Origin of the sequence: Pedobacter cryoconitis (genome assembly GCF_014200595.1) — a bacterium.
GTDB lineage: Bacteria > Bacteroidota > Bacteroidia > Sphingobacteriales > Sphingobacteriaceae > Pedobacter > Pedobacter cryoconitis_C.
Genome location: NZ_JACHCG010000004.1, coordinates 1 through 115343, shown reverse-complemented (window position 1 = coordinate 115343; position 115343 = coordinate 1). Strand labels below are relative to the sequence as shown.

General features: G+C 38.9%; 103 protein-coding genes (1 of these 103 running past the window's edge). 48 read left to right on the top strand and 55 right to left on the bottom strand.

Going from position 1 to position 115343, the window contains the following annotated elements; all coding sequences use genetic code 11:
- The 6 genes from miaA to HDE70_RS20190 all read right to left on the bottom strand — a co-directional run.
- Positions 1–579: the 5' portion of a tRNA (adenosine(37)-N6)-dimethylallyltransferase MiaA gene (gene miaA, locus HDE70_RS20215; RefSeq protein WP_183891694.1), read on the bottom strand. The gene continues 333 nt to the left of window position 1, outside the view; the window shows 579 of its 912 coding nt (coding positions 1–579); the start codon lies at positions 577–579; the stop codon falls past the left edge of the window.
- 9 nt (positions 580–588) lie between these two features.
- Positions 589–1239: an IS1096 element passenger TnpR family protein gene (locus HDE70_RS20210; RefSeq protein ID WP_183865809.1), complete on the bottom strand. Its 651-nt coding sequence runs from the start codon at positions 1237–1239 to the stop codon at positions 589–591.
- Between the two features lie 63 nt (positions 1240–1302).
- Positions 1303–2718, bottom strand: a complete 1416-nt coding sequence (locus HDE70_RS20205) for a CCA tRNA nucleotidyltransferase (RefSeq protein ID WP_183865808.1) — start codon at positions 2716–2718, stop codon at positions 1303–1305.
- A 68-nt stretch (positions 2719–2786) separates the two neighbouring features.
- Complete coding sequence (locus HDE70_RS20200; RefSeq protein WP_183891693.1) at positions 2787–3353, bottom strand: L-threonylcarbamoyladenylate synthase; 567 nt, start codon at positions 3351–3353, stop codon at positions 2787–2789.
- Positions 3354–3394: 41 nt separating this feature from the next.
- A complete protein-coding gene (locus HDE70_RS20195) occupies positions 3395–4513 on the bottom strand; it encodes a glycosyltransferase family 4 protein (RefSeq protein ID WP_183891692.1) in 1119 nt (372 codons plus the stop codon).
- The gene (locus HDE70_RS20190; RefSeq protein WP_183865805.1) at positions 4513–5331 is read right to left on the bottom strand and encodes a 2,3,4,5-tetrahydropyridine-2,6-dicarboxylate N-succinyltransferase; all 819 of its coding nucleotides are present in this window, start codon (positions 5329–5331) and stop codon (positions 4513–4515) included. Before HDE70_RS20190 ends, HDE70_RS20195 begins: the two co-directional genes overlap by 1 nt.
- A 77-nt stretch (positions 5332–5408) precedes the next feature.
- Here HDE70_RS20190 and HDE70_RS20185 point away from each other — a divergent pair, with 77 nt between their 5' ends.
- Positions 5409–5822 (top strand): RNA-binding S4 domain-containing protein, encoded by a 414-nt coding sequence (locus HDE70_RS20185; RefSeq protein WP_183865804.1) that lies wholly within the window; start codon positions 5409–5411, stop codon positions 5820–5822.
- Positions 5823–5839: 17 nt separating this feature from the next.
- On the opposite strand, the gene HDE70_RS20180 is transcribed toward HDE70_RS20185, so the two are convergent.
- Positions 5840–6334: a nucleoside deaminase gene (locus HDE70_RS20180; RefSeq protein ID WP_221302112.1), complete on the bottom strand. Its 495-nt coding sequence runs from the start codon at positions 6332–6334 to the stop codon at positions 5840–5842.
- A 64-nt stretch (positions 6335–6398) separates the two neighbouring features.
- Positions 6399–7010 (bottom strand): OmpH family outer membrane protein, encoded by a 612-nt coding sequence (locus tag HDE70_RS20175; RefSeq protein ID WP_183891691.1) that lies wholly within the window; start codon positions 7008–7010, stop codon positions 6399–6401.
- Positions 7011–7238: 228 nt separating this feature from the next.
- Between HDE70_RS20175 and gyrB the strand changes: the two genes are divergently transcribed.
- Entirely contained in the window at positions 7239–9197 is a 1959-nt protein-coding gene (gyrB, locus tag HDE70_RS20170) for a DNA topoisomerase (ATP-hydrolyzing) subunit B (protein ID WP_183865802.1), read from the top strand.
- A 94-nt stretch (positions 9198–9291) separates the two neighbouring features.
- On the opposite strand, the gene HDE70_RS20165 is transcribed toward gyrB, so the two are convergent.
- The 6 genes from HDE70_RS20165 to mdh all read right to left on the bottom strand — a co-directional run bounded on the left by HDE70_RS20165 (position 9292) and on the right by mdh (position 14325).
- Positions 9292–10224 carry a bestrophin family protein gene (locus HDE70_RS20165; protein ID WP_183865801.1) on the bottom strand — a complete coding sequence of 311 codons (933 nt, stop codon included), beginning with the start codon at positions 10222–10224 and terminating at the stop codon, positions 9292–9294.
- 24 nt (positions 10225–10248) lie between these two features.
- Positions 10249–10740, bottom strand: a complete 492-nt coding sequence (locus HDE70_RS20160) for a hypothetical protein (RefSeq protein WP_183891690.1) — start codon at positions 10738–10740, stop codon at positions 10249–10251.
- A gap of 112 nt (positions 10741–10852) precedes the next feature.
- Positions 10853–12217 (bottom strand): sensor histidine kinase, encoded by a 1365-nt coding sequence (locus HDE70_RS20155; protein ID WP_183891689.1) that lies wholly within the window; start codon positions 12215–12217, stop codon positions 10853–10855.
- Positions 12214–12903: a response regulator transcription factor gene (locus HDE70_RS20150; RefSeq protein WP_183865798.1), complete on the bottom strand. Its 690-nt coding sequence runs from the start codon at positions 12901–12903 to the stop codon at positions 12214–12216. The genes HDE70_RS20155 and HDE70_RS20150 overlap by 4 nt, the downstream gene beginning before the upstream one ends.
- Before the next feature lie 46 nt (positions 12904–12949).
- Positions 12950–13387, bottom strand: a complete 438-nt coding sequence (locus tag HDE70_RS20145; RefSeq protein WP_183891688.1) for a retropepsin-like aspartic protease — start codon at positions 13385–13387, stop codon at positions 12950–12952.
- Complete coding sequence (gene mdh / locus HDE70_RS20140) at positions 13387–14325, bottom strand: malate dehydrogenase (RefSeq protein WP_183865796.1); 939 nt, start codon at positions 14323–14325, stop codon at positions 13387–13389. The genes HDE70_RS20145 and mdh overlap by 1 nt, the downstream gene beginning before the upstream one ends.
- A 231-nt stretch (positions 14326–14556) precedes the next feature.
- On the opposite strand from mdh, the gene HDE70_RS20135 reads away from it, so the two are divergent.
- The 3 genes from HDE70_RS20135 (at position 14557) to trxA (ending at position 19985) form a co-directional block, all read left to right on the top strand.
- Complete coding sequence (locus HDE70_RS20135) at positions 14557–15045, top strand: lipocalin family protein (RefSeq protein ID WP_183865795.1); 489 nt, start codon at positions 14557–14559, stop codon at positions 15043–15045.
- A gap of 116 nt (positions 15046–15161) precedes the next feature.
- Positions 15162–19595 carry a DNA polymerase III subunit alpha gene (gene dnaE, locus HDE70_RS20130; protein ID WP_183891687.1) on the top strand — a complete coding sequence of 1478 codons (4434 nt, stop codon included), beginning with the start codon at positions 15162–15164 and terminating at the stop codon, positions 19593–19595.
- A gap of 72 nt (positions 19596–19667) precedes the next feature.
- Positions 19668–19985, top strand: a complete 318-nt coding sequence (trxA, locus tag HDE70_RS20125) for a thioredoxin (RefSeq protein ID WP_068403141.1) — start codon at positions 19668–19670, stop codon at positions 19983–19985.
- Between the two features lie 86 nt (positions 19986–20071).
- Here trxA and HDE70_RS20120 read toward each other — a convergent pair whose 3' ends face one another.
- Positions 20072–20560, bottom strand: a complete 489-nt coding sequence (locus tag HDE70_RS20120) for a hypothetical protein (protein ID WP_183891686.1) — start codon at positions 20558–20560, stop codon at positions 20072–20074.
- A gap of 47 nt (positions 20561–20607) precedes the next feature.
- On the opposite strand from HDE70_RS20120, the gene HDE70_RS20115 reads away from it, so the two are divergent.
- A complete protein-coding gene (locus tag HDE70_RS20115; RefSeq protein ID WP_260161492.1) occupies positions 20608–21528 on the top strand; it encodes a DUF58 domain-containing protein in 921 nt (306 codons plus the stop codon).
- Here HDE70_RS20115 and HDE70_RS20110 read toward each other — a convergent pair whose 3' ends face one another.
- The 9 genes from HDE70_RS20110 to HDE70_RS20070 all read right to left on the bottom strand — a co-directional run bounded on the left by HDE70_RS20110 (position 21529) and on the right by HDE70_RS20070 (position 28821).
- Positions 21529–21972 (bottom strand): hypothetical protein, encoded by a 444-nt coding sequence (locus HDE70_RS20110; protein WP_183865792.1) that lies wholly within the window; start codon positions 21970–21972, stop codon positions 21529–21531.
- 10 nt (positions 21973–21982) lie between these two features.
- A complete protein-coding gene (locus HDE70_RS20105) occupies positions 21983–22708 on the bottom strand; it encodes a hypothetical protein (protein WP_183891685.1) in 726 nt (241 codons plus the stop codon).
- Between the two features lie 85 nt (positions 22709–22793).
- Positions 22794–23354: an RNA polymerase sigma factor gene (locus HDE70_RS20100; RefSeq protein ID WP_183891684.1), complete on the bottom strand. Its 561-nt coding sequence runs from the start codon at positions 23352–23354 to the stop codon at positions 22794–22796.
- Between the two features lie 3 nt (positions 23355–23357).
- Positions 23358–24314 (bottom strand): transketolase family protein, encoded by a 957-nt coding sequence (locus tag HDE70_RS20095; RefSeq protein ID WP_183865789.1) that lies wholly within the window; start codon positions 24312–24314, stop codon positions 23358–23360.
- A gap of 67 nt (positions 24315–24381) precedes the next feature.
- Complete coding sequence (locus HDE70_RS20090; RefSeq protein ID WP_183891683.1) at positions 24382–25227, bottom strand: transketolase; 846 nt, start codon at positions 25225–25227, stop codon at positions 24382–24384.
- Positions 25228–25369: 142 nt separating this feature from the next.
- Positions 25370–25834: a thioredoxin-dependent thiol peroxidase gene (gene bcp / locus HDE70_RS20085; protein WP_183865787.1), complete on the bottom strand. Its 465-nt coding sequence runs from the start codon at positions 25832–25834 to the stop codon at positions 25370–25372.
- Positions 25835–25836: 2 nt separating this feature from the next.
- Complete coding sequence (locus HDE70_RS20080) at positions 25837–27558, bottom strand: M23 family metallopeptidase (RefSeq protein WP_183891682.1); 1722 nt, start codon at positions 27556–27558, stop codon at positions 25837–25839.
- 5 nt (positions 27559–27563) lie between these two features.
- Positions 27564–28175, bottom strand: a complete 612-nt coding sequence (locus HDE70_RS20075) for a fumarylacetoacetate hydrolase family protein (RefSeq protein WP_183865785.1) — start codon at positions 28173–28175, stop codon at positions 27564–27566.
- A gap of 127 nt (positions 28176–28302) precedes the next feature.
- On the bottom strand, positions 28303–28821 hold the full coding sequence (locus HDE70_RS20070; RefSeq protein WP_221270552.1) for a T9SS type A sorting domain-containing protein: 519 nt from the start codon (positions 28819–28821) through the stop codon (positions 28303–28305).
- A 454-nt stretch (positions 28822–29275) separates the two neighbouring features.
- Here HDE70_RS20070 and HDE70_RS20065 point away from each other — a divergent pair, with 454 nt between their 5' ends.
- Both HDE70_RS20065 and HDE70_RS20060 read left to right on the top strand, forming a co-directional pair.
- On the top strand, positions 29276–30001 hold the full coding sequence (locus tag HDE70_RS20065; protein WP_183891681.1) for a porin family protein: 726 nt from the start codon (positions 29276–29278) through the stop codon (positions 29999–30001).
- Positions 30002–30034: 33 nt separating this feature from the next.
- Entirely contained in the window at positions 30035–31249 is a 1215-nt protein-coding gene (locus tag HDE70_RS20060; RefSeq protein ID WP_183891680.1) for a S41 family peptidase, read from the top strand.
- A 333-nt stretch (positions 31250–31582) separates the two neighbouring features.
- On the opposite strand, the gene HDE70_RS20055 is transcribed toward HDE70_RS20060, so the two are convergent.
- Positions 31583–33187, bottom strand: a complete 1605-nt coding sequence (locus HDE70_RS20055) for a S41 family peptidase (protein ID WP_183891679.1) — start codon at positions 33185–33187, stop codon at positions 31583–31585.
- 404 nt (positions 33188–33591) lie between these two features.
- On the opposite strand from HDE70_RS20055, the gene HDE70_RS20050 reads away from it, so the two are divergent.
- The 3 genes from HDE70_RS20050 to HDE70_RS20040 all read left to right on the top strand — a co-directional run bounded on the left by HDE70_RS20050 (position 33592) and on the right by HDE70_RS20040 (position 37745).
- The gene (locus HDE70_RS20050) at positions 33592–34827 is read left to right on the top strand and encodes a thiol-activated cytolysin family protein (RefSeq protein WP_183891678.1); all 1236 of its coding nucleotides are present in this window, start codon (positions 33592–33594) and stop codon (positions 34825–34827) included.
- 21 nt (positions 34828–34848) lie between these two features.
- Positions 34849–36006, top strand: coding sequence for a thiol-activated cytolysin family protein (locus HDE70_RS20045; RefSeq protein ID WP_183891677.1), 1158 nt, complete (start codon positions 34849–34851; stop codon positions 36004–36006).
- Positions 36007–36071: 65 nt separating this feature from the next.
- A complete protein-coding gene (locus HDE70_RS20040) occupies positions 36072–37745 on the top strand; it encodes a thiol-activated cytolysin family protein (RefSeq protein WP_183891676.1) in 1674 nt (557 codons plus the stop codon).
- 115 nt (positions 37746–37860) lie between these two features.
- Here HDE70_RS20040 and HDE70_RS20035 read toward each other — a convergent pair whose 3' ends face one another.
- From HDE70_RS20035 to yihA, 4 genes are all read right to left on the bottom strand, one after another.
- Positions 37861–39825 carry an amino acid permease gene (locus HDE70_RS20035; RefSeq protein ID WP_183891675.1) on the bottom strand — a complete coding sequence of 655 codons (1965 nt, stop codon included), beginning with the start codon at positions 39823–39825 and terminating at the stop codon, positions 37861–37863.
- A gap of 92 nt (positions 39826–39917) precedes the next feature.
- Entirely contained in the window at positions 39918–41633 is a 1716-nt protein-coding gene (locus HDE70_RS20030; RefSeq protein WP_183865777.1) for a M3 family oligoendopeptidase, read from the bottom strand.
- Positions 41634–41637: 4 nt separating this feature from the next.
- Positions 41638–42504 carry a UbiA-like polyprenyltransferase gene (locus HDE70_RS20025; protein ID WP_111634700.1) on the bottom strand — a complete coding sequence of 289 codons (867 nt, stop codon included), beginning with the start codon at positions 42502–42504 and terminating at the stop codon, positions 41638–41640.
- A 15-nt stretch (positions 42505–42519) separates the two neighbouring features.
- Entirely contained in the window at positions 42520–43146 is a 627-nt protein-coding gene (gene yihA, locus HDE70_RS20020; protein ID WP_068403099.1) for a ribosome biogenesis GTP-binding protein YihA/YsxC, read from the bottom strand.
- 52 nt (positions 43147–43198) lie between these two features.
- Here yihA and ubiE point away from each other — a divergent pair, with 52 nt between their 5' ends.
- From ubiE to murI, 13 genes are all read left to right on the top strand, one after another.
- Positions 43199–43933 (top strand): bifunctional demethylmenaquinone methyltransferase/2-methoxy-6-polyprenyl-1,4-benzoquinol methylase UbiE, encoded by a 735-nt coding sequence (ubiE, locus tag HDE70_RS20015; protein ID WP_183865776.1) that lies wholly within the window; start codon positions 43199–43201, stop codon positions 43931–43933.
- A gap of 9 nt (positions 43934–43942) precedes the next feature.
- Positions 43943–44719 carry an outer membrane beta-barrel protein gene (locus HDE70_RS20010; RefSeq protein WP_183891674.1) on the top strand — a complete coding sequence of 259 codons (777 nt, stop codon included), beginning with the start codon at positions 43943–43945 and terminating at the stop codon, positions 44717–44719.
- 58 nt (positions 44720–44777) lie between these two features.
- Complete coding sequence (locus tag HDE70_RS20005) at positions 44778–45533, top strand: SDR family oxidoreductase (RefSeq protein WP_183865774.1); 756 nt, start codon at positions 44778–44780, stop codon at positions 45531–45533.
- A gap of 18 nt (positions 45534–45551) precedes the next feature.
- Positions 45552–45998: a GatB/YqeY domain-containing protein gene (locus tag HDE70_RS20000; protein ID WP_183865773.1), complete on the top strand. Its 447-nt coding sequence runs from the start codon at positions 45552–45554 to the stop codon at positions 45996–45998.
- Between the two features lie 170 nt (positions 45999–46168).
- Positions 46169–46933, top strand: a complete 765-nt coding sequence (locus HDE70_RS19995) for an alpha/beta fold hydrolase (protein WP_183865772.1) — start codon at positions 46169–46171, stop codon at positions 46931–46933.
- Between the two features lie 2 nt (positions 46934–46935).
- Entirely contained in the window at positions 46936–47598 is a 663-nt protein-coding gene (locus tag HDE70_RS19990; protein WP_111634707.1) for a CBS domain-containing protein, read from the top strand.
- A 39-nt stretch (positions 47599–47637) separates the two neighbouring features.
- The gene (locus HDE70_RS19985; RefSeq protein ID WP_183865771.1) at positions 47638–48519 is read left to right on the top strand and encodes an NAD kinase; all 882 of its coding nucleotides are present in this window, start codon (positions 47638–47640) and stop codon (positions 48517–48519) included.
- 1 nt (position 48520) lies between these two features.
- The gene (locus HDE70_RS19980; RefSeq protein WP_183891673.1) at positions 48521–49342 is read left to right on the top strand and encodes a DUF6089 family protein; all 822 of its coding nucleotides are present in this window, start codon (positions 48521–48523) and stop codon (positions 49340–49342) included.
- Between the two features lie 146 nt (positions 49343–49488).
- Positions 49489–50229, top strand: a complete 741-nt coding sequence (locus HDE70_RS19975; protein WP_068403083.1) for an isoprenyl transferase — start codon at positions 49489–49491, stop codon at positions 50227–50229.
- A 63-nt stretch (positions 50230–50292) separates the two neighbouring features.
- Positions 50293–52851: an outer membrane protein assembly factor BamA gene (bamA, locus tag HDE70_RS19970; protein WP_260161485.1), complete on the top strand. Its 2559-nt coding sequence runs from the start codon at positions 50293–50295 to the stop codon at positions 52849–52851.
- A gap of 7 nt (positions 52852–52858) precedes the next feature.
- Positions 52859–53386 (top strand): OmpH family outer membrane protein, encoded by a 528-nt coding sequence (locus HDE70_RS19965; RefSeq protein WP_068407637.1) that lies wholly within the window; start codon positions 52859–52861, stop codon positions 53384–53386.
- A gap of 47 nt (positions 53387–53433) precedes the next feature.
- The gene (locus HDE70_RS19960; RefSeq protein WP_111634712.1) at positions 53434–54006 is read left to right on the top strand and encodes an OmpH family outer membrane protein; all 573 of its coding nucleotides are present in this window, start codon (positions 53434–53436) and stop codon (positions 54004–54006) included.
- Positions 54007–54065: 59 nt separating this feature from the next.
- A complete protein-coding gene (murI, locus tag HDE70_RS19955; protein WP_183891672.1) occupies positions 54066–54884 on the top strand; it encodes a glutamate racemase in 819 nt (272 codons plus the stop codon).
- Positions 54885–55123: 239 nt separating this feature from the next.
- Here the strand turns inward: murI and HDE70_RS19950 are convergent, their stop codons facing one another.
- A complete protein-coding gene (locus tag HDE70_RS19950; RefSeq protein ID WP_183891671.1) occupies positions 55124–56239 on the bottom strand; it encodes a hypothetical protein in 1116 nt (371 codons plus the stop codon).
- A 197-nt stretch (positions 56240–56436) separates the two neighbouring features.
- Between HDE70_RS19950 and HDE70_RS19945 the strand changes: the two genes are divergently transcribed.
- On the top strand, positions 56437–56763 hold the full coding sequence (locus HDE70_RS19945) for a hypothetical protein (RefSeq protein ID WP_221302111.1): 327 nt from the start codon (positions 56437–56439) through the stop codon (positions 56761–56763).
- Between the two features lie 106 nt (positions 56764–56869).
- On the opposite strand, the gene HDE70_RS19940 is transcribed toward HDE70_RS19945, so the two are convergent.
- Entirely contained in the window at positions 56870–57145 is a 276-nt protein-coding gene (locus tag HDE70_RS19940) for a hypothetical protein (protein WP_183865767.1), read from the bottom strand.
- 39 nt (positions 57146–57184) lie between these two features.
- The gene (locus tag HDE70_RS19935) at positions 57185–58009 is read right to left on the bottom strand and encodes a hypothetical protein (RefSeq protein WP_183891670.1); all 825 of its coding nucleotides are present in this window, start codon (positions 58007–58009) and stop codon (positions 57185–57187) included.
- Positions 58010–58260: 251 nt separating this feature from the next.
- Between HDE70_RS19935 and HDE70_RS19930 the strand changes: the two genes are divergently transcribed.
- Together HDE70_RS19930 and HDE70_RS19925 are read left to right on the top strand one after the other, a co-directional pair.
- Positions 58261–58938: a glycosyltransferase domain-containing protein gene (locus tag HDE70_RS19930; RefSeq protein ID WP_183891669.1), complete on the top strand. Its 678-nt coding sequence runs from the start codon at positions 58261–58263 to the stop codon at positions 58936–58938.
- A 620-nt stretch (positions 58939–59558) separates the two neighbouring features.
- Entirely contained in the window at positions 59559–61460 is a 1902-nt protein-coding gene (locus tag HDE70_RS19925; RefSeq protein ID WP_183865761.1) for a class II glutamine amidotransferase, read from the top strand.
- Positions 61461–61620: 160 nt separating this feature from the next.
- On the opposite strand, the gene HDE70_RS19920 is transcribed toward HDE70_RS19925, so the two are convergent.
- Positions 61621–62247, bottom strand: a complete 627-nt coding sequence (locus HDE70_RS19920) for a LysE family translocator (RefSeq protein WP_183865760.1) — start codon at positions 62245–62247, stop codon at positions 61621–61623.
- Between the two features lie 217 nt (positions 62248–62464).
- Here HDE70_RS19920 and HDE70_RS19915 point away from each other — a divergent pair, with 217 nt between their 5' ends.
- Genes HDE70_RS19915 through HDE70_RS19895 form a run of 5 tightly spaced genes read left to right on the top strand, consistent with a single transcriptional unit; the run spans position 62465 to position 68459 of the window.
- Entirely contained in the window at positions 62465–64072 is a 1608-nt protein-coding gene (locus HDE70_RS19915; RefSeq protein ID WP_183865759.1) for an MFS transporter, read from the top strand.
- Positions 64073–64076: 4 nt separating this feature from the next.
- Positions 64077–64529 carry a deoxycytidylate deaminase gene (locus HDE70_RS19910; protein ID WP_260161479.1) on the top strand — a complete coding sequence of 151 codons (453 nt, stop codon included), beginning with the start codon at positions 64077–64079 and terminating at the stop codon, positions 64527–64529.
- Between the two features lie 8 nt (positions 64530–64537).
- On the top strand, positions 64538–66067 hold the full coding sequence (guaA, locus tag HDE70_RS19905; protein WP_183891668.1) for a glutamine-hydrolyzing GMP synthase: 1530 nt from the start codon (positions 64538–64540) through the stop codon (positions 66065–66067).
- On the top strand, positions 66024–67259 hold the full coding sequence (locus tag HDE70_RS19900) for an ABC transporter substrate-binding protein (protein WP_183891667.1): 1236 nt from the start codon (positions 66024–66026) through the stop codon (positions 67257–67259). The genes guaA and HDE70_RS19900 overlap by 44 nt, the downstream gene beginning before the upstream one ends.
- Positions 67260–67292: 33 nt before the next feature.
- Complete coding sequence (locus HDE70_RS19895) at positions 67293–68459, top strand: RsmB/NOP family class I SAM-dependent RNA methyltransferase (RefSeq protein WP_183891666.1); 1167 nt, start codon at positions 67293–67295, stop codon at positions 68457–68459.
- A gap of 76 nt (positions 68460–68535) precedes the next feature.
- On the opposite strand, the gene HDE70_RS19890 is transcribed toward HDE70_RS19895, so the two are convergent.
- The 4 genes from HDE70_RS19890 to HDE70_RS19875 form a co-directional block, all read right to left on the bottom strand.
- Positions 68536–69102 carry a MarC family protein gene (locus HDE70_RS19890; protein ID WP_111636035.1) on the bottom strand — a complete coding sequence of 189 codons (567 nt, stop codon included), beginning with the start codon at positions 69100–69102 and terminating at the stop codon, positions 68536–68538.
- A gap of 85 nt (positions 69103–69187) precedes the next feature.
- Positions 69188–70672: an amino acid permease gene (locus HDE70_RS19885; protein WP_183865755.1), complete on the bottom strand. Its 1485-nt coding sequence runs from the start codon at positions 70670–70672 to the stop codon at positions 69188–69190.
- Positions 70673–70846: 174 nt separating this feature from the next.
- The gene (locus tag HDE70_RS19880; protein ID WP_183865754.1) at positions 70847–72319 is read right to left on the bottom strand and encodes an amino acid permease; all 1473 of its coding nucleotides are present in this window, start codon (positions 72317–72319) and stop codon (positions 70847–70849) included.
- A gap of 122 nt (positions 72320–72441) precedes the next feature.
- Entirely contained in the window at positions 72442–74694 is a 2253-nt protein-coding gene (locus tag HDE70_RS19875; protein ID WP_183865753.1) for a sodium-translocating pyrophosphatase, read from the bottom strand.
- 204 nt (positions 74695–74898) lie between these two features.
- Here HDE70_RS19875 and HDE70_RS19870 point away from each other — a divergent pair, with 204 nt between their 5' ends.
- The 3 genes from HDE70_RS19870 to HDE70_RS19860 all read left to right on the top strand — a co-directional run bounded on the left by HDE70_RS19870 (position 74899) and on the right by HDE70_RS19860 (position 78819).
- The gene (locus tag HDE70_RS19870) at positions 74899–76314 is read left to right on the top strand and encodes an APC family permease (RefSeq protein ID WP_183891665.1); all 1416 of its coding nucleotides are present in this window, start codon (positions 74899–74901) and stop codon (positions 76312–76314) included.
- A gap of 640 nt (positions 76315–76954) precedes the next feature.
- Entirely contained in the window at positions 76955–77743 is a 789-nt protein-coding gene (locus HDE70_RS19865; protein WP_183891664.1) for a hypothetical protein, read from the top strand.
- Positions 77744–77856: 113 nt separating this feature from the next.
- Positions 77857–78819, top strand: a complete 963-nt coding sequence (locus HDE70_RS19860) for a TIGR01212 family radical SAM protein (protein ID WP_183865750.1) — start codon at positions 77857–77859, stop codon at positions 78817–78819.
- Here HDE70_RS19860 and HDE70_RS19855 read toward each other — a convergent pair.
- Positions 78792–79280, bottom strand: a complete 489-nt coding sequence (locus HDE70_RS19855; RefSeq protein ID WP_183865749.1) for an SRPBCC family protein — start codon at positions 79278–79280, stop codon at positions 78792–78794. The two genes, HDE70_RS19860 and HDE70_RS19855, sit on opposite strands and share 28 nt — an antisense overlap.
- A 332-nt stretch (positions 79281–79612) precedes the next feature.
- Here HDE70_RS19855 and HDE70_RS19850 point away from each other — a divergent pair, with 332 nt between their 5' ends.
- Genes HDE70_RS19850 through HDE70_RS19840 form a run of 3 tightly spaced genes read left to right on the top strand, consistent with a single transcriptional unit; the run spans position 79613 to position 82701 of the window.
- Complete coding sequence (locus tag HDE70_RS19850) at positions 79613–80995, top strand: ammonium transporter (RefSeq protein WP_183865748.1); 1383 nt, start codon at positions 79613–79615, stop codon at positions 80993–80995.
- A gap of 43 nt (positions 80996–81038) precedes the next feature.
- Positions 81039–82079, top strand: a complete 1041-nt coding sequence (locus HDE70_RS19845; protein ID WP_183865747.1) for a porin — start codon at positions 81039–81041, stop codon at positions 82077–82079.
- Positions 82069–82701 (top strand): hypothetical protein, encoded by a 633-nt coding sequence (locus tag HDE70_RS19840; RefSeq protein ID WP_183891663.1) that lies wholly within the window; start codon positions 82069–82071, stop codon positions 82699–82701. Before HDE70_RS19845 ends, HDE70_RS19840 begins: the two co-directional genes overlap by 11 nt.
- A gap of 10 nt (positions 82702–82711) precedes the next feature.
- Here the strand turns inward: HDE70_RS19840 and HDE70_RS19835 are convergent, their stop codons facing one another.
- On the bottom strand, positions 82712–83185 hold the full coding sequence (locus HDE70_RS19835) for a ribonuclease H-like YkuK family protein (protein WP_068403032.1): 474 nt from the start codon (positions 83183–83185) through the stop codon (positions 82712–82714).
- A gap of 206 nt (positions 83186–83391) precedes the next feature.
- Here HDE70_RS19835 and HDE70_RS19830 point away from each other — a divergent pair, with 206 nt between their 5' ends.
- Positions 83392–85569, top strand: a complete 2178-nt coding sequence (locus HDE70_RS19830; protein WP_183891662.1) for a bifunctional alpha,alpha-trehalose-phosphate synthase (UDP-forming)/trehalose-phosphatase — start codon at positions 83392–83394, stop codon at positions 85567–85569.
- 37 nt (positions 85570–85606) lie between these two features.
- Here HDE70_RS19830 and HDE70_RS19825 read toward each other — a convergent pair whose 3' ends face one another.
- Entirely contained in the window at positions 85607–87388 is a 1782-nt protein-coding gene (locus HDE70_RS19825) for a glycoside hydrolase family 15 protein (RefSeq protein WP_183891661.1), read from the bottom strand.
- A gap of 235 nt (positions 87389–87623) precedes the next feature.
- Between HDE70_RS19825 and HDE70_RS19820 the strand changes: the two genes are divergently transcribed.
- The 4 genes from HDE70_RS19820 to HDE70_RS19805 all read left to right on the top strand — a co-directional run bounded on the left by HDE70_RS19820 (position 87624) and on the right by HDE70_RS19805 (position 92316).
- Positions 87624–87842 (top strand): hypothetical protein, encoded by a 219-nt coding sequence (locus HDE70_RS19820; protein ID WP_111636021.1) that lies wholly within the window; start codon positions 87624–87626, stop codon positions 87840–87842.
- Positions 87843–87913: 71 nt separating this feature from the next.
- A complete protein-coding gene (locus HDE70_RS19815; RefSeq protein ID WP_183865743.1) occupies positions 87914–89221 on the top strand; it encodes a DEAD/DEAH box helicase in 1308 nt (435 codons plus the stop codon).
- A gap of 2 nt (positions 89222–89223) precedes the next feature.
- The gene (locus tag HDE70_RS19810) at positions 89224–89472 is read left to right on the top strand and encodes a DUF1456 family protein (RefSeq protein ID WP_068403022.1); all 249 of its coding nucleotides are present in this window, start codon (positions 89224–89226) and stop codon (positions 89470–89472) included.
- Positions 89473–89658: 186 nt separating this feature from the next.
- Entirely contained in the window at positions 89659–92316 is a 2658-nt protein-coding gene (locus HDE70_RS19805; RefSeq protein WP_221302110.1) for an outer membrane beta-barrel protein, read from the top strand.
- A 9-nt stretch (positions 92317–92325) separates the two neighbouring features.
- Here HDE70_RS19805 and ettA read toward each other — a convergent pair whose 3' ends face one another.
- Entirely contained in the window at positions 92326–94005 is a 1680-nt protein-coding gene (gene ettA, locus HDE70_RS19800) for an energy-dependent translational throttle protein EttA (protein WP_111636018.1), read from the bottom strand.
- A 280-nt stretch (positions 94006–94285) separates the two neighbouring features.
- Between ettA and HDE70_RS19795 the strand changes: the two genes are divergently transcribed.
- Complete coding sequence (locus HDE70_RS19795; protein ID WP_183891659.1) at positions 94286–94927, top strand: hypothetical protein; 642 nt, start codon at positions 94286–94288, stop codon at positions 94925–94927.
- 245 nt (positions 94928–95172) lie between these two features.
- Here the strand turns inward: HDE70_RS19795 and HDE70_RS19790 are convergent, their stop codons facing one another.
- The 4 genes from HDE70_RS19790 to HDE70_RS19775 all read right to left on the bottom strand — a co-directional run bounded on the left by HDE70_RS19790 (position 95173) and on the right by HDE70_RS19775 (position 97819).
- Positions 95173–95796, bottom strand: coding sequence for an SMI1/KNR4 family protein (locus tag HDE70_RS19790; protein WP_183891658.1), 624 nt, complete (start codon positions 95794–95796; stop codon positions 95173–95175).
- 101 nt (positions 95797–95897) lie between these two features.
- Positions 95898–96506, bottom strand: coding sequence for an SMI1/KNR4 family protein (locus HDE70_RS19785; RefSeq protein WP_183891657.1), 609 nt, complete (start codon positions 96504–96506; stop codon positions 95898–95900).
- A gap of 286 nt (positions 96507–96792) precedes the next feature.
- The gene (locus HDE70_RS19780) at positions 96793–97152 is read right to left on the bottom strand and encodes a DUF4406 domain-containing protein (protein ID WP_183865738.1); all 360 of its coding nucleotides are present in this window, start codon (positions 97150–97152) and stop codon (positions 96793–96795) included.
- Positions 97153–97237: 85 nt separating this feature from the next.
- Positions 97238–97819 carry a Crp/Fnr family transcriptional regulator gene (locus HDE70_RS19775; protein WP_183865737.1) on the bottom strand — a complete coding sequence of 194 codons (582 nt, stop codon included), beginning with the start codon at positions 97817–97819 and terminating at the stop codon, positions 97238–97240.
- A 108-nt stretch (positions 97820–97927) separates the two neighbouring features.
- Here HDE70_RS19775 and HDE70_RS19770 point away from each other — a divergent pair, with 108 nt between their 5' ends.
- From HDE70_RS19770 to HDE70_RS19760, 3 genes are all read left to right on the top strand, one after another.
- Entirely contained in the window at positions 97928–98149 is a 222-nt protein-coding gene (locus HDE70_RS19770) for a hypothetical protein (RefSeq protein ID WP_183891656.1), read from the top strand.
- Between the two features lie 340 nt (positions 98150–98489).
- Complete coding sequence (locus HDE70_RS19765) at positions 98490–101030, top strand: ATP-dependent Clp protease ATP-binding subunit (RefSeq protein WP_183865735.1); 2541 nt, start codon at positions 98490–98492, stop codon at positions 101028–101030.
- Between the two features lie 307 nt (positions 101031–101337).
- Positions 101338–102303 carry a hypothetical protein gene (locus tag HDE70_RS19760; protein ID WP_183891655.1) on the top strand — a complete coding sequence of 322 codons (966 nt, stop codon included), beginning with the start codon at positions 101338–101340 and terminating at the stop codon, positions 102301–102303.
- A gap of 18 nt (positions 102304–102321) precedes the next feature.
- On the opposite strand, the gene HDE70_RS19755 is transcribed toward HDE70_RS19760, so the two are convergent.
- From HDE70_RS19755 to HDE70_RS19710, 10 genes are all read right to left on the bottom strand, one after another.
- On the bottom strand, positions 102322–103395 hold the full coding sequence (locus HDE70_RS19755; RefSeq protein WP_183891654.1) for a PA0069 family radical SAM protein: 1074 nt from the start codon (positions 103393–103395) through the stop codon (positions 102322–102324).
- Positions 103396–103436: 41 nt separating this feature from the next.
- Positions 103437–104666 carry a carboxypeptidase-like regulatory domain-containing protein gene (locus HDE70_RS19750; protein ID WP_183865732.1) on the bottom strand — a complete coding sequence of 410 codons (1230 nt, stop codon included), beginning with the start codon at positions 104664–104666 and terminating at the stop codon, positions 103437–103439.
- Positions 104667–104796: 130 nt separating this feature from the next.
- Positions 104797–105618, bottom strand: a complete 822-nt coding sequence (locus HDE70_RS19745; protein WP_183865731.1) for an enoyl-ACP reductase — start codon at positions 105616–105618, stop codon at positions 104797–104799.
- 75 nt (positions 105619–105693) lie between these two features.
- A complete protein-coding gene (recN, locus tag HDE70_RS19740; protein WP_183891653.1) occupies positions 105694–107355 on the bottom strand; it encodes a DNA repair protein RecN in 1662 nt (553 codons plus the stop codon).
- Positions 107356–107503: 148 nt separating this feature from the next.
- A complete protein-coding gene (locus HDE70_RS19735) occupies positions 107504–109306 on the bottom strand; it encodes a M56 family metallopeptidase (RefSeq protein WP_183891652.1) in 1803 nt (600 codons plus the stop codon).
- A gap of 4 nt (positions 109307–109310) precedes the next feature.
- Positions 109311–109694, bottom strand: a complete 384-nt coding sequence (locus HDE70_RS19730) for a BlaI/MecI/CopY family transcriptional regulator (protein ID WP_183891651.1) — start codon at positions 109692–109694, stop codon at positions 109311–109313.
- Between the two features lie 109 nt (positions 109695–109803).
- On the bottom strand, positions 109804–110706 hold the full coding sequence (locus HDE70_RS19725; RefSeq protein ID WP_183891650.1) for a DUF4835 family protein: 903 nt from the start codon (positions 110704–110706) through the stop codon (positions 109804–109806).
- Positions 110703–111902 (bottom strand): bifunctional phosphopantothenoylcysteine decarboxylase/phosphopantothenate--cysteine ligase CoaBC, encoded by a 1200-nt coding sequence (coaBC, locus tag HDE70_RS19720; RefSeq protein ID WP_183865726.1) that lies wholly within the window; start codon positions 111900–111902, stop codon positions 110703–110705. Before coaBC ends, HDE70_RS19725 begins: the two co-directional genes overlap by 4 nt.
- Positions 111903–111948: 46 nt before the next feature.
- On the bottom strand, positions 111949–112275 hold the full coding sequence (locus tag HDE70_RS19715) for a DNA-directed RNA polymerase subunit omega (protein WP_068402985.1): 327 nt from the start codon (positions 112273–112275) through the stop codon (positions 111949–111951).
- On the bottom strand, positions 112275–113198 hold the full coding sequence (locus tag HDE70_RS19710; protein ID WP_183865725.1) for an outer membrane protein assembly factor BamD: 924 nt from the start codon (positions 113196–113198) through the stop codon (positions 112275–112277). The genes HDE70_RS19715 and HDE70_RS19710 overlap by 1 nt, the downstream gene beginning before the upstream one ends.
- Positions 113199–113568: 370 nt before the next feature.
- On the opposite strand from HDE70_RS19710, the gene HDE70_RS19705 reads away from it, so the two are divergent.
- Positions 113569–114087 carry a DUF4337 domain-containing protein gene (locus HDE70_RS19705; protein ID WP_183891649.1) on the top strand — a complete coding sequence of 173 codons (519 nt, stop codon included), beginning with the start codon at positions 113569–113571 and terminating at the stop codon, positions 114085–114087.
- Positions 114088–115343: the final 1256 nt, after the last annotated feature.

Below are 115343 nucleotides of genomic sequence, written 5' to 3'. Positions count from 1 at the left end.
TATAATATTAAAAGATCTCTCTTTTTTGCTGTTCGTTAAAAATGAGGAGACCTTTTTCCCTGTAGACAGAAAAAACTCCAGTCCGCGGATGAGACGTTGCGTATTCGCCTGGTCTACTTTTGCATAATACTCCGGATCAGCCGCTTCAAGTTGTGCTTTGATGGGTTCCAGCCCCTCTGTTTCAAATAGCTGATTCAGCTGAGATCTGATTTCCATGTCCGTATCAGGCAATTCATCAAGTCCTTTAGTGACAGCATCCAGGTATAAACCAGATCCTCCAACCATAATTGCCAGATCATGCCTGGTAAAGATTTCATCCAATAGCCCTAAAGCTTGTTTCTCGAAATCTCCCGTACTGAAGAAAGTATTGATAGAATGAGAATCAATAAAATGATGTTTAGCGGCAGCAAGCTCATCTGCATGAGGCTTTGCGGTTCCTATTGACATCTCCTTGAAAAACTGCCTGGAATCAGCAGAGATGATTTCTGTTGTAAAATGTTGGGCCAGCGTAATAGCTAAAGCTGTTTTACCTATTGCCGTTGGCCCTGCAATTACAATTAATGTTTTATTTTTTGCCATTGATATGGCTTAGTAATCTTCTTTGCTATCGTACTCATCTTCATGGTAATCTTCATCTTCAGAGAAATCATCTGAATCTGAATCGTCGTCATCAGCATCTTCACTTTTTTCTGATGTAGTGATACCACGGCCATCCATCGCTTCAATTTCTTCTGTGTCTTCAGGTACAAAGTCCATCTCGTTCAGAAAATCGAAATCATTAGAAATAGGGTTATTCGTTACGACTTCAGTTGGGATATTGTTGGCATCAAAGATCTTAGGTGCTTCACCGATACTTTTGAAAAGAACAGGATATTCAATATTAGGATCTGTCTGCAAAATAATTTTGATCAGTTCTACATGAAACTCATAAGGACGGTCAAAATTGTAGATATAATAAAATTTCTGATGTGGATCTTCAATAAAAGCACTCAGCCTGGATTTTTCCATTAAGCTTACACCGCGATCGGTTTTCTTTTGTGTTGGAAGATAGGCGATTTCATCCCCTTTGATCCAATGATCAGAACTTACATAAAATGAAGAAGATTTTTCTGCATTATAACCTGTTGTGCGGTGTAGTGCTTTATGTAAATCTTCAAAAGTTTGCGTTGATTTGATATCGATCTCTCTGATTACTTCATCGTAATCGTCAAAACTAAGTCTGAATCTATAAATTGCCATTTGTGCTGTATTTCTATATTATAAAATTATAAAATAAAATATGTTTTTCATTAGAACATATTGTTATTTAGGTTGTTCTGTAATGGGAGTTAATCCAAATTCTTTTCCCTTGCGTAACATAAATGCTAACGCTTCGTCAGGTGAATTTGTTATTTCTCCCTCCAGAATTGCTTCGCGGATTGCATTTTTAATCATGCCCACTTCTTTACCGGCAGCAAGGCCGAATACTTCCATGATGTCATTTCCCGAAACAGGAGGTTGCCAGTTTCTTATTTTATCCCGCTCTTCTACATCTTTCAGCTTTTGCTTAACCAGCTCAAAGTTATTCCGGTATTTTTTTACTTTATATTCATTTTTAGTCGTTACATCTGCATTGCAAAGTAACATCAGGCTTTCAATATCTTCACCCGCATCAAATAATACACGTCTTACCGCAGAATCCGTTACTACTTCCTGTGCCAGAACAATAGGACGCAAATGTAGCTGAACCATCTTTTGAACAAACTTCATTTTTTCGTTCAGAGGTAATTTCAGCTGTGAAAAGATCTGGGGGACCATTCTTGCTCCTTTATCTTCATGACCATGAAAAGTCCAGCCATGATTCTCCTCAAAGCGTTTAGTTGGTGGTTTCGCGATATCATGAAGAATCGCTGCCCAGCGTAACCAAAGATCCTCTGTAACTTCACAGATATTATCCAGTACCTGCAAGGTATGGTAAAAATTGTCTTTATGTCCTTTTCCTTTGATGATTTCTACTCCATATAAATTTGCCATTTGCGGAAATATGATATGAAGCAAGCCCGTATCGAACAAGTATTTGAAACCTATTGAGGGAACAGGAGAGAGGATAATTTTATTCAGTTCGTCTGTAATTCTTTCTTTGGAAACAATACTGATCCTTTCCTTTTGTTTGGCAATTGCAGCTAATGCCTGTTCATCAATACTAAAATTCAATTGAGTCGCAAAGCGGATCGCACGCATCATGCGTAAAGGATCGTCTGAAAAAGTGATTTCAGCATCCAGAGGGGTACGGATTAATTTATTATTCAAATCCTCTACACCATTAAAAGGATCGACCAATTGTCCGAAATTTTCTTTATTTAACGAGATTGCCAGCGCATTGATTGTAAAATCCCTTCTCAGCTGATCATCCTTAATTGTACCGTTTTCAACGATAGGCTTACGGGAATCAGCGCGATAAGATTCTTTTCTTGCACCAACAAATTCAAGTTCGAGCTCCCGGTACTTTAACATGGCTGTACCGAAGTTTTTAAAAACGGCAACCTTACTCTTTAACTGTTTTCCAGTAAGTTCAGCGAATTCGATCCCATTTCCCAGTACGACTACATCAATATCCTTTGATGGTCTTTGCAGAAAAATATCCCGTACGTATCCACCAATCACATAGGCTTCGATATGATTTTCATCGGCAATATCAGCCATTACCTTAAAAACAGGATGTTCTAGATTTTTTTTCACTAATTATATATTGTTTTGAGCTTATAAACTCATGAGGCTTTTAATAGCGTCTGCAAAAGTACTAAAACTTACTTTCTTATGAAGGAAAATTGACCAGATGGACTTAATTTCATGATTGTAGATGCCTTTTTATTGACTTTAAGTTCCTGTTCCCAGTCCACAACATAATCTACAGCAGCTTTAATTTCTTCGTCTATCTCATCAAAAAACTGTGGGGTAGGCTGTCCTGAAAGGTTAGCTGAGGTAGAAACGATCGGTTTTCTGAAACGTTGCACTAACTGCTGTGCAAAATCGTGTTTAACCACTCTTATACCTACACTGCCATCTGCATTGATCACATTTTTAGCTAAATTCTTTGCCCCGGAAAAAATAATGGTTAATGGATGTTCCGCAAATTCGATCAGATCGTACGCAACCTCTGGCACTTCCTCTATATAACTTTGTATTTTCGAATCATTATCCACCAGGACAATAAAACTCTTATCAGCAGAGCGGCCTTTAATCGCATTAATTTTTTCGACTGCTGCTTCATTCGTCGCATCACAACCTATACCCCATACTGTATCTGTAGGATAGAGGATAACGCCCCCATTTTTCAAGACTGTTAAAGCCTTGTCAATTTCCGTTTTTAGCATGCCGTAAATTTATTAAATAATCTTCGGTATTCAGAAGGTTCTTAATCTTTAGCGATCATGTTGCTGTAAGAATTCATCAGCTGACGGGCTAAATTAGCAGTATTGAATTGCTGTGCGTAGCGCAGGCCCTCCGCTTTCATCTGGTCAGCCAGCTTTTGATCCGTTAAAACAGCATTTACTGCCTTTGCCAGTGCAGCAGCATCATTTGGATCTATATACAAACTATGCGGGCCGCCTGCTTCTTCCAGACAAGAGCCTGTTGCCGCAACAACCGGTATACGGCCATAAAGTGCCTCGATGACCGGGATACCAAAACCTTCATAAAAAGACGGATAAACAAATACAGTAGCCAGCTGATAGATCGCAGGGAGGTCTGTGAAGGGAATATCCTTCAGAAAGATAACCCTTTCTCTAAGTCCCAGTTTTTCAATCTCCGCGATTACTTTTTGTGCATAAGACTGCTTTTTACCAACCACGACCAATTTAAACTCAGGGTCAATAGCGGGTAAAGCCTGTACTAAAGCCAGTAAGTTTTTTCTGGGTTCGATTGTTCCTACATTGAGGATATACTTTTCAGGCAGCTGATATTTTATGCGGATTGAATCTTTAAATTCCTGCCCGATAATTTGTTTAAAAGAATCATCACAGGTTTGATAGAGCACTTCTATTTTCGAAGGATCAACCTGATAATATTCAATGATATCATTTTTGGTCTGCTCACTGATGGCGATGATATGATCGGCATGTTTGCAGGCATATTTACTTTTGAAATTGTAAATCGTGCGGTCTATGAATTTATAATACTGCGGATAACGCAGAAAGATAAGATCATGAATGGTAACTACAGTCCGGATAGCCGGAGATACACCGACGGGGATTTCATTACTTAAACCATGATAAATAGCAATGTTATCTTTTTTTAGTTGCTTTTTTACGCCGAAAGTTCTCCATAAGAGCGAAGAATTTTCAGGTAACACCAGGTGAATATTCTGTCTTTCAAAAAAGGAAGAAATCTGACCGTGGCGTTTTACCTTGGGACTGTAAATAAAGTATTGGTTTTGAGGGAAAAATTCTGATAACTGTAAAACAAGTGACCTGCTGTAATTGCCTAAACCGGTAAAATTATTGGCAGCTCTTTTTCCATCAAAACCAATATTCATTACACTGCTACATTGTTTTCTCTTAATGCATCATTAAGTGAAGTCTTTTTATCTGTAGATTCTTTACGTTTTCCAATGATCAGTGCACAAGGAACCTGGTAATCACCAGCAGGGAATTTTTTTGTATAACTTCCTGGAATCACTACTGATCTTGCAGGCACGATACCTTTATATTCAACAGGCGTACTTCCTGTAACATCAATAATTTTAGTAGAAGCAGTCAATACAACGTTTGCGCCTAAAACAGCCTCACGTTCTACACGTACACCTTCCACAACGATAGCCCTTGAACCGATAAAGCAGTTGTCTTCGATAATAACCGGAGCAGCCTGAATTGGCTCTAAAACACCACCGATACCAACACCACCACTTAAGTGTACATGCTTTCCGATTTGTGCACAAGAGCCTACTGTAGCCCAGGTATCAACCATTGTACCTTCATCAATATAAGCACCGATGTTCACATAAGAAGGCATTAAAATTACTCCTTTAGATAAAAATGCGCCATAACGTGCACTTGCACCAGGAACAACTCTCACTCCTAATTCTTTATAATTGGTTTTCAATTTCATTTTATCATGAAATACGAAAGGGCCAACTTCAATTTCTTTCATTTCTCTGATAGGGAAATAAAGGATAACAGCTTTCTTTACCCATTCATTGATTCCCCATGAATTTAGAATTGGTTCAGCAACGCGGATTTCTCCCTTATCCAGTTGCATCACAACAGTCTCGATCGCTTCACAATATTCAGTATATTCTAATAAAGTCCTGTCTTCCCAAGCAGCCTCTATTAACTTTTTCAACTCTTTAATCATTATCAATTTTATTTTTTCACAAAATAAATCAATTTTATGTATTGAGCGATCTTTTACTTATGTATTTTTGATTTTTTATGGCAGAGCAGGAAAAATTACGGATAGATAAATACTTGTGGGCAATAAGATTGTTTAAAACAAGAACTTTAGCAACTGAGGCGTGTAAAGCTGGCCGCGTTAAATTTAACGGTCAGAATGTGAAAGCTTCTGTAGTGGTCAAACCCGGTGACGTTTACCAGGTTTCCAAAGGAATCGAAAAAAAGATCATCGAGGTAGTCGAACTGTTGTATACCAGGGTCGAATCCAAGATCGCAGTGACGAAATATAAAGACATTACCCCGCTCGAAGAAACGCAGGGATATAAAAGTATGTTCCATTCACCAGTTCTAATCCGCGACAGGGGGGCAGGAAGGCCTACCAAGAGAGACAGAAGAGAGATTGATGATTTAAAAGGCAATCTTTTTGACGAAGATGAAGACAAAAAAGATTAGCCGGGGTTTTCCCCTGGCTAATATTCAATTTTTATAGCAGACTGTTCCCAGAGTTTAAAAGCCTGCTGAGCTTCTTCCCTTAACAGCTGGTTCACAGGGATGGTACGTTTCTCCATCGGTTTATCCAGTTCTTCGTAAATAAACTGATCATCAAAACCAATATGAGCAGCATCAGCCTTTGTATTTGCATAATAGATAATATTGATCCTTGACCAGTAGATGGCACTCAGACACATCGGACAAGGTTCACAACTGGTATAGATCACACAACCATTCAGGTCAAAAGTTTTTAATTTTTTGCAGGCCAGTCTGATCGCAGATACTTCTGCATGTGCAGTAGGGTCATTTGTTGTAGTCACCCTGTTTCCACTTTTGGCTACAATTTTTCCATCTTTAACTACTACAGCGCCAAAAGGGCCTCCCAGGCTTTCTGATACATTCTGCTCTGATAGTGCAATAGCCAGGCGCATAAACTTTTTATGGGCACGCTCTTCTTTTGTTTCTTTTTCCATCTTAAAATTATATGCAAAAAAAATGCCCCAATTAAGGAGCACCTTTTTTAACGCTTAGCGTTAATTATTTTTTGTCAGCCTTGTAACCTTCGTTAAGACCAGTGATCACTTCACTTGTCACATCTAAAGAAGCATCAGCGAATAAAATAGCACTGTTACCTTTCTGGTAAGTCAACACCATTTTATAACCTTTACCTTTAGCATAGATTTTCAGGTAATCAGCAATTTTGTTGTATAATTTTTCTTGCTCAGCACCTTGCTCATTTTGTAAAGCAGCGCCGGCATTTTGCTGATAAGCTTGTAATTCCTGTTGTTTACGTGCTAATCTTTGTTCAGTAGTAGCTCTCTGATCAGCAGGCAATGTATTTTGAGTTTGCTGATATTGAGCAACTTCACGTTGAAAAGCCTGTTGTTTTGCAGCAAGATCAGTCTGAGCAGCTTTAGATTTAGCATCTAATTTGGTCTTAAGATCTTTGAAGTACTGGTACTTAGTTAATAACGAATCCGAATTTACATAAACGATAGGCTCGTTAGCTTTAACTGTTGTTGCAGCAACGTCAGTTTTAACCGCAGTATCAGTCGCAGCTTTGTTGTCTTTACTCTGGCAGGAAGCCAATACTGAAACTAATGCTACAGCGGTAGCCAGTGTGCTTAGTTTGAAGGATGTTCTGTTCATTTATGCGTTTATTATAATGTTGTTTTTAATTCTTTTCCAGTTTCAGTGTCCATTTACGGTTTAAACTGACGGAGTAAATTTTAGCAAATATAAAATTTCCAATTTAGTATCCTAAATAACTTGTTTTTTTTGGGTCATTAATGGAGTTTTTTGGTCAAATAGTTATCCACATTTGCCTTTAATTGGCCATAATTGGTTATTTTTGAATCTTATTTTTTATTAACATTTATGAGCGAAGAAAAAGATTCAAAGTCAAATTATTCGGCAGATAATATACAGGTATTAGAAGGTTTAGAAGCGGTGCGTAAGCGCCCTTCAATGTATATAGGTGATACGGGTGTTAAAGGATTGCACCATTTGGTTTATGAAGTAGTAGATAACTCTATTGATGAGGCTCTGGCTGGACATGCCAATACGATTACGGTAAATATTCTTAAAGATAATTCTATCAGAGTTGAGGATAACGGTCGTGGTATTCCAACAGGGATCATGCAAAAAGAACAAAAATCGGCGCTTGAGGTTGTAATGACTGTACTGCATGCCGGTGGTAAGTTCGATAAAGACACTTATAAAGTTTCCGGTGGATTGCACGGTGTAGGGGTAAGTTGCGTAAACGCATTATCTATACACCTGAAAGCAGAAGTACACCGTGAAGGAAAAGTCTGGGTACAGGAATACCGTGAAGGTAAACCACAGTATGATGTTAAGACTGTTGGTGAAACTGAAAAAAGAGGTACGGTAATTACTTTTACTCCGGATGACAAGATCTTTACCCAGACTACAGAATATCGTTATGATACACTGGCTTCGCGTTTAAGAGAGTTATCTTTCTTAAATAAAGGGATCAGCTTAACACTGACAGATGAGCGTGAAGTTGATGAGCAGGGAAATTTCCTGACTGAACTTTTCCTTTCTGAAGGTGGTTTAAAAGAATTTGTTCAGTTTCTGGACGGAGGACGTCCTTCACTGATTGCTGAGCCTATTTATGTAGAGGGGATCAAAAATGGTATTCCGGTAGAGCTTGCTTTGCAGTACAATGACAGTTATGCTGAAAATGTACACTCTTATGTAAATAATATCAATACACATGAAGGCGGTACACATATTGCCGGTTTCAGAAGAGGTTTAACCCGTACTTTAAAAGCTTATGCTGACAAGTCAGGGTTACTTAAAAACGTTAAATTCGAGATTACCGGTGATGACTTTCGTGAAGGTCTGACTGCTGTAATTTCGGTAAAAGTACAAGAGCCGCAATTTGAAGGGCAGACCAAAACCAAATTAGGTAACACTGAGGTTATGGGTGCTGTGGATATTGCTGTTGGTGAAGCATTGGGTATCTACCTGGAAGAATATCCAAGAGAAGCCAAAATGATCGTTAACAAGGTTATTCTTGCAGCTACAGCACGTGCGGCAGCACGTAAAGCACGTGAGATGGTTCAGCGTAAGAGTGTAATGGGCGGATCTGGTTTACCAGGTAAATTAGCCGATTGCTCGGACAGTGATCCTGAAAAATGTGAATTGTACCTTGTCGAGGGAGATTCCGCGGGTGGAACTGCAAAACAGGGCCGTGACCGTAACTTCCAGGCTATTCTTCCATTGAAAGGTAAAATCCTTAACGTGGAAAAAGCAATGGAGCATAAAATCTACGAAAACGACGAGATCAAGAATATGTTTACTGCACTGGGTGTAAGTATAGGTACTCCTGAAGATGACAAAGCATTAAACCTGACTAAGCTTCGTTACCATAAGATTGTAATCATGACGGATGCGGATATTGACGGATCACACATTACTACACTGATCCTGACCTTCTTCTTCAGATACATGAAAGCATTGATCGAAGCCGGTTATGTTTATATCGCAGCGCCACCACTTTACCTTGTTAAAAAAGGAAAAGATCAGGAATATTGCTGGAATGATATCCAGCGTGATGCAGCAGTACAGCGCTTAAAAGGACAAGGTAAAGAAGAAAGTGTTCATATCCAGCGTTACAAAGGTTTGGGTGAGATGAACGCAGAACAACTTTGGGATACTACATTAAACCCGGCTAACCGTACCTTAATGCAGGCAACCATTGAAAATGCTGCCGAGTGTGACCATACTTTCTCAATGTTAATGGGAGACGAAGTAGCACCACGAAGAGAATTCATCGAAAGAAATGCTAAATACGCGAAGATTGACGCTTAGGCTTTCAATCTGAACACAAAAAGGGGATCCTACTGCGGTGCAGCGGGATCCCCTTTTTTATGGAAATAAGAATCTGTTATAAGATAAGTTTCTACTATAAGATATAGTAGGTTTTTGAATTATGAACAGGCTCCATAGCCTTCATTTTATCTTCATGGTAATGTGCATCATTCAACATTTGAGATAAATCTCTTTCTATTGTTCTGGAGATAGTTGTTGTTGGCGTATCTGTAGGCTTGTTTTCAAAAGGGTCCTGCAAATGAATAGCCATCTTCTCAATTAATAAGAAAGCCGCTGCAATTGCGATAACTACCGGCACTTCAATGTAACCAAAGAACTCAATCAGTCCGAAAGGAAGCATGATAATAAATAAGTAGATCGTCATATTGATATACTTACTATAGGTCACCGGGAATACCGTGTTTTTTATCCGCTCAGAGCCACCCATACGATCACATAAATTTGATAAAGTCCTGTCAATCTCTATCTGCTGATAAGTATTAATCCAGCCTTCTTTAACAGCGATTTTGATATCCCTTGCATGCAGTTCCAAAATAGACATCGGTATATTTTTATATCTGCTTACAAAGTCCAGCTCATCAGGTTTCATAAACTTGTCCAATCCAAGTATCGGGTTCGTATTTCTAAGCGATTGACTTAGGCCATAAGACCATGCAATTTGTCTTTTCACAAACCGTTCCTTAAACAATTGTATTTCTGCCGAATAATATGGATCATCAATAAAGTACAGTACCTGTCTTGTTAATGATCTTGAATCATTGACAATTCCGCCCCAGAGAATCCGTGCTTCCCACCAGCGGTCATAAGCCTGGTTAGACCGGAACGCCAGTAAAAGTGAGATGACTGTACCCAAAAGAGCAGGTACGGCAATGGGTATAGAGATCCTGGTAAAATGAAAGTTTTCATAAAGTACTACGATACCAACGGCATAAAAGGTTACCAGAATCAGATCTTTATATATTTTCCCGAAGATGTAGGTTAGCGGGACATTTTTCTTTAATAACATATAATGTGTTTTAAAAGGTCATAACTAGACAAGCTGAGCAACTTCATGCTCCAGCGCAATTGCTTTCTTTCTTTTTACAGGTGCTTCATCTTCCTGAATAACCTTAAGTATCGGGATACCCGATTTATTTAAGAATACATCAGGATTGATGCTATACTTTGATATCTGACGGAAGCTGTAGGTTTCAGGACAATAGATGAAATCTACCTCATGTGCTTCGGCAAAATTTCTGAAAGCAGCCATTGTACTTCCGTAAAAATATTCTACACCTATAGTGTCTATCTGAGCCTGATGCGTTTTTTTGAAATCATAACACGCGCTATGGAAAGATTCGGGAATTTGCCCATACTCAGTACTTCTTCGGGAAAGCATTAATAAATCAGAGATAGAATCTGTCAGTTTATAAGCATGAAAGAATAAAATCCTGATCGGCTCATCTTTGAAATTTTTCAGTATGTTCTCTGAGAGATAAACTGAATTTTCGTTGAAATCTGTAGGAATTAAGACTGTTTTCATATTGTATCTTTTGATTAGTTAATGATACAATAGTACAGCCCGGACATTACAGCCGTATAAGAGTGAGATTAGAACGGGATTAGAATTGCAGGAATAGTTATAAGCGCATTGATTAGCGCGAACGGGGAAGTAAAATGCTCATTTCAGTCCCGGATTCCTGGACAGTTTTAATAGCAATACTTCCCTTATGCAAACGGATAATATTTAATGATAAAGGCAGGCCGACACCATATCCGTTATAATCAGTCGTATTGGAAGCACGGAAAAAAGGTTCAAACACATGTTGTAGTTCATCCTCAGGAATACCAATCCCCTGATCCTTCACACTGATCACGATATTGGTACGCGTAACCGATAAACCAACTTCAACCACTCTGTTATCAGAATACTTACAAGCGTTGTTTACAATATTGGTTACGGCCAGCTTAATCAGGTTCAGGTTCCCATTTAAATTAATGCTCTCCGGATTTTCCGGAAGCTTAGAGAAATCCACCTGAATTTTATTTTCCGGATTGATCAGATCAATAGAAGCTTTGACATCCCAGATCAGTTCATCCAGCCGGATTTCTTCCCAACGCTGTTTCTCCCCATCAAAACCGGACTGTGCTAAACTTAATAAACTTGTCAATATATTTTCCAACCTTTCGGACTCTGCCTGTATCGTTGCTAAAGATTTCTGAAGCCCGGGATCCCGGTGACCATCCCTGGCAATTGTTAATTCAGCTTCTCCGCTGATGATCGTTAATGGTGTTCTTAACTCATGAGAAGCATTGCTGATAAAGTTATTCTGTGTTTCGAAAGCGGTTTCCAGCCTGTCCAGCATATCATTAAAAGTCTGTGAAATCTCTGCGATTTCATCATTTCCTTTAATAGGTGGCAGGCGCTGGTGTAAATTCTCTGCACTGATCCCTTTCGCCTTTTTAATTAACTCTCTGATCGGTTTAAAAGTGAAGTCAGAGAATTTTCTCCCTACAAAGTACGATAAGGCGACTGAAAGGAAGAATCCTGCAAACAGGATTTTCTGTAAATCTTTAAGCTCTCTGTACCCATAAGGATCTTTCGCAGAAATAATAACGATATAGCCATTCAGTCCATTTTTGAAGTACTTACCCGCATAAAATACATTTTCATTGCGGTAACGGGCCATCATACCCGATTCAATATTCTTATAGAAGCTGGCAGGAAGACGTACCTTTTTTTCAAAAGCCATTTTGCCGGCTTTATCTGCAACAAATACCTGTTCCTCTTCCTGAGGAAGCCGTTCCAGGTACTTTTGGCGTACCTCTCTATATTCAAAAGTATTTGTTCCCGCCGAAGCCTTGATCTGACTCGCAATGTTTACCCGCGCTTCCAATCTCTTGTAGAAATCTTCAAAAGCAAACTCATTCGCAAAATACCACACAAATCCACTCAATAAAGAGATGATAATTGCAGATAAAATAGCAAACAAGAAAGTGATGCGGGTATTTAAATTCATGACAATGATTTTTCTTTTAACAGGTAGCCTAATCCGACAACCGTATGCAGCAGCGTAGTGCTAAAGCCCTTGTCTATTTTCTTTCTCAGGTAATTGACATAAACATCAACTACGTTTGTACCCATATTAAAATCAATATCCCAGACATTCTCCAAAATATCTATTCTGGACAAAGTTTTATTCTTGTTTCTTGCAAAAAACTGAAGCAGGCGGTATTCAGTTGCCGTTAATGTGATTTCCTGATTAGCCCTGGTCACTGTTTTACCGGAAATATTGACCTGTAAATCGCCAATGGTAATGATCTCATCTGCCTGCTGAAGACCGCCGGCATGCCGCCTTAATAACATGCGGATTCTCGCACTCAGCTCAGCAATTTTAAAAGGTTTCACCAGGTAATCATCAGCGCCATTGTCAAGCCCTGTAACGATATTCTCTGTACTGCTTAATGCAGTCAGCATAATAATAGGGATTTGCGGATGATTCTTTTTGATCTGCTTACACAGGTCAAGACCATTGATTCCCGGAAGCATAATATCCAGTATAATCAATGCAAAGGAATGTGCTGAAACCATTTCCAGCGCAATAAATCCATCAGGTGCCACACTCAGCTCAAAGCCTTCACTGCTTAACCCTCTTTTCAAAACTGACACCACATTAGGCTCGTCTTCAACAATAAGGAGTTTCATAAGCAGATATTTTTATCAGGGCAAATTTAAGCAGATTGATTGTAAATTAGCCTGGTTTAGCAGAAAATAGAATTTTCAGCTTTTTGTAATTGATCTTAGCGTGATATTTAAGGAAGATATCACTGCCAATAATCGCTATAATCCGGGGGTGCCCCATTAATTCATAAGCATCATTTACAGTTTCCAGATCCAGCGCTACCGCAGCATAAGATTTAATAATCAGTTTACCGATTTTTAATTTCGGGATCACTGCCTGTATCGTACTTGAAGTCGTAAACAGTGTAGTCGCATTGGTTTCTTCTTCCCCCTGGCCGGTCACAGCATCACTATACTGTTCAATAAAGGTCTTATTGAATACTGATCTTGAAGCCCCGGTATCTACCACGGCCCAATGTTTTTCACCAAAAACAACGATTTCCACCAGGAGGTGGAAACCGTCATCATTTAAGTTTATTAAAGTAAGAGGGACTGTAACAGTACGCATTAAATAAGCTTCATTTCTTTAAGCACATTATTCATTGCTCTCACCGCATCAGCACTTTTATTGAAAGCTGTTTTTTCTTCCTCATTCAGGTTATAATCTATAATCTTTTCCCAGCCATTACGGCCAACAATTACAGGTACACCCAAACAAATATCATTTTGTCCATATTCTCCATCAAGGGCAACACAGCAAGTAAACAGTTTCTTTTCATCACGAACGATACTCTCTACCAGTGCAGCACCGGCAGCACCAGGTGCATACCATGCCGAAGTTCCCAATAAGCCAGTTAATGTCGCTCCGCCTACCATGGTATCAGCAGCAACCTTAGCCAGTACTTCAGCAGATAAAATATCCTTTACCGGTAAACTCTGGTAAGTCGCATAACGTGTTAACGGGATCATTGTCGTATCACCATGTCCACCAATTACAAACCCTTGCAGATCATTTGAATTGCAGTTTAACGCTACACTCAGGTAATATTTAAACCTTGCACTATCTAAAGTACCACCCATACCGATGATCCTGTTTTTAGGCAGTCCCAAAGATTTAAGCGCTAAGTAAGTCATGGTATCCATTGGATTACTGATCACGATGATGATTGCATCCGGAGAGAACTTTAATATATTTTCTGCAACACCTTTAACAATACCCGCATTGATGCCAATCAGCTCTTCGCGGGTCATTCCCGGTTTACGCGGCAAACCAGAAGTAATTACAGCAACAGCAGAACCTGCGGTCTGGCTATAATCATTTGTTACCCCGGTAATTTTCGTGTTAAAACCTAACAATGCAGCAGTCTGCATCATATCTATCGCTTTGCCTTCAGCAAAACCTTCTTTGATATCTAATAAAACTAATTCTTCAGCTAACTCTTTTCTAGCAATATTATCTGCGCAAGTCGCACCAACTGCTCCTGCACCAACAACTGTTATCTTCATGGATTCAATTTTTAAATTGTAATAAAATCTTCATTAGATCTTCCTGCCCAAGTTATAAAATTTAAGGCATTATCAGAAAATCTTTAAATATCCTTTTTAAAACTTTATCAGACCTTCTTGGTTTTATGAGAAAGAATTTACATTTGCTTAACGTCTGTTTAGATTTGTAAATTGATTTTGATAAATAAATCTGAACAGATATTCTTACCATATTAAAAATAAGGGAACGCTATGTTAGAGAATAAACCTGTTGAAAAAGTTGATATAATGTCTTACGCAGGTAAATGGTATTCACTATGCTCAATACCCACCTTTATGGACAAAAACTGGCATGAAACTACGGAGACGTATGTGATACATCCTGATGGTTATTATGCTGTTTTTACTACTTATAAATTACCCCCGGACGAAAGCACCAAATATGTCCGCTCGAAGCTGATTGTGGTCCGCGGAACCAGTAATGCACAACTTAAAGCACAATTTGTATGGCCATTAAAAGTTGATTACTGGATTATTGAACTTGCCGAAGATTACTCCTATGTTGTTGTCGGGCACCCTAAACATAAACACCTTTCCATCCTTTCCCGCAGGCCGGAAATGGCCGATGAACTGCTGAGTGAAATTATAGAGCGATGTGAGCAAAAAGGTTACAATACCTCAAAGCTTGTCTCACAGGAACATAAGCCGGCAGCCCCTAAGAGTCAGGCACAATCTTCTTAAAGCGAACAACAATTTTATCAGGTAAATTTCAGCCGCTTCTTAAAAAAACGTAATTTTGTACCTCGCTTTGTTCGAGGGATAGTACCCAGAGAACAGGGATTCATAATTACCCTTCTATGTATTTAATTTTTGATACCGAAACTACAGGTCTGCCTGCCAATTACAATGCACCCGTATCCGATACTAACAATTGGCCAAGGTGTATTCAGATTGCCTGGCAGTTGCACGATGCGTTAGGAAACCTGGTTGAACATCAGGACTTTCTGGTCAGGCCCGATGGATTTAATATTCCATATGATGCCGAACGTATCCACGGTATCTCTACAGAATTGGCCGCAGAACAAGGTATTGATATCCGTGAAGCCTTAGAGAAATTCAACATTGCCCTATCCAAAGCTAAATTTGTAGTTGGACAGAATATTGGCTTTGACGTCAATATCATGGGTTCTGAATTTTACCGGATGGGTATCGAAAGCCCTATGGCTCAAATGCCCGTTCTGGATACCTGTACAGAAGTTACCGCCAACTTATTAAAGATTCCTGGTGGTAGAGGAGGCAGGTTCAAACTGCCAACACTGACCGAATTACACAGTTACTTATTTGGTGTCCCATTTGCAGAAGCGCACAACGCAACGGCAGATGTGGAAGCGACTACGCGCTGTTTCCTTCAGTTAGTAAAAATGGAAGTTTTTACGCCCGAACAGCTTCAGGCTGATCAGGAGTATATCCGTTCCTTTATTGCCAGTCAGCCGGCAGTAATACCAAGTGCAGGCATCCAGCACATTAACCTTAAAGCTGCTTCTGATGAAATCAGAAAAAGACAGGCTAAAGCTGAAGGCCCTGGTCTGTCAAAACAAGACCTGAAAGACAACCAGCAAGAACTTAAAGATGCAACATTTGTCCACCTGCATAACCATACGCAGTTTTCAGTTTTGCAGTCTACCATTAATATCCCAGGTCTGATTGCAGCGGCAGCGGCCGATAAAATGCCAGCTGTAGCGATGACTGACCACGCCAATATGATGGGTGCCTTTCACTTTGTGAACCAGGTGCTGAATCATAACAAAGGTGTGGAAGCCAGAAATAATGCAGCCATAGAAAAAGGAGAAGAGCCCGCAGAAGTGCCGATTACGCCGATTGTAGGCTGTGAATTCTTTGTCTGTGAAAATCACCTTGATAAATCCCGTAAAGATAACGGCTACCAGATGGTACTGCTGGCTAAGAATAAAACAGGTTATCATAACCTGGCCAAGATGTCTTCTATCGCTTATACCAAAGGATTTTACTATATCCCGAGGATCGATAGGAATGTTATCGAACAATATAAAGAAGATATCATTGTCCTTTCAGGGAACTTATATGGTGAAATAGCCAGTAAGATCCTGAATATGGGTGAAAACCAGGCTGAGGAAGCACTGGTCTGGTGGAAATCATTATTCGGTGCAGACTTCTACATGGAGATTATGCGCCATAATCAGGATGATGAAACCGTAGTAAATAAAACGCTGATCTCCTTAGCTCAGAAGCACGATATTAAGCTGATTGCGACAAATAATACCTATTATATCAATAAAAAGGACGCCAACGCACATGATATTTTACTGTGTGTAAAGGATGCGGAGAAACAGGCTACACCAATAGGCAGAGGCCGTGGATACCGTTACGGCTTACCAAACCAGGAATATTATTTCAAATCTTCAGAGGAGATGAAAAAACTGTTTGCGGATCTTCCGGAAGCAATTTTAAATATTCAGGAGATAGTAGACAAAATATCAATCTATAAGCTCGCCAGGGAAGTACTCTTGCCTAAATTTGATATTCCTGAACAGTTTATAGTGCAGGAAGACGAAGATGATGCAGGGAAAAGAGGAGAGAACAAATATTTACGTCACCTTACTTATGTAGGGGCAGAGAAAAGATACGGAGAACTTACTCCCGAAATTATAGAACGTCTGGACTTTGAGCTTCAGACCATCGAGAAAACAGGTTATCCCGGTTACTTCCTGATTGTGCAGGATTTTATCAGGGAAGCCAGAAATCTGGATGTATCTGTAGGTCCCGGCCGTGGTTCTGCTGCTGGATCTGTAGTGGCTTACTGCTTGTGGATTACCAATATCGACCCCATCAAATACGATCTCCTTTTTGAGCGTTTCCTGAATCCTGACCGTGTATCCATGCCCGATATCGATATCGATTTTGATGACGAGGGAAGGGGCCGCGTTATGGACTACGTGATCAAAAAATATGGTTCAAACCAGGTAGCGCAGATTATCACCTATGGTACAATGGCGGCTAAGTCATCTATTAAAGATACAGCCCGCGTATTAGACCTGCCACTCTTTGAAGCCGATAAAATAGCCAAACTTATTCCTAACTTAAAACTGGCCAAGATCTTTAACCTGGATGAAAAAGCACTCAGAGGTGCTTTACGTGCAGATGAATATGAAAAAGTTGTAGAACTAAAAGATCTTGCCGAATCAAAAAGTTTAAGTGCAGAAACTATACAGCAGGCCAGGATCCTGGAAGGCTCTTTACGGAATACAGGTATTCATGCCTGCGGGGTAATTATTACGCCGGATGATATTACAAACTACGTACCCGTGGCCATGGCCAAAGATTCCGATCTGTACGTAACCCAGTTTGATAACTCTGTGGTAGAAAGCGCCGGGTTGTTGAAAATGGACTTTTTGGGCTTAAAAACACTGACCCTGATTAAAGATACCGTTAAACTGGTCCGTTTAAGAACCGGTATTCAGCTTGACCCTGATGAATTCCCTATAGACGACGTTAGGACTTATGAGTTGTTCCAGCGTGGAGAAACCATTGGTATCTTCCAGTATGAGTCTACCGGTATGCAGAAGTACATGAAAGAATTAAAACCTACCGTATTCGGAGATTTAATTGCCATGAACGCATTGTACCGTCCGGGGCCACTGGAGTATATTCCAAGTTTCGTCCGCAGGAAAAACGGTGAAGAAGAAATTAAGTATGACTTAGATGCCTGCGAAGAGTACCTGAAAGAAACCTATGGTATCACAGTATATCAGGAGCAAGTGATGCTTTTATCACAAAAGCTTGCTGGTTTTACCAAAGGCGAGGCCGACGTATTGCGTAAAGCGATGGGTAAAAAACAGAAAGACGTACTGGATAAAATGAAACCTAAATTTGTTGCCCAGGCAGCAGAAAAAGGACATGCCCCGGCTACCTTAGAGAAGATATGGAAAGATTGGGAAGCATTCGCTTCTTACGCCTTCAATAAATCTCACTCTACCTGTTACGCGTGGATTGCTTACCAGACTGCTTATTTAAAAGCACATTACCCGGCAGAATATATGGCTGCGGTACTGACGAATAATATGAGTGATATTAAACAGGTGGCCTTTTTCATGGAAGAATGTAAACAAATGGGCGTAAGAGTACTTGGCCCGGATGTGAATGAATCTATTTTGAAGTTCTCCGTAAATCCTCAGGGAGAAGTACGTTTTGGACTTTCCGGAATTAAAGGAGTAGGGGAGAAAGCTGTAGAAAGTATCATCGAAGAACGGACTAATGGTGGATTTTACAACAGTATTTATGACTTTGCCAGACGCTCCAATACCCGGACGGTAAATAAGAAAGCCTATGAGAGTTTCGTTTATAGCGGTGCTTTTGATAGTTTCGGTTTTCACCGGGCACAATTCTTCTTTGTAGGGATTAATGATAAGCTGAACGGTATTGAAAAGCTGATCAAATATTCCAATGATTTCCAGAACAGTGAATCTTCTGCACAATCCTCGCTTTTTGGTGGTACAGTTGCTGATATGATCAATGAGCCTACTTTACCAGTAGCTGCGGAATGGACTTTAATAGACAGATTGAAATACGAGAAAGATGCGATCGGGATTTTCCTGAGCGGACATCCACTCGATAATTATAAATTAGAGCTGAAAGAATTCTGTCAGCACAACGTCCGTCACCTTGCTGTAGTTAATAAGATACGGATGGGGGATACAAATGAAGACGTATTGGCAGAGTTTGAACAAATAAAAAACAGGGAATTAGTAGTCGGAGGGCTGGTTGTAATTTCTGCACAACGGATGACTAAAACCGGAAAACCTTTTGGGACTATTGTTTTTGAAGATTACAATGACAGTTGTGAACTGGCTTTATTTGGAGAAGACTTTGTGAAATTCAAGCAGTTTATGACTGATGGTTATTTCCTGCAAATCCGTGGCCGCGTGGGAGAACGCTTCCGTAAAGAAGGAGATTGGGAGTTTAAAATCACTTCTATTGCCCTTTTATCGGATCTGAGAGATAAACTGGCCAAATGTATCACCATACAGATCCCAATCCAGGGAATTAATGATCAGATTATTACTCAGATCCTGGCGATGATTGAAGAAAACAAAGAGAATACAGAACAACAAAACTGTCAATTGAATTTTGTTGTGTACGACCGGGAACAAAATGTTTCGCTTGATCTTCCTTCTAAGTCGTTGAAAATCAATCCTGATAACGCATTTCTGGAACAGCTGAAAGAGCTGAATGTGGTGAGTTATAAGTTGAACTAATGTCATTTTGGCACTAGAAAATATGGTGGCATTACAATTGATTATATCTTTGTATAAATAAAAATAAGAAATATGGCTATAGAAATCACAGACGCTAACTTCGAGGAAGTTGTGTTGAAATCAGATAAACCCGTTTTAGTAGACTTTTGGGCAGAATGGTGTGGTCCATGTCGCATGGTAGGTCCGGTAGTAGATGAAATCTCAAAAGAATATGAAGGAAAAGCAGTAGTGGGTAAGGTAAACGTGGATAACAACCCACAGATTTCTACTCAGTTCGGTATCCGTAACATCCCTGCGTTGTTATTCTTCAAAAATGGTGAAGTAGTTGATAAACAAGTTGGTGCAGTTCCAAAATCAGTATTAGCTGGTAAATTGGATAAGCAATTGTAGTCAACCCGATATATATAAAAAAAGCATCCGTATTACGGGTGCTTTTTTTATGCCTTTATATTTTAAAATTCTTCCGGATTAGGCTTTTACTCTTGCGGAAAGTCTTCTTCTTCACTTTCTTCGATGAAAATTTCTTCTGCTTTTAACAGCCCGTCGCCCCAATAACAAAAAACGGCAATAACAGTTAATACGCCAATCTGGATATAAGAAATTTCAACAGGATGAGCTCTGCTCAAATCAAACAACCCTGCTTTTGCTGCAATGCAAAGTACAACAGCCAGGGTAAACAGCCATTTGAAATTTCCCGTACTGCTTGATAAACGGCTAAGATGTGCCTGATTCAAGGTGATTGCTCTTAATACATTAATTAAAAGCACCAGAAAAAGGATACATAATAAAATATACTTTAATAAGCCCAGCATCGGAATAGGCTTCAGTTCCACGATACCTCCTAAAAAGTAACCCGATGAGACTAATCCGCAGCTAAATAACAAAGAATAGAAAATGACGATGCCTCTTAACAATAAGCGATGAAGTGGCGATTTAGTTTTAACCGGATTTGGGGATATATTCATTATCATTAGTGAATGGCAAGTTAGACTTCTTTTGTTAAATTTACAAAATGGGCATGCATACAGACCAGTCAGAATATCAATTTAACAGCAACCTGGAATTACTCGCTAAACAGGTTGTAGAAGGATTTATTACAGGATTGCACAAAAGCCCTTTTCATGGTTTTTCCGTAGAATTCGCTGAACACAGAGCCTATAATAATGGTGATAACGTCAGGAATATTGATTGGAAGTTATTTGCCAGAACTGATAAGCTCTATACCAAAAGATATGAAGAAGAGACTAATCTGCGCTGTCAGTTTGTAATTGATACCTCTTCCTCTATGTACTTTCCGCAAGGAGATTATAATAAACTAACCTTTTCTGTACAGGCAGTTGCCGCCCTGATTGAACTGCTCAAAAAGCAAAGAGATGCCTTTGGATTAAGCCTGTTTACAGATCAGCTGATGCTGAATACACCCGCAAGATCGACAACTATGCACCAGAAGTATTTATTTACTCATCTGGAAGAGGTGCTGAGAGCGCCTAAGCTCAACGTAGGGACAGGATTAAGTACGTCACTGCATCAGATAGCAGAATCAGTTCACAAACGCTCTATGGTTGTTATTTTTACTGATCTTTTAACTGCAAACCAAACGCATAATAATCAGGAAGATTTATTTTCAGCCCTGCAACACTTAAAATTTAATAAACATGAAGTTATCATTTTCAATGTAAGCGATAAAGCTAAAGAAGTAGACTTTAATTTTGAGAACAGACCTTATCAATTCGTAGATCTGGAGACAGGGGAATTATTGAAGGCAAATGCAGCTACAGTTAAAGAAGCTTATTTGAAATCTTATGGAGATTATCGCCAGATGCTGACGTTAAAATGTGCGCAATATAAAATAGATCTGATTGACGCAGATATAGCAGCAGGCTTTTCAAACATATTAACAGCCTATCTGATCAAAAGACAAAAAATGAATTAATTACTTTTTACCTTCTCTGTATCTGCTTAGCAACTCTCTTTTAAAAGTTTGTTCTGCACGGTAATATTTGCCTACAGTTTTAATCGGCAGACTGCTTTTCAGTTTATTATAATATTTGCGGTCAATATTTAAATCCTTCTGTTTGAAATTGAGCTCATTATTGATCAGGCTTTCTACTTCCGTATCTGAAAGGTTTTCAATTTCTGTACTCTTTCTGAAACTGATCATATTTTTTCTGCGTTCCTGACGCAGCTCAGATTGCTCACTCTGCATTGAATTGTAAATTGGCCAGAATATCTTCGCCTCTTCCGGGGTCAATTCTAATTTTTCTTTGAGATAAGTATTTTTATAAGCTTCTATTTCCTTACTTTTTCCTTCACCTCTTTGTGCAGAAGCCAGAAAGGGGAGATATAATAAAAAAGCGATGGCAAGTATGTGTTTCATGGTATCTTAATTATAATGCTGAGGACAGATCACTTTGAGAATAATTGTTTAGAATATAAGTTTCCAGATCCGCATTGGCGGTGTTGTCATTTGATACATCTACATTATTTCCTTCTATATGATCAATAATATCCTGTTCATTCATATCATATATTACCTGTTCACTAGCCAGGTCAGAACTTCTGCTTTCCGTATTGAAATTTTGCTGATTCAAATAAAGCCCAAATGCAGTAACCAGGATAAAACAAGCAGCTGAAGCATATTTAACCAGGTCATTATGCCACAAACGAATTAATTTAGGTTCAGGTCTGGCAGGAATATTATTGACAATCGTTTTAGCGGAAGGGCCGGCCTCAGCTACCCGTACAGGCTGATCCTGCTCAATGGCTTTAGCTGAAAAATCTGATGCTACAGTTTTCGCGAGAATATTAGCCTGTAATTTCTGGAAATATAAATCAGGCGTATGGAAACCATCAGCTTTCGGGAGTGCTTGTAAACCGTTACCTGTTGCTTCGGCAAAAATAGTGTCTTGTAAAATGTTAAAATATTGATCAGGTACGATAAATCCGGACATAGGAATAGTCTCCTTAAGCTTATCGGCGTAAATTGCGCCATGAATCAGCTCAGGTAAGGTATCCAAATACTCCTGTGGAACGCTGAATGGATTTTCTTTTTCAAGAGAAGCCAGATAAGGGGCTTCTTGTTTCCATTCATTGTTTTCTATATCGTGTTTCATTGTAAATAATTTAGCTATTGCAGGATGATAACATCAGGTCTTCCTGAATTTACCTGCTATATGGATGCTTAAAATCACAAAAGGTTTAAAAGGTAATGTCTTCATTTAGCATAAAAACTTCTATTTTCTTTACTGCAATATGGAAGGAAGCTTTTAACGCACCTACAGACGTTCCCAGAATTTCAGAAATTTCTTCATACTTGAGTTCATCGTAATATTTCATATTAAAAATCAGCCGTTGTTTCTCTGGAAGTGTTAACAATGCCTGCTGCAACTTCATCTGGATTTTGTCTCCATTGAAATAAGAAGAGGCTACTAAACTTTCAGAAAGTTCAGCAGAAACATCATCCAGAGGAATATTGTTACGCTGTTTTTTCTTATTTAAAAAGGTAATGCAATCATTTGTTGCGATCCTGTAAATCCAGGTATATAATTTAGAGTCGCTTCTGAATTTGGACAGATTCTTCCAGACCTTGATAAAAACTTCCTGGACAAGATCATCTGCATCGTCATGATCGATGACAAGGCGGCGGATATGCCAGTAAGTTTTCTCCTGATATTTTGAGATAAGCAGGTTAAAGGCTTCATTACGAGTATGCTCTACAGAGAACTTCGCCAGTATTTCATCATCTTCAACCTGCTTCATCTATTATTTTTTTCTTTTTATAACCTTTTGAGCTGCTTCAACAATATTAATTGTATCCAGTCCGTATTTAGTCATTAACTGATCAGGAGTTCCGCTTTCGCCAAAGCTATCATTTACAGCCACAAATTCTTGTGGAGAAGGAAGTTCAGTTGATAATAAACGCGCAACACTTTCACCTAACCCACCAAATTTATTGTGCTCTTCACAAGTCACTACACAACCAGTTTTCTTAAGCGACTTTAAGATAGCCTCTTCATCTAACGGTTTAATCGTGTGAATGTTTATAATCTCTGCATCAATACCTAAAGCAGCTAATTGTTCACCAGCTTCAATTGCTTTCCAAACCATGTGTCCGGTTGCAACAATAGTTACATCAGTACCTTCGTTGACCATCCAGGCTTTACCAATTTCAAATTTTTGATCGGGATCAGTAAATACAGGGATACTTGGTCTGCCGAAACGCAGATAAACAGGGCCTTCGTACTCAGCGATAGCTAAAGTAGCAGCTTTAGTTTGATTGTAATCACAAGGATTGATCACGACCATTCCAGGTAACATTTTCATCAAACCTATATCTTCAAGAATCTGGTGAGTTGCACCATCTTCACCTAAAGTTAAACCAGCATGAGAAGCACAGATTTTAACGTTTTTGTTTGAATAAGCAACAGACTGTCTGATCTGGTCATAAACCCTGCCTGTAGAGAAGTTTGCGAAAGTACCGGTGAAAGGAATTTTTCCTCCAATAGTCATACCTGCTGCAATTCCGATCATATTTGCTTCAGCAATTCCGATCTGGATAAATCTTTCCGGAAATTCATCCGCGAAAGCATCCATTTTCAAAGAACCTTTCAGATCCGCACAAAGTGCAACCACATTTGGGTTTTTCTGACCAGCTTCATGTAAACCGGCACCAAAACCAGAACGGGTATCTTTCTTTTCTGAATATGTATATTTTTTCATTATGATAATATCTTTTTTATCGCCCCTCTATCTTGAACAAGAGGTGCGCAGTTTAAATGGTTATGAATTAATAATCCCCTAATGTTTCTTTGTTCTGACTTAAAGCAGAAGCAAGCTGGTCATCATTAGGCGCAGTACCATGCCATTTATGTGAACCTACCATGAAATCTACACCATAACCCATTTGAGTACTCATTAAGTTTAAGATTGGTCTGCCTTTACCAGTAAGTGATTTAGCATATTCCAAAGCTTTAATAATATCTTCCATTTTATTTCCATTAGAAGTGATTACATGCCATCCGAAAGCTTCGAATTTAGTCTGCAAGTTCTCTAATGATAATATTTTCTCAGTAGGGCCATCAATTTGTTGTCCGTTATAATCAATTGTAGAGATCAGGTTATCAACTTTATTGTGGGGAGCGAACATAATAGCTTCCCAGTTCTGACCTTCCTGTAACTCACCATCTCCATGTAAACTGAAGACTAAAGAATGATCCTTATTCAATTTCTTGGTTAAAGCTGCACCGATTGCAACCGACATCCCCTGACCTAAAGATCCCGAAGCAATCCTGATACCAGGTAATCCTTCATGTGTAGTCGGGTGACCCTGAACACGAGAGTTTAATTTTCTGAAAGTAGCCAGTTCGCTAACTTCGAAGTAACCAGAACGGGCAAGCACGCTATAAAATACCGGAGAAATATGACCATTGGAAAGGAAGAATAAATCTTCACCTGCACCATCCATTTTAAAATCTGTGGAATGGTTCATGGTTTCAAAATATAAAGCTGTAAGGAATTCAGCGCAGCCAAGTGATCCACCCGGGTGTCCTGACTGGCAACCATGTACCATTCTTACAATATCTCTTCGTACCTGAGAAACAATGTCCTCTAATTCATTGATTGTATGTTTCATCTATTTATTTATTGTCTTCTCGATTGTTTATCTATTGATAGCAAATATAGTTTATTGCTATCATTTATTATTTAATGTAAAAGCCCTGAAATACCATTTAAATGTGATATTATGCATTTACAGCGTTTGAAATAACAGCTTCTTAACTATTTAATAATTCAAGGATTTGTGCAGTTGAATTTTTAGTGTCAACTTTCTTAATGATATGTGCGATTACGCCATTTTCATCAATTACAAAAGTAGTACGGTTGGTGCCCATATATTTTTTACCATACATGTTCTTTTCTCCCCAAACACCGTAAGCTTCTACAATCTTTTTATCAGTATCGGCCAGTAAGGTAAAAGGAAGACTATGTTTAGCCGCAAATTTCTGATGTGACTTCTCATCATCAACACTTACACCCAGTACGACAATATCTTTCGCTTTTAATCCCTGGTAATTATCCCTGAAATCACAAGCCTCAGCAGTACAACCAGGAGTATCATCTTTCGGGTAAAAATATAAAACCACTTTTTTACCTGCAAACTGACCCAGAGAGACTGTGTTTCCATCCTGATCCGCTGCGGTAAACTCAGGGGCTTTCTGACCTTCTTTTAATTCACTCATAATTATTTTATAAAATTAATTGAATACGTTTTACTGTTTCCTTTCATGTCTTCCACAACCAGTTTCAACTGATGTTTTCCAGCCGGGGTACGTTCATCAAAGGAATGCCATAAGGTAGCAGTTTTGGTGTCAAATTCCATCAAAACCCAATTGCCATCAATATAGCCATTAAAGCTTTTAATTCCTGAAAGGTTGTCACGGATTTTAAAAACCATTTTAGCTATACCACTCATATTTTTACCATCGGTTATGTTCACCGGGATAATTGTTGGAGGAATAGTATCAACAGCAATATAGAAACTGCCGAAATTACGCGGGGTAGCTTTCACATAACCATTCTCGAAAACTCCGCCTTGTGATGCACCACTGGTACTGACAATCACTGCTTTATCTTTCAATGCACCCAAACGGGCATCAGCCTTGATCCATAAATCAAAACCAATATGTAAAGGAGTAAGGTTGTTATGAATTTGATAAACTGGTGAATAAGCACCTTTTGCGGGCTCTGGTTTAACCTTATAAACTAAATTGAAATCATTGTATAAAGTCCCTTTTGGCAGCACCACTTTAAGACCATCAGCTGCAAATTCATTCTCTTTCGCATAAAAGAAAGGAATACCATCTGGCTGATCCGGTGTAGAAATCACAGTTTGCCCATCAGATTTTACGGTAAAAGGTAAAATGCTTTTATTTCCTTTAGCATCAGTTACAATATATTTCAGCTCATGCACCTGCTGGTCTTTAAATTCAATCCGGCCGCTGTTGACCAGGTTGCTGTAGATCTGCAAAGGATTTCCCGGATCTACAAAACTTTTCTGTATACTTCTTTTAGTGGTCATGAAAGCCGGGTAATCAATATGCGAGTTAATCGCTTTGCTGTTTTCAAAAGCAAACTTCTCTAAAGAAGAGGTGAAAATAGTTTTTCCATCCACTTCCAGTTCAATAGAATAGACCCCGTTAATTCCCGAAGCTCCATTATGTCTGTCTGTAGCGGTAATTCCGAATCCAACTTCACCACTTACAATCAATGGTTCAGCCTTATTGATACTATATTTACCTGCCCCACCAGTTACCTGGAAAAAAGTTTTAGGCGTATATTCACTAAAAGGCTTTTTATTCAATTTATAGACATATAAAGAATAAATAACCGGTGGAATATTGTCCGGGATCTGAATCCCGAAAAGTTGCGGATTAATCGTGTTTTCAGTTTTAGAGTCCCTGATTTCAAAATGAAGATGAGGGCCTCCTGAACTACCTCTGTTTCCTGAATAAGCGATCACATCGCCTTTGTGTACAGGAAATGCTTCTGCCGCAGGGAATTCATCCAGTTCAAAAGTCTTTTTCTGATATTGCAAAGCTTTTACCGCTTCTGCAATTTTGGGTGCGAAACGTGATATATGGCCATATACAGATGTATATCCATTTGGATGTACCAGGTATATAGCCTGGCCAAATCCGCTGTTCTGAACCCTCATTCTGGAAACATATCCATCCGCAATTGCATGAACAGGATACCCTTCACGCTGATTGGTGCGAAAATCTATTCCTGAGTGAAAGTGATTCCCTCTAAGCTCACCAAAAGAACCCGCTAATGCCGGGGGAACGATATCCAGCGGCGGACGGAAATCTACCAGTGGATATTTATTGTTACTGAAAATTTGCTGGGCCTGAGTATTTATTGCAAATACAACAAGCACAAACAGGAATATACTTTTTTTGATCATTAAACTTATTTTATATCGAAATTCAGAAATTGTTCTTTACCTATCCATGCTTCAAGTTTGTCGCCCGGATGAACCTGGCCAACCCCTTCAGGCGTTCCTGTAAAAATCAGATCTCCTTTTTTTAACGTGATGTACTGTGAAACGAAGGCTATAATTTTATCAAAAGAGAACAGGATATTTGCTGTATTTCCATTTTGACGGCTTTCTCCGTTTACTTTCAGCTCAAACGGTATCGCATTGATATCTGCAAGTTCAGTTTTTTGAATAAAATGGCTGACAGCAGCAGAATTGTCAAAAGCTTTGGCCAGTTCCCACGGTAACCCCTTTTCTTTCAATGCAGATTGAAGATCACGCGCGGTGAAATCAATACCTAAACCAATCTCATCATAATAATTAGCAGCGAATTTCTCTGCAATATGTTTCCCTTCTTTATTGATTTTTAAAACAACTTCCAGTTCGTAATGTACATCTGAAGAGAATTCCGGGATATAAAAAGGTTTGTTATCCTTAAGTACAGCTGTTTCCGGCTTCATAAAGATTACAGGACTTGATGGGAGAGGGTTATTTAATTCTTTAGCGTGTGCAGCGTAGTTACGGCCAATAGCAATTATCTTCATTGTATTCAGGTATATAAAAAACGTCTATTATCTTCACATGCAGCTTGCATGATGCGTAAAAGTAAATTATATCCGGTAAAAAAAAGATTGATGCAGAAAATTAGCTGAGTTTAAACGGGTATTCAGCTTAGAGAATAGAAATACGTTTAACAACAGTCTCTGAACCTGCAACAAAACGAAGGAAATAAATCCCGCTGTTCAACCGGTTAGGAATGGTGAAAGTTTTAGTTTGCTCTCCCGCAGATAAGCGTTCATTAGATAAGGTTACCACTTCATTTCCTAATAAGTCCATGATCTTAATAGACAGATTGGACTCCCGTTCCAAACGGATCGTCAGATTAATCTGATCATCAACCGGGTTAGGATAAACTTTAAGTACCGAAAGAATTTTATCTGGTCTGCCGCTGGCTGATCTGCTGTGCGAAAGAAGGCTGTTATAAGGTGTCAAAGATGAGCCAGGCATATAACTTGGCTTGTAAGAAGGGACATCACCTCTGATTTGAGGAGTCCTGACAATTCTTTTGTATTTGGCACTTGTACCTATACTATCTGAACGCTGGGCAAAAACTGTTGATCCACAGCAGACACTGATGCAAAAAATGCAAATTATGTACAGAAGTGAGATCGTTTTAGTTTTTGTATTCATCTATTGCAACAAAAGTAGTGAATAATTCTACACAATAATTAATCTTTTTGTACTCAGGACAATATTTAACACATTTTAACAGTTGTCGGTTCTTCTACGGGAATGATAGTGCTTTTTTTTGGGTAATCAGGCGGTTATTTAATTGGATTGATTTATTTTTAAAGTTATTGTTAATTTTTCTATATTGTCCCCAGGTTTTACCCCTTATGCGGCTTTGAAATACCGGATAAAAAGATGTTAATTTCTGCTGCTGATTATTATTTGCATCAGAATTACGTTGTTGGACAGGATATTATTTTTTATTCAGACTGATCACCTGGTATAAAAAGCTGAATAGTATCTTTTTTATACAAAGTAGTACAGTAAAATGACATGAAGTTGCATTTTTATTTATTCTTATACATCATTGCGCATTCGTCTGTGCGAGGGATTAAAATCTGCTAAACCTAATCTTATGAAAAAAAAATGTTTACTCTTATGTCTGGGCATAATTGCCGGGACGCTCACTTCACGTGCCCAGTTTTCTATCGGACTGGAAGGTGGTTACAACAAAAACCACATCATTACCAATATCGGCTTCAGGGCTTTCACCAAGTATGAATCCCTGGATGGATTTAATATTGGGATACCTGTTAAGTATGACCTGAACAATTGGTTTGCGATACAAGCAGACCCTCAGTTCATCCGGAAGAGCTACAAAATTGTGCGCAGCAGCTATTTCGAAGGAATTAACCATACGAACAAGAACAGCTATATTCAGCTTCCTGTGATGGCACATTTCACCTTTGGCGGTCAGAAATTGAAAGGCTTCTTAAACCTGGGTGGTTATGCGGGCTACTGGTCTTCGTCTCGTATCAAAGGGACTCAGATTGATACTTTTGCGAAAGAATATGAGCTTCCGGATGGTGCGCAGACCCCAAGTATTCTGGATGGTGAACCAGGGTATAACTATGATGAGAAATTTACTTTTGACAGCCGCCGCGACCGCAGAATTGAATTAGGCGTATTGGTGGGAACCGGAGTAAGTTATCAGCTTAAACCAAGGTATGAACTTTTTGCAGAAGCAAGATATTACCGTGGATTAACAGATCAGCAGAAAAACTATATGATCAATCAGGTTCCGCGTTACAATGATACTTATGTTATTCAAGTAGGTTGTATGTACCGTCTAGGCAAATAACAGCGCTAATTTATTCATCATTATTACAATTTTATGAAATCAACCTATCTATTTTTATATAAAAATATGCTCCACCTGATACTGGGTATCTGCCTTGTGAGCGCACTGGCTTCCTGCCGTAAAGAGTCACCTCAAATCAACGATCCTAAACGTTACATCGAAGGTAGTTTCAGTGAAGCTTTTGAGGCTTACTGGAATGGAATGAACAACAACTATATCTTTTGGGATACTGATCCTACAAACTGGGATGAAATCTATCGTAAATATCAACCGATTTTTGCTAAAATGAATATCAATGATTCTACGGATGTCAGAAAATCTTATACTTATTTTAAAGAGATGACCTCAACATTGATTGATTCACACTATGCTTTGAGAATTAATAGCAGCTATGTTAAAGATTCGGCGGCTTATATCAGCCCTTCTGATGCAAGACATCAAAAGAGCCCTGATTATCATGGTAGTATTAATCCTAACTTTTTTTACAGTACTATTCCTCCAAAATATCTGGATAAAGGATATGTGAAAGGGTTTATTAATTTATCGGCTACAGACCAGTTCTTTGCTGTTGCAGGTAAGATTAAGGGGAATATCCTATATCTGCACTTTAATGAATTCAGTTTAAATGTAATCAAGGATTTACCAACACCTAACAATGCACAGAAAGCTTTACAGTATTACTTTGATCAGGTAAAAAACCCGGAAGGCTTGAAAGGGATCATTATTGATGTGAGAAGTAATGGTGGTGGTTATCTTTCTGATTTGGATCTACTGGTAGGTGGTTTGACGGATAAGGAGTTTCCTATCGGTGCTACCCGTTCAAAAATTGGAAACGGAAGATTGGATTATACACCATGGATACCTGCAAAGGTTCATCCTGGAAAAGATGCGAAGTTGTTTACGGCTCCTATTATTGTTTTGGCTGATTTGAACTCTGTAAGTATGGCAGAGATGACTACAATGGCTCTAAAAGCGATGCCGGGTGGAAATGTGAAATTTGTAGGTGAACGCACCTGGGGTGGTAACGGCCCGTTGTTAAATAACAACGATTATTACAATAGCGGTCAATTCAAGACAGGTTTCCTGAGTTTGGTTTATACTTCTTCAACTGCATTACGTTATGTTGATGGAAAGTTATATGAAGGAATTGGTTTTCCGCCAGATATAGAGGTTAAATATAACAAAGCTGCACTGGATGCGGGTACTGACCCGCAGTTGGAAAAAGCGATCAGCTTGATTCCACAGTAAGGAATAATAATTAATTAAAGCCGCCTTCTATGTTTGCGAAAACAGGAAGGCGGCTTTTTTGTGCCGTTTGTTCTCTTGTTCTGAACTGTTTAAGTTCATAAATAACCTGGTTACAAGCAGGGTTCTGGCTATGTTCTGTAGCAGATTGATGCGCATCTGAAGCGTAGTTGATACGGGTCGAAGCGTTTCACCCCCCTATCAACCCCGTTTGAAGTGCGTATCAAAGTATAGCTAAACCTTGCTAAATACCGGATAATAGTAGTAAACAAGAATTGACCAATTCATTAGAGACAGAATTGCTCGCTTTTCTAAACTATTTTAAACAGGCTCCAGTTATTTTAATTTAAAATCTTTGACACTTTTAAGCATCTCTTTGCGCTCTATTTTATCATAAAAATATATTTTTGACGAATGTACTGTGCTGGTTTGAAGTGAAGCTGATTTTAGATTGCTTTTGTTTCTTGGATTGTTTGTTTGAGATGGATTTCCAAGTGCTATCTGTATCGCGGGGTCTGCCAGATCTCCGAAATTAAAAACTGGGTTATCGATCACAGATAAATTGGTAGAAAACCCATCGAAATAATTACCGTCATTATTTGCATTTTTATCTTGATACATAGCTAAATACAAATTAAACTTATCGATTTTGATGTCGAAAAAGCCAACAGGCTTTCCATAAGTCCGCACATTTGTACCATCGCCAGATACACCAATCAATGTAACCTTCATATAAGGTTGTAAAATACTAATTAGCAATTCGCTGGCAGACGCTGTTTCCTTGCTGACGATAAAATATACGCTTTTTATAGATTTGATCTCACCCTGCTTTTCAAATAAAACTGTATTTCCTTTTACACTATAATCTATATCATTTAATGTGGCATGCCTCCCATCTATATAGACGGGGTTCTCGTTTGCATCAAGTATAGGCTGATTTTTTAAGATGTCTGCTTTACCCCCCTGCATTAAAGGGTTGTAATGTTCCGTAAACATTGTTTTTCCATTTAAATTTGCGGGAATAATTTGATTTGCAATATACCTGCAGGTATTTTGATACCCCCCTCCATTATATCTCAAGTCTATGATTAATTCAGATATATCTTCATTACCGAAATTATCAAAAACTGGATTCAGGTGCCTGGCAGAAAGAGATTCATCCGTAAACCTTTTGTAGGCGACGTAACCAATTTTTCTATTATTAAAAGAGATTACCTTACTTTTAAGCACTGGGTTAGCTTCAAAAGGAGCTTGTGTCAGGCGGATATTTTTATTATTGATAACAGGTGTATTTTCAGATATCAAAACGATGTCAATAAATGCATTTTTGACCGAGGATTCAATAAAGCGATAATATATTTCATTCGTCTGAACCGGAATTCCATTAATTTTTATAATTCGATCTCCTCTGTTTAAGCCAGCTTTACCTGCAGGAGAGTTCGAGTCAACATATAAAAGTCTGATCTCATTATCTGACACAGTAGCAAATGATAATCCAAAGTTATTAGATAACAGCACCGGCTGAACTTCATTTTTTGTAAAAGAAGAGGTATGAAAACCTTCGGTAATACCGGAATATTTTGGTATGCCAGGATTACTCATATTTAGTTCAAAAGACATATTTGCAGTCGGATTTATAGCTGCTCTGGTAAAATCAAATATTTCTTTATTATACATGTCCATTTCGTGACCAGCACCTGTATAAAATCGGGATGGCTTAAATGTTGTAAAGGAAGAAAGCTGATCATTCCAGAGATATATTTGTTGAGCATATAAATAGATTGAATCTAAGTTTGATGATATTCTTTTCTTATTTATCTGTGTTGTTATTGTCTCTTCGACGGGATTCTTTTTACAACTGGCAATCAGCAAAGAGAAAGTTAATAGAAGTAACAATGAGTTCAGGCTTCTTGCGCTTCGGTAGAATATATTTTTCTTCATTTTTTTGCTTTTATTATAGGAGACGGAAATGTCTTCATTCACTGTTATAAAATTCAATATAATTATTGATTCCCGATAGAGTTGTATGACGTCATCTGTTGGAATAAAGGAACTTAGCCGGCGTAGAAGAGATGTTGGCGCAAGAGAGTTCGCTTTTTGATATATGAAGGCCTCTTGTTTTTAAACTTTCCATTATAGCCCCTTAACTAAGCATAAAGGGGGATCTTAAACTAAAACTAATCTGTTTTTTAGCTGATAAGCTCAGTTTTTTGTCAATTTTTTTTATTGACCCTGGTAAATTAATTAACATAAAGATAATTAAAACATATCAAAAATATAATATACCTAATAGTTTATGATATTTAAATTAGTGGGATAATAAATTAACCAAAACTTCTTCAAAAATGAAAAAAAACTATCAAATTTTAAAAATGGCAATTTGTTTTGCCGTGTTAATTACTTCTTCCTGTAAAAAGAACAACGATAATCTTAGTGAGGATAAAGGAGCATATATAGCTCCCAAGGGTTATGTCTCACAGTTTAAAGGTTTTCCAAAGTATCCTTATGAACCAATTGAAACTGATGTTTATGATAAACAAGCCATAGTCGATATTCAAAATAAGGTAAATCGTAAAAAACAAAACTCAGTAGATTTTATCAGGGACAGCGTATGGATAGGTGGGGGAGGGAAAACCGCCTTTTACGAATCCACAGAAATGCCTGCAGTTACTGAAGAGATTAGAAAACAGGTATACCTGGGTGCAATTGTAAGAGGTGATATGGCTGGAGATCCAAAAGACTTCGTTCCGGTCGCATTATCTGTTGAAGAAAGAAACCCTATTACCATGTATGCTAATTTCCCTACAGATAGTATATCAAGAACAGTTAGCATCCTTGGGCCCAGTATAGACAAATCATATATTAGGGCAGCTTTAAAGGCAGGATCCGGTGAGCAGCTGCAATCTTTTAGTTATGAAATGACTTCATACCGAAAATTCGACGAACTTAAACGTTCATTTGGAGCTAATGTTGACATCGGCGGTTTATTTAAGTTAAATTATTTAGATACAACTGTCCACCAAAGAACACAAACCCATGTAATGGCCTCTTTCACACAAGAAAACTTTTCACTTAACATAGAGCCACCTATTTATAAGCCATTCCTAAAAGACCCTGTAAACATGGCTAAATTTGGTGGATACGATCCTTTGATTGTCAGTTCAGTTACTTATGGCAGGAAAGGTATTCTGATCATGGATTCAGATTCTTCTTATAATATGGTACAGAAAACATTATCACTTGTGTTTACAGTTACCATTGATGTTAAAAATCTATTGGGAGCAAGACCTGATGCTTCCGTGCAGCTTGGCCCTACGCTCAAAGCTGAGCTGGGTTTAAGGCTGAGCAAAGAGCAAAAGGAACTTTTGCAGACCGCTCATGTAAAAATGTATGTATTAGGCCCGGATGGTAAAAGCATAGGAGCAATCGTTAAAGGGCTTGAGGGCTTTGCTGATATTATGAGCGGTGGAGGTGTGTTTTCTGCGAACACTTACGGATCTCCGTTATATTATACGCTTAATTATTTAGGCGACTTCAAGACTTTCAGAACGAGATTCAAAATTAATACTCCAAATAATTAGATAGAATAAAATCTGTTTTTAATGAAAAAATCTCTATATCTATTTTTTGCTTTATCAGTGTTACTTAATTTATCCTGTAAAAAGGATAAATTAAGTAACACTGATCCATATGATGATAAGCGGAAAGCCCTTTTATCTTCTCATTTTCAGGATTTAAAAATTGAAACCTTCAGCCCAATTTATTTAGGCAAGAGCAGTTTAAAAGATTTGCTGGACAAAAAAAAAAGAAACGAACTAATTAAAGTCAGAGATAGTTTATGGCGTAATTCGCTGGGAAAATCATCTTTTTATCAATCCGACGAGATGATTGTGACTCCGGACAACAGTTCTTATATTTATCCTGGATCTATTATTAAAGCCGCGTCGGTTAACTCCGGAATTTTTGAACCATTAACCGGATTTGCTGGAAAGCCTATTAACGTGGCACTATCCTTTCCTTCAGGCAAATCTTATGGAGTAATTGATTACCCCGCACTATCCAGCAGCCGGGTATTTCTGCGAAATGCATTAATGGATCCGGATTTTTCGGGCACCCAGATTGTAGATTTCTTATTCAATGCATCTTCTTTCACCAATTATAACGAGGTAAAACTTGCCTATGGTTACAATATGGATGAGAAAGCTTTGTTTTATTCTGTAAATACCTCATTCAATTACAACTCTAGCCGAACGAATTATTCAACGGGGATGATGGCCACGTATACTGTGAAAAATTTCACTTACAGCATGTCAGACCCTACTGAAAATGAACTTATTGACCGCGCTGCATTACCTGCAAACATTTTCGAAGGTGTATCTCCGGTATTCATCAACTCGGTAACCTATGGCCGCTTTGGCTTCTTCATGATAGAAACCAATAACACGAGTTCCCAGATGAGGAGCGTATTTGAGAAAATGGTGAAAAAGATTTTTAAAAAGACGGATGAGAATCTGACCCAGGAAGAAAAGCAGTTAATCAGCACCTGCAGGATCACATTGAATCTGTTGGGTAAACCAGGCGGTGGCTCGATTACTAAACTTCTGACCAATCCGGACTCCGATGCGTTGTCTAACTTTATTTCCGAAAACCTGGGTGTCTTTACCGCAAAAGATCCTGGTGTACCCATCTCGTTTACTGCGAAATACCTAAAAAACAACACTTTATTTAAAACAGTATTTCATTTGGATTTTCCCTACTAAAAACTGACTTCATTCATCACTAACAAAATTTTATGCGCCTCATTTCTTTCTCATCATACGCAACAATGATACTGCTATCTGTCCTTATTTACAGTTGTAAAAAGGATAATTTAAAGGGCATTAGCAGAAGCTTGCAGTCGGGTTTAAAAACACCGGAAATACCCCGATTCTCAATGCGGGCCGGGCACTACAGTGATCCGAAAAATATTAACGGAATACTCAATAAGAGTAAATTAAACGATGCTGCCACTTTTGATAACCGGAGTCCATGGACTACTTCGAGCGTAAAGCCTGATGGCCCCGGGAGGGTGACCAATGGGTTTGACCTTACGGGTAAGGAAGATCCCAACAAAGTTTCTTATTTGCAGGCATTTAAAAGTAATGTATTTGTGATTGCAGACAATCAAATGTCGTTGAATATTTTCCCTGGAGCAATAATCGATGGTGGAAGTATTTCTGCCTATGGTTATTATGAACCCCAAATGCAAAAAGGTATAGAAAATAACAAGAGGCCAGTAACGGTATCTACCTCTATTCCAGTTAGCCCGGACAATACCGTCAGAACGTTTTGGCCAAGGCCCAGTAATGACAGGGCTTTTCAGAGACAAGCACTAAGCGAACTCGAAAGGCTCTATCCGGGAGAGACAGGTATTAGTCGCTTACAAGTAGAAATTGACACTTTTTCTGTTTATGAGGAATTGAAGACCCTTTATGGTTACAACAAGAACATTGGCCTTTTTATTGTGAATTATGGTAAGAATTCTACAGAAAACACGCATACCATAGCCACAAGCTCTGCCATTAAAATAAAGTTTTATCAGGAACATTTTTACATGGACGTAGATGGTAATTTACCCGCAAAAGGCGAGCTGATAGATTTCAATGGTCTGGATCAATCTGTTTTTGGTGGCACTGAGCCTTGTTATGTGAGTAGGGTTGCCTATGGAAGAATGGGGATTATGCTCGTCGAGTCAACTTCCAGTGCCTCTGCTTTGTACAGTGCAGTAAATAAACAAGTACAGATCCTGGAAGGTGTCGTGGGGGTAGGTACACACTTAACCGCGGAGGAAGAAAGTGTGATCAACCAGGCTAAAATCAGAGTCAAATTCACTGGGCTCGGTACTGATAAGGATAAACCAACAGACGTTTTTGGAGTAGCAGGTTTCATAGAAACTTTGTCTGCTAATGCATCATATGATAAAGACCATCCAGGCATTCCTATTAGTTACCAACTCAAAACAATTAGGGGCGACAAACTGATTGAAGCTCCGTTTGATATCAATTACGGAAGCTATGATAAGCCATATGCTAGAATTGAATATAGAAATATTCAAAGATCTAATGAAAAGTTCTCAAGTAGTAGTTTTTTAGATCAGATAAAGGCAGACCTTGTAATCGCTTGCTATTCTTCACCGTTGTGTACCCCGGAGTCTGAATTCCAGGCACCAAATTTCATTTCGTTCAATTATAAAATTATATCTAATAATTATACTTACGACCCACAAGGTCATTCACCCGATGACGAGGATAATAAGTATACTATGAATTATAGTACAAATAATAAACAAAAAACTAAACCACTATTCTTAAACCGGGCAGACCCATATCTGAGGTATTACGGTAGTTATCTTAATCCAAAAATAAGTAAATATGAATCACAGGCTTGGTTACTTGATGGGGCGGGTTATTTCCTGGCAGATAAGTGGGGGAGTCCATATGGATGGACACTTCAATTATAGTCCCTTTAAAAATTAGGTTACCATTACCAGGTGTAAATCGTTATTGTATTGCTTTATAAAGACTATAGTGGAAAATGGGATTTGAGTGAAAACTCAAATCCCATTTAGTTTTTAGCTAGTTAACGCTTACCGGCTGATTCTTCACATTCAGCTTACTATGGTGGAAACCATATAAGAAATAAACAACCAGTCCGATCACTAACCAGATTCCAAATCCGATCCAGTTAGAAATACCCAGTTCACACATCATGTACAAACAGCTCAGTAAACCCAATACCGGGATCAGAGACAAGTTATGTGTAATACAGAAATAAGTGATCGCCACGCAAATAAAGAAGAAGATCCACATCGGGATTTTGTGTTTAAACAAAGCCCAGCCGCTTTCAAATTTCTTATCCGCACTCACTGCACTCTTCTCAATAAAACTCTTGTACTGCTCCGTACTCAGGCCATTTAAATAAGCCTCAGCATCAATATTCTTTTCGATCACATTAGACACTTTTTGTGCTGCAATAATCTCTTCCTTCACACTATTCAGTTCAGTTTTATCAAGCGAGGTAATAAAGCTGATCGGATCATGAACCTTAGTCTCATTTGTAATGAAAGAAGTCATTTCTGCTTTAAAAAAGATGAAACCAGAAATAATCGCCCCAATAAAAACCACAGGAATGATAAACTTTGAATTGACATAAGGAGTCTTGAACTTACCCCTTGGAATATCAGTTTTGTTCTGTAATACCAATACCCCCGCACAAACCAGTACAAAAGCAAACAGCGTCCCGATAGAGCATAAATCCGTCACAATAGTCAGGTTCATGAACAAAGAAGGAACAGCTACGACAAAACCAACTACAATAGTTGCAAAAGAAGGTGTTTTATAAACAGGGTGGATCTTAGAAAACCTTTTTGGCAATAAACCATCACGGCTCATACTCATCCAGATTCTTGGCTGGCCCATTTGGAAAACAAGCAATACACTCGCCATCGCAAATACTGCACTTACCGCAATAATCCCACTCATCAATTTCAGGTCAATATGATCAAACACAAAGGCCAGCGGATCACCCACAGCCAGCAGATCATACTTTACAATACCAGTCAATACCAGCGCAATCGCTACATAAAGGACCGTACAAATAATGATCGCCCACATCATACCTCTTGGTAAATCCCGCTGCGGGTTCTTACACTCTTCGGCAGTCGTAGAAATCGCATCAAAACCAATATAAGCAAAGAACACAGCAGAAACCCCTTTAAGAATTCCAGAAACACCATTCGGTGCAAATGGATTCCAGTTCTCCGTATCGACATAGAAAACACCTACAGAAAGCACCAGTAAAATGACTGCAAGTTTTACAATAACCATTGCATTACTCGCATTCTTAGATTCTTTCATCCCTCTGTATACCAGCCAGGTAATCAGAATAATAATTCCCAAAGCAGGTAAATCGGCTACGATATGGAAACCACCAATTGTAGGGGCAGTAGTCCAGGCATTGTTCGCAATACGGGTGGCATCATCCAGGTTAGCAAAGCTTTTACCTGCATTCAATAACGCCTCAGCATGCTTATGACCATTAAATGCCGTCAGGTAATCCATTGTCATCCAATCCGGAAGGTTAATCCCGTTTATACCCAATGCCGGTATTCGGATCGAAGAGAGTAAACCCGTAAAATAATCAGACCAGGAAATGGCGACGGTAATATTCCCAATCGCATATTCCATGATAAGTGACCACCCAATAATCCAGGCTACCAATTCTCCGAAAGCTACATAAGAATACGTATAGGCACTTCCCGAAACAGGAACCATAGAAGCAAACTCTGCATAAGCAAAGGCTGCAAAACTACAGGCCACAGCCGTAAATATAAATAAGAAGATTACAGCAGGACCGCCGTCGGCACTTGCCTTTCCAATTGTACTGAAAATCCCCGCACCAATAATAGCGGCAATTCCAAAAGCAGTAAGATCTCTTACACCCAGTGTTTTATTTAAAGATGCGCCATGATCGCCATAGCCCTTTTCGGCATCTTCTAATATTTTAGTAATAGACTTTTTTCTGAAAAGATTTTCAAACATAATGGGCAATTTGGTTAGTTGGTTTTGCTTTAGGGTAACTTAACGCCTGTTTGTATTTCAAACAGGCGCCAATTGGCTCAAAGTATAAAAAATTAATCTAATTTATCTAATTCATCCTTTACAAAGGAAGCCAGTTCTTTAATATATCCACTGCTGAAATCGAACTTAATACCCGCAGTTTCGTAAATTTCATTCATTGGTTTAGTATAACCCAAAGCTAACGCATCCAAATATTGCTGTAATGCTTTTTCAGGATTCTCTTTGTAGTTTTTCCAGATCGCAATCGCGCCTAACTGTGCAATCGCATATTCTATATAGTAGAAAGGAACTTCAAAAAGATGCAATTGTTTTTGCCAGATGTTACCAAACTCCTGCTCCAGACCATCCCAGTTAGAAAAGCCCGCACCAAATCTTTCATAGATCTGTTTGAAAGCAACCTCTCTGTCGGCAGCATTGTGTGTAGGGTTGGTATAAATCCAGTGTTGAAACTGATCAATCACCGCTACCCATGGTAAAGTTTTCAGCACATCTTGCAACTGCTCTTTCTTCGCACGGATCAGATCGGCAGGGTTATCAAAGTATATATCCCATTGATCCATTGAAATTAATTCCATACTCATAGATGCGAGTTCTGCAACTTCCGAAGGACAGTGTTTAAAATCATTTAACTCCAGGTTAGCTGTCAAAAAAGTATGGATCGCATGTCCACCTTCATGAACCATTGTCGTTAAATCTCTCAGTGAACCCGCAGAGTTCATGAAAATAAAAGGAGCACCGGTTTCGGCCAGTGGATAGTTGTATCCTCCCGGAGCTTTACCTTTTCTGCTTTCTACATCAAACAGGTTATTCGCTTTCATGATCGAAAGCATTTGACCTAATTTAGGATCGATTGCAGTAAAAGCAGCAATAGTTTTATCGATCAGCTCTTCACCATTTTTGAATGGCTTCAAGGCAGCTTTACCAGAAGTGCTGACTTCCATATCCCATGGCTTCAATTCTTCCAGACCTAATAATTCAGCTCTTTTCTCTGCTTGCTCTTTTAAAATAGGTACGATTTCTTTTTCTATCGCCTCATGGAATGCATAACAATCCTTCGCGCTATAATCGAATCTGCCTAAAGCCTGGAACATATAGTCTCTGTAGTTTTCAAATCCTGCGTTCAGAGAAACCTCATGACGCATCGCTACCAACTCATCAAACACAATGTTTAAAGCATCTTTATCTACCAGACGGCGTTGCTGGATAGTTTCCCATGCCTGCTGACGAACCGCTCTGTCTATATCTTTCGTTAAAACAGCGGCCTGCTCCAAAGTATACTCCTTGTCATTGATCACCACACTCATTGCACCAGTAGTGGCCTGGTATTTTTGCTGGGTGATTTGCAGTTTCGTAAACAGTTCTACGTTTTCTTCTCTGTAGATCTCCAGTGCTTTTTTAATCGCCCGTAAATAAACAAAGTATTTAGTCTGGTCCAGCTCATCAATAAATGGGCTGTCTACCAGTTTTTGATTTAATAAATTTGCAACAGGGGAGATCTTAGGTTCAATCTCCGTAGCGAAATATTGAAAGCTGCTCACCAATTCTTCATTGGCAGTATCACAACTCATTTTAATATATCTCCAGGCAAAGTCTTCTTCCAGTGCAGCTTCAAATTCACTTTTGTCTTTAAGCCATTTTTCAAGCTCGCCAACATTGGCAATTCTTCTGTCTAATAATTCATCCAGCACAGGAGAAAGGTTTTCCCATTTAATCTCAAGCGTCTGCGGAATATAAGTCCTGATTTTTTTCGTAATAATAAGATTGCTCATCGGTCTAGAATTTGAAAATTGTTCTTAAAAAAGCATCGAGCAAAAAGCAGGCTGCAAAAATCACAGAGGCGAATCCATTGGTGGTCGCAAATGCTTTGTTCACTTTACTGATGTCATTAGGTTTAACCAGCAGATGCTGATAAATTAACATCGAACAAAAGAAGGTTACGCCAAGGTAGTACGCCCAGCTGAAAGTAGAAAATACGATCGGTAAGATCACACAGATCGCGGAAAGGACATGTAAGAATTCAGATAATCTGAGTGCTTTTTTTCTGCCCAGCGCTGAAGGGATCGAGTGTAATTTCTCTCCTTTATCAAATTCCTCATCCTGCAAAGCATAAATAATGTCAAATCCGCTTACCCAGAATAATACGGCAAGCGAATAAAGCACAGGCACCAATGCGAAATGTCCGGTTACAGCAATATAGGCACCAATAGGAGCGAGGGATAAGCCCAGTCCGAGTACCATATGGCATAAAGCGGTAAATCTTTTGGTATAGCTATAAAACAGGACAACAAAAAGGGCTACAGGAGAGAGGTACAGACATAATGGATTAATGAATGCTGTGGTCACGATGAAAAGCACACAGTTCACAATCACAAAGATCAGCGCTTCATTCGCAGAAACTTTTCCTGCGGGAATATCGCGCATGTTCGTCCGCGGGTTCTTCGCATCAATGTCTCTGTCCAGATACCTGTTAAACGCCATGGCAGAATTTCTGGCGAATACCATACAAAGGAGTACTAACAACAAAATCACCCAGTTGAAAGGGTGATCTGTAGTGGTAACTCCTAAAAAGAAACCAATCATCGCAAAGGGTAGTGCGAAGACTGAATGTGCAAAAAGCACGAGTGAAAAATACTTCTTCATTTAAAGGTGCTGTTATTAATCTTCTTCTGGCGTCAGGATAGGCATTGCAAAATCAAGATTGGTCTGATCAACAAAGTTCAGGATCTCATCTCTTCCAATTAACTTCTCTGCTGAGGTCGTAAATATTGGTGGGATTTCTTCAAACCATCCTGAAAGTTCTTTTTTGAAAAGCGCTATATTCTGATGTGTTTTAGAAGTAGACTGCTTATCGGTCTTGGTAAAGGCCAGAACAAACGGGATTTGGATTTCTCCCATCCAGCAGCAAAACTCGATGTCAATTTTTTGTGGCGGAATACGGCTGTCAATTAAAACGAATACACATTGTAAACTTTCTCTTTTGGTGATGTAATTACGGATGAATTTTTCCCAGCTTTCACGGCTGTTTTTAGAAACTTTCGCATATCCATAACCTGGTAAATCGACGATATACCACTTCTCGTTGACCAAAAAGTGGTTAATTAACTGTGTTTTTCCTGGTTTTTGAGACGTTTTTGCCAATCCATGCTGGTTAACAAGCATATTGATCAGGGACGACTTTCCTACGTTTGAGCGGCCAATAAAAGCATATTCGGGCATGTTGGCTACTGGCAGTGCCGAAATCTTGGTATTACTGCAAATAAATGTTGCTGATTTTATAATCATTTGACAAAGGTAGAAAATTAGTTTTCAACAATACTTATCTTTGCGACACACCATGAACGAAAAAATAACTCCATACCAATCTGATACGATCACGAAAAAGGAGCAAGTGAGCACAATGTTTGATAATATTGCTGGTACTTATGACTTCCTGAATCATTTCCTTTCTGTAGGAATAGACATTCTATGGCGTAAAAAGGCCATTCGTGAATTGTCAGCACTGAAGCCGCAACATATTTTAGATGTAGCCACAGGAACGGGTGACCTGGCTTTTGAAGCGATCAAAATACTTCATCCTAAAAAAATTACAGGCGTAGATATTTCTGCCGGAATGCTTGAAGTAGCCCGTAAAAAAATCACAGACCGTAATTTACAGGATATTTTCAGTGTAGAAATCGGAGATTCGGAAGGCCTTAAGTTTGAAGACAATCATTTTGATGCGATTACGGTTGCCTTTGGTGTCAGAAATTATCAGGATCTTGAAAAGGGATTATCAGACATGTTGCGGGTATTAAAGCCGGGCGGAAAAGTTGTAATTCTGGAGTTTTCAAAACCTGTAGCATTCCCGGTGAAACAACTGTATAATTTTTATTTCAAATCTATATTGCCGGTTTTCGGGAAAATATTCTCGAAGGATGCCAGAGCGTATACTTATCTGAATGAATCGGCAGTTGCATTCCCGGATGGAAAGTCTTTTATTGCGGTGATGGATAAAGTGGGGTACAAAACGACTAAACACAGACCACTGACCTTTGGGATCAGTACAATATATACCGGAATAAAAGGTTAATCCATTCAGATGAAATTAAAAATAAGCCTGTTAGTTGTTCTTCTTTTTTCAGTCGCCGCTGCCAGAGCTCAAAACTGGGGTGGTGGTGTCGATGATGAGAATGTACACTTTGGGTTTACTTTTCAATATACAGGATCTTCTTATAAGATTAAGAAAAAGGAGAATTGGAGAGATCCGTACCAGTCACGTCTTGATCCGTCAAGGGGGTTGATCACGGATTCACTGAATGCTATGTACGGTAAATCCTCTCCGGGATTTGGAATTGGTTTTGTGGTCAATGGCAGGGTCAATAATCATATTGACGTCAGGTTAACGCCAACATTGGTTTTTACAGACCGGCTGATGGAGTATGAATATGTACCTTATGTGAACAGTGGGGGCAATCAGTTAAATAACCCGGCCTTAACCAATACGATTGAAAAGAAAGTGACTGCCACGATGGTTGAATTTCCGCTGGGTATTAAGATCAAGTCAGATAGAAGAAATAACTTCAGGGCTTATATGTTATATGGGGCAAAGTATTCAATGGATATCGCTTCCAAGAAAAAATCGGACGATTCACAATTAGATGAAGAGTTCAAATTTCTGAAAAATAAAAAGAGCTACTGGTCTTTAGAAGCAGCTTTTGGACTGGATCTGTATTTCGAGTATTTTAAAATGTCTCCCGAAATCAAACTGTCTTATTCACTGAATGATGTTTTGGACAGAACAGAGATTAATCCATATAACAATCCGATAGATAAATTGATGTTGCGTCATGTGACATTCAGTTTATTCTTCGAATGATGCAGCCTGATTGAATTTTAATAGCTTTGTTTGAAAGGGTATATAAAAATAGATTTTTATGAAAACTGCATTAATAACAGGCGCGACTTCAGGTATAGGAAAATCATGTGCACACTTATTTGCACAGCAAGGATATCAATTGGTATTGGTGGCCAGAAGAGAAGAAAAACTAAAAGAAGTTGCTAAACATTTAGCAGATAAATATGCGGTAGAGATTAAAACACTTATTGCAGATGTAAGAGATAATTCAGTGCTGAAAGAAGTTTTTGAAAGCTTACCTGAAGACTGGAAAAAGGTTGATGTATTGATTAACAATGCAGGCTTAAGCCAGGGACTGGATCCGGTTCAAAATGGAGATACCAACGACTGGGACACCATGATAGATACCAATGTAAAGGGTTTGCTTTATGTAACTAAAATAGTTTCCAACTGGATGATCGCTGCTAAAAAAGGGCACATCATCAATATTGGTTCTATTGCAGGTAAAGAAGTTTATCCAAACGGAAATGTTTATTGTGCAACAAAACATGCAGTGGATGCCCTAAATAAAGGAATGCGTCTGGACTTGCTTCCACATGGTATCAAAGTGACCGCAATTAATCCTGGTATGGTAGAAACAGAATTTTCTGTAGTCCGTTTTAAAGGAGATGAAGACAAGGCGAAAAAGGTATATGAAGGGTTAGAACCTTTATTGGCACAGGATATTGCCGATGCCATCTGGTTTGCAGTTAGCCGCCCTGCACACGTGAATATAAATGATATGCTGATTATGCCAACTGCACAGGCATCAGCAACAGTAGTAAATAGAAATTAGAATAAAAGTTTAAGAAATATGGTATCTGCAATTATAGATCAGGAAATAAAAAAAGCAATGTTAGCTAAAGATCAGGCTGCATTAAGAGGTTTACGCGCAATTAAAGCTGCATTATTAGTAGCAAGAACGGAAAAAGGATCAGCAGAAGAAATTACTGAAGATGCGGAAATGAAAATTCTTCAGCGTTTAATTAAACAAAGAAAAGAGTCTTCTGATATTTACAAACAACAAGGCAGAGAAGACCTGGCTGTAATTGAGGATGAAGAAATCGCAGTAATCAGTCAGTTTATGCCACAGCAATTAAGCAAAGAAGAAGTAGAAGTTCTGATTGCTAAGCTGATAGCAGCTGCTGGTGCAGTTACAGTAAAAGATATGGGCCGTATTATGGGGCTGGCAAATAAAGAACTGGCTGGTAAGGCTGATGGCAAATTGATAGCTGAAATTGTTAAAACCCAATTGGCATAAATTGTGTTAGATGGTATCTGTAAAGAATTATTTTTTAAAAATAATAGTTTTTTTTGTTTAAAATAAAATCAGGCGACTAACTTAGTAGCGTATCTTTAGAAACAATGATGAACCGGACACCATTGTGTCAGTAACCATTCCGGGAAACATTTACAGAAATATATACATACATGAAATACGAAGTAATAGAAGAGGATGGGTTTAAGTATATAGAGGCCGGAAAAGGCGAAACCCTGGTATTACTTCATGGTTTGATGGGAGAGTTGAGCAATTGGGAACCGGTTATTGATCATTTCAAGGAGAATTACCATATACTAGTGCCAATTTTACCTATATATGAATTGCCAATCCTTACTTTAGGAGTTAAAAGTTTAGCAAAGTACATTCATAAATTTATAAAGTTTAAAAAACTCGGACAAGTTGTACTGATCGGAAATTCATTAGGCGGACATCTTGGACTTGTTGTTACGGCAGCACATCAGGAAAGCGTAAAAGCATTGGTATTAACTGGTAGTTCTGGTTTATATGAGAATGCTTTTGGTGGTTCTTTCCCAAGAAGAGAGAGCTATGATTATATTCGTGAAAAGGTAGAATTTACTTTTTATGATCCTTCTATCGCGACGAAAGAAATGGTAGATGAGATATTTAAAACGGTTAATGAACGTTCAAGAGTTATCCGTATTCTGGCTTTGGCAAAATCTGCTATCCGCCACAATATGTCTAAGGAACTGAATAAAATTACGATCCCTGTTTCTTTGATCTGGGGAAAAAATGACCAGGTAACTCCGCCGGATGTGGCTGAAGAATTTCATCAGCTGCTGCCTAATTCAGAGTTAAACTGGGTTGATAAATGCGGGCATGTTCCGATGATGGAGCATCCTGAAATTTTTAATAAATATCTGAGTACTTTCTTAGATAGAATTTTACTGAAATAACCATGTTTGCATCTGAACTCATATCCAATTCGATCCTGCCGTTACAGACTTCTGAAACGGTGCATACTGCTTTGGACAGGATGGCTGAGTTCAAATTAAACCATTTACCGGTATTGAACAATGGCCAGTTTCTGGGCATTGTAGCTGAAGATCACCTGCTGGAAATAAGAAATGTGGAAGAGCCTATAGGTGGCCTTTCTTTAACTATTCTTAACCCGTTCGTTTATCAGGATGTTCATGTTTATGATGTGATCAGGATATTTGATCAGCTGAAACTTTCTTTAGTGCCGGTACTGGATTATAAAAAGAATTATCTGGGTGTCATTTCTATACATGACTTATTAAAGTATACTTCAGATATTTTTGCAGTTAAAGAACCAGGGGGAATCATCGTTCTGGAAATTAACAACCGCAATAACTCTTTGTCGCATATGGCGCAGATTGTTGAGGGTGATAATGCACAAATCTTATCCTCTTACGTGCAGAATTTTCCAGATTCTACCCGCTTAGAGGTTACACTGAAAATTAATAAAACTGAATTATCCGGAATCATATCTTCTTTTGAAAGATATGATTACCAGGTTAAAGCGGTTTTTAACAGTACCACTCAGGATAACGGAACGGAAGACAGATATAATTTGTTAATGAGTTATTTAAATGTTTAATTCATTCCTGTAACCATTCAACATACAATATTTATCTAAATGAAGATTGCAATTTACGGCAGAGAGTTCAATAACAGCGTTTTGCCTTTCGTGCAAGAAGTTTTTAATGCCCTGGAACATTATGGGATTGAGACGATTGTTCACAAAGAGTATAATGAGTTTATTGAAGATAAAGTAAAGCTCCCTGCCAATATTGAAACCTTTTCCAATTATCTGGAACTGCGTGATCATGCCGAAATCCTGATTAGTCTGGGTGGGGATGGGACGCTGCTTGATACGCTTGCTTTGATCAGAGATTCTGGAATCCCGGTGATCGGGATCAACTTTGGAAGGCTTGGGTTTTTAGCAAGTATCAATAAAAATGAAATCAGAAATGCCATTGAAGCGTTAGTCAATAAACAATATTCTTTGGATAAACGGACGTTGCTCAACGTAGAGTCCAAGCATCATCTTTTTGGCGATGAAAACTTCGCACTCAATGATATCACTATTCACAGACGTGATAATACAGCAATGATGATTATCCATGCTTATATGAATGATGAGTTTATCAATTCATACTGGGCAGACGGATTAATTATTGCCACGCCTACTGGTTCTACCGCCTATTCTTTAAGCTGCGGAGGCCCGATTATATTTCCAAGTGCACAGAATTTTGTCATTACACCGATTGCACCGCATAACCTGAATGTAAGACCTGTAATTATTCCGGATGATGTTACTTTAAGGTTTGAGGTTGAAGCCCGCAGTACCAAATTCCTGGTATCCTGCGATTCCAGGACTGCTACTGTAGATCGTTCTGTGAAAATAACAGTAAATAAGGCTGCATTTCATGTGAATCTTATTCGTTTGAATAATGAAAGTTATCTTACTACCTTGAGGAACAAATTACTTTGGGGAATTGATACCCGTAATTATTAGAATGAAGAGTTTAAAAAAGACCATATTTTCTGTTGCGCTGAGCTGTGTTTTCTCTGGTGCTGCGCTGGCGCAGACAACGGAATTAGGCGTGAATGCAGGTGCTGCGGGATATATAGGCGATATTAATCCGACTAATCTTTTTAAGCCAAGCGGTGTTGCTTTTGGTGCTTATATCAAACGTAATTTTAATCCTTACTGGGCTGTTGGTATCCATTATAATTATGGAAAAATAGGTGGGAACGATGTAAATTCTGACGACCTGAGCCTGAAAACCCGTAATCTTAATTTTTCTACTTCTCTGAATGAGCTGAGTTTACAGGTGGATTTTAACTTCCTGGATTATTTTTCCGGTGGCGGAAGGACAAATTTCACGCCTTATATATTCGCAGGGGTTGGTGGGGTCTTGTTTAATCCGAAAGCTAAATATAACGGCGAAACCTTCGAATTAAGATACTATGAAACTGAAGGTAAAAAGTATAAAAACTATGCAATGAGTATTCCTTACGGAATAGGGATGAAGTACAGAATCGGGGAGCGTCTAGGTCTGTTTACACAGCTGGGCTACCGGACTGCGAAAACAGATTATCTGGATGATGTGGGTGACAGATATCCGGCATCGTCTGTGATCAGTCCTGCAAGCAGTAAGAATCCGGGGGGCGTTAATCTTTCCGACCCTTCTGTACCCCGTTATCCTGGAGATCCTGACCGTCCAAATTTCCTTCCGGGTGGTCAGCGTGGTAATTTTGTTAAAAATGATACTTACTTTTTTGTACATATAGGACTTTCTTATACGTTTACTTCTGATAAGTGTTATAGTTTTTAGACTCTTTTATTCACCTCTCCTATCTTAAAATCAACTTATCCTGCTAAGTTTATGGTAGAAATAAACAAAATATCTTATAACTTTGAAGCTTTCTAACCTGCCATTCTTCAGTATGTTAGACATTTTAGCCATATTTGCACAAATAAATGGGATTTAAAGAACAAATCGATACTAGCCGCTTACCGGAACACATCGCTATTATTATGGATGGGAATGGAAGATGGGCTAAAAATCAAGGTAAATTCAGGTCTTTCGGTCATGAAAGCGGAGTAATATCTGTAAAAGATATTGTAGAGGGGTGTGCGGATATTGGTGTAAAATACCTGACGATCTATGCTTTTTCTACGGAAAACTGGAACAGACCTATAGATGAAGTCAATGCTTTGATGGAATTGCTGATTGCTACAATCAACAATGAAACAGATACATTGAACAAAAATAATATCAGGCTGAATGCCATTGGCGATATTGCCTCTTTACCTCAGCAATGTATTGATGATTTAAAAAGCGCAATGGAAAAGACTGCGGGAAATACCACTTGTACTTTGACTCTTGCTTTGAGTTACAGTGCTAAATGGGAGATTCTGGAGGCTGCAAAAAAGCTTGCATTGTTAGTGCAGGATGGCAAAATTAAAGTGGATGAGATTGATGAGGCGCAGTTTTCTTCTCAATTAACTACTGTAAATATGCCAGATCCTGAGTTGATGATCCGTACGAGTGGTGAGCATCGGGTAAGTAATTTTCTGCTGTGGCAGATGGCTTACAGCGAGCTGTATTTTACGGAGACGTTGTGGCCGGACTTCAGAAGAGAAGACCTTTTTGAAGCTATTGTAGACTACCAAAAGCGCGAACGTCGCTTCGGTAAAATTAGTGAACAGTTGAACTAATTTTACTTTTAACACTTTTTAACATGTGTTTAAATTAACTTAGCAACGTTTTTTAGAATGTAAATGAAAAGAATATACCAACTCATATTATTGCTGTTGATCGGCTCACCGGCAATGGCACAAATTACCCGTCCAAAGTCCAATCCTAATGCCCCCAGCTTAAAAGTCAGCGGTACGGACATGGATTATTTTCAGCCTAAAGAATATACGATAGGGGGAACTACTTTAAGTGGCGCCAAGTTTATTGATAAGGAAGTTATTATTACACTTTCCAAATTAATTAAAGGTGAAAAAATATTACTTCCAGGGGAGGCAACTTCCAATGCTATTAAAACACTATGGGCCCAGGGATTGTTTGATGATATCGAACTTGATATTACTAAAATGGTTCTGGATACCGTTTATTTTGATATTAAAGTGGTTGAGAGGCCGCGTTTAAGTTCGTTTGAGCTGAACGGACTGAGCAAATCTCAGAAAACGGATATTACCGAGAAATTGAATTCTAAATCAGGAAAGACGATTATCAACGAAAATACTTACAACAGTACAACGGGAATCATCAATAAATACCTGGCTGAAAAGGGTTATTTCTTTACGAAAGTAACCTATAAAACCAAGCCGGATCCGAACATGGAGAATGGGGTGGTTTTGCAGGTTTTTGTAGATAAGGGAAATAAAGTTAAAGTTCATGAGATCAATTTTACTGGTAACAAGGACTTCAAGGCTTCTACTCTACGTAAGTATTTGAAGAAAACTAAGCAGCAGGCTTTCTACAAAGTATTTGGTTCTGGTAAATTCAGCAAGGATAAATACAAAGAGGATAAGGAAAAGCTGATTGCTAAAATGCAGGAAAAAGGTTACCGTGATGCGGTGATCATCAAAGATACTACTTACCTGTACAACAGAAAATCTGTTGGTGTTAAGATCGATTTATACGAAGGCCCGAAATATTATGTTGGAAATATTACCTGGTCTGGAAATGCAAAATATGCAACGAAAGATCTGAGCAAAGTATTGGGTATTGAGAAAGGTGAAGTTTTCAGTGAGGAGAAGTTAAATACTAAACTTCACGGTAATGGTGCAGAGAGTGATGACGTATCAAGCATTTACCTGAATGATGGTTACCTGACTTTTAATGTGGAGCCTGTTCAGACAAAAATATACAATGATACTGTAGATTTAGAAGTAAGGATTTATGAAGGTCCTCAGTATACCAACAACAGAATTACTGTAAAAGGAAATACGATTACAAATGACAGGGTAGTTTTACGTGAGGTACGTACAAGACCGGGTGATAAGTTCTCTAAAGATTTACTGGTACGTACAGTACGTGACCTTGGTCAGCTGGGTAACTTTGATGAGTCTAAAACGGTACCAACTCCAAAACCAAATCCTTCGGATGGTACGGTTGATATTGAATATGCTGTGGAAGAGAAACCTTCTGATCAGGTAGAGTTATCAGGTGGTTTCGGTGGTGGCCGTATCATTGGTACTATTGGTTTAACTTTCAATAACTTCTCTTTAAGAAATATATTAAATCCAAAGGCTTACAAGCCACTTCCAAAAGGTGATGGTCAGAAGCTGAGTCTTCGTGGTCAGACGAATGGTAAATACTACCAGTCTTACAGTTTCTCTTTCTCTGAGCCATGGTTAGGTGGAAAGAAACCAGTGAGTTTCGGTTTAAGTGCATTTACGTCACTTTCTTCGAATGGTGTTGATGTTGGGCAGACTGCACAGCGTATCCGCTTAAACGGTGTGACTGTAAGTTTAGGAAGAAGATTAAAATGGCCTGATAACTATTTCCAGATTTCACATGCCATCAACATGCAGCAGTATATCCTGAATAACTATCCTGGATATTTGTTCAGCACGGGAACGTCTTATAACTTCAACTTAACACAGGAGATTAGCAGAGATTCAAGAAACTCGCCAATCTTCCCTACTGAGGGTTCGTATTTTAAATTCACGATACAGGCAACTCCTCCTTATTCGTTATTAAATCATACCAACTATGCAACTGCATCAGATAAGTTACGTTATAAATTTACTGAATACCACAAGTGGAAATTTGAGGGTCAGTGGTTCCAGAGGGTAATGGGTAAAGTGGTTCTTAAGGGCCAGGCTCAGTTTGGTTTCTTAGGTTCTTACAATAATGCGGTAGGTCAGTCTCCATTCGAAAGATTTAAACTGGGTGGTGATGGTATGCAGGGTTTTGACTTCCTTCAGGGGTCTGAGATCATCACTATGCGTGGTTATGCGAACAGTGCGGTTACTCCTGCTACTGCAACAACTGCCGGACAGATTCAGACTGCAACAAATTCAGGAAGTCCGATATATACTAAATATGTTATGGAATTAAGATATCCTGTTATTGCAAGTCAGCAGGCAACTGCGTATCTTGTGGGCTTTGCTGAGGGTGGTAATACCTGGAACAGTTTCTCAGAGTTCAATCCTTTTAACGTGAGAAGGTCTGCGGGTATTGGAGCTAGAATATTTTTACCGATATTTGGTATGCTGGGTATTGATTACGGGTTTCCGTTTGATAACATTCCTGGTCAGGCTAATGGTGGTAAACAGAACTTCACTTTTAGTATTGCTCAGCAATTGGGTGGATTTAATTAATAGAGAAATGAGAAAAATTATTTTAATCGGGGTTTTAGTTTTCGCAGGTTTTGGTGCTTTTGCACAGAAGTTCGCTTATGTTGATACGGAGTACATCCTTAAGAATCTACCTGAGTATAAGTCTTCACAGAATCAGCTGAATGTATTGTCTCAGCAGTGGCAAAAAGAGGTTGATGCCAACTTTACGGCGATTGACAAAATGTACAAAGCTTATCAGGCAGACCAGGTGTTATTGACTGATGATATGCGTAAGCGCAGAGAGAATGATATTATCGAGAAGGAAAAGGCTGCTAAGGAGTTTCAGCGTCAGAAGTTCGGCCCTGAGGGAGAGCTTTTCCAGACCAGGGCAAAGTTGCTTAAGCCTATTCAGGATAAAGTAACTGGTGTGATTGCTGATTTAGCAAAAACAAAGTTCCTTGATTTTATCTTTGATAAGAGTAGTGAAGCGACAATGATGATTTACGCGAGCAGCAATTATGATCTGAGTAATGACGTTATTATCAGATTGGGTTATAAACCAAACACCGTAAAGTAAAAACACACCTAAATAAATTTTAAAAACAATTATTAAGAACAATAGAAATGAGAAAGTTAATTAACGTATTTTTTGTGGCAGCTGGCCTTATGTTTACTGCTAATGTTGCTAGTGCTCAACAAAAAATTGCACATCTGGATTCTGAAGCTATTTTTGCTGTTATGCCTGAAGCAAAAACTGCATCAGCAACTTTAGAGACTCTTCAAAAACAAAAACAAGCTGAGATCGAAAAAATGAGAAGTGAGTACACTGTAAAGTATGAAGCAGCAGTTGCTAAAAACAAAACTTTGAGTGAGGCTAACAAAGAAACAGTTGGTAAAGAATTACAAGCTATGGGTGTTGAATTGCAGGATATGGAAAAACGTATCGGTGAAGCAAGCCAAAAAGCTCAACAAGATATTGCGACTAAACAAGGTGAGTTATTAGCTCCTTTAAATGCTAAATTCCAAACAGCTGTTAAAGCTGTAGCCAGAGAAAAAGGTTTAGCTTATGTATTTGATAGTTCTGCACAGAATGGTGCAAACAATTTATTAGCCTGGGAAGGTGGTGACGATGTTACTGCTTTAGTTAAAGCTAAATTGGGTATCTCTGCTTCAGCAGCTCCAGCTCCTAAAAAATAGTATTTAAAAAATATTTAAATTGCGGCACCGGGTATTTCCCCGGTGCCGTTTTTTTTGTCATGATAAATAAGAAATCTATTGGTGTTTTTGATTCGGGTTATGGTGGCTTGACTGTGTTTGAGTCCATCGCGAAATCATTGCCTGATTATAATTATATCTATTTCGGTGATAATGCAAGGGCTCCTTATGGGGATCATTCTTTTGAGACGATTTATCAGTATACGCTGGAGTGCGTGGAGTGGTTATTTGCGCAGGGTTGCCCGCTGGTGATTCTGGCTTGTAATACGGCTTCGGCAAAGGCGTTGCGTACGATTCAGCAAAAGGTGTTACCGGTAAAGTATCCGGGGTTCCGCGTGCTGGGTGTTATCCGGCCTACGGCAGAGGTAATTGGCAGGTATACGGAGTCAAACACGATCGGGGTAATGGGGACAAGGGGAACGGTTAATTCGGATTCTTATCCGATAGAGATCCATCATCAGTTTCCTTCGTTAAATGTGGTGCAGCAGAGTTGCCCGATGTGGGTTCCGCTGATTGAGAATAATGAGCATGGGAACGAGGGGGCGGATTATTTTGTGAAGAAGTATATTGATGAGTTGTTAGCGAAGTCGGGAGACATTGACGCAATATTACTGGCTTGTACGCATTATCCGTTGTTAGTGCCTAAGATCAGGGCTTATTTGCCGGATGGTGTTCGATTGGTTGTTCAGGGGGATATTGTGGCTGAGAGCCTGGTTGATTACTTAAACAGGCATCCTGAGATAGAGAGTGTGTTGACGAAGGAGGGGGATATGAGTTTTTATACCACGGGGGATAGTCAGGTGTTTGATCAGAGTGCTTCGATATTCTTTTCAAGAGAGGTGGTTTCGAGTAAGGTGTAAAGGGGGGACTCTCGGGAAAAACAAAAAAGAGACAACCATATTCCAGACGGCGTTCATGAAGAATGAACAATGTCTGGAATATGGTTGTCTCTTTTTTGTTTTTATCCTCCAGGGTTGGGTAGGGTTGGAAAGGTGGATAGTCTGGTTGATTAATTAGTTGAATAGCTTTGTGCCTTGTCTGGTTGGCTAGACAGTACAGGCAAATATTTGGTTAGTATTCTGGCTGCAAAGTGAATGTTTTACAGGTTGTATTCGAGTGTATTCAGGTAGTATTCTAAGTTTTTGAATCTGGTTGTACTGGCGCCAACTATGATTTTTTCATAATCGATTACTTGTGGAAAACTGTAGGCTAACTGGTCTAAGACGTAAACGGTGCTTGATGGGTTATAGGGTTTGTTATAATCAGAGCGCGTCTTGTCCGGGACATAGCCGGTATTGACAAATTCAAGGTGAACATTGTTTGCCGGATCAATCATATAGGGTTCCCAGAAGGTCATTGTATTGGGTAGGCTAATGTTGATGTTGTTCTTTTTATTGAGTAAATCATTCCCGGCTGTTTGACCGTCGTACAGGGAAACTGCTCTGAGGATTCTTGCATAGAAATAGAGGTTATAGGCATGGTAGGCGAATGCATCTCTGTTGACGTAGTCTTCTGTTTTTCCACCGGCAAAAAGGTTAGCATTGAGCTGAACGTTATAGGCACTTTTAACGTGGTTGAGAATGGTTGCGTCGTTTAGGATATAGCCGATGTCGTAAAGAAGATTGAGCCTGATTGTTTCCCAGTTGTTTTTTCTGTTAGTGTAGTTTGCTGCGTTGGTGATGTAGTATGTTCCGGTCTTTTTCAGCCAGGCATCGATGGTTGTTTTATTTGCTGACGGGATAGCTGACCTGATGATGGAGTAGGCTTCGAAAATCTCTATAAAAGCGGCTTCTGATGGGGTGCTGCTATTCGGGGTATTGACGGCTGCCCATGCGAGTAAATTGCTTTTTGCTTTGTCGAGGTATTTGGTTGCGGTATCTCTTCCGGGTGAGATTGCCCATTGCAGAGCGAGGCATTTCAGCTCTGTTCCCTGAGTGCCGACGGCCGTTGTGCTGGTGGTTTTTGTCAGAGCAGCATAGGCGGGGTTAGTAATTAGTTTCTGGATTTGTGCCTGGTTTGATCCGGCTAGGTCTGCTGCGATTTTACTGAGCCCGTTGGTGCTGAATACAAGGTTTTTCGAGAAGACGGCCGAGTCTCCGGTAGCTTGTGTGTTTGTGTTTTTTCCGGCGGCTCCATTTTGCTGAGCTGCCTCTTTTTTACAGCTGGTTGCGCAGAGCATTAATCCGATTACTGCTAAGTAGTTTAATTTTTTCATCGTTTTTAAATGTTAATTTGGTACCGCAAAATCGTTGGTTTGTTATGAACAGGCAGGATGAAATTCTAACTAAAAGGGGGTGAAATTCTAAATAGATATTTTGGTAGGGGACTTTATAATAATTTCCTTCTCTTTACGCTTAATATTAATAACATGTATAGTTTGATAATAGATACATGTAATAATAAATACGACAGATGACAACTCGAAATAAAGAAACGATGGATAGACAATTTTGTCCAGTGTGTAAACAGAAGGTAGAGCTGGTCTCCTTACGTTATCCGGATTATGTGTGTATTACGTGTGTTTCATCAGCAACTGATAAACAGGGAAGAGCAGTTGTGTTTTATAACTCAGATATGTTCGGACATGGATGCGCCGGACAATACAGGGATAATGGAGAGGGGTATCCTTCGAATATTTGTTATATCAATGGTGTGGAATGTGAGGCGAATGAGGCCTATATGGGTGGGATTGTGGTTACGCCCGGAATCAGGAAACCACTAAGCTTTCCAGGGACATAAATCTTATGTTTAATCAGGAGTTTATCAATAATTGTATCAACAGGGGTGTCAATAATGGTATCATGTAATAAGCTCCTGATTAAATTAAAATCGATGGGTTTAACATTTAATAACCTTGTATATTTTTGTAAATTAAAATTACGGCTGCGATTAGGCCCCAGATGATGCCCCAATATTGCAGAGGAATAAAATAAAGATCATGGACAGATTTTCTGTTTAATCTTAATCCGGTTATAAAAACCAGGGGCGCTGAGGCTAAAAGGCAGTAAAGGAAAAGTTCAAGTCCTGCATTTCCATTCTTGCCAAAGAAGAATATACCAATCAGAATAGTAGCAACTGGAATTAGAAGAGCTAAAGGGCCCCAGCCTTTGTAGATAATCATAATATAGAATTGTCTTAAATGACTTTTTTTTGCGATTTATTATTTGGAGTGATTTATCAATCTGTCCATTAAAGACACGAAGCTTTTACCACTGAAAATTCCGTTTGTGGCCGTACTGAAAATCACCTTATTTTCTTTATTATGCAAGCTGATCTGGCTAATCCAATTATTTACAGCAAAGTGATTCAGCTCTGATATCATGATTTTTTCAGAATCGATGATCAGGTGATCTCTGGTCACAATAATTTCTTTCGGCTGTACATTCAGGAAAGATTGTGTACCCGTAGCAAACAGCTTTTTACCTAGAGCCGTATCATAGTTGATATAATGAAAAGTAATACTCCTGTCCGCTTCCAATTCTCTTAATGCCCAGAGAACATATAAAGCCTCATGCTGAGTGGTTATAAAATCAATAGCCTTAAACACCTTAGGATAGCGGGCAGTTATAGTTTCCCAATTTCCATCTTTTCTATTTCGGAAAGCAATGTTATTCGTTAAGAAAGTACGTCCTGAGCTAAATAAATAGAGATCCTCTAAATCCTCAAAAAGCTGAGTTTTACTTTGTCCGTTTCCTTCAGTTACGATTCCTTTCTCATATAAATAAAAAGTCTTGCCCTGACTCTGTTTGAGTGCCAGTAATAGTATCGCCAGCCCAAGCCCCATAATAAATGCAATTACCCAGTAAAGTATGCTGATATCTCCTGAGAAATTCATCTTTCCTTCCTTGACTGCTGCGATTGCTCCAAAATATATAAAACCTGAGATCGCAGTAAATAAAATAAGTATAAAAATTGCGAAATAAGTAAAGCCCTTTCCCGGATTATGTTTGCTATTTAAGGCACCTAATTCTTGCGTCTGATTCATATTAAATGATAAGTTGTTTAACTTTAGTTAATTATAGTTTAATCAATGTTTTTAAAATTTCAATAAACTACCATTTGGCAAAATTGATACCAGAAACGTGAAATTAGTCAGTATTTGATCAAGTCCATTGGGCTATATCAGTAGTAAGCTATACCGATATAGTATTCTTTTTCGGGGACGATTGTCCCTAAATTCTTCAAAACCTAAAGTATTGCCGGGCATTAATTATATTGAATAATAATATTTAAGATATGAAGAACATACTATTAATTACTGCGGCTTTTGGTGGAAATACTAAAGAGCTTGTAATAGAGCATTCCCTCTCAAATAACGATTATTCCTTTTTTAAAGCATGCTATAATGATAGTAATACACAGTCCAGGGTAAATAGCCTGCACCCCAGATTGAAAGGTAAGATTCCAAAGATGATGGGGTGGCAGGATGCACCTGATTTTGATTATTACATATGGGTAGATTCCACCTTTACCATATTAGATGGCTTTGTTGAGCATATGATGGAATTTGTAAACGAAGATTATGACCTGTTTTTATTTGCCCATACTAAAAGAAATTCTATTAAAGATGAACTTGATTACATAAACCTGAAAATGAGTCAGGGGGTTAAATATATGATTGATTGTTACGAAGGTGAATCAATCAACGAGCAGGTAGAACTTTACTTATCCGATGAAACCTTTATAGATAATACCCTGTTTGCCGGCGGATGTTTTATGTATTCCAACCGGTTGGTTCAAAACAAAAACTATAATATGATGACTGACTGGTTTCTGCATAACACTCTTTATTCCATTCAAGATCAGTTGAGCCTGCCATATCTGATCCATAAGCATCAAATAAAACATAAAGTTTATCCCCACATTCTGATGAAAAACAATTTTTTAATACATGACTTTAGTATGTTTTTTTAACATTATTAAACTTTTCTATACTAAGCTTCTCCGCAAAGTTTCTTCTTAATTTCATCATTACGGTTGTCCGCTATACTTCTCTAGTATATTTCTCTGGCACACTTCTCCGCAAAGTTTCTTCCTGATTTCATCATCACAGTTGTCCGCTATGCTTTTCCAGTATATTTCTCTGGCACGCTTCTCCGCAAAGTTTCTTCCTGATTTCTTTATCACGTTTCTCCGGTATGTTTCCAGTATATTTCTCCATTTAGTTTCTTCTTAATGTTTCTCAGCTATGCTTCTTCTTAATTTTCCGCCTATTAACACGCCAACAAACAGATGTCCGCAGAATAAAGTAAAGGCCGTCTCTAAAACTACAATCCTTTCTCACCACATGTATGTTTTTTACATTTTACCTATGTGGAATATGGGGGAAATAAAGTCATGCTAATGTGAAGAGCCTAAATTTTCTTTGCCCTCTTCGGGCCTAAGGAATTTCCAGCTCGAACATAGCCTGTCTTTATTTCCCCCATATCCTTTACATCACCCCCAAAAACATACATTTCGCTGATGAAAGAATGTATTTTTAGCTAGGTTCTGATTTTTATTAAAGGTAAATTTGCGGCTCAAACCACAAACAAATGAGTGACCAGATAAAACACGAGTGCGGAATTGCTTTTATCCGTCTTTTAAAACCTCTCTCATTCTACCAGGAAAAGTATGGTACAGCCCTTTACGGACTGAACAAACTATACCTTTTGATGGAGAAACAACACAACAGAGGGCAGGACGGCGCAGGAATTGCAACAATCAAATTAGATGTAAAACCAGGTCACCGGTACATCAGCCGTTACAGGTCGATGGCACAGAATGCCGTTGCAGATATCTTCGGATATGTACAGGGTAAATTTGCAGACATTCAAAATGAGACACCTGAACTCATGCAGGATGCAGAATGGCTGAAACAAAATGTGAGCTTCATAGGAGAGGTATTGTTAGGACACCTTCGCTACGGAACACATGGTCAGAACAGTATAGAGAACTGTCACCCCTTCCTTCGTCAGAACAACTGGATGACACGTAACCTTGTTATTGCAGGTAACTTCAACATGACTAACGTTGATGAATTACTAGAGCAATTATACGAACTCGGACAACACCCGAAAGAACAAGCTGATACCGTTACCGTATTAGAAAAAATCGGTCACTTCCTTGACGACGAGAATCAGGAACTTTTTGATACTTACAAAAAAGAAGGACTATCAAACGTAGAGATTACCGCTAAAATCTCTCAAAACCTGAACATCGCGAATATCCTTACCCGTTCAGCTAAAAACTGGGATGGTGGATATGCCATATCAGGAATCGTAGGAAACGGAGACGCATTTATTCTGCGTGACCCATCAGGAATCCGTCCCGCATACTTTTACCAGGATGATGAAATTGTTGTGGCAGCCTCAGAGCGTCCGGCAATTCAAACCGCATTTAACGTAGGCATTAACAGTGTTCAGGAAATTAAACCAGGACATGCGCTGATTGTTAAAAAAGACGGTACAGTAACACAGGAAATCTTCAGAGAACCACAGGAAAAAAGAGCATGTTCATTCGAACGTATTTATTTCTCCCGCGGAAGTGACGCAGATATCTATAAAGAAAGAAAACAATTAGGAAGACTACTGATTGACCAGATCCTGAATGCAGTAAACTCAGATCTGAAAAATACAGTTTTCTCTTTTATTCCAAATACTGCTGAAATCTCATTTTACGGTTTAGTAGAAGGCGTACACAAGCACATTAAGAAGATCCAGAAGGAGACACTTATTGAACGTAAAGAAACCCTGACAGACGCTGAACTTGATGAATTGCTGTCTATGGCTCCACGCGTAGAAAAGCTGGCTATCAAAGACGTTAAACTGCGTACTTTCATTACTGCTGACGCTGACCGTAAAGAAATGGTGGCGCACGTTTATGATACCACTTACGGTGTAATCAAAAACGATGTAGATACATTAGTTGCAGTTGATGACTCTATTGTAAGAGGAACAACACTGAAACAAAGTATTATCAAGATTATCGACAGGCTACACCCTAAGAAAATTATTATTGTTTCTTCAGCACCACAAATCCGTTACCCTGACTGTTACGGAATTGACATGTCGAAATTAGGTCAGTTCGTAGCCTTTGAAGCAGCCATACAGCTGTTAAAAGAACGCGGATTAGAACATATCATTGAAGAAGTATATCAAAAATGTAAAGCTTCTTTATTATTACCGAAAGAAGAAATTGTAAACCATGTAAAAGACATCTACAGACCTTTCAAACAGGAAGAGATCTCTGCACAGATTACAAAAATTATTACCCCTGCTGATACAGTTGCACAAGTAGAAGTAATTTACCAGACACTGGATAACTTACATATTGCTTGCCCTAATCATACAGGTGACTGGTATTTTTCAGGTAACTATCCAACCCCAGGTGGAAACAAAGTCGTTAACAAAGCTTTTGTGAACTGGAAAGAAGGAAGTAACCAGAGAGCTTACTAAGCAAGATTAAATTAAAACCCCGGTACTATCACCAGTACCGGGGTTTTTTATGAAATCATATTTTTCTCTGTGAAATTAGCTGATTTTTATTGTCGGATCCCATTTAAGTATTTGTGCCTACTGGAGAGCCTGCAGGAGTAGGGTGAAATCACCCTTTGTACTAACTGTAGTATTTGATCGCTACTTCGATAAACAATCTGATTGCGAAAATAATGATGACAGCACCCGCAATCCTGTTCAGGATCTTGATATTTTTTTCCTTAATCCGGTATCTTAATTTAGCAGCATAATACGTTTTAATAAAGTCTACGAAAAGCTGGGTACACATAGCTACTACGAAGAATACGACTTTTTCGGCCATCGCATAATGCAGCTGACCAGATACTATACCACCCACCATGATCCAGAACATTAAAGTAGTAGGGGATAACAGGCACATCAGAAATCCTTTAATGATATATCCGCGTTTGCGCACCTTTACAATTTCGGAAGTCTCATAATTGACCGTGACCTTGTTGATCAGGTAATACAGACCGACTCCCAAAAGGAAAAGACCTCCGATTATGCCGATGTATTGATTATAATCTGCATTATAATCCACAAACTGCGAACTGAAGATCGTTAGACTAATAAATATAATGTCACTTAAAATCACTCCGATGGCCAAAGAAAAACCAGCTTTAAAGCCTTTTTCAATGCTGGTTTTGATCATGGAAAAGAACACCGGGCCCGTTAAAAACGAAAACAAAATACCCGCACCAATCCCCTGTAATATTGCTTCAATCATTCAACTCACATATATTTGGCGCTAATATCTGATTTTAAAGTATAATACCGCCTATTTTTTTTGCTTCATTTATTGTATACACTATACACAATATTTTAATTATGTTTATGCCTTGTATTATCGACACTAAGTATTGATAATATCCTGACTATAATTATATGGAACAATCCTAAGCACAAGATAGTTTCAAACAACCAAAAAAAAACTTGCATAATCAATGGAAAACCAAAAACAACAAAACTATGGAACGGCGTTGTATTCGATCATCACCGTGTTCTTTTTCTGGGGCTTCGTGGCCGCATCGAATGGTATCTTTATACCTTTCTGTAAGTCACATTTCAACCTCACACAATTTGAATCTCAACTGATTGACTTTACGTTCTATGGCGGATACTTTATTGGTTCATTGATTTTATACTTTGCCTCTCAGGCAAGTAAAGTAGATATCCTAAACAAAATAGGTTACAAAAAAGGGATTATCCTTGGTTTGATTGTTTCTGCCGGTGGTGCCCTGTTAATGGTTCCTGCTGTTCATTCAGGATCATTCTTTTTCATTTTAATCGCCTTTTTCGTCATTGCAATAGGTTTCTCTTTACAGCAAACAGCGGCGCAACCATTTGTGGTGGCCCTGGGTGCGCCAGAAAGCGGAACACACCGCCTTAATCTTGCAGGTGGAGTAAATAACTTTGGTGGTTTGATGGGCCCGGTTATTGTGAGTCTGGTACTATTTGGTTCTGCAAGTGATGCAGTAGCAAAAACAGTAGAGATTTCTTCAATTACTACCTTATACTATGCCCTTTCAGGATTATTCTTATTAGTTGCTGGTTTCTATGCCATCACTAAATTACCTGAAGTAACCAGTAAAGAAACGATGGAAGCCAGTCCAAAATCAAACGGGCCGCTTTTAGTAATTATCCTTGGATTTTTAATGGTACTTGCAGCTAAACCGCTAGCTGGTTTAACGAACTTGCCTGAAGCAAACTTTGTATACTCTTCACTGGCTATTATTATCGGTGCATTGATCTTTGTACTGCTTAAAAAGAAAGAGAATGGAAATCAATGGGGTGCAATGCAATATCCTCAGCTGATTATGGGAATGATCGCAATCTTTACTTATGTAGGGGTTGAGGTAACGATCCAAAGTAATTTAGGTGCTTTACTTCACCTCAAAGAGTTTGGTGGCTTCCCTGAGTCTGCGATTAAACCTTATATAGCTTTATATTGGGGAAGTATGATGATTGGTCGTTGGACGGGGGCGGTGAGTGCCTTTAATTTATCAAAAATTACAAAGAACATATTAACTGTTGTTGTCCCTTTTGTAGCCTTTGGCGTGATTCTTTTAGTGAACCATTTTACAGGTACAGATGTAGGTAACTTATATATCTATGGTGTTTGTGTAGCGGTATTGATCGTAGGATTTTTCCTTGGTCAGGAGAAACCAGCTAAAACACTGGCTATTTTCGCCACGTTAGGCGTAATTTGTATGCTTGTTGGTTTAATGACTACAGGTGAGGTTGCGACATTTGCGTTTATCAGTGGTGGTTTATGCTGTTCAATTATGTGGCCTTCTATCTTTGCCTTATCAATTACAGGATTAGGTAAATATACAAGCCAGGGTTCATCATTCCTGATTATGATGATCTTAGGTGGTGCTATTTTACCACCGGTACAGGGACAATTAGCAGATACACATGGTATCCACCATTCTTATATTATCCCGTTGTTTGGGTTTGTTTACCTGATATTCTTTGCATGGAAAGTGAGTTCGGTATTGAAGAGACAAGGAATTGATGTTGAACATATCGAAGCAGAAGGGGGTCACTAATTTTATGACAGTTAAACCTGGTTTTAATGATATTTATATGAATCTGGCGGTAGATCTTGCCGCCAGATCTCATTGTGTAAGGGCACAGGTAGGTGCTGTATTGACAAAAGATACCCGGATCATTTCTATCGGGTATAACGGGCCGCCATCGGGTACACATAATTGTGATGAGGAATGGCCGGATACAGGCTGTGAAAAAGATTCCAGAGGGAGTTGTTCGCTAGCCTTGCATGCAGAAGAAAACGCGATTTTATATGCCTCCAGAAATGGGTCAAAGATTGAAGGATCAACATTATATACGACGCTTTCTCCTTGTATTGCGTGTGCACGATTAATCCTTTCGTCAGGGATAAAAGTTGTTTATTTTAAAGACTCTTATGCAGCTTACAAAGGGCTGCCGAGCGATGAGGGTGTGGATTTCTTAAAAAGATTCGGTGTTGAAGTGAATAAATACTAACTTTGGCCATGCTAGAAAAAATCATCATTATCGATTTTGGATCTCAATTCACACAATTGATAGCCCGCAGGGTGCGTGAGCTAAATGTTTATTGCGAAATACATCCATTTAATAATATTCCGGAAACCTTATCAGATGTTAAAGGTATTATCTTTTCAGGTAGCCCATACTCTGTGCGTCAGGAAGATGCACCTCAAATTGATTTAACACGCTTTCATCAGAAATTTCCGGTGCTGGCTGTTTGTTACGGTGCACAATATCTTGCACAGCATTCAGGCGGTGAAGTTCAGCCTTCTTCAACACGTGAATATGGAAGAGCAAATCTGAATTTCGTTCAGTCAACCAGTAAATTATTAAAAAATATAGATTTAAATTCTCAGGTCTGGATGTCACATGGTGATACCATTACTGTGGTTCCTGAAAATTTTGAGATCATAGCAAGTACTGACAGTGTAAAAGTTGCCGGTTTCCATGTAAAAAACTCGGATACTTATGCCATTCAGTTCCACCCTGAAGTAACACACAGCACGGATGGAAAACAATTACTGGAAAACTTCCTGGTAGATATTTGTGGTTGCAGCCAGAACTGGACTGCGGATGCTTTTGTTGAAACTACCATTGCTGCTTTGAAAGAGAAATTAGGCGACGATAAAGTTGTTTTAGGTCTTTCTGGTGGTGTGGATTCAAGTGTTGCAGCAATTCTTTTACACAAAGCTATCGGAACTAACCTCCACTGTATTTTTGTAGACAACGGCTTATTACGTAAAGATGAGTATGCTGCGGTTCTGGAACAATACAAACATTTAGGTTTAAATATTAAAGGTGTTGATGCAAAGGACCGTTTTTTAAGTCAGCTTGCTGGTATTAAAGATCCTGAGCTGAAACGTAAAGCTATAGGCCGTGTATTCATCGAAGTATTTGATGATGCAGCGCATGAAGTACAGGATGTAAAATGGCTTGCACAGGGTACAATCTATCCTGATGTCATTGAGTCAATTTCTGTAAAAGGCCCTTCAGCAACTATTAAATCTCACCATAACGTTGGTGGTTTACCAGATTTCATGAAACTTAAAGTCGTGGAACCTTTGAATACTTTATTTAAAGATGAAGTAAGAAGAGTAGGTAAGTCATTAGGTTTAGAAGCATTTATCTTAGGCCGTCACCCTTTCCCGGGACCAGGTTTAGCGATTCGTATTCTGGGTGATGTGACCGAAGAAAAAGTAGCTATCCTTCAGGAAGCTGACGCTATCTATATTAATAATCTTAAAGAGGCAGGTTTATACGACCAGGTTTGGCAGGCAGGAGCTATATTCCTTCCGGTTCAATCGGTAGGTGTAATGGGCGATGAACGTACTTACGAAAACGTAATCTGTCTTCGTGCTGTGGAATCTGTGGATGGGATGACTGCCGACTGGTGTCATTTGCCTTACCCGGTTCTTGCGAAAATTTCTAATGAAATCATCAATAAAGTCAAAGGTATTAATAGGGTCGTATATGATATTAGTTCAAAACCACCTGCAACGATTGAGTGGGAATAGATTCTGGTGTCTGCTATTTATTTGTTTCTGCCTGGCGGCCTGTTCGCCAAAGACCAGGACAAATAAGTCACCTAAAAAAGAAATCGGAAATAAAGAAGACAAAAAGGATGCAGCCTCAGAGAAGAAATTCACTGAGGCCAATATTTCTTTGCTGATCCCGCTTAACCTGAACAGTGCCAGAATTAAAGCTGGTAATAAAGCTGAAATGGAAAAGTCTGCGATGGCCATTGATTTTTATCAGGGCTTTAAAATGGGGATCGACTCTGCTGCCGCTGCCGGTATGAACTTTAAGGTAAAGGTGCTGGACACGCGTGATAATAATGTTCAGATTACTTCTTTACTGAAGTCGGGTCAGCTGGCAGGTACAAACTTAATTATCGGCCCTGTATTTCCTGATGGGGTTAAGTTTATTACCAATTATTCTATTGCCAATAATATTCCTGTGGTTTCGCCTCTGGCGGCTACACATCCTGATGAATTCAATAATCCAAACCTGATCTCTATTGTCAATAATATTGATCTGCATGCAGATAAAATTGGTGATTATATCAGAAGAGAGTATGATCCGGGAAAAGCAATAGTTGTGCTGATCAATCCAAAGAAATCCGCAGATGAAGTATTAGGCAATCCATTGCGTGATTATTTCCAGAAGGGCAGAGGTTCACGTTATATTTTTCAGGAGTATGCTTCTGTATTTGCCATGGAAACGAAAATGGTTCCCGGTAAACAATATGCGGTGCTGATTTCTTCGGCTGACAGGGCCTTTGTAGTAGGCAGCATAGATAAGCTGGCAAAGATGAAAACTGCGGGCAGCAATATTGAATTGTTTGGCCATCCGAACTGGGGCAAGCAAAATTATAATATAGAGAAATTACAGTTGCTGCGTACCAAAATTACCACTTCTTATTTTGTAGATTATAAGAGCCGGGATGTCATTAATTTTGTAAGAAAATACCGTCAGCTTAACAAGTTTGAGCCTGCGGAATACTCTTTTAAAGGATTTGATGTTGGGTTTTTCTTCGGGAAATTGTTCGCTGAGCATGGTGCTGGTTATCTGAAGCATCTGACGCAGGAGCATTATGACGGATTAGAAAACTCTTTCCGCTTTATCAAAGATGATAAACTGGGTTATATCAATACCAGTTTGTTCTTATTGGAATATAAAAACTTTGCATTAAACCCGATAGAATAAGGTTTAATCTACTGCTGAAACAATAAATACCGAATGAAATTAGAATATCAGATCCGTTCCTTTGAGGATGTCTTCAAGCAATATGATGGGGTTTTACCTTTGCACAGGTTCCTGTTTACTTATTTTAAACAGCACAAGCAAATGGGCTCGTCAGACAGACGCTGGGTAACCCGCTATCTGTATAGCTATTTCCGTTTGGGACAGGCACTGAAAAAAGAAAAGCAGTTATTACGCCTTGCCATCGCAGATTTCCTGTGTAATCAAACGGAGAGTCTGATGATCAATCATTACCTGCCTCAGTTTAAAGAGCAATTGTTATTACCGATACAGGCGAAGTTAAAACTTGTTGAAGATACTTTTCCGAAATTTAAGTTAACGGAGGTGTTTTCTTTTACGGCTGAATTGTCTGAAGGAATTGATACTACAGATTTCTTACAGTCATTTTTCATTCAGCCAGATTTGTTTCTGAGGATTAAGGCGGTACATCATAAAAAAATCTTCGATTTACTGGTTGCGGCAGAAGTAGCTGTGAAGGAAATCAGTGAAAAAACACTGGCTTTACCCAACGGAACGAAGCTGGAGAAACTGTTACCTGAAGATCAGTATTACCAGGTTCAGGATTTATCCTCTCAGAAAACGGGTGAATTCTTCGCTCCGCAGCCTTATGACTATTGGTGGGATTGTTGTGCCGCTTCTGGTGGAAAGTCTCTCCTGCTGCACGATATGCAGCCTAAAATAGAGTTGTTGGTGAGTGATGTCAGGGAGAACAGTCTGCATAACCTGGATGAACGCTTTGAAGCTGCCGGGATTAAGAAGTATCATAAAAAAGTACTGGATCTGTTGCAGAATAATGATCAGGACTTGCATGATTATGTGTTTGATGGGATCATCCTGGATGCACCTTGTACGGGATCAGGAACCTGGGGACGCACGCCGGAAATGCTTGTTCATTTTGATGCACATAAAATAGATTACTTCTCGAAGCTTCAGAAGAGCATTGCAGAACGGGTTGTAAAATATCTTAAAACGGGTAAACCATTACTTTACATCACCTGTTCGGTATTTAAGAAGGAGAATGAAGAGGTGATTGATTACCTGCTTGCTAATTTACCATTGACACTGGAAAGTATGCAGAGCATTACAGGTTACAATGATAAGGCCGATACGATGTTTATCGCAAGGCTGATTAAAAAAGATTAAGAGCTTTCAGTTTATATGATAAAAAAGGGTCTGTCTGAGATTTTCAGACAAACCCTTTTTTCTTATTAGAGGGAGATTATAATCCTGTATTACTTCTGAATAGCTTAATTGCAATAGCGAGCAAGATCACGCCAAATGCCTTTCTTAATACGTTTAAGCCTGATTTCCCAAATAGTTTTTCCAGACGTTCGGTATTCTTTAATACAAAATAGACGAATGTCATATTGATCAGGATACCTATAATTATATTTTGAGTATCATATTGGGTTTTAAGCGAAAGCAGGGTAGTCATTGTTCCTGCGCCTGCAATCAGCGGAAAGGCTAAAGGAACGATGGAAACTGTCTCGGGAGCATCTTCGTGAAACAAGGTAAGCCCTAACACCATTTCCATAGCGATACAAAAGATTACCAGGGAACCGGCAATAGCAAAAGATTGTACATCCAGCCCGATGATTTTTAACATAGTTTCTCCTGCAAAAAGGAAAATAATCATCAGTGAAGTGGCCACAATTGTCGCTTTTTCTGACTCAATATGACCTGCCTTCCTGCGAAGCTGAATCACCACGGGAATAGCACCTAAGATATCAATGATCGCAAACAAAACCATTGAGGTTGAGAGTATTTGACTTAGATTGAATTTCATGGTGTTTTTTGTGTAAATGTAAAATGAATAAAATAAAAAAGCCACTTATAAGTGGCTTTTTTATTTTATTCATTTTACAGAGTGCTTATTTTGGCAAGCTCTCATTATATTCATTTCTGATCTTACTATGTTTCTTACTGTAAGCGTAATAAATAACTACACCTAGAGCCATCCAGATCGCTAAACGTTCCCAGCTTACGATAGGCAGAGAAGCCATCATCAGTACACAAACCACGATACCCAAGATAGGGATCAAAGGAACCCATGGGGTACGGAATGGTCTTTCCAGTTCAGGATTGGTTTTTCTTAAAATCAATACGCCAATACAAACCAGTGAGAAGGCAAATAAAGTACCGATACTCACCATGTGACCTAAGTCTGAGACCGGCACAAAGCCTGTGAAGATACTTACGAAAACCATAAACACAAGGTTAGTTTTCCATGGAGTCTGGTTTTTAGGGTGAAGGTCTGAGAATATTTTAGGCAATAACCCATCTTTACTCATACTATAGAATACACGGCTCTGGCCTAATAACATCACCAGGATTACTGAGGTATAACCAGCAAGAATGGCAATCATTAAAAAGCGGTTTAAGAAGGTATATCCTGTTTGCGCGAAAGCCGTAGCAACTGGTTTGGCATCACCTGCAAATTTGGTGTAGTTTTCCAGTCCTGTCATCACGTAAGAGAACAATACATATAATAAAGTACAAACGATCAATGAACCGATAATACCAATTGGCATTCCTTTTTGTGGATTTTTAGCCTCCTGTGCTGCTGTACTTACGGCATCAAAACCGATAAAGGCAAAAAACACAACGCCTGCACCACGCAATACACCGCTAATACCAAAGTGTCCGAAGTCATCACTCGAAAAGAATTCCATGAATCCTCTTGTACCTGCTTTTACAGCGTCTTCACCTGGGTTAACCGGGATAAACGGATGGTGATTGGCTGGATTGATAAAGCTCCATCCTAAAATAATAAAGATTAATACTACGGCTACTTTTACAATAACCAAAACGTTATTGACAGAGGAAGAGTCTTTGGTACCTCTCATCAATAACAGAGATAACAAGCAAACAATAACAATTGCCGGTACATTGACAATTCCACCTTCCCATGGGCCATGTAACAGGTTTTGAGGGAAATGGATACCGAATTCTAACAGGAACTGAGAGAAATACTGTGACCAGCTGGAAGCAACGGTAGCCGCGCTTAATGCATATTCAAGGACTAAATCCCATCCTATGATCCAGGCCATAAATTCTCCCATAGTGGCATAGGAATAAGTATAAGCACTGCCGGCAACAGGAATCATCGAAGCAAATTCTGCATAGCAAAGACCTGCAAATCCACAACCAACTGCGGCGATGATGAAGGATAGTATTACCGCAGGGCCAGCATTATCTGCTGCTGCGATACCTGTAAGGGAGAATAATCCTGCACCAATAATAGCACCAACGCCTAAGGCAACTAAGTTGAAACTGGTTAAAGAACGTTTTAGCGTACCCTCACCACTTTCATTTGCCTCAGCTAATAGTTGTGGGATAGATTTTTTAAATAACATAAGTTAAAGGATAGTTTTAAGTTTTTTTGTTTTTAGGATAGGGTTAATTCAATTTCAAACCTAATTAAAATATATTTAAAAATAAAAGGGATTCTCGTTGAAAATCCCTTTTATTCAATATAATATATGGAGCAATCAAGGATTAACCTTGTGTCTGTCACCTACATAAAATATTTATCCTTTGTACGCATTTCTGATTTTACTGTGTTTTTTACTATAGGCCATGTAAATGATTACACCTAAGGCCATCCAGATTGCTAAACGTTCCCAGCTTACAATTGGTAGCGAAGCCATCATGAGTACACAAACAATAATACCCATAACAGGAACAAATGGAACCCATGGAGTACGGAAAGGTCTGTCCAGTTCAGGATCTGTTTTTCTTAAGATCAATACGCCGATACAAACTAATGAGAAAGCAAATAAAGTACCGATACTCACCATGTGACCTAAGTCTGAAACCGGCACAAAGCCTGCAAAAATACTAACGAAGATCATGAATGCCAGGTTGGTTTTCCACGGAGTCTGATTTTTAGGGTGAAGGTCTGAGAATACTTTAGGCAATAACCCATCTTTACTCATACTGTAGAACACACGGCTTTGTCCTAAGAGCAGTACCAGGATTACCGAGGTGTAACCAGCAAGAATCGCAATCATTAAAAAGCGGTTTAAGAAGGTGTAACCTGTTTGCGCGAAGGCCGTAGCAACTGGTTTGGCATCACCTGCAAATTTGGTGTAGTTTTCCAGTCCTGTCATCACATAAGAGAACAGTACATATAATAAGGTACATACAATCAATGAACCGATAATACCAATTGGCATTCCTTTTTGTGGGTTTTTAGCTTCCTGGGCTGCTGTACTTACGGCATCAAAACCGATAAAAGCAAAGAACACAACACCTGCACCACGCAAAATTCCACTTATACCGAAGTGCCCGAAGTCATCACTGGCAAAGAATTCAAAGAAACCTTTAGTGCCTGCTTTAACAGCTTCTTCACCTGGGTTAACCGGGATAAACGGGTGGTGATTGGCTGGGTTGATAAAGCTCCATCCTAAAACAATAAAGATCAGGACTACAGAAACTTTTACAATAACCAATACATTATTGACAGAGGAAGAATCTTTGGTACCCCTCATCAGCAGTAAGGATAATAAACAAACAATTATAATTGCTGGCAGGTTGACAATTCCACCTTCCCATGGTCCGTGTAACAGGCTCGTGGGGAAATGAATGCCAAATTCCAGCAGGAATTGAGAGAAGTATTGCGACCAGCTGGAGGCGACTGTAGCTGAACCTAATGCATATTCAAGAACTAAATCCCATCCGATAATCCAGGCCATAAATTCTCCCATAGTGGCATAAGAGTACGTATAGGCACTACCTGCAACTGGGATCATCGAAGCAAATTCTGCATAACAAAGACCTGCAAATCCACAACCAATTGCGGCAATGATGAAGGATAGGATTACCGCAGGTCCGGCATTATCTGCCGATGCGATACCTGTAAGGGAGAATAATCCTGCACCAATAATAGCACCGACACCTAAGGCTACCAGGTTGAAACTGGTTAGGGTACGCTTTAAAGTGCCCTCGCCACTCTCATTCGCTTCAGCCAATAGTTGTGGGATAGATTTTTTAAATAACATAGTAAGTTTGGTTGTTTGTTTTTTTATGGGTTAGTTCAAGACCAAACCTAATTAAAATATATTTAAAAATAAAAGGGATTTATTTTGAAAATCCCTTTTATTCAGAACAATATATGGATGGACTAGGGATGAATCAGGGTATCTGTCACATTTTTAACGGTATCGATCTTGATTTTTCCTTTGGAGTCAGTCGATTTACTGATTTGTATTTCTTTTCTGATCTCTGTTGTACCGGGGTTACTGATCCCTACGGCAATATGCGGGGCTATGATCAGTGAAACGATAGACATGAGTTTGATCAGGATATTCATGGATGGACCTGAAGTATCTTTGAATGGATCTCCTACGGTATCGCCGGTTACAGATGCTTTATGCGGATCTGATCCTTTATATTCCATTTTGCCTTCGATCATCACTCCTTTTTCAAAGGATTTCTTCGCGTTATCCCATGCACCGCCGGCATTGGATTGGAAAATCCCCATCAAAACGCCCGAAACGGTTACACCGGCAAGCAGGCCTCCGAGTACTTCGGGGCCAAAAGTAAAACCAACAATAACGGGTACGATTAAGGCAATGGCTCCGGGAAGCATCATTTCACGAATAGAGGCTTCGGTAGAAATGGCAACGCATTTTTCATATTCCGGTTTAGCTTTATATTCCATAATCCCCGGAATTTCTTTAAACTGTCTTCTCACTTCTTGTACCATGGCCATCGCTGCCCGGCCTACTGCGGCAATACAAAGTGACGAGAAGATGAAAGGAATCATGCCGCCTACGAACAGGCCTGCTAATACATTTGCTTTATAGATGTCAATAGAAGTGATGCCTGAAATTCCTGCGAAGGCAGCAAACAATGCAAGAGAAGTTAATGCTGCTGAGGCAATTGCAAATCCTTTTCCGGTAGCTGCGGTGGTATTCCCTACGGCGTCAAGCATGTCTGTACGTTCTCTGACTTCTTTTGGTAATCCGCTCATTTCTGCTATTCCTCCTGCGTTATCAGCAATTGGCCCAAAAGCATCAATAGCGAGCTGCATAGCTGTAGTGGCCATCATCCCGGCTGCGGCAATAGCGACGCCATAGAAGCCTGCAAAGGAATAAGAGGTATATATTCCGGCAGCGAGTACCAGGATAGGTAATACTGTGGATTCCATACCTACAGAAAGTCCGCCAATGATATTGGTCGCATGACCTGTAGAGGATTGCTGAATAATTGAGTTTACGGGACGGTTACCCATTGCAGTATAGTATTCTGTAATCAGGCTCATGAGTGTACCAACCGCTAAGCCGATTAGTATCGCGTAATAAACGGACATCTGAGTGAATTCAAATCCGCGGATTGACATCACCGGAGGCAACAACCAGCGAACGGCAAAGTAAGAGGCGATTGCGGTTAATATGATAGATAGCCAGTTCCCGATGTTTAACGCGCTTTGTACGCTATCTGTTTCTTTCTTGATTTTAACAAACAGGGAGGCTACGATTGAAAAGATTAATCCTAGTCCTGCAATCAGCATAGGTAAAAGTACTGGGGCCATACCTCCGAACAGGTCTTCAGAAACGATTTCCTGTCCTAATACCATGGTAGCTAAGATTGTAGCTACGTAAGAGCCGAATAAATCTGCGCCCATACCGGCTACGTCACCCACGTTATCTCCTACGTTATCTGCAATGGTTGCGGGGTTACGTACGTCATCTTCGGGGATTCCTGCTTCTACTTTTCCTACCAGATCGGCTCCAACGTCTGCTGCTTTGGTATAAATCCCTCCGCCAACTCTGGCAAAAAGGGCAATACTTTCTGCACCCAGGGAGAAACCTGCAAGTACTTCAATAGTCTTTTTTAATTCTGCTGAAGATTCCGGAGATCCGGGATGTACAAAGGTGTGGTAAAGAATGATGAACAGGGTGCCGAGGCCGAGAATGGCCAGGCCTGCAACACCAAATCCCATAACTGTCCCTCCTCTGAAGGAAACTTTTAGTGCTTGCGCCAAGCTTGTTCTGGCTGCCTGTGTGGTTCTGACATTGGCCTTTGTTGCGATGCGCATTCCTAAATAGCCTGCGAAGGCCGAAAATACTGCGCCAATGAGAAAGGCTACAGCTATAATGGGACTGGAGTGAATTGGGCTGGCAGCAGTGCCGGTAAGTGTCCCTGACCAGGCGAGTAAAATACCGGCGATGATCACAAAATAACTGAGTACTTTCCATTCTGCTTTCAAAAAGGCCATAGCACCGTCTGCTATATAACCTGCGAGTTCAGACATGTTTTTGTCTCCTGCTTCCTGCCGGGTCACCCAGGCACTTTGGAAGGCCATAACTAGTATCCCAACGAGGCCAAAAAGGGGGATGAAGTAAATTAAGTTCTGTTGTAGAAAAATCATATGTTGTTTAAATTTGGTTTCATAGGGCAGATGGCATGTTTGGCCGTTATACAAATTAAAGAGAGTTTCTGACATTCCCAAATTAATTGGCTGTGGTTGAAAGATTTACAGCTATAGTTGTGACCTGATGTTTTTATTTTAAGAATTTAAATATATTAGCGCATCCTTAGGGATTTAAAATCAATCAACCAACCAAACCAACTAATGAATAAAGAAATTGAGGATGGCTCTTTTAAGAGAGAGCTTGGTCTTTTAGATGGGACTATGCTTGTTGTAGGCTCCATGATCGGATCGGGGATATTTATTGTAAGTGCTGATATTGCGAGGCAAGTGGGGTCGGCGGGCTGGCTCATTCTGATCTGGGTATTAACGGGATTGGTAACGGTAGTCGCAGCGGTGAGTTATGGGGAGCTGAGTGCGATGTTCCCAAAAGCGGGCGGCCAGTATGTTTACTTGAAGGAGGCGTATAATAAGCTGATCGCGTTTTTGTATGGGTGGAGCTTTTTTGCAGTAATCCAAACGGGAACAATTGCTGCGGTAGGGGTGGCTTTTTCGAAGTTTGCTGCTTATTTGTATGAGCCTTTGAGTGATACTAATGTTTTATATAGTATCGGGTCTTTTCATTTGAATGCTGCACAATTGGTTTCTATTGTTACTATTATCTTACTGACTTATATCAATAGCAGGGGGGTGAAGGATAGTAAGATTCTACAGACTTTTCTGACCATTATTAAGATTTTTTCACTTTTGGGTCTGATTGCTGGTGGTTTTTTAATTGCAGCAAATACGCAGGTGTGGAATGCAAATTGGGCTGATGCGTGGAATACAAGGGCCTTTGATGCGCAAAATGGTTCGTGGGTGTCTATTGGTGGTACTGCTTTGCTTTCTGGTATTGCAGCGGCGATGGTGGGTTCTCTTTTTTCGAGTGATGCGTGGGTCGGGGTTACTTTTATTGCTGGTGAGATTAAAAAGCCTGAGCGTAATGTTGGTCTGAGTTTGTTTTTCGGGACTTTCATTGTCAGCGTGATTTATATTTCAGCGAATCTGATGTACATTTCTGTGATGCCTTTGAATGAGATTGCTTTTGCAAAGTCTGATCGTGTAGCGGTAGCGGCGGCACAATATATTTTTGGGGATGTGGGCACGATTACTATTGCTGTAATGATCATGATTTCGACTTTTGCTTGTAATAATGGGCTGATCATGGCGGGTGCAAGGGTTTATTATACGATGGCGAAGGATGGGTTGTTTTTTAAGAAGGCGGCTTTGCTGAATAAGTCGAGTGTGCCGGGCTGGGCTTTGTGGTTCCAGTGTATTTGGGCTTCTTTTCTTTGTTTAACGGGTAAGTATGGGGATTTGCTGGATTATGTAGTGATCATTGTGATGATTTTTTATATCCTGACTATTTATGGAATATTTATTTTAAGAAGGAAACGGCCTGATTTGGTGCGTCCGTATAGGGCGTTCGGGTATCCGGTATTGCCGGCTTTGTATATGGTGGTGGCTGTGGCAATTTGCGTGGCGCTGTTGATTACTAAGTTTAGTACGTGTGGCTGGGGGGTGTTGATCATGCTCGCAGGTATACCAGTTTATTTCTTCTCGAAGCCGAAGGAATCGTAAAGGGAAATAATAAAAACCGGCTATATCATGTTCGTCAGCATTTGGCGGCCCGAAGAGGGCCTGAATGCAATGTCCGCACATGATATAGCCGGTTTTTTTTATTTTTCACCATGTTATAGGAGACTCTTGGAAGCGAAAAGAGATAAAATGGTTACGGGCTCACAGATTTTTATAGGATTGCTGGTTGGATGGCTAAACTGGATTGCGTTTGATTACTTATTAGGATTGCTGGTTAGATTGTGTTTGATTACTTATTAGGATTGCTGGTTGGATAGTTAAACTGGATTGCCTGGTTGGATTGTGTTTGATTATTTATTAGGATTGCTGGTTGGATAGCTAAACTGGATTGCCTGGTTGGATTGTGTTTGATTATTTATTAGGATTGCTGGTTGGATAGTTAAACTGGATTGCCTGGTTGGATTGTGTTTGATTACTTGTTAGGATTGTTCTTGGATAGCCGGCTGGATAACTCAATTGGGCGGCTATATCGGATTACTGGTGTATGATTGTTCTGTATGCGGTTTTAATGTCATCTTGTATTAAGTTTTTTGGTGTTAAGTGCTGTTTTGTATGGAATAATAATGAGAAGTTGTTTAAATTTATAACATCAAATTATTCACGGATTCCTAAATCAGCGGGCATGAAATATATATTTACTTTGGCTTTAGTTTTTTCTTTTTCCTGTCAGCTTTTTGCACAGCGGATACTGGGTACTGTATTCGATAAGGATACACGGGCACCGATTGAGAATGCAACCATAACAACGAGCTACGGGATTGTTTTTAGTAATCAGAAGGGTGAGTTTGGGCTGTCTGATATAAATGAGGGCGAAGTGGTGAAGGTGAGCCGTGCCAATTATGTGACTTCTTATTTTACGCTGAGAGCCAGTAAGGGGGCTGTGGTAGTTTTATTGGAGGCTGTCCCTTTTATTTTACAGGAAGTGCAGATTGAAGCGAAGAATAAGTATGAGTTTGATTCACTGAGATACAGACAGGAGTTTTTATCGGTTTTTGCTTATAAGAGCCCGGGAGTGAAGGATATCTTTATTTCAAAATCTGCATTTGTAAGGTCACCACAGTTTACTGAACATAATAGAAATACCATGAGCACTGCTGCAATAGCTGGTGTTGATGTGTTGCAGGTTATTAATTTATTCGGAAAGAATAAAGCTCCAATGTCCAAATTGCAAAAGAGGTTGTTGGTGGGTGAGGACAATAATTATGTGGATAAGGTCTTTTCTAAATCAAAGATAACACGGCTTACTGCTTTAAAGGGGGAGCCTCTTCAGCGTTTTATTGATAAATACAGGCCTTCACGTGCTGTAGCAATGGAGATGTCTGATTATGAAATGATCATCTATATTAAGAAAAGTTATAATGAATTTACTAAGGACGGCAGCAATGATAATTTGCCGGCACTGATTAAGTAATTGCTTTTGTTGTTTAATGCCTGTAGGGGGCTGATCGCCAGATGTTGCTTTCCTATGGCTTGAACTTTAAATTAAAAGGTGTATTTTTGCAAAAAAAATAATACAAAAGCAATTTGGGAACTCCATTAGATTCAGGCATAAAAGGTTATAATAATTACGGTACTCACCTTAAGGAAAAGTATAAAGGACAACGTGTGTTCAAAGTGATTGTTGATGGTGGGTTTACCTGCCCTAACCGTGATGGTAGTAAGGGATATGGTGGTTGTACTTATTGTAATGTAGATTCTTTTACGCCCGAGCTTTCCAGAAAGTTACCTACAATCAGGGAGCAGCTGGAGCAGGGAATGGAACGTGGTAAGGGCTTTTATAAAGCGGATAAATTCATTGTTTATTTTCAGCCGAATACGAATACTTATGCACCGGTACATTATCTGAAAATGATGTATGACGAGGCTTTGTCTATTAATAGTGAAGATGTTGTCGGATTTTCTGTAGGAACACGCCCGGATTGTATTGATGCGGAAAAAGTAGCCTTGCTTGAAAGTTATGCTGATCGTTTTGATGTGGATCTTGAAATGGGCATGGAGTCTATTTATGATGACACGCTAAATCAAATCAACAGGGGATGCAGCCATGCGGAGTTTGTGGAGGCTGTGAAGTTACTGGATAATAGTAAGCTTGATCTTTGTGTGCATACGATTTTTGGTTTTCCATGGGAAACTGAAGAGATGATGCTGGAATATATTCATGAGATTAATAGGTTCCCTAAAATAAAGTTTGTGAAGTTCCACCATCTTCATATCGTAGAGGGGTCTATTATGGGTGCCAAATACAAGAAAGAGCCTTTCAAATTGTTTACGCTTGAAGAATACACGGATCTCTTGTGTAAATTGATTCCTTTATTAAGACCGGACGTTGTGATTCAGCGTTTGTTCGGCATTTCTGACTGGGATTTATTGATCGCACCTAACTGGGGCTTAAATAAATCGTCTATTCAGACTTATATTGACAGGGAAATCGAAAAAAGGGGAATAGTACAAGGGTCTGCCTACGTACCAGCGGTTGCTGTGGTATAATCCCCGAATAATTCAATTGTTTTCTGCTTTCTGAAATTAAAGATGTGCTGTAATTTGCGGGCTACAAATACGCTATTGGCTATATTCCCGAAAATTCCCATGGGCAATCCATAGGTTAATATATCCGTCATTTCTACGCCGCCGGGCACTGCTCTGAAATGATGCTGATGGTGCCAGAATTTATAGGGGCCAAAACGCTGTTCGTCAATAAAGTATTTTTGATCTGATACCTGGGTGATTTCTGTCATCCAGTTTAACTTAATTCCCGCTACTGGGGACACCTTATAAGTGATAATCATTCCTGGATACATCTTTTCATCTGCCTGAATTGGGGAAGTGACTGTAAAAGCCATCTCTTTTGGCGTTATTTTGGCCAGATTCATCGGGGAAGAAAAGAAATCCCATGCTTCAGGTAAGCTAATTGGTAAGAATTGAGAGAATTTGAGGTGGAATGCTTTCATAATTTGTATTGCGAAGGTAGCAATACAGAAATTAACAATTTAAACTGCCGCCTTGTTTGTGTTTTTTATCAAAAAATGAAATAAAAACAATTATCATATATTTTCAGGTTATTTTTTGAATTTATCTTAAATACTGAGCTTTATTTTAGCTGTAAATTCTAATAATTCATTTTTATTGACCTTATTTTTGTTGTTTTTGTGATTTTTAGACTTAAAATGGTTCTGTTTTTATTATCTTTTATATTTATTGTTGTTAATTGTTGAAGTTTATTAGTATTTTTATGTTAATAATGTAATAAATCAACTAATAAACCAATAAAAATATAATATATATGAATAAAGTTCTATTTAAACAGGTAATTCCGTTCGTTATTCTTGCGATTGTCGCAATTGCAGCGCTTTTTGTTCCGTTACATGCCGATTTTGATGCTGGTAAATATAATGCAGCCGATATTGCATGGATTTTAGTTGCCACAGCGTTAGTTTTTCTAATGACTCCAGGCCTCGCTTTCTTTTATGGTGGAATGGTACACAGAAAGAATGTGCTTTCTACTATGATCAAAAGTATAGTTTCGGCTGGTATAATTAGTGTACTCTGGGTAACAGTAGGTTTTAGTCTTGCATTTGGAGAAAGTATTCATGGCCTGATTGGAAACCCATTAACTTTTCTGTTTTTTCAGGGAGTGAATTCCGGTCCGTCATGGAGCCTTGCACCAACAATTCCGTTAACCTTATTTGCTTTGTTTCAGCTGATGTTCGCTATTATTACTCCCGGACTTGTGGTAGGAGCAGTTGCTGAACGTATACGTTTTACTTCTTATATCTTATTCATTGTGCTGTTCGCCATCTTTGTTTATTCTCCGCTGGCGCACTGGACATGGCATCCTGATGGTATCCTGTTTAAGATGGGTGTGCTTGATTTTGCCGGTGGTACAGTTGTACATATTTCTGCCGGAATGGCTGCGCTTGCAGGTGCGCTTGTATTGAAAAGAAGAAAAGTTCACCAGGATCACCAGGAAATCCCGCCTGCAAATATCCCTTATGTATTAATCGGTACAGGACTGTTATGGTTTGGGTGGTTTGGATTCAATGCGGGATCAGCATTAGGTGCAAATAGTCTGGCTGTATCTGCTTTTGCAACTACAAATATTGCAGCAGGGGCAGCAGGTCTTTCCTGGATGTTTTTCGATGTATTAATGGGTAAAAAACCATCAGTACTTGGTTTTTGTATTGGTGCAGTAGTAGGTCTTGTTGCCATTACTCCAGGCGCGGGATTTGTGGCTATTCCACATAGTATTTTTATAGGTGTTGCTGCGGCTATTATTTCTAACCTGGCAGTGATGTGGAAATCTAAAACCAGTCTTGATGATACATTGGATGTATTTCCTTGTCATGGTGTAGGTGGTATTGTAGGGATGTTGCTGACAGGGGTATTCGCAACTAAAACTGTTAATGCTGCGGGCGCAGATGGTTTGTTTTATGGAAATGCAGCTTTCTTTTTAACGCAATTGAAAGGGGTACTGATTGTAGCCACCTTCAGCTTTGTGGTGTCCTTCCTGATTTTCAAATTAATAAATGTAATTCAGCCGATCCGGGTAACCTCCGAAGAAGAAGAAGAAGGTCTTGATGCCAGTCAGCACAATGAGAAATATTCTCAGGGTACGCTGATTGTCTCTTCAACCGGGCTTGAAATGGAGAACTCTCCGTTGGCCTGACCTTTATAACCAACCCATGCAACCTAAACCAACCTAACCAACTATGAAGATTAAATCTTTTTTCACGCTTTCTGCCCTTACTATGAGCGCTGCCACTTACGCTCAGGAAACGCCCACATCATCGCCGTTGCAGATCTCGGGATCGGCAGATGTTTATTACAAGTATGATTTCTCTAAAAAGCCGAATATTGGGACGAGCTTTGCAAATGATCAGAATTCAGTGTCTATCGGAATGCTTGACCTGGCTTTAAAGAAAACTACAGGGAAAGCTTCTTTTGTAGGCGAGTTGTCATTTGGCCCGCGTGGACAATATGGCTCAATCCCTAACGGAGAAGGTGAAGTCGGGAATGCTGACAATTCTTTTCATATACAGAATTTGTATATGTCTTATGCGGTAACCAATAAACTTGCGCTTACTGCCGGTTATATGAGCACATTTATTGGTTATGAAGTGATCGTCCCTACGGGTAATTTCAATTATTCTACCTCGTATCTTTTTACGAGCGGCCCTTTTCAGAATGCAGGAATCAGAGCAAATTATACTTTCTCTCCGAAAATTGCTTTAATGGTCGGGTTATTCAATGACTGGAATGCGTATAAAGATGTAAATGGGGTTACACATTTCGGAGCTCAATTGACAGTTGTTCCCGTTGAAGGATGGACAGCTTACCTGAATTTACTAACCGGGAGAGCATCCGGGGCTACTGGAACAGGATCAATTTATGATCTGACGACTTCTTATCAGGTAACGGAAAAGGTGAAAATTGGTTTAAATGCTGCTGATTATTCAGTAACAAATAATAATGGGGGATATAGTGGGGCTGCGCTTTATTTGCAAAATGCTTTTACAACTAATTTTTCTTTAGGTCTGAGAGGAGAGTATTTCAAAACGAAAGATGTTCCTGATCTGGAAGGGTCAAATGTTAAATCGATTACGTTAACTGCGAACTTAAAAGCGGGTGGATTAACATTTATACCTGAGGTCAGGTTTGATAATGGTTCTACAGCGAGGTTTATCAAGAATAATCTTGATCCTACAAAAAATGCTTCACAATTTTCATTAGCTGCGGTATATGCATTTTAAATTCAACTATAACCATGAGATGTACCAGGCCCTATGGCCTGGTGCCTTTCTATTTCTATTCTTGCTGCTGATCATCTCAGGTGCATTTGCTCAGGATATAAAAGAAATCAAAGAACTACAAAAAGATGAAATCGGGAAGTATATTCATTATGAAGTCGTGCCTCAGCTTCCTGTAACTGCCGATTCCCTGGCTTTCAGGGCAAAAGCATTTTTTAAACTGAAGAAGATGGATCCTTTTGCGGTTGATAGTACAGCGTTGGAACAGCGTGGTAAATTTGTAATTAATAAAACTGCCTATGTATTATCGCATCCTAGTGGAGAGATATTATATAATTTCAGATTTGAAATTAAAGGGGAGCGGTATAGGTTCTGGCTCACAGACTTCTTATTTATTCCTTATCAAAGGGATCGCTACGGTAATTTTGTTCCCGCAACAGTAAAAGGAATCCCACTGGAGAAAACCCCGGGTAAGTTAAATGCGGGAGAGTGGTCTGCTTATGTGAGTGAGGCGGGCAGACAATCGGCCGCCCTTGCCGCCGAGTTCAAAGCATATCTGTCTGCATCGCAACAGGCCAAACCGCTTCATAAAACCGGCAGTTTGATTTCTACCAAAAGCTGGTAGGTTCTTTTGGTTAATGAACCATCTTATCTGCACAGGTTGAGCTGGCAAAAGCCTCTGGCTTAGCTTTGAAAATAAACCCCATGCTTAAGATATATCCCATAGCCTCGTTCAATGCTTTGTTGGATTTGAACATAGGATTAGTATTAATATCTGCATGTACTTCAAGATCGACGTCATATAAGTCCAGAAGATCACAGACTGCATAAGCAGTTTCTATGGATTTTTGCACTTCAATGAGCATTCTTTCTTTAATACTCATTTGTTGTGTGGTTTTTTCCTGATGGATGTACATGAACCCCCCATGTTGTTCTCTTAGCAGAACAATCACAGTAGCAAAATCAGTGTAAGCACCTTTAACCTGCGAATCTGTACCGACGCATACTTTAAGATGATAGCCTTTTTCGGTTTCTCTGATGATTGCTTTTTCTACTTCTTCTAAAATTGGCAAGTGGATCACTTCGCCGTTGAATTTTTTCCAGGTCATACGTTATTGGTGTTAAAGAACAACCCGTATTCAGGTTTCCTAAAATTAAGGTGATTATGTTAAAGATACATTAATTATTTGTTGTTTATTTGCTAACAATCAGAGAGTTGTCAACAGGTGTTGTGCTGAAATGTTAATTTGTGTAATTTCTTTAATACATAAAAATTAAAACAATATGTAAGAAATCATGTTAATCAGGCTATAACATGGTGAATAAAACAATTATAGTTTCGAATCGATTACCCGTTAAAATAGTAGAAGAAAATGGGGAGTATCTCCTGAGTCCAAGTGAAGGAGGTTTAGCTACCGGTTTAGGATCGGTTTATAAAAAAGGTGATAATGTCTGGGTAGGATGGCCTGGAATTGAAGTTCCGGAAGACCGGCAGCAGGAAGTAACTGAAAAGCTTGCTGAACTCAATCTGATCCCTGTATTTTTAACTCCCGATGAAATCAACCTTTATTACGAAGGATTTTCCAACGAAGTTTTATGGCCCGTATTTCACTATATGGTTACCTATGCCCATTTTGAACAAACCTATTGGGATTTTTATCAAAGTGTAAATGATAAGTTTAAAGCAGTAGTTACTGCACATCTGAATGAAGGGGATACAGTCTGGATACATGATTACCAGCTTTTATTGCTTCCTCAATTGATAAGAGACGCACAACCTCATGTGATTATTGGTTTCTTTCAGCATATTCCTTTTCCTTCGTATGAGATGTTTCGCCTGATTCCATGGCGCGAAGAATTGATTGGCGGAATGTTTGGGGCCGATTTGCTTGGTTTCCATACTTTTGATGACGTGAGACATTTTCTAAGTGCAGCTTCACGTTTATCCTCAGCAAAAGTATCAAATAATGTAATCACCTTTAAAGACAGGCAGATCGTAGTAGAGGCTTTTCCGATGGGAATTGATGCAAATAAATTTGAGAACCTGACCCATGATCCGCTTGTAGCTGAACATGTCGTTTCTCTCAAAGAGACGATGCAGGATTGTAAAATCATCTTAACCATCGACAGGCTGGATTATAGCAAAGGAATATTACAGCGTTTACAGGCTTATGAACTGCTGCTGGAAACTCATCCTGAATATATAGAGCAGTTATCATTGTATATGGTTGTTGTCCCTTCCAGAGATACAGTTGCACAATACAAAGAATTAAAAGATCAGATTGATCAGCTCGTAGGAAATATCAATGCGCATTTCAGAACTTTAAACTGGGTACCTGTACATTATTTTTACCGTTCTTTCCCTGTAGAATTTTTATCTGCATTATATTACACTGCGGATATTTGTTTAGTGACCCCAATGCGGGACGGAATGAACCTGGTTAGTAAAGAATATGTAGCCAGCAGGGTAGAAAATACCGGGGTGCTTATATTAAGTGAGATGGCCGGAGCTTCTAAAGAATTAAATGATGCCCTGATTGTAAACCCTAATAATATAGGGGATGTAATGCGGGCTATTGTTGAAGCGATTAATATGCCTGTGGAGGAACAGCGGACAAGGATGTCTGTGATGAGGGGCATTGTAAAGAAATTTGATATACATCTTTGGGTAAAGAATTTTATGGATAAGTTAGATGAAGTTAAACAGATGCAAGAGTCATTGTTAACTAAACATGCGGTAAAAGCAATAAGAGAACAGATAGGGGTGGCTTATGCGAAAGCTACAGACCGGTATATATTCCTGGATTATGACGGAACTCTTGTTGGCTTTAACGGAGATATTGATAAGGCTTCGCCCGATAAAGAATTATATGATATACTGGAACAATTGTCCGGTGATCCGGCAAACCAGGTAGTCATCGTCAGCGGACGCAGACATGAAACACTGGAACAATGGTTTGGGCACTTGAAATTGGGTTTAATCGCTGAACATGGCGCATGGCAAAAACACTATCAACAAGATTGGAAGTCCTTACCTCTGCTGACGGACCGCTGGAAACAGGAAATAAGTACCGTACTGGATACTTATACAGACCGTACTCCTGGTTCTTTCATCGAAGAGAAGAGTTATTCACTGGTTTGGCACTACCGTAAAGTAGAAGAGGGCTTAGGAGAGCTCAGGGCAAACGAGATCATTAACCACCTGGGTGCAACAGTTGCCGATAAAGGTTTGCAAATGATGCCGGGTAATAAAGTGATCGAGTTTAAAAATATAGAAGTCAATAAAGGGAAAGCTACTTTAGCCTGGTTATATGATAGTCATCCTGATTTTATTATTGCCTTAGGTGATGACCATACAGATGAAGATATTTTCAAAGCGCTGAAGCCAGAGGATTATACGATTAAAGTAGGAAGTAACATTTCCGCAGCAAGGTATTATCTAAGAGATTTTGTGGAAGTCCGCGAGTTTCTGAGAACATTGGCAGCAAACTAACGAACTCCCTCAAAATATATTTAAGCAAGCCCGTTTTCTATAAGAAAGCGGGCTTATCTAGTTTAATAGCAATCCGGTGTGCAGCATTCATCAAACCTACATGGCTGTAAGCCTGCGGGAAATTACCCCATTGACTGCCGTCATTTTCATCCACATCTTCCGCGAAAAGATCAAGATGATTACCATAACCGATCAGTAATTCAAATTCTCTGACTGCATCGTCTAATCTGCCAACTATAGCGAGTGCTTCCACATACCAGAAAGCACAGATCAGGAAAGTAGTTTTAGGCTTACCAAAATCGTCCGTATGACGGTACCGGTAAAACAGACCATTTGCACCTTTAAGCTCCTGCTCCAAAGCAATCAGGTGATCTTTTGCGCGTTGGGAATCAGGATCAAGATAGTTCATCAGGATCAGTTGTAAAGTACTGGCATCCAGATGTGCACTGCCTACAGCATGGTTATATACTTTTCTTTCCGGATCATAACACGCCTCTATATGTGCCGATGCGCGGTCAATCAATAACCTTGCGCGTTCTTCAAATTCTTTGTTGCCAATTGTTTTCGCCATTTTTAAAGCTGCGCTTGCACCCGCCCATTGGAATAAGTTCGTGTAGCAGTGCATATTAGCAAGGTTTCTGAATTCCCAGATTCCAGCGTCCTTTTCATCAATGGTACTTTCAATCTTGGTCAGCAAATAATCAAGCCAGATAGCCGAATCTTTACGCTCATTAAAAACAAACCTGTTATCTGTATATAAAGGCAGCATTGAAATCAATACTTGTCCGTAAATATCATTTTGAATATGTTCATAGGCTTGATTTCCTACACGCACTGGCTGATTGCCCATATACCCTTTCAGATTAGTCAGTATACGTTCTGTGAGCACACGTTCACCGGCAATACCAAAAAGTGGCTGATAGCGCTTGTCATCTCTGAAGGAAATGTCTGTGATATAGTTGAAATAGCGCTCCATTTCTTCAAAATGCCCAATGTGGTTCAGTGCGGTGATCACATAATAGGTGTCTCTCATCCAGCAGTACCTGTAGTCCCAGTTACGGGTACTTCCCGGTGATTCCGGTAAACTGGTTGTGCTGGCTGCGATAATTGCTCCTGTGTCTTCGTATTGATGAATTTTAAGCACTAATGCAGAACGGATAACTAATGACTGATGGAAGCCGGCTATCGTAGAGTGTTTGATCCAGGTGCGCCAGTATTTTCTGGTTTCGGTCAAAAATCTTTCTGCTGTACTTTCAATCGGAGCGTCTAAATCATGTCCGTAAGTCAGGATCAGGTATTTCGTATCATTCAGTGCAAAATACTTTTCGTCTTCGATATAAGAAAGTGAAATGTTAGTACTAAGCTGCATATCGTTTTCCGATCCGGTAAACTGGATATGATTACTCCCCCTTGCACCTTGTTGTTTTCCTTCGCCATAATTGAAAACCGGATTACAAACAACTTTAATTCTTGGATTTCCTTCCAGCGGTTCAATTTTACGGATTAACATTAAAGGTTTGTAAAAACGCTCATGCTGATAAAATCTTGGGGCAAAATCTGTAATCCGGTAGGTTCCTTCTTCACTGGTAATGGTTGTACTTAAAATATTCGTGTTTTCAACGTAGTGTTGGTCTGAGGTATATTCTCCTTCAGGTAAAATAGAGAATTCTCCGCCTTGTTCTTTGTCAAGCAGGCCGCCAAAAACAAATGAACTGTCAAATCTTGGCCAGCATAACCAATCAATATTAGTGTTTTTGTTGATGTGCGCTAAGAAGGCACAGTTTCCAATTATTCCTGTTTGATAGGTGTGTCTGTCCATTAAATATGATTTCTGATGTATTTACTATTATATTATTTAATAGAAACAAACTATCAGGCTATTTGTTGGCATAAAGAATATTAAGGGACATTTTGCCTTGTTTTTAATATATAAATGATACGTATCCTATTTATTTTTTTTATTACATTTATGATAACAACGATGATACTATAGTACTATCGCTGTTCGTTAAATCAATTAATTAACCAGAAGTCCTCACTTAAAGCTATTAAAGATGAAAACAGAACTGATGAATGAATTCTTCTTACTTCAACAAAGCAGGTCTAATGCTAAATATCTTGATATCCTGGAGGAAAAAATCTATTCCCCTATCCAACAGGCGAATCATAAAGTAACCTCGTGGATGACCAAGAGAGGTACGATGTTGATGAAACTCGAAAAGAATGCGCAGCTGCGGATGAGCAAAATCAGGAAAAAGTTCCTTAAATATTAGAAAAGCTTAAACAGTTTCTTAGTCAATTGCCTTTTGCGCTAATCTTAGCTTAATTCCCTTATCTTTGCGGCATGATGGTAGAAAAGGTATTGGGTAATTTAAAAATCGATTCTTTAAATGAAATGCAGCAGGCAGCAATTGCCGCTACAGCTAAAGGAAAGGATGTGGTTTTACTTGCACCAACAGGTTCTGGTAAAACGCTTGGCTTCTTATTGCCAGTTTTAAAAAATTTAGATGCAGCTACAAAAGGGGTACAAGCGTTGATATTGGTTCCTTCAAGGGAGCTTGCTTTACAAATCGAGCAGGTATTTAAACAAATGGGTACTGGTTTTAAAGTGAACTGCTGTTATGGTGGCCACCCTGTGAAAACAGAAAGAAACAACTTTGAGCAGCCTCCTGCGGTATTAATTGGTACGCCAGGAAGGATCGCTTATCACCTTAGAAAAGAAAACTTTGATGAATCATCTATAACCACTTTGGTACTGGATGAGTTTGATAAAGCCCTTGAATTTGGGTTCCAGGAAGATATGGCCTATATTATTGGCAACATGCGTTCCTTAAAACAACGTATGCTTACTTCTGCAACACAAATGGAGGCTATTCCTGATTTTACAGGCCTTAAGTCTTCTGTGGAAATCAATTTCCTGAAGGATGTAAAGGTTGCACCAGATTTGAAACTGAAAAAGGTAATGACTACCGCAGAAGATAAACTGGACACTTTATTTGAGCTGATCTGTAAAATAGGAAATAAAACTACCTTGCTTTTTTGTAACCACAGAGAGACAGTAGACCGGATCAGTGACCTGCTGATTGATAAAGATCTTGCGCATGATATTTTTCATGGCGGGATGGAGCAGGATGAAAGAGAACGTGCTTTACTGAAATTCAGAAATGGAAGTATTAAGATATTAATTACCACAGATCTGGCTTCACGCGGACTGGATATTCCGGAAGTGGAATATATTATCCATTATCAGTTACCTTATACAGAAGACGCTTTCCTGCATAGAAATGGCCGTACAGCACGTATGAATGCTAAAGGAACTGCTTACCTGATGATGACTGAGGAAGATAAATACCCTTTCCTGAAAGGTGATATAGAAATTGAGAAGTTAAAGGGTAATTATCAATTACCAAAAGATAGTCAGTGGCAAACCTTATACATTGCTGCGGGTAAAAAAGATAAGGTCAACAAAATTGATATCGTAGGCTTACTGCTTAAAAAAGGCGGGTTGGAAAAGGACGATGTCGGATTGATCGAAGTTAAAGACCAGAGTTCATATGTTGCTGTAAAACGCAGTATGGTCAATAAGGTGTTGTCAGCTCTGGCCAATGAGAAAATAAAAAATAAGAAAGTGAAGATAGAAGTAGCGATGTAATTATGAGCAACAACGACATTTTAAAAAAACTCCGCGTAGCGCTGGAGCTGAATAATGAAGATATTATTAAAATCCTTGAACTGGTAAATTTCAAAGTAACAAAAAGTGAACTGGGATCGTTCTTCAGAAGCGAAGATCATCCAAACTTTAAACCTTGTGGTGATCAGATCCTGCGTAATTTCCTTAATGGATTAGTAATTTTTAAAAGAGGCCCGAGAGTTGAGAAATTAACTCCGCCAACTATTGATTAAATTGCTTTAATTGCGAAATAGCAGGAATTGCACTGTAATATTTTGAAATAAAGTTAATTTACTCTTACAAACAGCTATACTTGTGAAAAGAAGGCTTAATACTGCCTTCTCACAAGGATTGCATTTTTGAATATGGCTTATTGGATTGCATGACGAATGATTAGATTTTTAAAATTTCCTGGAAATTTGATTCATTTAAAATGTATAATTTTATTCAATGCTTTTATATTCTTCTGTAGCTTTTCTGCTAAAGCACAAACACAACACAGGCTTACCGGAACTGTAATCGACTCTCTGAAAGATGTAGTATCCGGAGCTGATGTTTATATCATTGCAGATAAAGACACCTTAACTTCGATTACGAATACCCACGGAAGATTTGTTTTCTCCGGTTTTAAAGCGGACCGGATTTCCCTGCTGGTCATGAGCGTAGGCTTCAAACCTTATACTAAATCATATCAATTTAAGGCCGGACAGCTGAATATGGATCTGGACATGATTATTCTTGAACTGGAATCTAACCTGCTCAATGAAGTTGTGATCAATGGGAGAGACAGGCCGATCAAGATCAAACGTGATACTATTGAATATAATGCGGCCTTTTACCAGATTTCTGAAAATGACAGGGTAGAGGATTTATTACGGCAATTACCCGGTATAGAGGTTGATGAGCATGGAAATGCCACGACGATGGGGAAACCTTTACAGAAATTAAGAGTAAACGGGGAAGACTTCTTTACCAGCAATGTGAAAGACTTTATCAGTCAGCTTCCTGCCAGTGTGGTTGATAAGGTTGAAATTATCAATGATTACGGCGATGAAGCTAATTTTACAGGGCTGAAAACCGGAGAATCTCAGAAGATGCTGAATTTGGTGACCAAGTCGGGACAAAACAGGGGGACTTTTGGTAATGCACTGGTTAGCGGGGGTACCAATAAGCGTTATGGCCTGCAAGGGAATGCGAACTTATGGGAAGGCAGTAAACAGATCGGATTTAGCAGTAGTTCCAATAATACCAATAACGAGGCAGGTGTGAATACTGCTGCAACAGCCGGCGTGAATTACAGAGATAAGTTATCGAGTGGTGTCACTGCTAGTGCAGCTTATAATTATGGTTATAATAAGAACATTTCAGAACAACTGAATTCGACTGAAACGGTAACAACCGACGGAACAATTTTAAATAAGTCACAGTCGTCAAGTAATTCGGTTGATAACACACATAACATTAATTTCAATGTACAATCCATAGCGAACAAGAGCTATTTTCAGGCCTCTTTGGGCGGTTCTATGGCTGTAAAAGATAGGGACGGAGACATTCTTTCTAAGCAAACCGGGTTGATCAGGCAGGATTTACATAGCGAGAGTGGGTCGAATACTAAAACGCCGAATCTGAATGGTAATTTTGTTTGGGCAAGGAGTATGGATAAACCAGGAAGAAGCATGTCTGCGGGAGTCGTTGTAAGTAGTGGGATTAACCAGGTTCAGGATGATTTGCGAAACAAACTAAGCTATTATAATAAACAAGGTCTTTTAGTTAAAGATTCTATTGTGAACCGCTTCATTGATGCGGAAAACAGAACAAATCTGATTACAGCCGATTTCAGGTACAGTGAGCCTTTAAGGTCTGACAATGACTCTTTAGTTAAAAGGAATATAGATTTCTCTTATTTCTTCTCCATGAGTAAAACAAGAAATAGTTTATATACAAAGGTGGATAATAGTATTGGCAATAGCACCGTCGTAGATTCTCTGAGTTCAATTTACTCTTCGGCTTTCCTTTTCCAACGCTTTGCTGTGAATTATCGTTATCAGGCCGAGCGCCTCAATTATAGCCTTGGTTTTACTTTGCAACCGAGTCAGTTAACCGGACAGTATGCGGGGAATGATATTAAAATCAGTCATTTTGAACTTAACTTATCGCCCATAGTTAATTTGAGCTATAACTTATCAAATTGGGACAATTTAGCTTTTGTTTATAGCGGAAGCAGTACCGCTCCGGATTTTTACCAGTTGCAACCAGTGCCAAATATTAGTAATCTTCAGAATGTTATCATTGGAAATCCTAACCTGAAATCCAGTTTTACACATTCCGGAAATCTAACCTATCAGCATACTGATGAACAGACAGGTTCTACTTTGCAGCTGGCATTAAATGGCTCTGTGGTAGAAGACCAGGTGGTCAGCAATGTGGTCTTAATCAAAGACACTTTAAATAGTTTAAAGCAGGAAACACATTATGAGAATGCAAACGGGGCATACCTGGTAGGGAGTATGTATTCTTATGCTTTGCCTTTCGCCAGAAACAAGTTTAATGCAGAATTGAGAGGCACATTTGATTATATAAATATGATTTCATATGCTAATAATGATCTGAATACAAATAGAAACATCAATTTTTCACAGTCTTTGAAATTCAGAATGAATCAGCGCAGGTTAACTTTAACCACTTCTGCGACCTATACTTACAGTAGTAACCGCTATTCTATTGAATTGTTGAAGTTGAGAAATATCGAAACCTGGCAATTTAACTGGAGTGGCCGTGCTTTTCTGAATAAGAATTTTTCTTTGAGTGCTGATGTTTCCAAGAAGATAAATTCAGGTTATTCGCTGGCTGTAGCGAACCCAATGCTGATTAATCTAAGTTTGGAGAAGATCTTGTTTAAGAACAGGCAGGGAACTATCTCTTTACAGGCTTATGATTTATTGAACCAGGGAAATAACCTGGTTAGAAGTATATCTGATAATTCGATTACTGATAGTCAGTATAATCAAATTACCAGATATTTCCTCGTTAGTTTTAATTACCGTTTACAGAACTTCGGTCATAAGAAAACTAAGTAACTTTGCCTGTTAGCTTAATTTCTTGTACCTGATTCTATGCGGAGTTACATCGCCTAAGCGCTTCTTACGGTTCTCTTCGTAATCACTGTAGTTACCTTCAAAGAAGTAAACTTGTGAATTACCTTCAAAGGCAAGAATATGCGTACAAATACGGTCTAAGAACCATCTATCGTGACTGATGACTACTGCGCAACCACCAAAGTTTTCTAGTGCTTCTTCCAGTGCACGCAGTGTATTTACGTCAATATCATTGGTTGGCTCATCCAGTAATAATACATTGGCTCCTTTTTTCAAAGTAATAGCCAGGTGTACCCTGTTACGTTCTCCACCCGATAATATCCCTACTTTTTTCTGCTGATCACCACCGTTAAAGTTGAATTTTGAGACATAAGCACGTCCGCTAACTGATTTGTTGCCTAACATAATGTTATCAAGTCCGTCAGTAATATTTTCGTACACAGTTTTATTGCCATCAAGGTCATTGTGCATTTGATCGACATAACCTAAGGCTACAGTTTCACCTACTCTGAAAGTTCCTTCATCAGGGGTTTCCTGCTCAGTGATCAAACGGAAAAGTGTCGTTTTACCTGCACCGTTAGGGCCAACAATACCTACAATACCTGCTGGGGGTAAAGAGAAACTCAGGTTTTCAAAAAGTATCTTGTCTCCGTATGATTTAGTAACATTATTAGCTTCAATCACGACATTACCTAATCTTGGCCCTGCCGGAATAAATAGCTCCAGTTTGTCTTCTCTTTCTTTAGAGTCTTCTGAGGCCAGTTTATCATAGTTAGATAAACGTGCTTTAGATTTTGCATGTCTGGCTTTTGGCGCCATACGAACCCATTCCAGCTCACGCTCCAATGTTTTCTGACGTTTACTCTCTGTTTTCTCTTCTTGTGATAAACGTTTTGCTTTCTGATCTAACCATGAAGAGTAGTTACCTTTCCATGGAATACCTTCTCCACGATCAAGTTCAAGGATCCATCCGGCTACATTATCAAGGAAGTATCTATCGTGGGTTACAGCGATAACTGTCCCTTTGTAGTCTTTCAGGAATTGCTCCAGCCAGTCGATACTTTCTGCATCAAGGTGATTGGTTGGCTCATCCAGTAACAGAACATCTGGTTCTTGTAATAACAAACGGCACATCGCTACACGACGGCGTTCACCTCCTGATAAAACACCAATTTTAGTGTCAGGATCAGGACAACGTAAAGCGTCCATTGCGCGCTCCAGCTTATTATCAAGCTCCCATGCGTTTACTGCATCAATTTTATCTTGCAGTTCACCTTGTTTGGTCATTAGTTTATCCATTGCATCTGCATCTTCATAAACTTCTGGCAAACCGAATTGCTCATTGATAGATTCGTATTCTTTCAGAATAGCTGTGATTTCTGCAACGCCTTCTTCTACAACTTCACGAACAGTTTTGTTCTCGTCAAGTTCCGGTTCCTGTGCAAGGTAACCAACGGTATAACCTGGTGAGAATACAACTTCACCCTGAAATGCTTTGTCAATTCCTGCAATAATTTTTAGTACAGATGATTTACCTGATCCGTTAAGACCAATAACACCAATTTTGGCTCCGTAGAAAAATGAAAGGTATATGTTTTTTAATACTTGTTTTTGAGGGGGGTAAATCTTATTTACTCCCGCCATTGAAAAGATTATTTTTTCGTCTGACATAATTGGGTTTTAATATTTTATGCCTTTAAAGGCTTTTACTGATTGCAGGAATCAATAGCCAGACATTGGGGCGCACCCGTAAATTCTGGCTCCTGATTAGATAACAGGTGCAAAGATAAACAAGGTATGGTAGTAAAGAAATGGTTTGTCAGATATTAAAAATATTTTTCTGAGAGATGAGGAGGTAAGGCGGGAGGATAGTTGATGAGTCGAAAATAGCTGGGCGCAGTAATTATCCTATATTTAAATCATGAAGTGTAAATTGTTTATCCTGTTAAAGATGGCTTTCTCTTTTTTATTAGTTGTTAGCCTATTTGTTTCCTGTAGCTCTCCGGTAGAATTGAAAGAAGGTTTTTCTTTTGAAACTAGTTTACGTCCGGGTAACAACCAAGGATCAGACTTTGCAAAAAGTTTAAACGGAGCTCTTATAGAGGAGGCTCAAAAAGTGGGGAAAGACAGTGCTTTAGTATTACAACCGGATGAAAAGGAAAAGGTCCCATTTTATGAAGACATTGCGTTTCTACCAGTAGTTAGCGCTGAAGAATTAGAAAATGTAATTGGCGATCATGCAGAAAAAGGTTTCAGAACAAGCCAGCAGGACTTTTCTGCACAAATAGCTGCTATTGATTTTAAGAAAAGCTTTGTCTTACTTGTTGGTCATCCTAAAGCTACATCATCAATAGTTTTGGGTGAGGTCAATAACAGTCAGGCAATTTATGTGGATAAGGTAATGGATGCTGGCCTTGATCATAAAAACCGCAAAATTGAACTGGTTTCCAAACGTTTAGGAGATGCAGCCACAGGTTTGGCATCACTTATGCAGAAATGGGAGTCAAAAGTTTATATCGTTGATTATAAAAATTCTGATAGTTTATTGCTTGAAATAGATAAGTACGTTTATCCTTTCAGTTTGAAAAAATAGGTCTCTTTTATTGTTATGGAAATTTATCAATATGATTTTTTACGAACTCATAAAGTGTATCAATGAGCAAAGACCTTTTTTGATTAAATAAGTCATTTTGTTTTACCGCATTTGAGAAGAATTTGTTGGTTTGATAAGTCAAATTCTAAAACAGCTCCTGTTTTCTCAGCGTTAAACTTATCTTTTGCTTTCGAATCTAACGTAAAATTAATCTATATTGCTAATTTTACCCGTAGCTATTAAACTTATTTCCAGCCGCTGAAATACCGCCATTTCCTAAGCTTATTCTTTCCAATCAGCTTCTCAATAATTTCTTCATTCCATTTATCCACATCATCCTGAGTAGTGTTTTCTCCGAAAAGGTCAGACTGTGCGAAAATTAAACAACCTTTAATATATTCGTCAACAGTGCTGAACATTTTTATAATATTAGGGGTTTCATCATGGTCGAAAAAATAGATCTCTTTAGTTTCACTGTGGAAACAAAACATATTTCCGTTTCCGAGGCAATCACTGAATGTGACTAGATGGGGTAATAATTCGTTTTCTTCTGGTGTAAAATCTAATCCGTATTCCGGGTCAGCAGCACCAGTATCTTTCAGCCAGCCAATCGTATTAAAATCCTGAAGTTCCTCGCCTATGTTGGCAAGACCAAATGTTTGATAAAAAATATTTAAGCCTTCAGGCAGGGTTGTTCCTAGTCTTGTTTCAAGTGCTGAAATCTCAGTTGTAGAAATTGGATCTTTGAGTTCATCATTCCAGTTAGTAGCTAATGCTTCAATAATCTGACTGGTTTTAATTTTCCAGTCATTGTCTCCGATTTTGTCGAAGGGTATAATGATATCTTCTTTGTTATTAATTTCAAGCATGGTATTGCAAATAGTTGAGGCAAATATGATTTGTTGGAAATAGAGGTGTTAAGTTTTTATACTAAAGGATTTGATTAGTTTAATCTTTATGTGCAACCGCTTTAATATTTCCATTTTTTGATAGTGTCAGCACCAAATAGTTTCTCCACGACTTCTTCACTCCATTCATCTGCATCTTCCTGATCAATATCTTCTCCGTAGAGTTCGGCTTGTGCAAAAATTAAACAACCTTTTATATAATCATCTGCTATATTGAACATCTTGTTGATATAAGAGCCGCTATCATGGTCGAAAAGATAGATTTCTTTGGTCTCACTATGAAAGCAGAACATATTTCCGTTTCCAATATAGTTACTGAAAGTAACCAGATAAGGTAAGACCTCATTGTCTTTAGATGTAAATTCTGGCCCGTTTTCAGGATTGTCTGCCCAGATATCCTTCATCCATTCCATTTGATCGAAATCCTGTAGTTCTTCACCAATATTGGCAAGACCAAATGTTTGATAGAAAAGATTTAATCCTTCAGGAAGCGTTGTTCCAAGCCTTGTTTCAAGTGCTGTAATTTCTGCTGCGGAAATTGGAGTTTTTAGTTCTTCTTCCCACGTGCCGGCAAAAGCCTCAATGATTTGGCCGGTTTTGATTTTCCAGTTTTTATCTCCGATTTTGCCGAAGGGTATAATAATATCTTCTTTGTCATTGATTTCAAGCATAGTATTTGGAAATTGTTAATGCCAATTAATTGTTTAATTTAAAGAATTTTAACCTTTGCTATATAAAACAATGATAATTGAAATATATTATATAATACCTTCTGGTGGATGTTTATTGTTTGAAAAGATATTAGATAGTAAAGTGATTGTTTCTAAGTTATTCGATGGAATGTAGTTAAATCTGGAAGAGATTATCTCTCCCAGATTACAATGAACTAGCTATATGAGGATTTTTTGTGCAATATTTTATCACTCAATTCAACGGTAACCTACCGATCAAAGAATATTATTCATCGGCGTGAGGTACTTCATCTAAACTATAATAAACCTTTAAACCTCTTTCTTTCGCAATCCTTACATCTTCATCAGCCCCTTTAGATGCACCCTCAAGGCGCAAAACAGCATCGCATTTTGAAAGTAACCGATGTGCTACTGGATACAAAATCTCTTCGTAAGCTTCGTCACCCGGTTTTTTTGAACCCGCAAGATGAAGCAGGGGTAATGCAACCCACTCTCCAATCATAGGAATATGTCCTAAACGGAACAAAGGAAGTGCTACCGCTTCTAATCTGCTTAAATTCTGTGCGATTAATTCAGGATCGTCATTTGTGCCGCTGCGGTAAGGGCCTGCTATAAGTATCAACATATCTTTAATTTTTTATTTATACAAAACAAGGGAACAAAACGTCTGAAAAAAATAAGGTAGATTAAGAAAGTTCACCGACCAAAAATTACTTTTTGTGCTTATGACTACGGATCGTACTTAAAAACTCCGGAGTAATGCCCAGATAAGAGGCAATTTGTTTTTGGGTGACTTGTTTAACCACCTGGGGATATTTATTCAGAAAGATATTGTACCGCTCTTCTGCCGTAAGCGATAAGTTTTGTATAGTTCTGAGTTGTTCTCTGATATAGGCATTTTGAAAGATGATCCTGAAGAACCGCTCAAATTTGGGTGTTTTGATATATAAACTATCCAGATCATCTTTTGATAACTGAAAAATAATACTTTCTTCTACGGCCTCAATAGTCAGCATAGCTGGCTGATCATTGATGAAACAAAACATATCTGTTATCCACCAGTCAGTAACGGCAAACATAATAGTGGATTGCTTGCCTTCTTTATCCAGGTAATATGCTCTTACTATACCTGAATGAACAAAATTGATATACTTACAACTTTGTTCCCCCTTCAGGATGAACTCCTTTTTGGAGACTTTCTTTTGCTTCAGGCAAGAGGTAAAATAATTAATTTCTTCCTGATCGAGCGAAATATGTCTGGAGATATTTTCTAAAATAAGGTGATATATCATGATACGATTTAAAGGATCAACAGGGAAATATTTTCGTCCCCAAGAATAGGGAAAATATTAGTGAAATTTTTAGAGCTTTACTGCGTTTAATATATACTAAGCCTAATTATGGAGCAATATACCTATGAAGATGAATATCGTGGTCAAAAAAGAAAATTGTTAATCCTCTCCGGAGAAGAAGATACTAGCTATAGGGTATTTTCAGACGCCAAATTTATTGGTTCTATCAGCCATGAAATCAATAATGAAAAGGTAGTCTGGAAAACAGAGTACAACATACTGAAACCTATCGCCACCAAAATAGGGGAATGGATTGAGAATTCGAATTAAAGACTGCCATTTTGTTGCTTTTAGTTTGGTGTAACTAACAAAATGACAGGTAGTTTGTGGCATAATAATCATTACATTTTAGGGACAATTCTCCCAAAAGGGTTGGGAATGGTCTCTCTTATGATTATTTAAGCTACTTTAGAACTATTTATTTTCCTCTGGTTAATAAAATAATATTGTTATTAGTGTCAAAACTTAGTAAGTTTAGTGGAATTAGATCAGTAACGAAATCTTTCTTCCGCTGTATGGCGTAATTGTTGATAAAATAAATCATATAGGTAACGCTTATTTATAAAACATTTTTATAGTTTAGGGGCGTTGCGTTTAAGAAAAGGTATATATGGAAGCTAAATTTTCACCACAAGTAAAAGACGTGATTTCGTTTAGCAGGGAAGAAGCCCTGAGATTAGGTCATGATTATATAGGCGCTGAGCATCTTTTGTTAGGTCTGATTCGCGAAGGCGATGGAATGGCTATCAAAATATTGAAGTCGCTGGGGGTTGATACGTCTAAGTTGCGCCGCTCAATTGAGGAGGCAGTTAGAGGCACATCCAGTGTGACGGTTAATCTGGGAAATATCCCCTTGACCAAACAGGCCGAAAAAGTATTAAAAATCACTTATCTGGAAGCCAAAATCTTCAAGAGCGATTTAATAGGAACAGAGCATTTGCTGTTGTCCATCCTTCGTGATGACGATAATATCGCTTCTCAGATATTATTGCAGTACAGCATCAATTACGAAATCTTCAAACAGGAAGTAGAAGTTAATAAAAATGGTTTCAGAGATGAAACTCAAGGTAGTGCTTCTACTGGTGGTGATGATGATTACCGTGAAGAGGAAAGCTTTAGCAGCCCTAAGAAAGTATCTGACATTAAATCCAAAACCCCTGTTCTGGATAATTTTGGAAGAGACTTAACCAAAGCTGCGGAAGAAGGCCGTCTGGATCCTATTGTAGGACGTGAAAAAGAGATTGAGCGCGTTTCTCAAATCCTTTCCCGTCGTAAAAAGAATAATCCTATTTTGATTGGTGAGCCAGGTGTAGGTAAATCGGCAATTGCTGAAGGACTTGCTTTGCGCATCGTTCAGCGTAAGGTTTCAAGAGTGTTGTTCAATAAACGTGTGGTTACATTAGATCTTGCTTCTTTGGTTGCAGGCACTAAATACCGCGGACAGTTTGAAGAACGCATGAAAGCTGTAATGAATGAACTGGAAAAATCAACTGATGTAATTTTATTCATTGATGAGATCCATACTATTGTTGGTGCTGGTGGGGCTTCTGGTTCCCTGGATGCTTCCAATATGTTCAAACCTGCTTTAGCGAGAGGCGAAATTCAATGTATTGGTGCGACTACGCTTGATGAGTACCGTCAGTATATTGAGAAAGATGGAGCTTTAGACCGTCGTTTCCAAAAGGTTATGATCGAGCCTGCTTCTCCTGATGAAACTATTGAGATCTTAAACCGTATCAAAGAAAAGTATGAGGAACATCACGGTGTTACTTACACAAATGAGGCAATAAATGCCTGCGTTGCTTTGACTACAAGATATATTACTGACAGGTTCCTTCCGGATAAAGCTATTGATGCGCTGGATGAAGCTGGTTCAAGGGTGCATTTAACTAATATTCATGTTCCTGAAAACATCATTGATATTGAAAATAAGATTGAAAATATCAAGGTTGAGAAAAATAAAGTTGTAAAGAGTCAGAAATATGAAGAAGCTGCAAAATTAAGAGATACTGAAAAGAATCTTTTGGAAGAGCTTGATCGTGCGAAAACTGAGTGGGAAGCTGAAACTAAAACTAAACGTTACACGGTAACTGAGGATAATGTTGCAGAGGTTGTTTCCATGATGACTGGTATTCCTTTACAACGTGTAGGTCAGACTGACAGCGTGAAATTGCTGAATATGTATGATACTATAGCTACTAAAATTATTGGTCAGGACGATGCGATCAAGAAATTAAGTAAAGCTATTCAACGTACAAGAGCCGGGTTGAAAGATCCTAAAAAACCTATTGGTTCATTTATTTTCTTAGGGCCTACTGGTGTTGGTAAAACTGAATTGGCTAAGGAATTAGCAAGGTTCATGTTTGATAGTGATGATTCACTGATTCAGATTGACATGAGTGAGTACATGGAGAAATTTGCTGTTTCCCGTTTAGTGGGAGCGCCTCCGGGATATGTTGGTTATGAGGAAGGTGGTCAGTTAACTGAAAAAGTACGCCGTAAACCTTATGCTGTTATCTTATTGGATGAGATTGAAAAAGCTCACCCTGATGTATTTAATATCCTGTTACAGGTGTTGGATGAAGGTCAGCTGACTGATAGTTTAGGTCGTAAGGTCGATTTTAGAAACACGATTATCATCATGACTTCTAATATTGGTGCACGTCAGCTTAAAGATTTCGGTCAGGGTATTGGTTTCTCTACGAACGCAAAAACTAACCAGGTTGATGCACATTCAAGAGGGGTAATTGAAAACGCGTTGAAACGTGCTTTCGCTCCTGAGTTCCTGAATCGCGTGGATGATGTGGTTGTATTCAATACTTTAGGTAAGGATGAAATCTTTAAAATCATTGATATTGAGTTGAAGTCGTTGTTTGGCAGGGTTCATAGTTTGGGTTATGAAGTTAAATTGACTGATGTCGCAAAAGAGTTTATTGCTGATAAAGGTTTCGATATTAACTTTGGTGCCCGCCCGCTGAAACGTGCGATACAGAAATATCTGGAAGATCCTATCGCGGAAGAAATCCTGAAAGGGGAGATTAACGATGGGGATACGCTTGAGATAGATTACAATAAGGAAACTGACCTGATTGTGGTTGAAAATAAGAGCCCGGGTAAGAAAAAGAAGAAAGAAGAAGGAAGTATCGAGTAAGTACCTCCAACACGGAAATATCAAAGGCTGCCTCTAAAGGGCGGCCTTTGATATTAAAAAAAACAGGGTATGGTATTTCAAGCCGGCGCCCGCCTGAAGGGGCGGCCAAGGTCTTGAAATACCATACCCTGTTTTTTTTAAAGTTTATGTAACCGTGCCGGAGTTTAGCGGAGTGGTTTATATTTATGGTTAATTGTCGGTATTACTCTTATGGGTTGGGATATATAGTAAATTAAATACTTTTTTGTAATCAATGATTAAATTAATTAGATTTAATTTGTTTATTTGTTAATTAAAATATAAATAAATGAAGTTATTTTATTTTCTTGGAATAATTACTGCAATTATAACCAATGTTTCTTATGCTCAGACGGTTAAAGTACAGTCAGAAGTTAATGGTTCTTTAAGTGTTGTTGGCCTTTCGAGTACAATGGGGGCTTCTACACCGGTTATTTATGGAAATATTGGAGCAGCATACCCTACCTGGGGTGTTTCTATGAACCATGTGGTAGAGGATGTGGGTGCTAATCATTATGGAATGGGGTTGCTCACTACAGATAGTTATCTAACCGGACGTACTGAAAAGGTGAGGATTGCTGCGAATGGTAATGTTGGTATTGGAACTACAACGCCGAATTCAAAGTTACAGGTTGCCGGAACTTTAAGTGCTATTAATCTTCAGAGTGCATTAGGATCATCTACTCCAGTTATTTATGGAAGTATAAGTAATGAATTTCCAACCTGGGGAGTTTCTATAAATCACGTAGTTGAAAATGCAGGGGCAAATAATTATGGAATGGCATTATTGACTACGGATAGTTTTTTGACGGGACGTACTGAAAAGGTGAGAATTACTGCTAATGGGAATGTTGGTATTGGAACTACTACGCCAGATGCAAAACTGACTGTTAATGGGCAAATACATGCAAATGAGGTATTGGTAGATTCGAAACAATGGCCCGATTATGTTTTTCTTCCCCAGTATAATCTTCTTACGTTGAATGAAGTTAGGGCATATATTGATACGCATCAGCATCTGCCAGAAATGCCATCTGCTGCAATAGTAGAGGCTAAGGGATTAGATCTAGGTGAAATGAATAAGCTTTTAACAAAAAAAGTAGAAGAGTTAACTCTTTATTTGCTGGAGAAAGATACTGAAGTAAATGAGCTGAAAACAAATATTAAATCCTTAGAGACAAATTACCGGAATCAGCAGGAACAGCTTAAGTCTATTAAGGAAACACTGGACCAATTCAAAATGAAAATTAAATAATTGAGATGGTAAACTTAATTAAAACAGGCTTAGTTGTGGTTTCGGAATACTGAATATGCTGGAGTCAAGGTGTGTTCGTTTGAGGTTCAGGTGATTAATTCTGCAATGTAATTTGAAGGTGTCATGAATCATCTTTGCAATGTTACCCTGGCCTCTCATTCTTTCTCCGAACCGACTGTCATTTACTGTTCCCCCGTGGCAGGATTGGATCATATGCCATACTTTGTCAAAGCGGTCGGGGAAGTTTTGATGCAACCAGTCTTCGAAGATCGAGCCTACTGCTCCGTTTAACCTCACAATGGTGTAACCGGCACTTTCTGCGCCGCAGGATGCTATGGTTTTCAATACGCTGGGAATTTCATGATCACTAAGGCCGGGAACAAGTGGTGCAACCATAACTCCGGTCGGAATCCCGGCTTTGCTGAGCTCTTCTACTACTTTTAGCCTTTGTCTGACAGTTGTGGTTCTGGGTTCCATCTTTAGTCTTAGTTTTTCGTCCAGGCTGTTGATGGAGACGTAAACGAGACAGAGATTGAGTTTAGCCATTTCCTGAAGGATATCAAGATCACGCAGTATTAAGGCATTTTTGGTGATCATCCCTATAGGTTGTTTATAGGCAAGGGCGATTTCCAGGAGCTGACGGGTTATTTTATATTCACGTTCTGCGGGTTGATAACAGTCGGTATTTCCGGATAGGGAAATAGTTTCTGCATTCCAGCCTTTGCGCTCGAGGAATTTCTTGAAAAGTTGTGGTGCGTCTTTTTTAACGATAATCTTTCTTTCGAAGTCCAGACCAGCACTAAAACCCCAGTATTCGTGTGCGTTTCTGGCATAACAGTAGGTGCAGCCGTGTTCGCAGCCTTGATATGGGTTAAGCGACCAGGCCATACCAACGTCCGGGCTGGCCACTTTATTGACGATAGTCTTCGATTTTCCTATGATGAAGCTGGTCTTATGGTTTTCATTTTCCCAATCATCTATTCCTTCGCTATGTTCTTTGACATAGGAATGGGCTAAGAAATGATTATGAGGGTTAAATTGCGCGCCTCTCCCTTTTAAATATTGCTCTTCTGGCTTTTCCGCTGAAATCATTTCTAAAATTACTAAAAATATTAGTAATTCAGATGGAGGAATTATCTTTTATTTAACGGGATATAATCCATAGGGACCATGTCACCAATTTTTTCGTAAGCCCAGAAGCCTTCGAAGAGTATAGCTTTTGAATCATGGATTGCACCATTCGGGTAAAAACTGACAGGGCCTTTTAACATACTGACTACCGAAATCTGATAATTGGGAATAGTTAATGGCCGCATTACATAATGACCGGTGTTGGAATAGGCGTTGCTTTCTTCTTCTTTGGTATACATCACGTAAAGCTCATCCTTGTAATTGATAGTTTTCATGTTGGGATAAATACTTTTGACTAAAGTATCAGTTGATACACCCGACATATCAAGGGTAGTAAATTCTTTAGGCAGGTCGTACAGGCGCTGCATCATCAGCAGTGAATCGCTGAATACTGAGCCTATAGTGCTGGCTCCGTGCATTCTTTTCTGCAACCGCGCTTTTGTCGTGGCAATGTAGGCGTCTGATGGCCGGTTAGGATTTTTGGTTTTAATTCTTTTATAGATAATAAAACCGTTTTCTTCTACTTTATTCTGGTAAAGGGACTGAAAAAAGTGCTGGGGGGAGCCCGCATAGGCAATCTCCCGGTTATTGAGCCAGTTTCTTCTTTTTTTACCTGAGCCTTTCAGATCTTCAAATACTGGCAGACCTGAGAAGTAAACAATCCTCGTATTATAATTATATTCAAAAAGGTTCAGCATATATTTCAGCCGGTAGCCTAATGCTTTATTCTCAACGACCAGAAACTCATTTGTGGTTACGCTGAGTACCCTTGCATCACCATCGTATTTGATATAGAGTACCTGCGGATTCAGAATCTTGCATTTGGCAGAATTAGGCGTGCGGCCGATAAAGAAATCTTCGAATACTTTAAGGTTCTTTTCCCTGTCAGGATCTGCCCGGATTACTACTTCATTGAGTTGTACGGTGTTCTCTGCCAGGGTAATGGTGATGTTAACCGGCTGATCTGAAATAATGACACTTTTACTGTAAGGCAGGTAGCCCATCATTTGTACGACTACCTCGTAAGATCCGGGTTTTATCCTGGACAGCGTAAATTGTCCATCATTATTCGTTACTGTTGCAGTGGTATACCCACTGAGGTAAATACCGGCTCCGGGCAAAGTTTCTCCCTTTTTGTCCTTTACTTGTCCACTAATTGTATACAATTTTTGTGCATGCGTGTTCAGGCAGAACAATAAAAGCAAGACTGTCCCAAAGAGATATTTAATCATGGAGCTAATTTAACTGATCTGCTGGTTATTTGGTAATAAAAAAAGCCCTTTAAGGGCTTTGAATTTGTTAAAAAACGTTAATTAATGGGATAACATCCAGAACGTTATGTTTTTAGCTGAGGATAGCTCTTTAAGCCTCTGTATCTACACCTAATCCGTGTAATACTCCGTCACTTACGCCAGTAGAAGAATACCCTCCATCGTGGAAAAGGTTTTGCATCGTAACCATACGGGTCAGGTCGGAGAATAAAGTAATACAGTAATCAGCACATGATGCCGCATCTGCATTTCCCAGTGGTGCAATTTTGTCAGCGTAATCAAAGAAATCACCAAACCCCTTTATCCCTGTTCCAGCACTTGTTTTTGTTGGGGACTGAGATACAGTATTGATACGGACTTTCTTTTCTACGCCATAATGATAACCGAAGCTTCTGGCGATAGATTCCAGCATCGCTTTAATATCTGCCATGTCGGTATAAAATGGATAAGTTCTTTGTGCAGCCATATAAGTTAATGCAACTACACTACCACCTTCACTAATTGCATCCAGTTTTTTCGCTACGGCCAGCATCTTATGAAATGATAAAGCTGATACGTCTATTCCTTTTTGAAAGTAATCATAGTTCAATTCAGTATAAGGAATCTTTTTGCGGATGTTGACACTCATCCCAATAGAATGAAGCACAAAGTCTATTTTGCCCCCAAGTATTTCCTGAGACTTGATATATAAATTAGTCAGGTCTTCCACGCTGGTTGCATCTGCCGGAACAATTTGTGAGCCTGTTTTTTCTGCAAGCTTGTTAATCTCACCCATACGCATAGCGATAGGAGCGTTAGTTAATACAAACGTTGCTCCTTCTTCATGTGCTTTCTCAGCAACTTTCCAAGCAATAGAATTTTCATCTAAGGCACCTGTAATGATACCTCTTTTACCTTTTAATAAATTGTACATTTCTTTGTTTTTATTATTTAATGATCAGCACGGTTTGTCTGTAATTAGGCTTCAAACTTAAAGCATATTTCCCTTTTAGTTTTTGAAGCTTAACAAATCCTGTGCATTTTTTAAAGCCGACTCTCCCGGATTTTTACCACTTAGCATTTCAGCAATAGCGAAAATACGCTCCTCAGGGTTTAACCTGCGGATGCCAGTAGTTGTCCGTTCTGATTCTTCTTTCTTATAAACGAAATAATGTGCCTCGCCTTTAGCCGCAATTTGCGGAAGATGGGTAATACAGATTACTTGCATATTTTGTTCCAGCTCACCGATCACATCACCAACCCGAAGTGCTGTTTCCCCCGAAATACCTGTATCAATCTCATCGAAGATTAAGGTCGGGAGTGAAGTATGTTTTGATATTATTGATTTAATAGCAAGCATTAAACGGGAAAGCTCACCACCGGAAGCTACTTTACCTACCGGGGCAGGGGCTTGTCCTGCGTTAGCAGAAAATAATAAGGAAATCATATCTTTTCCGTCCTTATTTAGATTCTCCACCACAGTCTGCTCAATTTTAATTTTCGCATTCGGCATGCCCACGCGGACTAATATTTCACCAACTTGTTTCTGGGCAACATTAATAGCTTTGCTGCGGTTCTTTGATAAGGTATCTGCTATCTTTTCTAACTCAACTTTCAGCTTATTGATCGCAATGATTAAGCGTTCTATCTCTTCATCACTGTTTAAAAGCGTGTTCAGGTTGTCCGAAAGTTCATGCTGTATGGCCAGCAGTTCTTCAACTGAAGTAACGCGGTGTTTTTGCTGTAAAGTATAAATCGTATCCAGTCTGACATTGATTTCATCAATTCTCGCCGGGCTGTATACTATGTTTTCTTCCAGTACTATAGTTTCTTCTGCAATATCTTTGATTTCTATCATCGCCGAACGCAGACGTTCATTCATGGCACTGTAAGCAGGATTGAACTTCTCTATAGCCTGGATCTGGTTGATTACTTCTTTTAAAATAGGAAGTACTGCCGTTTCTTCGCCATCCAGTAAAACATGACCATTTAATAAGCCTCTCTTAATACTTTCTGCATGGTTTAAAGCTTCCATCTCGATTTCCAGCGCTGCTTGTTCACCAGCCTGTAAATTTGCAGTCTCCAGCTCATTAAAAAGAAATTGTTCGTAATCCTGCTTGCTTCTGGCTTCATCAGCCGAAGTTTGCATATTGATCAGCAGCTGAAGGTTCTTTTTATATTCCCTGAATTTCAATCTGTACTGAGTGAGCAGCGGCAGATGATCAGATAAAGTATCGACAACTGACAATTGAAAGCCCGGATCATTGACTTCTGAAGTTGCATGCTGAGAATGGATGTCAATCAGTTTTTCTCCGATCTGTTTCATCACTGACAGCGTTACAGGTGTGTCATTGATGAAAGCTCTGGATTTACCATCAATAGAAATTTCTCTTCTCAGAATACTTTCCTGTTGATAATCCAGGTCGAATTCTTCAAAATAAGGTTGTAGCCCTGAACCCGAAAGTTTGAACTGTCCCTCTATGACACATTTTTTCGCCTGATTAAAAAAATACTTTGTTTCCGCACGCTGACCTAAAATCAAAGACAGCGCACCCAGCATAATAGATTTTCCAGCACCAGTTTCCCCTGTAATGATATTTAAACCTTTATCAAGTTCCAAATCGACACTATCGATCAGTGCATAGTTACGTATAGAAAGTTTCTGTAGCATATTTGATTGCTAAATTATGAAAACTATGTCATTTGACGTTTATTCTTTTTTAACAAAAAACGGCCGAAGATGTTTCTTCGGCCGCTGTGGCTATTTGTGTATTAAGGTTTTAAATATTTTATACTTTGATAAGAGACTTAAATAGCCTTTAATTATCGTCTTTTTTCTGTTCTTTAGCTTTCAGCTTTTCTACATCCGCATCAAATTTCTTTTTCAATTCCTGGTATTCTGCTGTTTTTTTAAGCTTTTGCTGTTCTTCTGATTCATTCAACAGGACAACCCTGGTCAGATTATCTCCCGACATCATTTTCATCCTTGCTTTGAATTCAGGAGAGCTGATCATTTTTTGTGCGTTCAATGCCTGTATAGTTGCTTGTTGCTGAAGTCTTTTCATTTTCACTTTGTATTCTGGCGAATTGAATTTAGCCTGCATTTCTCTGGCCATTTTCTCCCATTTAGCACGTTCTTTAGGATTATCGTATTTGGCTATCATGTCCGCACTATACTTTGCCCATTTCGCTTTTTCTGAAGGGGAATTAAATTTTTGCTCTAATGCTTTGCCTTTCTCCCCGATACGGGCTGACAGTAATTTTATTTTGCTTTCATCACCCGAAAGACTTGCTGCAACCATATCTTTAACATCCGCAGAGAAATTGATCATAGTGACGGGCAGCTCATGTCCTGATGCAGAATCAATTTCAATCCCTAATGGAACAGGAGGTGCAGGTGGCATCATAACCGCAGGAGGCTCAGGCATATTGTGGTTAATATATACATGGCGTAAGGGTAAACTATCCGGCCCTTGTATAACCATGGTGTCAGATGTTTGAGAACTTTTAACGATATATACTTTTTTATTTTTCTTTTTACCTGTATCAATAGGAAGCTGAACCGAAGGAGATAAAATCGCAGTATCTTTTGATAATTTTGAACGCTTTAGCTGTTGGTCACTCTTCGCGGGATTTATCCACGCTAATGAAATGATAGTCGTTAGTGTCAGTGCAATTGCAAAAAGCTTTTGTTTTGAATTCATGTAGTTCGTTTTCATAGCTGTAATTCTTTTAATTCGCTGATAGAGGTGTTGGTTTTTTCCTGTTGCAGCTAAAGCAAATACGGGCGAAGTTTTATCTGCCAGTAATTCTAATTGCAATAGTGCATGTGCATAGGTTAATGGCGTATTAGTCAGGTCGACTACCAGATCATCACAAGCATGCTCCCTTTCGATATCTATAAATTTGCCTGTCAGCCATACAAAAGGATTAAAGAATAGAATGGTTTCAATCACCGTCCTGATCAGGTTGAACAGATAATCATTCCTTCTGATATGGGAGAGCTCATGAATGAGTATGGCCTCTATATGTTTCATCTCCATTTGAGCCACTAAGGCTACCGGAAAAAGTACAACAGGTTTAAAAAAACCAATCACAAGAGGAACATTCACATGGTTGGACAAATGAAAGGAAACGTGTTTTTTGATCTTCAGTTTTTTAGTTAAGGCTTCAAAAAGAACAGACCATTCTTCAGGAACACTGATTCTTGCTGCTCTTTTAAGCTCTTGTATTTTATTGTATCCTTTGAAGACAATAACCGACTGAATCAGCAGGCCAATGCTATATAATAAAACCAGGAAAGGAAACACTCTCTCCGCATAGGGGATTAGAATTGCTGATAAAAAGGAATTCGATAATGGGTTAACATTTGCAATGACCTGAGTCGTCTGGGCATCCTGCTGAGTAACCGGCCACTTGAATATGGAAAAGAAGGTTGCTATAAAACAAATAAATATAAGCGTATTGGCAGCAAAAGCTAAATTATATTTAAGCCTGGCCTTTAGCCGGAATATACGCATCTGGCTTGGTAAGAGCAGTGCATATACGAGTGCGGCCTGCCATAAGGAATGCAGGATACTCCATCCTGTTGCCTGTATAAGATTGTTTAATAAAGCTTCCATAGTATTATTTATAATCTAAGTCGTTTAAATATTTCTTTATCGCTTCTATCTCATCCTTACTTGAAGTATGATTCCCCAGGGCTTGCATCACTAATCGTGCTGCGGATCCGCTAAATGCATTGTCAATTAATTTGGAAACCAGGTGTTCCTGAGTTTTCTGCTGACTGGCCAATGCGCTATAGATATGTGTCTTTGAACTGGTATCTCTCTTTACCAAACCTTTTTCATGCATGAGCTGCATAATTTTAAGGGTGGTTGTATAACCGGCTTCTTTATGCTGGGTCAGGATCTCATGCACTTCTCTCACAGTACAATTTCCTTTCTCCCATAATATCTGAAGTATCTCCAGTTCGCTTTCTGTTGGTTTTATCGTATTTTGTGAGGACATATTTTATTTACGAATTGTTTCGTAGTACTAATGTACGAATATATTCGTATATCCAAAATATATTTTATAAAAATAAGATATAGAGAAGTAATAAGAGGGTGGAAGGCAGTTAAAGACCTTTTTTCAGAATCTCGTACTTGTTAATATTAGCGGGATCAATCTCACTTAGCAAGTTATAAGCCTGAATTTTATCCTGAGTATTTCCTGTAACCAGGATATTTACCATTTCTTCAGCTTTAGTAGCCAGGTAAACATTAGGGAAAATTGAGCCTAGTTTCTGTTTGTCCATCTGTTTTAAGTCTGCTAAGAAACCTAATAACATCTGACAGCCTTTAGTTGGATTGTCTTGTATGCGATCCAGTGTGTTCGCATGATAGTTATAGATGAAAATCCTGAGATCTTCAAAACTCTTATCCAGTAGGTTCTGATTTAACCAATACCGGTTACGTAAACCGTCATAGGCTTTCCAGCCGGTGTTACCTGATACCTGCGCCACATTAAGAATGTTCTGGGCTTTCAGGTAATATGGGGTTCCGCCCAGTTTACTAAAGCTGTCTTTATCTAATCCGATGATGGTATAGGCATAATAAGATAACAATGATCCAAGGTTACTCAGGAAATTCTGGTCTGAGAAATTGACTGGTTCTCCCTCATTGTAGTTGAAATCGAAATCTTTATCGCTCAGATTAAGCAACGTACTATTGTATGAAGTACCAAATATGGGGCGGCTGGTCTGTATTTGTGCGTCTGCTTTATAACCAGAAGCTCCATCCCACGAGCTGATTGTAATCACGAGATTACTTTCTATCCTTTCCTGTGGCTGATAAGTTTCATTCGTCCACTTATTATTATTCAGATATTCACGTACCGTATTCTGGATCAGCTCAATATTCTTCTTATCCATGTTGGGCACAGTTGGTGCCGTTACGGTTACCCTGGTATTCAGTTCCTGAGTAAAACCAGTTAAGCAAATGAAGAGTGAAGCGAAAACGAGCGTAGTGAATTTTTTCATGCAGGGCGCAGCTTTAGTATTTCAGTACAGATATCTTTGGCAACTTCAGTTTTTGATTTCACTGCATATACCGTTTTCTCTAAGTACTGATTAAAGATAGTAATTTTGTTTGTATCTTTTTGAAAGCCAGCACCAGCATCATTTAAAGAATTCAGAATAATTAAATCGAGGTTCTTTTTGATCAGTTTAGCTTTTGCATGTTCTTCTTCATTGTTAGTCTCCAGTGCAAAACCTACGAGTATTTGTTCTTTGGTTTTAGTCTGGCCTAAAGTGAAAAGAATGTCTGTTGTCTTTTTCAGGTCTATGCTGAACTCCTCTGTTGCTTTTTTAATTTTCTGTGAAGCTACATGAACAGGGGTGTAGTCTGCGACTGCTGCGCTCATAATAGTAATGGAACTATCCGTGAAATTGCGCTTACAGGCTTCTAACATTTCGCTGGCTGTAGTTACATCTATTCTGTTTACCTGCTGTGTACTTTGTTCTGCGGTAGGTCCGCTGATTAAAGTTACGTCTGCTCCTAAGCGGGCCATTTCATCAGCAAGGGCAAAACCCATTTTTCCTGAAGAATGGTTCCCTATAAAGCGTACCGGATCTATCGGTTCGTAAGTAGGGCCAGCTGTGACCATCACTTTTACGCCAATAAGAGGAAGGCCTTTTTTGATGGTCGCTGAAAGGTAAGCTACAATCTCTTCCGGCTCCGCCATTCTTCCTTCGCCATGTAAACCACTGGCGAGTTCTCCGCTTGTCGGGGAGATCATGGTATTGCCAAAACCTTGCAGTTTCTGAATATTGTCTTTTGTGCTTTGATGTTTCCACATGTCAAGATCCATTGCCGGGGCGTAAAAGACAGGACATTTAGCGGAAAGATAAACAGCGCTCAGCAGGTTATCACAAAGTCCGTTCGCCATTTTGCCAATTGTATTTGCACTGGCAGGGGCGATGATCATGTAATCTGCCCACAGGCCTAATTCAACATGGTTACTCCATACTCCGGTTTCTTCTTCGAAGTATTTAGTATAAACAGGATTTTTAGATAAGGTAGCAAGTGTGAGCGGTGTAATGAAGTTTGCCGCATCGGCTGTGAGAATTACCTTGACGTTTGCACCAGCCTTAATCAGGAGCCTGACTAATACTGCGGACTTATATGCTGCGATACTGCCGCAAACGCCAAGGATAATGTTTTTATTTTTGAGCATGGTTTATTAATGCAAATGGTTATGCTATATAATACCTATGCAGATTTTATTGTGAATCTTTAGCTGGATTTCTGTGGTAAATTTTATCATTCAGAAATTCATCAATCGCAATAAGGCTTGGCTTCGGCATGCGCTCATAGTGCTTGCTGATTTCAATTTGTTCTCTGTTTTCGAAGATCTCTTCCAGGTTATCATTAGAAGAAGCAAACTCAGCTAATTTGCCATGTAACTCCTCTTTCATGTTATTTGAAATCTGATTAGCCCTTTTAGAAATAATCACTAAAGACTCATAAATGTTGTGGGTCTTTTGATCTAAATCGTTTACATTTCTTGTTACCGTAGTGTTTGGTATTGCGGGTTTATTCGTATTCATTATGGGTTGGGGGTTTTAATCGTAGTAGTATCTTTTTTTGCATCTTTTTCCATTAATGCTTTATATTTCGCGGTTAGTTTAGCATCCTGCGCCATTAATTGTTTCGCATTTGCTATTCCATCTTCACTATTGGTTTTCAGCGTTTTCACTTCAGCAAGGTATTTGCTTTCAGGATGAGCTTCAATAAATTCATTTGCATAACCAATTGCTTCGTTATATCTGTCTTCCTGACGGAATGCATAGCTATTTTTAGCATATGAATATTGTGATTTAACAATCAGCAAGTCCATCTCCTCTATATACTTAATATCCGGAAAGTCTGTTTCTGCATTTTTTAAAGCGATTACAGATGATTTGTAGTAAGATAAATCATATCCACCCAAATCATAGTATAATCTTGCATTGGTATAAGCTTTTAATTCCAGTTTAGCACGAAGGTCAGTAATGTATTGACTTGCCTGTGCAACGCGCTCACTTTTAGGGTATAAGTTGATAAACAACTGTAATGCATCGATTGCTTTGTAAGTATTTTCCTGCTCTAATGTATATTCAGGAGAATCCAGATAGTAACAATAAGCACCCATGTACCGGCATTCTTCAGCATTTTTACTTGTTGGATAGGTATCTGCAAAGTATTTGAACTGATAACGGGCGGTCGTGTAATCTTTTAGTCTGTATAACGTATAAGCGTAGTAATAATTCAGGTCTTCAGCTTCAGTTCTTCCTCTATATTTCTGAGAAAGATCTTCAAATAAGATAAGGGCTTTTGAATAATCCTTCTTGTTATATAGTTTTATTGCCTCCTGGTATTTTTTGGCTACATCATTGCTGAGCCTGATTTTTTCAAAACGGCTTTTGCAACCTGCAATACTCAGGGCAATAACAGTAAAACTTAGTATAAAAACGTGTTTAATTTTAAACATTGTGCAAAGATAAGTTAATAATACGATAACGTCAATTAAAAATAATCGACCGCTAAGCTATATAAAGCCTTTTTATAAGTCAAGCTGTTAACATATTTTAACAAATAAATTCTCTGGATGCGGTTATCTGATTAATTAATGGCTAAAAATGGGATGGAAAGGCGGCTTCTATTGGGTTAAATAATTTTAATTATTCCCTGGTATGTATGCTGTACTTTAAATGTAGGTATTTAAATTTGTTGAAACAACAGATATTTGTTAGGGAATATAAGTTCGGGATCATCTAATAAAACCAGTTTTTTCAATTTGGAGACAGGAATAACACTGAGATTTTAAATCATCTATTGGTCAACGTATTTAAAGGCAAATTATGGAAGAAATTGAAATACCTACAGAACACCTTCATGAAACTATCCAGGAGAAATCAGAGGAGGCGTTAAAGGGAGCTGAAAATAAGTGGATAATGTATTTAGCGATATCTACTGCTTTGGTTGCTGTTTTTGCTGCTATCGCAGGATTAATGGCTGGACATCATTCGAATGAAGCATTAATTGAGCAAATAAAGGCTTCTGATCAGTGGGCTTATTACCAGTCGAAGGGTATTAAAGCAGAAATCAGGAGTCTGCAGATCAATGGCGCGGGTGATGCTGCCAAGATAGAGCAGTATAAAAAAGAACAGCAGGAAATAAAGAAGAGCGCTGTAACACATGAAAAATTATCTGAGGCTCATTTGGATAAACACGTGTCGTTAGCTAAAGCAGTTACTTTATTTCAAATAGCCATTGCTGTTTCTGCAATTTCAATTCTGACTAAAAGGAAGAGTTTATGGTATTTGGGACTCCTTTTTTCATTGGCAGGAATTTTATCATTCTTATATGGTATGATGTGATCTGACTGGTCTACTTATTATTTAAGATATACATGACTTATAATAAGTGTATCATTAACCTGAAGGCAGAGATTTCTCTGCCTTTTTTAGTTTACTATATATTAGACTTGATACTTTTGATATGAAATTATCTTTGATAAGCCAGATGTATATTATATAGGGGAGAAGCCAAAGTATCCCGGATCTATCATCTTCACGACGCAAATCAGTCATTTTTATCTCTATTCTTCTCTAAATTCCTCGTAATCAGACTGCTTTTGAGCTGAAGTAAAGTAAAAGCAGTAAAATAACGGTACGGGTCAAGCGAATCCAGTACAATTATAGTAGAGAAGTGCCACTGTAGTGTATTAGAACGACATTGAGACGACCTTGGAATGAGGTTAGAATGACTGTGGTCATTGCAAGGTCATTCCAACGTCATTCCAATCTCGTTCCAAGGTCATTCCAAGGCACTATTCAACACGGTTTCAACATATGTTCTTAAGGTCAAGGCCATGTTTTGGGTTTTTAACTATACTATATGGTATAATAGTGTTGTTTTGAAGGTGGGATTTCCCTGTTCGAGCAGGGCTTGCAGTGTTTTTTATTGTTTAAAGCGCCAGTAGTTATCGGTTGTAAAGGTTTCTGAGGTTTTTGAATCCGTAATCCCGGCCTGTTCTGGCTGCGAAGGAATTTAGTTTGAAGTATTTCGTGTTGGAAATCATGCAGTTAGGGAATGTATACAATTATTAGTGTGATATTGTTTGGAGGATGGGTTTATTTTCCTACTTTTGCATCCCGCTTCGGAGGAAGGGAAACAGAGAAAAAGATGAGTGCTGAGGATTGAAAGGATGTAAAGTAGAAGTGTTGTTAAGCTTCAGAAAGGAATTAAAACTTTCTAAAAATAAAAAAGAAAAAGCTTGACAAAACGAAAAAGATTTCTACCTTTGCAGTCCCAACAAAAACGGGAAGCTTTACAACGGATGTTGACAAGGCAATAACAACAAGACTGAAACAATGGTTAGCCTGAAAAAACTTTAAGAACATTAAGACTTAAGGAATTAGAAAGCGAAACATTGCAACATATAAAAGGCAACCGTGAGGTACTGCCGAGAAGTTCATTAAAGAGATGTCATTTACAAACGTAGCGAGGTAAACACGTACAAGTTCAAAGTACATGAGCCGCGCGAGTTTTTTAAGTCTATTCTGACAGACAAATAAGAATAAGACTATTATTAATACAAGTTAAGAATGGTCAGTGTTCAAACAACAACATT

What these genes read in the sequence shown, in the direction of transcription:
- HDE70_RS20210 (WP_183865809.1), bottom strand. Translation starts at nt 1,239, where the DNA reads ATGGCAATTTATAGATTCAGACTTAGTTTTGACGATTACGATGAAGTA.
- HDE70_RS20200 (WP_183891693.1), bottom strand. Translation starts at nt 3,353, where the DNA reads ATGCTAAAAACGGAAATTGACAAGGCTTTAACAGTCTTGAAAAATGGG.
- HDE70_RS20195 (WP_183891692.1), bottom strand. Translation starts at nt 4,513, where the DNA reads ATGAATATTGGTTTTGATGGAAAAAGAGCTGCCAATAATTTTACCGGT.
- HDE70_RS20190 (WP_183865805.1), bottom strand. Translation starts at nt 5,331, where the DNA reads ATGATTAAAGAGTTGAAAAAGTTAATAGAGGCTGCTTGGGAAGACAGG.
- HDE70_RS20185 (WP_183865804.1), top strand. Translation starts at nt 5,409, where the DNA reads ATGGCAGAGCAGGAAAAATTACGGATAGATAAATACTTGTGGGCAATA.
- HDE70_RS20180 (WP_221302112.1), bottom strand. Translation starts at nt 6,334, where the DNA reads ATGGAAAAAGAAACAAAAGAAGAGCGTGCCCATAAAAAGTTTATGCGC.
- HDE70_RS20175 (WP_183891691.1), bottom strand. Translation starts at nt 7,010, where the DNA reads ATGAACAGAACATCCTTCAAACTAAGCACACTGGCTACCGCTGTAGCA.
- gyrB (WP_183865802.1), top strand. Translation starts at nt 7,239, where the DNA reads ATGAGCGAAGAAAAAGATTCAAAGTCAAATTATTCGGCAGATAATATA.
- HDE70_RS20165 (WP_183865801.1), bottom strand. Translation starts at nt 10,224, where the DNA reads ATGTTATTAAAGAAAAATGTCCCGCTAACCTACATCTTCGGGAAAATA.
- HDE70_RS20160 (WP_183891690.1), bottom strand. Translation starts at nt 10,740, where the DNA reads ATGAAAACAGTCTTAATTCCTACAGATTTCAACGAAAATTCAGTTTAT.
- HDE70_RS20155 (WP_183891689.1), bottom strand. Translation starts at nt 12,217, where the DNA reads ATGAATTTAAATACCCGCATCACTTTCTTGTTTGCTATTTTATCTGCA.
- HDE70_RS20150 (WP_183865798.1), bottom strand. Translation starts at nt 12,903, where the DNA reads ATGAAACTCCTTATTGTTGAAGACGAGCCTAATGTGGTGTCAGTTTTG.
- HDE70_RS20145 (WP_183891688.1), bottom strand. Translation starts at nt 13,387, where the DNA reads ATGCGTACTGTTACAGTCCCTCTTACTTTAATAAACTTAAATGATGAC.
- mdh (WP_183865796.1), bottom strand. Translation starts at nt 14,325, where the DNA reads ATGAAGATAACAGTTGTTGGTGCAGGAGCAGTTGGTGCGACTTGCGCA.
- HDE70_RS20135 (WP_183865795.1), top strand. Translation starts at nt 14,557, where the DNA reads ATGTTAGAGAATAAACCTGTTGAAAAAGTTGATATAATGTCTTACGCA.
- dnaE (WP_183891687.1), top strand. Translation starts at nt 15,162, where the DNA reads ATGTATTTAATTTTTGATACCGAAACTACAGGTCTGCCTGCCAATTAC.
- trxA (WP_068403141.1), top strand. Translation starts at nt 19,668, where the DNA reads ATGGCTATAGAAATCACAGACGCTAACTTCGAGGAAGTTGTGTTGAAA.
- HDE70_RS20120 (WP_183891686.1), bottom strand. Translation starts at nt 20,560, where the DNA reads ATGAATATATCCCCAAATCCGGTTAAAACTAAATCGCCACTTCATCGC.
- HDE70_RS20115 (WP_260161492.1), top strand. Translation starts at nt 20,608, where the DNA reads ATGGGCATGCATACAGACCAGTCAGAATATCAATTTAACAGCAACCTG.
- HDE70_RS20110 (WP_183865792.1), bottom strand. Translation starts at nt 21,972, where the DNA reads ATGAAACACATACTTGCCATCGCTTTTTTATTATATCTCCCCTTTCTG.
- HDE70_RS20105 (WP_183891685.1), bottom strand. Translation starts at nt 22,708, where the DNA reads ATGAAACACGATATAGAAAACAATGAATGGAAACAAGAAGCCCCTTAT.
- HDE70_RS20100 (WP_183891684.1), bottom strand. Translation starts at nt 23,354, where the DNA reads ATGAAGCAGGTTGAAGATGATGAAATACTGGCGAAGTTCTCTGTAGAG.
- HDE70_RS20095 (WP_183865789.1), bottom strand. Translation starts at nt 24,314, where the DNA reads ATGAAAAAATATACATATTCAGAAAAGAAAGATACCCGTTCTGGTTTT.
- HDE70_RS20090 (WP_183891683.1), bottom strand. Translation starts at nt 25,227, where the DNA reads ATGAAACATACAATCAATGAATTAGAGGACATTGTTTCTCAGGTACGA.
- bcp (WP_183865787.1), bottom strand. Translation starts at nt 25,834, where the DNA reads ATGAGTGAATTAAAAGAAGGTCAGAAAGCCCCTGAGTTTACCGCAGCG.
- HDE70_RS20080 (WP_183891682.1), bottom strand. Translation starts at nt 27,558, where the DNA reads ATGATCAAAAAAAGTATATTCCTGTTTGTGCTTGTTGTATTTGCAATA.
- HDE70_RS20075 (WP_183865785.1), bottom strand. Translation starts at nt 28,175, where the DNA reads ATGAAGATAATTGCTATTGGCCGTAACTACGCTGCACACGCTAAAGAA.
- HDE70_RS20070 (WP_221270552.1), bottom strand. Translation starts at nt 28,821, where the DNA reads ATGAATACAAAAACTAAAACGATCTCACTTCTGTACATAATTTGCATT.
- HDE70_RS20065 (WP_183891681.1), top strand. Translation starts at nt 29,276, where the DNA reads ATGAAAAAAAAATGTTTACTCTTATGTCTGGGCATAATTGCCGGGACG.
- HDE70_RS20060 (WP_183891680.1), top strand. Translation starts at nt 30,035, where the DNA reads ATGAAATCAACCTATCTATTTTTATATAAAAATATGCTCCACCTGATA.
- HDE70_RS20055 (WP_183891679.1), bottom strand. Translation starts at nt 33,187, where the DNA reads ATGAAGAAAAATATATTCTACCGAAGCGCAAGAAGCCTGAACTCATTG.
- HDE70_RS20050 (WP_183891678.1), top strand. Translation starts at nt 33,592, where the DNA reads ATGAAAAAAAACTATCAAATTTTAAAAATGGCAATTTGTTTTGCCGTG.
- HDE70_RS20045 (WP_183891677.1), top strand. Translation starts at nt 34,849, where the DNA reads ATGAAAAAATCTCTATATCTATTTTTTGCTTTATCAGTGTTACTTAAT.
- HDE70_RS20040 (WP_183891676.1), top strand. Translation starts at nt 36,072, where the DNA reads ATGATACTGCTATCTGTCCTTATTTACAGTTGTAAAAAGGATAATTTA.
- HDE70_RS20035 (WP_183891675.1), bottom strand. Translation starts at nt 39,825, where the DNA reads ATGTTTGAAAATCTTTTCAGAAAAAAGTCTATTACTAAAATATTAGAA.
- HDE70_RS20030 (WP_183865777.1), bottom strand. Translation starts at nt 41,633, where the DNA reads ATGAGCAATCTTATTATTACGAAAAAAATCAGGACTTATATTCCGCAG.
- HDE70_RS20025 (WP_111634700.1), bottom strand. Translation starts at nt 42,504, where the DNA reads ATGAAGAAGTATTTTTCACTCGTGCTTTTTGCACATTCAGTCTTCGCA.
- yihA (WP_068403099.1), bottom strand. Translation starts at nt 43,146, where the DNA reads ATGATTATAAAATCAGCAACATTTATTTGCAGTAATACCAAGATTTCG.
- ubiE (WP_183865776.1), top strand. Translation starts at nt 43,199, where the DNA reads ATGAACGAAAAAATAACTCCATACCAATCTGATACGATCACGAAAAAG.
- HDE70_RS20010 (WP_183891674.1), top strand. Translation starts at nt 43,943, where the DNA reads ATGAAATTAAAAATAAGCCTGTTAGTTGTTCTTCTTTTTTCAGTCGCC.
- HDE70_RS20005 (WP_183865774.1), top strand. Translation starts at nt 44,778, where the DNA reads ATGAAAACTGCATTAATAACAGGCGCGACTTCAGGTATAGGAAAATCA.
- HDE70_RS20000 (WP_183865773.1), top strand. Translation starts at nt 45,552, where the DNA reads ATGGTATCTGCAATTATAGATCAGGAAATAAAAAAAGCAATGTTAGCT.
- HDE70_RS19995 (WP_183865772.1), top strand. Translation starts at nt 46,169, where the DNA reads ATGAAATACGAAGTAATAGAAGAGGATGGGTTTAAGTATATAGAGGCC.
- HDE70_RS19990 (WP_111634707.1), top strand. Translation starts at nt 46,936, where the DNA reads ATGTTTGCATCTGAACTCATATCCAATTCGATCCTGCCGTTACAGACT.
- HDE70_RS19985 (WP_183865771.1), top strand. Translation starts at nt 47,638, where the DNA reads ATGAAGATTGCAATTTACGGCAGAGAGTTCAATAACAGCGTTTTGCCT.
- HDE70_RS19980 (WP_183891673.1), top strand. Translation starts at nt 48,521, where the DNA reads ATGAAGAGTTTAAAAAAGACCATATTTTCTGTTGCGCTGAGCTGTGTT.
- HDE70_RS19975 (WP_068403083.1), top strand. Translation starts at nt 49,489, where the DNA reads ATGGGATTTAAAGAACAAATCGATACTAGCCGCTTACCGGAACACATC.
- bamA (WP_260161485.1), top strand. Translation starts at nt 50,293, where the DNA reads ATGAAAAGAATATACCAACTCATATTATTGCTGTTGATCGGCTCACCG.
- HDE70_RS19965 (WP_068407637.1), top strand. Translation starts at nt 52,859, where the DNA reads ATGAGAAAAATTATTTTAATCGGGGTTTTAGTTTTCGCAGGTTTTGGT.
- HDE70_RS19960 (WP_111634712.1), top strand. Translation starts at nt 53,434, where the DNA reads ATGAGAAAGTTAATTAACGTATTTTTTGTGGCAGCTGGCCTTATGTTT.
- murI (WP_183891672.1), top strand. Translation starts at nt 54,066, where the DNA reads ATGATAAATAAGAAATCTATTGGTGTTTTTGATTCGGGTTATGGTGGC.
- HDE70_RS19950 (WP_183891671.1), bottom strand. Translation starts at nt 56,239, where the DNA reads ATGAAAAAATTAAACTACTTAGCAGTAATCGGATTAATGCTCTGCGCA.
- HDE70_RS19945 (WP_221302111.1), top strand. Translation starts at nt 56,437, where the DNA reads ATGACAACTCGAAATAAAGAAACGATGGATAGACAATTTTGTCCAGTG.
- HDE70_RS19940 (WP_183865767.1), bottom strand. Translation starts at nt 57,145, where the DNA reads ATGATTATCTACAAAGGCTGGGGCCCTTTAGCTCTTCTAATTCCAGTT.
- HDE70_RS19935 (WP_183891670.1), bottom strand. Translation starts at nt 58,009, where the DNA reads ATGAATCAGACGCAAGAATTAGGTGCCTTAAATAGCAAACATAATCCG.
- HDE70_RS19930 (WP_183891669.1), top strand. Translation starts at nt 58,261, where the DNA reads ATGAAGAACATACTATTAATTACTGCGGCTTTTGGTGGAAATACTAAA.
- HDE70_RS19925 (WP_183865761.1), top strand. Translation starts at nt 59,559, where the DNA reads ATGAGTGACCAGATAAAACACGAGTGCGGAATTGCTTTTATCCGTCTT.
- HDE70_RS19920 (WP_183865760.1), bottom strand. Translation starts at nt 62,247, where the DNA reads ATGATTGAAGCAATATTACAGGGGATTGGTGCGGGTATTTTGTTTTCG.
- HDE70_RS19915 (WP_183865759.1), top strand. Translation starts at nt 62,465, where the DNA reads ATGGAAAACCAAAAACAACAAAACTATGGAACGGCGTTGTATTCGATC.
- HDE70_RS19910 (WP_260161479.1), top strand. Translation starts at nt 64,077, where the DNA reads ATGACAGTTAAACCTGGTTTTAATGATATTTATATGAATCTGGCGGTA.
- guaA (WP_183891668.1), top strand. Translation starts at nt 64,538, where the DNA reads ATGCTAGAAAAAATCATCATTATCGATTTTGGATCTCAATTCACACAA.
- HDE70_RS19900 (WP_183891667.1), top strand. Translation starts at nt 66,024, where the DNA reads ATGATATTAGTTCAAAACCACCTGCAACGATTGAGTGGGAATAGATTC.
- HDE70_RS19895 (WP_183891666.1), top strand. Translation starts at nt 67,293, where the DNA reads ATGAAATTAGAATATCAGATCCGTTCCTTTGAGGATGTCTTCAAGCAA.
- HDE70_RS19890 (WP_111636035.1), bottom strand. Translation starts at nt 69,102, where the DNA reads ATGAAATTCAATCTAAGTCAAATACTCTCAACCTCAATGGTTTTGTTT.
- HDE70_RS19885 (WP_183865755.1), bottom strand. Translation starts at nt 70,672, where the DNA reads ATGTTATTTAAAAAATCTATCCCACAACTATTAGCTGAGGCAAATGAA.
- HDE70_RS19880 (WP_183865754.1), bottom strand. Translation starts at nt 72,319, where the DNA reads ATGTTATTTAAAAAATCTATCCCACAACTATTGGCTGAAGCGAATGAG.
- HDE70_RS19875 (WP_183865753.1), bottom strand. Translation starts at nt 74,694, where the DNA reads ATGATTTTTCTACAACAGAACTTAATTTACTTCATCCCCCTTTTTGGC.
- HDE70_RS19870 (WP_183891665.1), top strand. Translation starts at nt 74,899, where the DNA reads ATGAATAAAGAAATTGAGGATGGCTCTTTTAAGAGAGAGCTTGGTCTT.
- HDE70_RS19865 (WP_183891664.1), top strand. Translation starts at nt 76,955, where the DNA reads ATGAAATATATATTTACTTTGGCTTTAGTTTTTTCTTTTTCCTGTCAG.
- HDE70_RS19855 (WP_183865749.1), bottom strand. Translation starts at nt 79,280, where the DNA reads ATGAAAGCATTCCACCTCAAATTCTCTCAATTCTTACCAATTAGCTTA.
- HDE70_RS19850 (WP_183865748.1), top strand. Translation starts at nt 79,613, where the DNA reads ATGAATAAAGTTCTATTTAAACAGGTAATTCCGTTCGTTATTCTTGCG.
- HDE70_RS19845 (WP_183865747.1), top strand. Translation starts at nt 81,039, where the DNA reads ATGAAGATTAAATCTTTTTTCACGCTTTCTGCCCTTACTATGAGCGCT.
- HDE70_RS19840 (WP_183891663.1), top strand. Translation starts at nt 82,069, where the DNA reads ATGCATTTTAAATTCAACTATAACCATGAGATGTACCAGGCCCTATGG.
- HDE70_RS19835 (WP_068403032.1), bottom strand. Translation starts at nt 83,185, where the DNA reads ATGACCTGGAAAAAATTCAACGGCGAAGTGATCCACTTGCCAATTTTA.
- HDE70_RS19830 (WP_183891662.1), top strand. Translation starts at nt 83,392, where the DNA reads ATGGTGAATAAAACAATTATAGTTTCGAATCGATTACCCGTTAAAATA.
- HDE70_RS19825 (WP_183891661.1), bottom strand. Translation starts at nt 87,388, where the DNA reads ATGGACAGACACACCTATCAAACAGGAATAATTGGAAACTGTGCCTTC.
- HDE70_RS19820 (WP_111636021.1), top strand. Translation starts at nt 87,624, where the DNA reads ATGAAAACAGAACTGATGAATGAATTCTTCTTACTTCAACAAAGCAGG.
- HDE70_RS19815 (WP_183865743.1), top strand. Translation starts at nt 87,914, where the DNA reads ATGATGGTAGAAAAGGTATTGGGTAATTTAAAAATCGATTCTTTAAAT.
- HDE70_RS19810 (WP_068403022.1), top strand. Translation starts at nt 89,224, where the DNA reads ATGAGCAACAACGACATTTTAAAAAAACTCCGCGTAGCGCTGGAGCTG.
- ettA (WP_111636018.1), bottom strand. Translation starts at nt 94,005, where the DNA reads ATGTCAGACGAAAAAATAATCTTTTCAATGGCGGGAGTAAATAAGATT.
- HDE70_RS19795 (WP_183891659.1), top strand. Translation starts at nt 94,286, where the DNA reads ATGGCTTTCTCTTTTTTATTAGTTGTTAGCCTATTTGTTTCCTGTAGC.
- HDE70_RS19790 (WP_183891658.1), bottom strand. Translation starts at nt 95,796, where the DNA reads ATGCTTGAAATTAATAACAAAGAAGATATCATTATACCCTTCGACAAA.
- HDE70_RS19785 (WP_183891657.1), bottom strand. Translation starts at nt 96,506, where the DNA reads ATGCTTGAAATCAATGACAAAGAAGATATTATTATACCCTTCGGCAAA.
- HDE70_RS19780 (WP_183865738.1), bottom strand. Translation starts at nt 97,152, where the DNA reads ATGTTGATACTTATAGCAGGCCCTTACCGCAGCGGCACAAATGACGAT.
- HDE70_RS19775 (WP_183865737.1), bottom strand. Translation starts at nt 97,819, where the DNA reads ATGATATATCACCTTATTTTAGAAAATATCTCCAGACATATTTCGCTC.
- HDE70_RS19770 (WP_183891656.1), top strand. Translation starts at nt 97,928, where the DNA reads ATGGAGCAATATACCTATGAAGATGAATATCGTGGTCAAAAAAGAAAA.
- HDE70_RS19765 (WP_183865735.1), top strand. Translation starts at nt 98,490, where the DNA reads ATGGAAGCTAAATTTTCACCACAAGTAAAAGACGTGATTTCGTTTAGC.
- HDE70_RS19760 (WP_183891655.1), top strand. Translation starts at nt 101,338, where the DNA reads ATGAAGTTATTTTATTTTCTTGGAATAATTACTGCAATTATAACCAAT.
- HDE70_RS19755 (WP_183891654.1), bottom strand. Translation starts at nt 103,395, where the DNA reads ATGATTTCAGCGGAAAAGCCAGAAGAGCAATATTTAAAAGGGAGAGGC.
- HDE70_RS19750 (WP_183865732.1), bottom strand. Translation starts at nt 104,666, where the DNA reads ATGATTAAATATCTCTTTGGGACAGTCTTGCTTTTATTGTTCTGCCTG.
- HDE70_RS19745 (WP_183865731.1), bottom strand. Translation starts at nt 105,618, where the DNA reads ATGTACAATTTATTAAAAGGTAAAAGAGGTATCATTACAGGTGCCTTA.
- recN (WP_183891653.1), bottom strand. Translation starts at nt 107,355, where the DNA reads ATGCTACAGAAACTTTCTATACGTAACTATGCACTGATCGATAGTGTC.
- HDE70_RS19735 (WP_183891652.1), bottom strand. Translation starts at nt 109,306, where the DNA reads ATGGAAGCTTTATTAAACAATCTTATACAGGCAACAGGATGGAGTATC.
- HDE70_RS19730 (WP_183891651.1), bottom strand. Translation starts at nt 109,694, where the DNA reads ATGTCCTCACAAAATACGATAAAACCAACAGAAAGCGAACTGGAGATA.
- HDE70_RS19725 (WP_183891650.1), bottom strand. Translation starts at nt 110,706, where the DNA reads ATGAAAAAATTCACTACGCTCGTTTTCGCTTCACTCTTCATTTGCTTA.
- coaBC (WP_183865726.1), bottom strand. Translation starts at nt 111,902, where the DNA reads ATGCTCAAAAATAAAAACATTATCCTTGGCGTTTGCGGCAGTATCGCA.
- HDE70_RS19715 (WP_068402985.1), bottom strand. Translation starts at nt 112,275, where the DNA reads ATGAATACGAATAAACCCGCAATACCAAACACTACGGTAACAAGAAAT.
- HDE70_RS19710 (WP_183865725.1), bottom strand. Translation starts at nt 113,198, where the DNA reads ATGTTTAAAATTAAACACGTTTTTATACTAAGTTTTACTGTTATTGCC.
- HDE70_RS19705 (WP_183891649.1), top strand. Translation starts at nt 113,569, where the DNA reads ATGGAAGAAATTGAAATACCTACAGAACACCTTCATGAAACTATCCAG.